This window comes from Pseudomonas sp. FGI182, assembly GCF_000511325.1.
In the GTDB taxonomy this organism is placed as follows: Bacteria; Pseudomonadota; Gammaproteobacteria; order Pseudomonadales; family Pseudomonadaceae; genus Aquipseudomonas; species Aquipseudomonas putida_Z.
In genome coordinates, this window is the sequence record NZ_CP007012.1 from 4,311,857 (window position 1) to 4,427,199 (window position 115,343).

85 protein-coding genes (1 of these 85 cut by a window edge) are annotated in these 115,343 nt (G+C 64.1%); 35 read left to right on the forward strand and 50 right to left on the reverse strand.

Features of this window, described 5'->3' with window-relative positions:
* Positions 1 to 44: 44 nt before the first annotated feature.
* The 3 genes from C163_RS19030 to C163_RS19040 form a co-directional block, all read right to left on the reverse strand.
* Entirely contained in the window at positions 45 to 926 is an 882-nt protein-coding gene (locus C163_RS19030; RefSeq protein ID WP_025340169.1) for a carboxylate/amino acid/amine transporter, read from the reverse strand.
* A 324-nt stretch (positions 927 to 1,250) separates the two neighbouring features.
* The gene (locus C163_RS19035; protein ID WP_025340170.1) at positions 1,251 to 1,850 is read right to left on the reverse strand and encodes an FMN-dependent NADH-azoreductase; all 600 of its coding nucleotides are present in this window, start codon (positions 1,848 to 1,850) and stop codon (positions 1,251 to 1,253) included.
* A 109-nt stretch (positions 1,851 to 1,959) separates the two neighbouring features.
* The gene (locus C163_RS19040) at positions 1,960 to 2,274 is read right to left on the reverse strand and encodes a hypothetical protein (RefSeq protein ID WP_012051530.1); all 315 of its coding nucleotides are present in this window, start codon (positions 2,272 to 2,274) and stop codon (positions 1,960 to 1,962) included.
* A gap of 48 nt (positions 2,275 to 2,322) precedes the next feature.
* On the opposite strand from C163_RS19040, the gene C163_RS19045 reads away from it, so the two are divergent.
* The 4 genes from C163_RS19045 to C163_RS19060 all read left to right on the forward strand — a co-directional run bounded on the left by C163_RS19045 (position 2,323) and on the right by C163_RS19060 (position 6,518).
* Entirely contained in the window at positions 2,323 to 3,246 is a 924-nt protein-coding gene (locus tag C163_RS19045; protein WP_012273620.1) for a LysR family transcriptional regulator, read from the forward strand.
* Between the two features lie 13 nt (positions 3,247 to 3,259).
* Complete coding sequence (locus tag C163_RS19050) at positions 3,260 to 4,072, forward strand: alpha/beta fold hydrolase (protein WP_025340171.1); 813 nt, start codon at positions 3,260 to 3,262, stop codon at positions 4,070 to 4,072.
* A complete protein-coding gene (locus C163_RS19055; RefSeq protein ID WP_025340172.1) occupies positions 4,066 to 4,623 on the forward strand; it encodes a peptidylprolyl isomerase in 558 nt (185 codons plus the stop codon). The genes C163_RS19050 and C163_RS19055 overlap by 7 nt, the downstream gene beginning before the upstream one ends.
* 62 nt (positions 4,624 to 4,685) lie before the next feature.
* Positions 4,686 to 6,518, forward strand: coding sequence for an ABC transporter ATP-binding protein (locus C163_RS19060; protein ID WP_025340173.1), 1,833 nt, complete (start codon positions 4,686 to 4,688; stop codon positions 6,516 to 6,518).
* Between the two features lie 164 nt (positions 6,519 to 6,682).
* Here the strand turns inward: C163_RS19060 and C163_RS19065 are convergent, their stop codons facing one another.
* On the reverse strand, positions 6,683 to 7,810 hold the full coding sequence (locus tag C163_RS19065; protein WP_025340174.1) for a GNAT family N-acetyltransferase: 1,128 nt from the start codon (positions 7,808 to 7,810) through the stop codon (positions 6,683 to 6,685).
* A 263-nt stretch (positions 7,811 to 8,073) separates the two neighbouring features.
* Here C163_RS19065 and C163_RS19070 point away from each other — a divergent pair, with 263 nt between their 5' ends.
* A complete protein-coding gene (locus tag C163_RS19070) occupies positions 8,074 to 9,318 on the forward strand; it encodes a putative porin (protein WP_025340175.1) in 1,245 nt (414 codons plus the stop codon).
* A gap of 231 nt (positions 9,319 to 9,549) precedes the next feature.
* Here the strand turns inward: C163_RS19070 and C163_RS19075 are convergent, their stop codons facing one another.
* A complete protein-coding gene (locus C163_RS19075) occupies positions 9,550 to 10,671 on the reverse strand; it encodes a beta-ketoacyl-ACP synthase III (protein ID WP_015271305.1) in 1,122 nt (373 codons plus the stop codon).
* A 219-nt stretch (positions 10,672 to 10,890) separates the two neighbouring features.
* The gene (gene hrpA, locus C163_RS19080; RefSeq protein WP_025340176.1) at positions 10,891 to 14,796 is read right to left on the reverse strand and encodes an ATP-dependent RNA helicase HrpA; all 3,906 of its coding nucleotides are present in this window, start codon (positions 14,794 to 14,796) and stop codon (positions 10,891 to 10,893) included.
* A 569-nt stretch (positions 14,797 to 15,365) separates the two neighbouring features.
* Here hrpA and C163_RS19085 point away from each other — a divergent pair.
* Positions 15,366 to 16,730, forward strand: coding sequence for a glutamine synthetase family protein (locus C163_RS19085; protein WP_025340177.1), 1,365 nt, complete (start codon positions 15,366 to 15,368; stop codon positions 16,728 to 16,730).
* Positions 16,731 to 16,754: 24 nt separating this feature from the next.
* Positions 16,755 to 18,062, forward strand: a complete 1,308-nt coding sequence (locus C163_RS19090) for an FAD-binding oxidoreductase (protein WP_025340178.1) — start codon at positions 16,755 to 16,757, stop codon at positions 18,060 to 18,062.
* 158 nt (positions 18,063 to 18,220) lie between these two features.
* Here the strand turns inward: C163_RS19090 and fadD1 are convergent, their stop codons facing one another.
* Both fadD1 and fadD2 read right to left on the reverse strand, forming a co-directional pair.
* Entirely contained in the window at positions 18,221 to 19,918 is a 1,698-nt protein-coding gene (gene fadD1, locus C163_RS19095; protein ID WP_025340179.1) for a long-chain-fatty-acid--CoA ligase FadD1, read from the reverse strand.
* A 358-nt stretch (positions 19,919 to 20,276) separates the two neighbouring features.
* A complete protein-coding gene (gene fadD2, locus C163_RS19100; protein ID WP_025340180.1) occupies positions 20,277 to 21,965 on the reverse strand; it encodes a long-chain-fatty-acid--CoA ligase FadD2 in 1,689 nt (562 codons plus the stop codon).
* Positions 21,966 to 22,184: 219 nt separating this feature from the next.
* Here fadD2 and C163_RS19105 point away from each other — a divergent pair, with 219 nt between their 5' ends.
* Together C163_RS19105 and C163_RS19110 are read left to right on the forward strand one after the other, a co-directional pair.
* The gene (locus tag C163_RS19105) at positions 22,185 to 23,129 is read left to right on the forward strand and encodes an alpha/beta hydrolase (RefSeq protein WP_025340181.1); all 945 of its coding nucleotides are present in this window, start codon (positions 22,185 to 22,187) and stop codon (positions 23,127 to 23,129) included.
* A gap of 34 nt (positions 23,130 to 23,163) precedes the next feature.
* Entirely contained in the window at positions 23,164 to 23,634 is a 471-nt protein-coding gene (locus tag C163_RS19110; RefSeq protein ID WP_012273633.1) for a MaoC family dehydratase, read from the forward strand.
* Between the two features lie 126 nt (positions 23,635 to 23,760).
* Here C163_RS19110 and C163_RS19115 read toward each other — a convergent pair whose 3' ends face one another.
* The 5 genes from C163_RS19115 to C163_RS19135 form a co-directional block, all read right to left on the reverse strand.
* On the reverse strand, positions 23,761 to 24,999 hold the full coding sequence (locus C163_RS19115; RefSeq protein WP_025340182.1) for an RNA polymerase sigma factor: 1,239 nt from the start codon (positions 24,997 to 24,999) through the stop codon (positions 23,761 to 23,763).
* On the reverse strand, positions 24,999 to 25,484 hold the full coding sequence (locus tag C163_RS19120) for an SRPBCC family protein (protein ID WP_025340183.1): 486 nt from the start codon (positions 25,482 to 25,484) through the stop codon (positions 24,999 to 25,001). Before C163_RS19120 ends, C163_RS19115 begins: the two co-directional genes overlap by 1 nt.
* A gap of 21 nt (positions 25,485 to 25,505) precedes the next feature.
* Positions 25,506 to 25,850 (reverse strand): YciI family protein, encoded by a 345-nt coding sequence (locus tag C163_RS19125; RefSeq protein WP_013973721.1) that lies wholly within the window; start codon positions 25,848 to 25,850, stop codon positions 25,506 to 25,508.
* A gap of 44 nt (positions 25,851 to 25,894) precedes the next feature.
* Positions 25,895 to 26,320 carry a nuclear transport factor 2 family protein gene (locus tag C163_RS19130; RefSeq protein ID WP_025340184.1) on the reverse strand — a complete coding sequence of 142 codons (426 nt, stop codon included), beginning with the start codon at positions 26,318 to 26,320 and terminating at the stop codon, positions 25,895 to 25,897.
* A gap of 451 nt (positions 26,321 to 26,771) precedes the next feature.
* Complete coding sequence (locus C163_RS19135) at positions 26,772 to 27,029, reverse strand: DUF2790 domain-containing protein (RefSeq protein ID WP_004375752.1); 258 nt, start codon at positions 27,027 to 27,029, stop codon at positions 26,772 to 26,774.
* A gap of 354 nt (positions 27,030 to 27,383) precedes the next feature.
* Here C163_RS19135 and C163_RS19140 point away from each other — a divergent pair, with 354 nt between their 5' ends.
* Entirely contained in the window at positions 27,384 to 27,752 is a 369-nt protein-coding gene (locus C163_RS19140) for a GNAT family N-acetyltransferase (protein ID WP_025340185.1), read from the forward strand.
* On the opposite strand, the gene def is transcribed toward C163_RS19140, so the two are convergent.
* From def to C163_RS19155, 3 genes are all read right to left on the reverse strand, one after another.
* Positions 27,707 to 28,243 (reverse strand): peptide deformylase, encoded by a 537-nt coding sequence (gene def / locus C163_RS19145; RefSeq protein WP_013973724.1) that lies wholly within the window; start codon positions 28,241 to 28,243, stop codon positions 27,707 to 27,709. The two genes, C163_RS19140 and def, sit on opposite strands and share 46 nt — an antisense overlap.
* Positions 28,240 to 29,199 carry a YihY/virulence factor BrkB family protein gene (locus C163_RS19150; RefSeq protein WP_025340186.1) on the reverse strand — a complete coding sequence of 320 codons (960 nt, stop codon included), beginning with the start codon at positions 29,197 to 29,199 and terminating at the stop codon, positions 28,240 to 28,242. The genes def and C163_RS19150 overlap by 4 nt, the downstream gene beginning before the upstream one ends.
* Positions 29,200 to 29,419: 220 nt before the next feature.
* On the reverse strand, positions 29,420 to 29,599 hold the full coding sequence (locus C163_RS19155; protein WP_015271319.1) for a CsbD family protein: 180 nt from the start codon (positions 29,597 to 29,599) through the stop codon (positions 29,420 to 29,422).
* A 186-nt stretch (positions 29,600 to 29,785) separates the two neighbouring features.
* On the opposite strand from C163_RS19155, the gene C163_RS19160 reads away from it, so the two are divergent.
* Positions 29,786 to 30,166: a hypothetical protein gene (locus tag C163_RS19160; RefSeq protein ID WP_013973727.1), complete on the forward strand. Its 381-nt coding sequence runs from the start codon at positions 29,786 to 29,788 to the stop codon at positions 30,164 to 30,166.
* Here C163_RS19160 and C163_RS19165 read toward each other — a convergent pair whose 3' ends face one another.
* Entirely contained in the window at positions 30,167 to 31,003 is an 837-nt protein-coding gene (locus C163_RS19165; protein ID WP_013973728.1) for a S1 RNA-binding domain-containing protein, read from the reverse strand.
* A 130-nt stretch (positions 31,004 to 31,133) separates the two neighbouring features.
* Between C163_RS19165 and C163_RS19170 the strand changes: the two genes are divergently transcribed.
* Positions 31,134 to 31,994: a DUF6279 family lipoprotein gene (locus C163_RS19170; RefSeq protein ID WP_025340187.1), complete on the forward strand. Its 861-nt coding sequence runs from the start codon at positions 31,134 to 31,136 to the stop codon at positions 31,992 to 31,994.
* 129 nt (positions 31,995 to 32,123) lie between these two features.
* On the opposite strand, the gene aceK is transcribed toward C163_RS19170, so the two are convergent.
* Positions 32,124 to 33,839 carry a bifunctional isocitrate dehydrogenase kinase/phosphatase gene (gene aceK / locus C163_RS19175; protein ID WP_025340188.1) on the reverse strand — a complete coding sequence of 572 codons (1,716 nt, stop codon included), beginning with the start codon at positions 33,837 to 33,839 and terminating at the stop codon, positions 32,124 to 32,126.
* 248 nt (positions 33,840 to 34,087) lie between these two features.
* Between aceK and C163_RS19180 the strand changes: the two genes are divergently transcribed.
* Both C163_RS19180 and C163_RS19185 read left to right on the forward strand, forming a co-directional pair.
* Positions 34,088 to 34,963: a DMT family transporter gene (locus C163_RS19180; protein WP_025340189.1), complete on the forward strand. Its 876-nt coding sequence runs from the start codon at positions 34,088 to 34,090 to the stop codon at positions 34,961 to 34,963.
* 15 nt (positions 34,964 to 34,978) lie between these two features.
* Positions 34,979 to 35,437, forward strand: a complete 459-nt coding sequence (locus C163_RS19185; protein WP_025340190.1) for a DUF4265 domain-containing protein — start codon at positions 34,979 to 34,981, stop codon at positions 35,435 to 35,437.
* 3 nt (positions 35,438 to 35,440) lie between these two features.
* Here the strand turns inward: C163_RS19185 and C163_RS19190 are convergent, their stop codons facing one another.
* Positions 35,441 to 36,322, reverse strand: a complete 882-nt coding sequence (locus C163_RS19190; protein ID WP_025340191.1) for a DMT family transporter — start codon at positions 36,320 to 36,322, stop codon at positions 35,441 to 35,443.
* Positions 36,323 to 36,438: 116 nt separating this feature from the next.
* On the reverse strand, positions 36,439 to 36,603 hold the full coding sequence (locus tag C163_RS27365) for a hypothetical protein (protein WP_177325769.1): 165 nt from the start codon (positions 36,601 to 36,603) through the stop codon (positions 36,439 to 36,441).
* 358 nt (positions 36,604 to 36,961) lie between these two features.
* On the opposite strand from C163_RS27365, the gene C163_RS19195 reads away from it, so the two are divergent.
* Together C163_RS19195 and C163_RS19200 are read left to right on the forward strand one after the other, a co-directional pair.
* Positions 36,962 to 37,822, forward strand: coding sequence for a formylglycine-generating enzyme family protein (locus C163_RS19195; protein WP_025340192.1), 861 nt, complete (start codon positions 36,962 to 36,964; stop codon positions 37,820 to 37,822).
* Between the two features lie 126 nt (positions 37,823 to 37,948).
* Positions 37,949 to 40,408, forward strand: coding sequence for a TonB-dependent receptor (locus tag C163_RS19200; protein WP_025340193.1), 2,460 nt, complete (start codon positions 37,949 to 37,951; stop codon positions 40,406 to 40,408).
* Positions 40,409 to 40,617: 209 nt separating this feature from the next.
* On the opposite strand, the gene C163_RS19205 is transcribed toward C163_RS19200, so the two are convergent.
* The 3 genes from C163_RS19205 to C163_RS19215 are packed head-to-tail and all read right to left on the reverse strand — an operon-like array spanning position 40,618 to position 67,994.
* Entirely contained in the window at positions 40,618 to 49,170 is an 8,553-nt protein-coding gene (locus tag C163_RS19205) for an amino acid adenylation domain-containing protein (protein ID WP_371257964.1), read from the reverse strand.
* Between the two features lie 28 nt (positions 49,171 to 49,198).
* A complete protein-coding gene (locus C163_RS19210) occupies positions 49,199 to 61,525 on the reverse strand; it encodes a non-ribosomal peptide synthetase (RefSeq protein WP_025340195.1) in 12,327 nt (4,108 codons plus the stop codon).
* 1 nt (position 61,526) lies between these two features.
* Positions 61,527 to 67,994, reverse strand: a complete 6,468-nt coding sequence (locus C163_RS19215; RefSeq protein ID WP_025340196.1) for a non-ribosomal peptide synthetase — start codon at positions 67,992 to 67,994, stop codon at positions 61,527 to 61,529.
* Between the two features lie 625 nt (positions 67,995 to 68,619).
* Here C163_RS19215 and C163_RS19220 point away from each other — a divergent pair.
* The 4 genes from C163_RS19220 (at position 68,620) to C163_RS26725 (ending at position 71,345) form a co-directional block, all read left to right on the forward strand.
* Entirely contained in the window at positions 68,620 to 70,029 is a 1,410-nt protein-coding gene (locus C163_RS19220; RefSeq protein WP_025340197.1) for a PAAR domain-containing protein, read from the forward strand.
* Complete coding sequence (locus C163_RS27235; RefSeq protein ID WP_144084442.1) at positions 70,022 to 70,426, forward strand: hypothetical protein; 405 nt, start codon at positions 70,022 to 70,024, stop codon at positions 70,424 to 70,426. Before C163_RS19220 ends, C163_RS27235 begins: the two co-directional genes overlap by 8 nt.
* 300 nt (positions 70,427 to 70,726) lie before the next feature.
* Positions 70,727 to 70,975, forward strand: a complete 249-nt coding sequence (locus C163_RS19225) for a hypothetical protein (protein WP_025340198.1) — start codon at positions 70,727 to 70,729, stop codon at positions 70,973 to 70,975.
* On the forward strand, positions 70,968 to 71,345 hold the full coding sequence (locus C163_RS26725; RefSeq protein ID WP_081742305.1) for a hypothetical protein: 378 nt from the start codon (positions 70,968 to 70,970) through the stop codon (positions 71,343 to 71,345). The genes C163_RS19225 and C163_RS26725 overlap by 8 nt, the downstream gene beginning before the upstream one ends.
* A gap of 333 nt (positions 71,346 to 71,678) precedes the next feature.
* On the opposite strand, the gene C163_RS19230 is transcribed toward C163_RS26725, so the two are convergent.
* On the reverse strand, positions 71,679 to 71,939 hold the full coding sequence (locus C163_RS19230) for a DUF3077 domain-containing protein (RefSeq protein ID WP_025340199.1): 261 nt from the start codon (positions 71,937 to 71,939) through the stop codon (positions 71,679 to 71,681).
* Between the two features lie 644 nt (positions 71,940 to 72,583).
* Entirely contained in the window at positions 72,584 to 73,567 is a 984-nt protein-coding gene (locus C163_RS19235; protein WP_025340200.1) for a TauD/TfdA family dioxygenase, read from the reverse strand.
* A 181-nt stretch (positions 73,568 to 73,748) separates the two neighbouring features.
* Between C163_RS19235 and azu the strand changes: the two genes are divergently transcribed.
* The 3 genes from azu (at position 73,749) to C163_RS19250 (ending at position 77,197) form a co-directional block, all read left to right on the forward strand.
* Positions 73,749 to 74,198, forward strand: a complete 450-nt coding sequence (gene azu / locus C163_RS19240; RefSeq protein ID WP_025340201.1) for an azurin — start codon at positions 73,749 to 73,751, stop codon at positions 74,196 to 74,198.
* A gap of 33 nt (positions 74,199 to 74,231) precedes the next feature.
* Positions 74,232 to 75,884: a cyclic peptide export ABC transporter gene (locus C163_RS19245; RefSeq protein WP_025340202.1), complete on the forward strand. Its 1,653-nt coding sequence runs from the start codon at positions 74,232 to 74,234 to the stop codon at positions 75,882 to 75,884.
* Between the two features lie 155 nt (positions 75,885 to 76,039).
* On the forward strand, positions 76,040 to 77,197 hold the full coding sequence (locus C163_RS19250; RefSeq protein ID WP_025340203.1) for an ATPase: 1,158 nt from the start codon (positions 76,040 to 76,042) through the stop codon (positions 77,195 to 77,197).
* A 136-nt stretch (positions 77,198 to 77,333) separates the two neighbouring features.
* On the opposite strand, the gene C163_RS19255 is transcribed toward C163_RS19250, so the two are convergent.
* Both C163_RS19255 and cysK read right to left on the reverse strand, forming a co-directional pair.
* Entirely contained in the window at positions 77,334 to 78,269 is a 936-nt protein-coding gene (locus tag C163_RS19255; RefSeq protein WP_025340204.1) for an aspartyl/asparaginyl beta-hydroxylase domain-containing protein, read from the reverse strand.
* Positions 78,270 to 78,556: 287 nt separating this feature from the next.
* Positions 78,557 to 79,531 carry a cysteine synthase A gene (gene cysK / locus C163_RS19260; RefSeq protein ID WP_013973746.1) on the reverse strand — a complete coding sequence of 325 codons (975 nt, stop codon included), beginning with the start codon at positions 79,529 to 79,531 and terminating at the stop codon, positions 78,557 to 78,559.
* A 147-nt stretch (positions 79,532 to 79,678) separates the two neighbouring features.
* On the opposite strand from cysK, the gene C163_RS19265 reads away from it, so the two are divergent.
* The 3 genes from C163_RS19265 (at position 79,679) to C163_RS19275 (ending at position 83,011) form a co-directional block, all read left to right on the forward strand.
* Positions 79,679 to 80,752: a DUF748 domain-containing protein gene (locus C163_RS19265; RefSeq protein WP_025340205.1), complete on the forward strand. Its 1,074-nt coding sequence runs from the start codon at positions 79,679 to 79,681 to the stop codon at positions 80,750 to 80,752.
* A gap of 221 nt (positions 80,753 to 80,973) precedes the next feature.
* Positions 80,974 to 81,819 (forward strand): MoxR family ATPase, encoded by an 846-nt coding sequence (locus C163_RS19270; RefSeq protein WP_013973748.1) that lies wholly within the window; start codon positions 80,974 to 80,976, stop codon positions 81,817 to 81,819.
* Positions 81,820 to 81,832: 13 nt separating this feature from the next.
* A complete protein-coding gene (locus tag C163_RS19275; RefSeq protein WP_013973749.1) occupies positions 81,833 to 83,011 on the forward strand; it encodes a VWA domain-containing protein in 1,179 nt (392 codons plus the stop codon).
* Positions 83,012 to 83,126: 115 nt separating this feature from the next.
* On the opposite strand, the gene C163_RS19280 is transcribed toward C163_RS19275, so the two are convergent.
* The 4 genes from C163_RS19280 to C163_RS19295 are packed head-to-tail and all read right to left on the reverse strand — an operon-like array spanning position 83,127 to position 86,799.
* Positions 83,127 to 84,044 carry a biotin-dependent carboxyltransferase family protein gene (locus tag C163_RS19280; protein ID WP_025340206.1) on the reverse strand — a complete coding sequence of 306 codons (918 nt, stop codon included), beginning with the start codon at positions 84,042 to 84,044 and terminating at the stop codon, positions 83,127 to 83,129.
* Entirely contained in the window at positions 84,041 to 84,727 is a 687-nt protein-coding gene (gene pxpB, locus C163_RS19285; RefSeq protein ID WP_025340207.1) for a 5-oxoprolinase subunit PxpB, read from the reverse strand. The genes C163_RS19280 and pxpB overlap by 4 nt, the downstream gene beginning before the upstream one ends.
* Positions 84,724 to 85,503 (reverse strand): 5-oxoprolinase subunit PxpA, encoded by a 780-nt coding sequence (locus tag C163_RS19290; protein ID WP_025340208.1) that lies wholly within the window; start codon positions 85,501 to 85,503, stop codon positions 84,724 to 84,726. Before C163_RS19290 ends, pxpB begins: the two co-directional genes overlap by 4 nt.
* Positions 85,504 to 85,512: 9 nt before the next feature.
* Positions 85,513 to 86,799 (reverse strand): MFS transporter, encoded by a 1,287-nt coding sequence (locus tag C163_RS19295; RefSeq protein WP_013973753.1) that lies wholly within the window; start codon positions 86,797 to 86,799, stop codon positions 85,513 to 85,515.
* 128 nt (positions 86,800 to 86,927) lie between these two features.
* Between C163_RS19295 and C163_RS19300 the strand changes: the two genes are divergently transcribed.
* Entirely contained in the window at positions 86,928 to 87,839 is a 912-nt protein-coding gene (locus C163_RS19300; RefSeq protein ID WP_015271343.1) for a LysR family transcriptional regulator, read from the forward strand.
* A gap of 199 nt (positions 87,840 to 88,038) precedes the next feature.
* On the opposite strand, the gene C163_RS19305 is transcribed toward C163_RS19300, so the two are convergent.
* The 3 genes from C163_RS19305 to C163_RS19315 are packed head-to-tail and all read right to left on the reverse strand — an operon-like array spanning position 88,039 to position 89,864.
* Positions 88,039 to 88,560 (reverse strand): DUF2937 family protein, encoded by a 522-nt coding sequence (locus tag C163_RS19305; RefSeq protein ID WP_003259551.1) that lies wholly within the window; start codon positions 88,558 to 88,560, stop codon positions 88,039 to 88,041.
* Between the two features lie 9 nt (positions 88,561 to 88,569).
* Positions 88,570 to 89,343, reverse strand: coding sequence for a class II glutamine amidotransferase (locus C163_RS19310; RefSeq protein WP_025340209.1), 774 nt, complete (start codon positions 89,341 to 89,343; stop codon positions 88,570 to 88,572).
* Between the two features lie 14 nt (positions 89,344 to 89,357).
* Entirely contained in the window at positions 89,358 to 89,864 is a 507-nt protein-coding gene (locus tag C163_RS19315) for a hypothetical protein (RefSeq protein WP_025340210.1), read from the reverse strand.
* A gap of 199 nt (positions 89,865 to 90,063) precedes the next feature.
* On the opposite strand from C163_RS19315, the gene C163_RS19320 reads away from it, so the two are divergent.
* Positions 90,064 to 92,106 (forward strand): S9 family peptidase, encoded by a 2,043-nt coding sequence (locus tag C163_RS19320; protein WP_025340211.1) that lies wholly within the window; start codon positions 90,064 to 90,066, stop codon positions 92,104 to 92,106.
* Positions 92,107 to 92,264: 158 nt separating this feature from the next.
* On the opposite strand, the gene C163_RS19325 is transcribed toward C163_RS19320, so the two are convergent.
* Positions 92,265 to 92,543 carry a hypothetical protein gene (locus tag C163_RS19325; protein ID WP_025340212.1) on the reverse strand — a complete coding sequence of 93 codons (279 nt, stop codon included), beginning with the start codon at positions 92,541 to 92,543 and terminating at the stop codon, positions 92,265 to 92,267.
* A 131-nt stretch (positions 92,544 to 92,674) separates the two neighbouring features.
* On the opposite strand from C163_RS19325, the gene C163_RS19330 reads away from it, so the two are divergent.
* Positions 92,675 to 93,046: a YajD family HNH nuclease gene (locus C163_RS19330; RefSeq protein ID WP_003259546.1), complete on the forward strand. Its 372-nt coding sequence runs from the start codon at positions 92,675 to 92,677 to the stop codon at positions 93,044 to 93,046.
* Positions 93,047 to 93,118: 72 nt separating this feature from the next.
* Positions 93,119 to 93,589, forward strand: a complete 471-nt coding sequence (locus C163_RS19335) for an RNA methyltransferase (protein ID WP_025340213.1) — start codon at positions 93,119 to 93,121, stop codon at positions 93,587 to 93,589.
* 184 nt (positions 93,590 to 93,773) lie between these two features.
* Here the strand turns inward: C163_RS19335 and C163_RS19340 are convergent, their stop codons facing one another.
* The 6 genes from C163_RS19340 to gabP form a co-directional block, all read right to left on the reverse strand.
* A complete protein-coding gene (locus C163_RS19340; protein WP_025340214.1) occupies positions 93,774 to 95,264 on the reverse strand; it encodes an aldehyde dehydrogenase in 1,491 nt (496 codons plus the stop codon).
* 2 nt (positions 95,265 to 95,266) lie between these two features.
* Positions 95,267 to 96,169 carry a dihydrodipicolinate synthase family protein gene (locus C163_RS19345; RefSeq protein ID WP_025340215.1) on the reverse strand — a complete coding sequence of 301 codons (903 nt, stop codon included), beginning with the start codon at positions 96,167 to 96,169 and terminating at the stop codon, positions 95,267 to 95,269.
* A gap of 74 nt (positions 96,170 to 96,243) precedes the next feature.
* A complete protein-coding gene (locus tag C163_RS19350; protein ID WP_025340216.1) occupies positions 96,244 to 97,572 on the reverse strand; it encodes an MFS transporter in 1,329 nt (442 codons plus the stop codon).
* 182 nt (positions 97,573 to 97,754) lie between these two features.
* Complete coding sequence (locus C163_RS19355; RefSeq protein WP_025340217.1) at positions 97,755 to 99,074, reverse strand: FAD-binding oxidoreductase; 1,320 nt, start codon at positions 99,072 to 99,074, stop codon at positions 97,755 to 97,757.
* A 61-nt stretch (positions 99,075 to 99,135) separates the two neighbouring features.
* A complete protein-coding gene (locus C163_RS19360) occupies positions 99,136 to 99,852 on the reverse strand; it encodes a GntR family transcriptional regulator (RefSeq protein WP_025340218.1) in 717 nt (238 codons plus the stop codon).
* Between the two features lie 379 nt (positions 99,853 to 100,231).
* Positions 100,232 to 101,629, reverse strand: coding sequence for a GABA permease (gene gabP, locus C163_RS19365; RefSeq protein WP_025340219.1), 1,398 nt, complete (start codon positions 101,627 to 101,629; stop codon positions 100,232 to 100,234).
* 272 nt (positions 101,630 to 101,901) lie between these two features.
* On the opposite strand from gabP, the gene C163_RS19370 reads away from it, so the two are divergent.
* On the forward strand, positions 101,902 to 102,243 hold the full coding sequence (locus C163_RS19370; RefSeq protein WP_025340220.1) for a DUF2892 domain-containing protein: 342 nt from the start codon (positions 101,902 to 101,904) through the stop codon (positions 102,241 to 102,243).
* Between the two features lie 240 nt (positions 102,244 to 102,483).
* Here the strand turns inward: C163_RS19370 and C163_RS19375 are convergent, their stop codons facing one another.
* Together C163_RS19375 and C163_RS19380 are read right to left on the reverse strand one after the other, a co-directional pair.
* Positions 102,484 to 103,692: a hypothetical protein gene (locus tag C163_RS19375; protein WP_025340221.1), complete on the reverse strand. Its 1,209-nt coding sequence runs from the start codon at positions 103,690 to 103,692 to the stop codon at positions 102,484 to 102,486.
* A 41-nt stretch (positions 103,693 to 103,733) separates the two neighbouring features.
* Complete coding sequence (locus C163_RS19380) at positions 103,734 to 104,183, reverse strand: YcgN family cysteine cluster protein (protein WP_025340222.1); 450 nt, start codon at positions 104,181 to 104,183, stop codon at positions 103,734 to 103,736.
* Between the two features lie 144 nt (positions 104,184 to 104,327).
* Here C163_RS19380 and C163_RS19385 point away from each other — a divergent pair, with 144 nt between their 5' ends.
* Positions 104,328 to 104,921 (forward strand): nitroreductase family protein, encoded by a 594-nt coding sequence (locus C163_RS19385; protein ID WP_025340223.1) that lies wholly within the window; start codon positions 104,328 to 104,330, stop codon positions 104,919 to 104,921.
* A 188-nt stretch (positions 104,922 to 105,109) separates the two neighbouring features.
* Here the strand turns inward: C163_RS19385 and C163_RS19390 are convergent, their stop codons facing one another.
* The 5 genes from C163_RS19390 to C163_RS19410 all read right to left on the reverse strand — a co-directional run bounded on the left by C163_RS19390 (position 105,110) and on the right by C163_RS19410 (position 109,912).
* Entirely contained in the window at positions 105,110 to 106,042 is a 933-nt protein-coding gene (locus C163_RS19390) for a D-2-hydroxyacid dehydrogenase (RefSeq protein WP_025340224.1), read from the reverse strand.
* Between the two features lie 2 nt (positions 106,043 to 106,044).
* Positions 106,045 to 106,338: a YcgL domain-containing protein gene (locus tag C163_RS19395; RefSeq protein ID WP_015271354.1), complete on the reverse strand. Its 294-nt coding sequence runs from the start codon at positions 106,336 to 106,338 to the stop codon at positions 106,045 to 106,047.
* Entirely contained in the window at positions 106,335 to 107,468 is a 1,134-nt protein-coding gene (gene rnd, locus C163_RS19400; protein WP_025340225.1) for a ribonuclease D, read from the reverse strand. Before rnd ends, C163_RS19395 begins: the two co-directional genes overlap by 4 nt.
* 275 nt (positions 107,469 to 107,743) lie before the next feature.
* The gene (locus tag C163_RS19405; protein WP_025340226.1) at positions 107,744 to 109,381 is read right to left on the reverse strand and encodes a phosphoethanolamine transferase; all 1,638 of its coding nucleotides are present in this window, start codon (positions 109,379 to 109,381) and stop codon (positions 107,744 to 107,746) included.
* 165 nt (positions 109,382 to 109,546) lie between these two features.
* On the reverse strand, positions 109,547 to 109,912 hold the full coding sequence (locus C163_RS19410; protein ID WP_025340227.1) for a 5-carboxymethyl-2-hydroxymuconate Delta-isomerase: 366 nt from the start codon (positions 109,910 to 109,912) through the stop codon (positions 109,547 to 109,549).
* Between the two features lie 116 nt (positions 109,913 to 110,028).
* On the opposite strand from C163_RS19410, the gene C163_RS19415 reads away from it, so the two are divergent.
* Positions 110,029 to 110,265, forward strand: a complete 237-nt coding sequence (locus C163_RS19415) for a YdcH family protein (protein WP_003259536.1) — start codon at positions 110,029 to 110,031, stop codon at positions 110,263 to 110,265.
* A 148-nt stretch (positions 110,266 to 110,413) separates the two neighbouring features.
* Here C163_RS19415 and C163_RS19420 read toward each other — a convergent pair whose 3' ends face one another.
* Complete coding sequence (locus tag C163_RS19420; RefSeq protein ID WP_025340228.1) at positions 110,414 to 111,598, reverse strand: PLP-dependent aspartate aminotransferase family protein; 1,185 nt, start codon at positions 111,596 to 111,598, stop codon at positions 110,414 to 110,416.
* Between the two features lie 92 nt (positions 111,599 to 111,690).
* Between C163_RS19420 and C163_RS19425 the strand changes: the two genes are divergently transcribed.
* Positions 111,691 to 112,152 carry an Lrp/AsnC family transcriptional regulator gene (locus C163_RS19425; protein ID WP_025340229.1) on the forward strand — a complete coding sequence of 154 codons (462 nt, stop codon included), beginning with the start codon at positions 111,691 to 111,693 and terminating at the stop codon, positions 112,150 to 112,152.
* A gap of 117 nt (positions 112,153 to 112,269) precedes the next feature.
* On the opposite strand, the gene C163_RS19430 is transcribed toward C163_RS19425, so the two are convergent.
* Complete coding sequence (locus tag C163_RS19430) at positions 112,270 to 114,600, reverse strand: FdhF/YdeP family oxidoreductase (protein WP_025340230.1); 2,331 nt, start codon at positions 114,598 to 114,600, stop codon at positions 112,270 to 112,272.
* A 348-nt stretch (positions 114,601 to 114,948) separates the two neighbouring features.
* Here C163_RS19430 and moaA point away from each other — a divergent pair, with 348 nt between their 5' ends.
* Positions 114,949 to 115,343, forward strand: the 5' portion of a protein-coding gene (gene moaA, locus C163_RS19435; protein ID WP_025340231.1) for a GTP 3',8-cyclase MoaA. The gene runs 610 nt beyond the window's last position; 395 of the gene's 1,005 nt are visible here — the first part of the coding sequence; the start codon lies at positions 114,949 to 114,951; its stop codon lies off the right edge, out of view.

The window sequence follows — 115,343 nt, forward strand, 5'->3', positions numbered from 1 at the left end:
TATCGGGTAGGGACCGGCGGAATTTGGGTTCAGTAACGAACGCGTCATAGCTGGCTGCGCCATGGCTTGCTTGATAACGTCAGGGTACCCAGGCGGCTCATCCACACCGACGCCAGGATCACTGCCCCGCCGATGAACAGCCTGCCCAATGGCTCGTCCTGGTTCCAGATCAGCAAATTGAGCAGCAACCCTACCGGCACATGCAGGTTGTTCATCACCGCCAGCGTCCCGCCCGAAACCAGGCAGGCGCCCTTGTTCCACCAGTACAGCCCCAGCGCCGTCGGGCACAGGCCCAGGAACAGCAGCACCAGCCACTGCACATCGGTGGTCGGCAGGTGCTGGGCGTTGCCAAACAGCAGGAAGGCCGGCAACACCACGATCAACGCGCCCAGGTAGAAGTAGCCAAAGCGCTTGTAGTGCGGCAAGTCGCTGGGGTGGCGTGCAACCAGGTGGCGGTACAGCACCTGGCCGGCGGCGTAGGTGAAGTTGGCCAGTTGCAGCAGCAGGAAGCCGATGAAGAACTCGCCGCTGATGGTGTCGAAGCGGATCACCGCCGCGCCGGCCACCGCCACCAGCGCTGCCAGCAGCGCCCACGGGTTGAAGCGCCGGTTCATGGCGTCTTCGATCAGCGTCACGTGCAACGGCGTGAGAATGGTGAACAGCAGCACCTCCGGCACGGTGAGCACGCGAAAGCTCAGGTACAGGCAGACGTAGGTGATGCCGTACTGCAGCGCGCCGATCAGCAGCATCGAGCGCATGAAGCGCGGCTCGACCTGGCGCCAGCGGGTCAGCGGCAGGAACACCAGGCCAGCCAGCACCACGCGCGCGAGCACGGCAAAGTAGCTGTCGACGTGCCCGGCCAGGTACTCGCCGATCAGGCTGAAGGAAAACGCCTGGATCAGCGCGACGATTATCAGGTAGCCCATGGTTGCCTCTCGTGGATCAAGGCCGCGACCTTAGCGGGTTGCGGGGAATGAGTTCAACCATGAGGAATGTAAGGACGGCAGCGCACGCGGTCTATGTAGGAGCGGCCTTGTGTCGCGAAAGGGGTGCGAAGCGCCCCCGGGATCTCAGCACAGCAGCACATATTGCCGGGGCTGCTTTGCAGCCCTTTCGCGACACAAGGCCGCTCCTACACAGAGCAAAAGCAGACCGCATGTGCACAAATATAAAAAAGCCCGGCCATGCAGGCCGGGCAGGTACACCCAAAGGAGCAACAACAGGTGTCAGGGTTGGGAATTCGCTAAGCCTCAGGCCACCGCCGCCAGCTTGGCCTTGGCCTGGTTGACGCCCTTCTCGTGGAAGTCAGGGCTCATGTTCAGGCCTTCGGCATGGATGAAGTCGACATCGTGAATGCCGATGAAGGCCATTACCTGGCGCAGGTACGGCTCCTGGTGGTCGCTGGTGGCGCCGGCGTGGATGCCGCCACGGGCAGTCAGGACGATGGCGCGCTTGCCGGTCAGCAAGCCCTGCGGGCCGGTGGGGGTGTACTTGAAGGTGATGCCGGCACGCAGCACGTGGTCCAGCCAGGCCTTGAGGGTGCTGGGGATGGTGAAGTTGTACATCGGCGCAGCCATCACCAGCACGTCGGCGGCGAGCAGCTCATCGGTCAGTTCGTTGGAGCGGGCCAAGGCGTCCAGTTCGGCAGCACTGCGCTGTTCTTCGGGCTTCATCCAGCCACCCAGCAGGTTGGCGTCCAGGTGCGGCACCGGGTTCACGGCCAGGTCGCGCACACTGATCTGATCGGCCGGGTGGGCGGCCTGCCACTGCTGGATGAAATCACGGGTCAGCTGACGGGAAACGGAATCCTGCTGGCGGGCGCTGCTTTCGATGATCAGTACGCGGGACATGGGGGGCCTCCATCGGCAAAAAGGGTTGCGATTCGATGGAGGTGAGATTACGGCTTGACCTATCGATAAAAAAGCGTAAAAAGTGGGTTCAATCTATCGATTTATCAGTTTATTCTGCACTGCAGTTCAAGGCGATCCGTAATTTGATGATCTGCCGGTTGAACTTGGCAGTGACATCGACGCTTTTACCGGCCGGTACGTTCACCCGTCGCACCCGCGGTGCCTCCGGGCCGTTACGGAAAGTCACCTTGCACGCAGCCGGTACCTGCCCATAGTTATTGAGGGTGATGGCGCCAATGTCATAGGCCGTGTCATAGGCGGTGTAGTCGAGCTTTACCCCGGTCAGTTCCTTCTCAACGTCGATGGGATAAGCCATGGCCCCGAGGGGCAGGCACATCAGTATTGCCGCACAACATTTCTTCATGGGCCGCTCTCCTTGAAAGAGCGCAGCTTAGGACAACAGGAGCGAAAGATGAAAGCGCCGCGCGTAACCCTTGACCAGTGGCGAACCCTGCAGGCAGTGGTCGATCACGGTGGGTTTGCCCAGGCCGCCGAGGCACTGCACCGCTCGCAGTCATCGGTCAGCTACACCGTGGCCCGCATGCAGGAGCAACTGGGCGTGCCGCTGCTGCGCATCGACGGCCGCAAGGCGGTGCTCACCGAGGCCGGCAATGTCCTGCTGCGCCGTTCGCGCCACCTGGTCAAGCAGGCCAGCCAGCTCGAAGACCTTGCCCACCACATGGAACAGGGCTGGGAGGCCGAGGTACGCCTGGTGGTCGATGCCGCCTACCCCAGTGCCCGCCTGGTACGCGCCCTGGCCGCGTTCATGCCGCAGAGCCGTGGCTGCCGGGTGCGCCTGCGTGAAGAAGTGCTGTCTGGCGTCGAGGAAGTGATGCACGAAGGCATCGCCGACCTGGCCATCAGCAGCTACAGCATCGGCGGCTACCTGGGCGCCGAACTGAGCGCGGTGGAGTTCGTCGCCGTCGCCCACCCCGAACACAGCCTGCACCGCCTGGGCCGCGAACTGACCTTCCAGGACCTGGAAAGCCAGTTGCAGGTGGTAATCCGCGACTCCGGCCGCGCCCAGCCGCGCGATGTCGGCTGGCTGGGTGCCGAGCAACGCTGGACCGTCGGTAGCCTGGGCACCGCCGCTACCTTCGTCAGCAGTGGCCTGGGCTTTGCCTGGCTGCCCCGCCACATGATCGAGCGCGAGCTGCGCGAAGGCGTGCTCAAGCCGTTGCCGCTGGATCAGGGTGGCAGCCGCCATCCACTGTTCTACCTTTATTCGAGCAAAGAGAAGACCTTGGGCCCGGCTACGCAGATTCTCATCGACCTGCTGCGCAATTTCGACACCGCGCCACTGGACGTGCCCTTCGCAGCCCCCCCACAAGCCTGAGAGGACCGCGCCCATGGCCTATTTCGAACATGAAGGATGCGCACTGCATTACGAGGAATATGGCCAGGGCGAACCCCTGGTATTGCTGCATGGCCTGGGCTCCAGCTGCCAGGACTGGGAGCTGCAGGTGCCGGTGCTCAGCCGCCACTACCGGGTAATCCTCATGGACATCCGCGGCCACGGCCGCTCCGACAAGCCACGCGACGGTTACCAGATCGCCACCTTCAGTGCCGACCTGCTGGCCCTGCTCGAACACCTGCACACCGGCCCGGTGCACATCGTGGGCCTGTCCATGGGTGGCATGGTCGGCTTCCAGTTCGCCGTCGATCACCCGCAGTGGCTGCGCAGCCTGTGCATCGTCAACAGCGCCCCCGAGGTCAAGCGCCGCACCCGCAGTGACTGGGCATGGTGGCTCAAGCGCTGGGGCCTGGCGCGCCTGCTCAGTGTCGAAACCGTCGGCAAGGGCCTGGCCGAGCGGCTGTTCCCCAAGCCGCAGCAGGCCGAACTGCGGCACAAGATGGCCCAGCGCTGGGCACGCAACGACAAGCGCGCCTACCTCAAGAGTTTCGACGCCATCGTCGACTGGGGCGTGCAGGAACGCATCGGCCAGATCCACTGTCCTACCCTGGTGATCGCCGCCGACCACGATTACACCCCGATACAACTGAAAGAACGCTACGTCGCCCTGATGCCCCACGCCAGGCTGGTGGTCATCGACGATTCCCGGCACGCTACACCCCTCGACCAACCCGAGGTCTTCAACCAGACCCTGCTGCAGTTCCTTGCAGCCGCTTCCACCTCTCAAGGATCTTTGAGCCCATGCTGAAAAAACTCCTGCTCACCGCCTGCTCGGTCGCCTTCGCCACCAGCGTCATGGCCTCCGACAAGACCCCGCACGTACTGCTGGACACCAGCTTCGGCCAGGTCGAAATCGAACTGAATGCCGAGAAGGCGCCGGTCAGTACCAAGAACTTCCTCGAGTACGTCGACAGCGGCTTCTACAACAACACCATCTTCCACCGGGTGATCCCGGGCTTCATGGTCCAGGGCGGCGGTTTCACCGAGCAGATGGTACAGAAGCAGACCCGTGACCCAATCCAGAACGAGGCCGGCAACGGCCTGCAGAATACCCGCGGCACGCTGTCGATGGCGCGCACTTCCGACCCGAACTCGGCCACCAGCCAGTTCTTCATCAACGTTGCCGACAACGACTTCCTCAACCCGGGCCGCGACCGTGGCTACGCGGTGTTCGGCAAGGTCACCAAGGGCATGGAGGTGGTCGACCAGATCGTCAACTCGCCAACTACCATCAAGAAAGGCATGCGCGATGTCCCGGCAGACCCGGTGTTCATCAAGTCCGCCAAACGCATCGACTGACCGCAGGTTTCACAGGGACGTGAAACCTTCCGGGGTCGGGTAGCACAGGAGTCTTGTCACCCATGCTGTACCGCCGTTTCGAGCAACTGATCGACATCTTCCGCGACGCGCCCAGCGAGTCACCACCCGGCCAGGTGTGGCCGTTCTACCTGTACTACCTGCGCCAGGTGTGGCCGAGCTTTGTCGCCCTGCTGGTGGTAGGCCTGGTCGCCTCGCTGATCGAGGTGGCGATGTTCAGCTACCTCAGCCGCATCATCGACCTGGCCCAGGGTACGCCCAATGCCAATTTCTTCAGCGAACACAGCGGCGAGCTGATCTGGATGCTGGTGGTGATCCTGCTGCTGCGGCCGGTATTCTTCGGCCTGCACGACCTGCTGGTGCACCAGACCATCAACCCCGGCATGACCAGCCTGATCCGCTGGCAGAACCACACCTATGTGCTCAAGCAGAGCCTGAACTTCTTCCAGAGCGACTTCGCCGGGCGCATCGCCCAGCGCATCATGCAGACCGGCAACTCACTGCGCGACTCTGCGGTGCAGGCGGTGGATGCGCTATGGCATGTGCTGATCTACGCCATCACCTCGCTGGTGCTGTTCGCCGAGGCCGACTGGCGCCTGATGCTGCCGCTGCTGTTGTGGATCGCCGGCTACATCGCCGCGCTGTTCTACTTCGTCCCCCGGGTGAAGGAGCGTTCGGTGATCTCCTCCGACGCCCGCTCCAAGCTGATGGGGCGCATCGTCGACGGCTACACCAACATCGCCACCCTCAAGCTGTTCGCCCACACCGACTTCGAACAGCAGTACGCCCGCGAAGCGATCCGCGAGCAGACAGAGAAAACCCAGCTGGCCGCACGCGTGGTCACCAGCATGGATGTGGTCATCACCACCCTCAATGGCCTGCTGGTGGTCGCCACCACCGGCCTGGCGCTGTGGCTGTGGAGCCAGTCGCTGATCACCGTCGGCGCCATCGCCCTGGCCACCGGCCTGGTGATCCGCATCGTCAACATGTCGGGCTGGATCATGTGGGTGGTCAACGGCATCTTCGAGAACATCGGCATGGTCCAGGACGGCCTGCAGACCATCGCCCAGCCGGTCACCGTCACCGACCGGCCCAACGCACCGGCGCTCAAGGTAAGCCGCGGTGCGGTGCGTTTCGATGACGTGGACTTCCATTACGGCAAGGCCGCCAACGTGATCGAAGGGCTCGACCTGGACATCCGCCCGGGCGAGAAGATCGGCCTGATCGGCCCGTCCGGGGCAGGCAAGTCGACCCTGGTCAACCTGCTGCTGAGGCTGTATGACGTGCAGGGCGGGCGCATCCTCATCGACGGCCAGGACATTGCCGAAGTGAGCCAGGCCAGCCTGCGCGCGCAGATCGGCATGATCACCCAGGACACCTCGCTGCTGCACCGCTCGATCCGTGACAACCTGCTGTATGGTCGCCCCGGTGCCAGCGAGGCGGCGCTGCATGAAGCGGTGCGCCGGGCCCGCGCCGACGAGTTCATCCCGCAGTTGTCGGACGCCCAGGGGCGCACCGGTTTCGATGCCCATGTGGGCGAGCGCGGGGTCAAGCTGTCGGGTGGCCAGCGCCAGCGCATCGCGATTGCCCGGGTGCTGCTGAAGAATGCACCGATCCTGATCATGGACGAGGCCACTTCGGCGCTGGACTCGGAGGTGGAGGCAGCAATCCAGGAAAGCCTGGAGACGCTGATGCAGGGCAAGACAGTGATCGCCATTGCCCACCGGCTTTCCACCATTGCGCGGATGGACCGGCTGGTGGTGCTGGACAAGGGGCGGATTGTCGAGAGTGGCAGCCACAGTGAACTGCTGGAGCAGCAAGGCTTGTATGCCCGGTTGTGGCATCACCAGACCGGGGGGTTTGTCGGGGTCGACTGATCAGGGCAACAGCGCGCTTCCTGTAGGAGCGGCCTTGTGTCGCGAAAGGGCTGCGCAGCAGCCCCAGGTTTCCAGCTTCGCAGCAGAAATAGCTGGGGCCGCTTTGCGACCCTTTCGCGACACAAGGCCGCTCCTACAGGATTTGCGCCGGCCTTGAGCCAGGATCAGTCCCGGCGATAGGGCAACATCCCCCTGGCCTCCTCGGCGTACGCCCGCACCCCTTCCCGCTCCTGCGCCAGAAAATCCTCCACCGCCCGCCGCAGCCCCGGGTGCAGCAGGTAGTGCCACGACCGCGTCAGCACCGGCTCGAAGCCGCGAATCAGCTTGTGCTCCCCCTGCGCCCCGGCATCGAAACGCTGCAGCCCTTCGGCAATGGCAAAGTCCATGCCCTGGTAGAAACAGGTTTCGAAATGCAGCCGGTCGAATTCGTCCATGCACCCCCAGTAGCGGCCAAACAGGCTGTCGCCCCCCACCAGGCTCAGGGCCATGGCCACGTCACGGCCACCCTGCCGCGCCATCACCACGCGCAACGCTTCGGGCATGCGCTCGGCCAGCAGGCTGAAGAACTCGCGTGTCAGGTAGGGCGCACGGCGGCGCACCGCGTAGGTATTGGCGTAGCAGCGGTAGACGAAATCCCACTGCGCCTCATCCAGTTCACCCCCACGGTACCAGCGGAATTCAATACCGTGCCCGGCCACCTGTTCACGCTCCTTGCGCATCTGCTTGCGCTTGCGCGAACTCAGGCTGTCGAGAAAATCCTGGAAGTCACGGTAGCCGTGGTTGCGCCAATGAAACTGGCAGCCCAGGCGCTCCATCCAGCCCGGCAGGCCGGCCAGCTGGTCGTCCAGCGCCGGCTCGGTGAAATTGATGTGCGCACCAGACAGCCCGCCCTTGCCCAGGTACTCCGGCAACGCCTGCAGCACCAGCAGACCATCGGCTGGGTCGGCGGCGAGCAGGCGCGGGCCGCTGACCGGGCTGAACGGCACGGCACCGAGCAGCTTGGGGTAGTAGGCAATGCCGGCCCGCTCACAGGCATCGGCCCAGCCATGGTCGAACACGTACTCGCCAAACGAGTGCCATTTGCGGTACGCCGGCAGCAGCGCCCGTACCTGCCCGTCATGTTCCAGCACCAGGTGCTCGGCGGCCCAGCCGGTGTTGCGCGCGACGCTGCCGCTGTCCTCCATGGCGCTGAGAAACGCATGGCGCAGGAACGGTTGGCCGGCCGGCACCAGGGCATCCCAGGTGGCCGCCGGTAGATCACGCAGATGGGCAAGGCTGTACAGGCTGGTCACGGTTTCGGCTCGCTGTTTCAAGGTACCCAGTATCCCCAAGGAAGGCCCGCCACTCAAATCACGATAGCCGGGACAGATCCTTTTATTCTCAATTACTTAACCGCAGTGCCACTAATTCGACATTAATCTGTCATTCGCCCCCGCAATACTTGCGCCTGTTTTCCGGAACCCCAGAACCTGTCTATTCAGGCCCTTTCCGAAGACATGCCAACACAGGGGCGGGCGCTTGAGCCTCCCCCATCTTATTCAACAGGGAGAACCTTATGCGTCTTGTTTCTACACTTACCGGAGTGAGCCTCACCGGCATGATGCTGGCTCTGAGTACTCCGGCCAGTGCAGCTGTCGACGCCAAGCTGCTCGAAATGCTCCGCGCCAATGGCTCGATCAACCAGGCGCAGTACAACGAACTGCAGGCGGACCTGGCTCAAGAAACCAAGGAAAAGGCCGCTCAGAAAGCTCAGTCCGAACGGATGAGCTCCTTTGAACAGAAAGTGGCATGGGCCGCCAAGACCCAGATCAAGGGTGATGTGCGCCTGCGTTACGAAGACGTCAACGTCGACGACCCGATCGCTCGCAGCGGCAACCAGGACCGTGAACGTGTACGTGCCCGTGTCGGCTTCTACAGCGAGATCAACCCGCAGGTCGACGCCGGCGTGCGTGTGGCCACCGGCAGCAGCGCCGATGCCCGCTCGACCAACCAGAGCCTGGACAACTACTTCGAGAAGAAATCGCTGTGGGTCGACCTGGCCTACCTCGACTGGCACCCGACTGCCGTCCCGAACCTGCACCTGATCGGCGGCAAGATGCTGCAGCCATGGGTGAGCATGGGCGACATCATCTGGGACAGCGACATCAACCCGGAAGGCCTGGCCGCTACCTACAAGACCAACCTCGGCCCGGCCGAAGTGTTCGGCAGCATCGGCCACTACAACCTGAAGGACAACGTCGACGGCGACGGCGTGCAGTTCAAGCACGACGCACAGCTGTACGCGGCCCAGCTGGGTACCAAGTTCAACGCGGCTGACACTGTCAAGGTCACCGTCGGCGGCAGTATCTACGGCTACGACAACGACAAGGAATCTGCTGCCCTGCGTTCGCTGGGCAACACCACCAACGAGTTCCAGCTGGTGGAAGGTTTCGGCCAGGTCGACTTCACCGGCTTCGCCATCCCGCTGTCGGCCTACGGCCAGTTCGTCAAGAACACCGAAAGCACCGATGGCAAGGACAAGGCCTGGCTGGCTGGTTTGAAGAGCAAGATCGGCGCCTGGAGCCTGGACTACAACTACCGCGACGTGCAGCGTAACGGTGTAGTCAGCCTGTTCACCGACTCTGACTTCGGTAACGGCTTCACCGGTTCCCGTGGCCACAAGTTCAAGGTGGGTTACGAAATCGACAAGAACTTCGCCCTTGGCGCGGCCTACATGATGGCCAAGACCGACTTCTCCAACCTGCCGAACAGCGATGCTGACGTAGACACGCTGCAGGTAGACCTGGAAGCCAAGTTCTAAGCGACACGCTGCACTGCTTCACCTGAAGCGGGAAATGCCGACCCCATCCGGCATTTCCCGCTTTTTTTTGCCTGTGAAATTGCAGGGGGCTGCCTTGCAGCCCTATCGCGACACAAGGCCGCTCCTACAAGAGAATGCGTCCGTTGCAGGTACGCGATCTCCTGTAGGAGCGGCCTTGTGTCGCGATAGGGCCGCAGAGCGGCCCCGGCAATCTCGGATCAGACGAAGCAATCAGCGCTTGCGCAGGATCACGCTACCAATCGAGTACCCCGCACCGAACGAGCTCAACACGCCCAGCGAGCCCTTGGCCAGGTCGTCCTGGTAAAGGTGGAAGGCAATCACCGACCCCGCCGAACTGGTGTTGGCATAACGGTCGAGAATCACCGGTGCATCTTCCTCGGCCACTTCACGCCCCAGCAGCTTCTTGACGATCAGGTGGTTCATGCTGAGGTTGGCCTGGTGCAGCCAGAAGCGTTTCACATCGCTTGGTTGCAGCCCGTTTTCCTGCAGGTGCTCACCGATCAGCTCGGCCACCTTCGGGCACACCTCGCGGAACACCTTGCGGCCTTCCTGGATAAACAGCTTGTCCGCCGCGCCCTCGCCCTCTTCCGCCGCGCGGTTGAGGAAGCCGAAGTTGTTACGGATGTTGTTGGAGAACTCGGTCCACAGCTTGCTGCTGACGATGTCGAACTGGTGCGCCGAGGTGGCCTTGTCGGCACGCTCGAGCAATACCGCAGTGGCAGCATCACCAAAGATGAAGTGGCTGTCGCGGTCACGGAAGTTCAGGTGGCCGGTGCACACCTCCGGGTTGACCATCAGCACCGCGCGCGCCTGGCCCAGGGCCACGCTGTTGGCGGCGGTCTGGATACCGAAAGTGGCCGACGAGCAGGCCACGTTCATGTCGAAGGCAAAACCCTGGATGCCCAGCGCCTGCTGCACTTCGATGGCGATGGCCGGGTACGGGCGCTGCAGGTTGGAGCAGGCGACGATCACCCCGTCGACATCGGCTGCCGTGCGACCGGCGCGCTCCAGGGCCTGGCGGGCAGCGGCCACGGCCATTTCGCAGAGCACCGACGGTTCGTCGTTGGAGCGCTCTGGCAGGCGCGGCTTCATGCGCTGCGGGTCGAGGATGCCGGCCTTGTCCATGACGAAGCGGCTCTTGATGCCCGAGGCCTTTTCGATGAACGCGGCATCGGACAGCGGCGCCGCCTCGACTTCACCGCGCTCGATGGCGGCGGCGTTGTCCTGGTTGAACTGCTGCGACCAAGTGTTGAAGGACGCCACCAGTTCTTCGTTGGAAATGCTCTGGGCCGGGGTGTACAGGCCGGTGCCGCTGATCACGACGTTATGCACGGTCGTTCCTCTGGTCAAAGGCCATCGCCACGGGGCGCTGGCTGGAAACATGACAGGTTAATGGCACTTTAGTGCCAATTTATAGGCGAGGGCTGCGCCCTCGTTCGCGGGCACGCCCGCTCCCACAGGGGTTGCGCCGCTCCCGAGGACACTGCTGTACCCGCGAAGGGGCCGCCAGGCGACCCCAAATTGCATCAATATTGCCACAACTGTGGAAGTTTAGCCCTCCACCTGGCTCCATTGCTTGCTCAATCGCTTGTCGGAAATCGGCACCTTGGTCCCCAACTGCTGGGCAAACAGCGAAACCCGATATTCCTCCAGCCACCAGCGGTACACCGTCAGTTGCTCATCACGCTTGCCTTCCTGGGCATGCTTGTCGGCACGGGCCTTGTACTGCGCCCACAGGTTGGCCAGCTCACCGCTCCACACCCGGTCCTTCTGCACCTGCGAACCCAGCTTCTCCAGGCGCAGTTCCACCGCCTTGAGGTAACGCGGCAGCTCCTTGAACCAGCCCCCAGGGGTTTCGCGCACGAAGCCCGGGTACACCAGGTTGCCGAGCTGTTGCTTGATGTCGTTCAGCGCCACCGCCTGGCTCAGGTCGATCTTGCCCTTGAAGCGCTTCTGCAGCCCATGCCACAGCTTCAGCACTTCCAACGTCTGCCGTGCCAGGCGCTCGGCATGCTCGGCCCAGCTGCCGCGCTTGCGCTCGGCCAGGCCAGCCAGGGCCGCACCATCGCGTGGCAGCGGCTGCTCGCCTTCGAGGATGCAGCTGTCCAGGCTGGCCAGCAGAATGTCCTCGACCAGCGCCTCGACCCGGCCCATTTCACGGTACAGCAGGCCTAGCTCGGTCAGCCCCGGCAGCTTGCCGCGCAGGTACTTGGCCGGCTCGGCCAGCTGCTGCAGCAACAGGCGCTGCAAGGCGCGGCGGTGCTGGAACTCGGCCTCGGCCTGGGTCGAGAAGCGCCCTTCGCGCACGGTGCCGCCCTCTTCCACCAGCGCCGGGTACACGGTCATCGACAGGCCGGCTATCTTCTGCTGCGCGGTCTGCTTCACCTCGCTGAAAGCCTTGGCCTGCACCGGCTGCTCGCTCTTGGCGTCACGCGGCACGGCCAACGCTGCCTGGCTGGCTGCTGCAAAGCGCGCGGTCAGCTCGGCCAGGTCGCGGCCTTCACCCAGGAACTTGCCCTGGCCATCGACCACTTCGATGTTCATGCGCAGGTGGCCTTCAACCAGGTTGACCGACTCGTCCCAGGCCTCGTCGGGCACACGGGCGCCGGTCATGCGCAGCAGTTCCTGGCCCAGGGCTTGCGGCAATGCGCCCTGGCCGAAGGTCATGCGCGCCAGCGAGGCCTTGACGAAGTCCGGCACCGGCACGAAGTTCTTGCGCAGGGCCTTGGGCAGGTTGCGCACCAGCGCCACGCACTTGGCTTCCAGCAGGCCGGGCACCAGCCACTCCAGGCGCTCGCCCGGCAGGCTCGGCAACAGCGGTGCCGGCACCCGCACGGTCACGCCATCGCGGGGGTGGCCGGGCTCGAAGTGGTAACTCAGCGGCAGGCGCAGCTCGCCCACCTGCATGCTGTCGGGGTACTGCGCGGCGGTGACTTCGCTGGCCTCGCGGGCCAGCACGTCTTCCTCGCGCATGATCAGCAGGTTGGCGTCCTTCTGGCTGCCCATGCGGTACCAGCTGTCGAAGGTCGCGGTCTGGTGGATTTCCGCCGGCAGACGCGCTTCGTAGAAGGCGTACAGCGTCTCTTCGTCGGCAAGAATGTCGCGGCGGCGGGCCTTGGCCTCCAGCTCGTCGAGCTCTTCCAGCAGGCGCTTGTTGGCCGCCAGGCACTTGGCCCGCGACTGGATTTCGCCACCCACCAGACCTTCGCGGATGAACAGCTCGCGCGAGGTGACCGGGTCGATCGGGCCGAAATGCACCGGCCGACGGCCGACCAGGATCAGGCCGTACAGGGTGATCTGCTCGTAGGCCACCACCTGCCCGCGCTTCTTCTCCCAGTGCGGCTCGAAGTGGTTCTTCTTGACCAGGTGGCCGGCCAGCGGCTCGATCCAGTCCGGCTCGATCCTGGCCACCATGCGTGCGTACAGCTTGGTGGTTTCGACCAGTTCGGCCGCCATCACCCACTGCGGGCGCTTGCGCCCCAGGCCCGACGACGGGTGCACCCAGAAGCGCCGCTGACGGGCACCCTGGTAGTCGCCCTCTTCGGTCTTCTGGCCGATCTGGCTGAGCAGGCCACTGAGAATGGCCTTGTGCATTTTCGGGTAGTCGGACGGGTCCTTGTTCACTGTCAGCTGCAGGTCACGGCAGATCAGTGCCAGCTGGCGATGGGCATCGCGCCATTCGCGCAGGCGCAGGTAGTTCAGGAAGTTCTTGCGGCACCAGTTGCGCAGCGGGTTGGCGGTCAACGCCTGGCGCTGTTCCTCGAAGCCACGCCACAGGTTGACCAGCGCGGCGAAGTCGGAATCCACATCCTTCCATTGCGCGTGCGCCTGATCGGCCGCCTGCTGGCGCTCCGGCGGGCGCTCGCGCGGGTCTTGCACCGACAGCGCACTGGTGACGATCAGCACTTCCTGCAGGCTGCCCAGGCGGGCGCCTTCGAGCAGCATGCGGCCCAGCCGCGGGTCGATCGGCAGGCGCGCCAACTGGCGGCCGATCGGCGTCAACTGGTTTTCGCGGTTGACCGCCGACAGCTCCTGCAGCAGGTTGAAACCATCGCTGATGGCCTTGCCGTCCGGCGGCTCGATGAACGGGAAGGCGTCGATTGCGCCCAGGCGCAGGTGCAGCATCTGCAGGATCACTGCCGCCAGGTTGGTGCGCAGGATCTCCGGGTCGGTGAACGCCGGCCGGCTGTTGAAATCCTCTTCGCTGTACAGGCGCACGCAGATGCCCGGTTCGACCCGGCCGCAGCGGCCCTTGCGCTGGTTGGCACTGGCCTGCGACACGGCCTCGATGGGCAGGCGCTGCACCTTGGCGCGGTAGCTGTAGCGGCTGATGCGCGCGGTACCGGTGTCGATCACATAGCGGATGCCCGGCACGGTCAGCGAGGTTTCCGCAACGTTGGTGGCCAGCACCACACGGCGTCCGGTGTGTGGCTGGAAGATGCGCTGCTGCTCGGCCGGCGACAGGCGCGCGTACAACGGCAGGATCTCGGTGTGGCGCAGTTGCGCCTTGCGCAAGATCTCGGCGGCATCACGGATCTCCCGCTCGCCCGGCAGGAAGATCAGCACATCGCCGGGGCCCTTGCCCTCGCTTCGTTCGTGGTGCGCAAGCTCGTCCAGCGTGGCGAGGATGGCCTGGTCGACGGTGAGGTCGTCCTCGATCTGGTTGCCCTCCTCGTCCTGCTCGCTGGTCAGTGGGCGATACCAGGTTTCCACCGGGAAGGTACGCCCGGACACCTCGATGATCGGCGCGCCGTCGAAGTGTTTGGAGAAGCGCTCCAGGTCAATGGTCGCCGAGGTGATGATCAGCTTCAGGTCCGGGCGGCGGTGCAGCAGGGTCTTCAGGTAGCCGAGCAGGAAGTCGATGTTCAGGCTGCGTTCGTGGGCTTCGTCGACGATGATCGTGTCGTAGCGCTCGAGGAAGCGGTCATGCTGGGTTTCGGCCAGCAGGATACCGTCGGTCATCAGCTTGACCAGGGTGTTGGCGTCGCTCTGGTCCTCGAAGCGCACCTGGTAACCGACCAGCCCGCCCAGGGGCGTGCCCAGTTCTTCGGCGACCCGCGCGGCAACGCTGCGGGCGGCGATCCGGCGTGGCTGGGTGTGGGCGATCAGGCCATGGCTGCCACGGCCCAGTTCAAGGCAAATCTTCGGCAACTGGGTGGTCTTGCCCGAGCCGGTTTCGCCGGCGATCACCAGCACCTGGTGCTCGGCCAGGGCCTTCTTGATTTCGTCACGCTTGGCAGCGATGGGCAGGCTGTCGTCGTAGCGCACGGTCGGCACGCTCTGCTGGCGCGCGGTGACCTGGGCGCAGGACGCCTGGACCTTTTCCACCCACTGCGCCAGCTTCGCCTCGTCGGGGCGCTTGCGCAGTTCGTGCAATTGCCGGCGCAGGCGATGGCGGTCGGCGATCATGGCGTGGTCGAGGTTTTGCAGCAGTTTGTCGATGGCGTGGTCAGTCATGGGGCTTTTTAGTGATGCAGGTGAGCCTGCTTTTTCATGATCGGCATTCGAAGGATGCGCGATTGTCGCAGATTTGAGCCTGCTTTGCTGTCCAGGCTGGCGCTGCCCCTGTAGGAGCGGCCTTGTGTCGCGATGGGCTGCGGCAGCAGCCCCAGGATCTTCGCTCCAGCACAAATTGCCGGGGCTGCTGCCGCAGCCCATCGCGACACAAGGCCGCTCCTACAGGGATCGCACGGCGGCTGAAAGTTTAGCAAGGGCTTATGTAAAGGTTGCCATTCACTGCTTTAATCAACCTTACGCCGCATGTGAGTATCAAAGGCATGACTCCCGTCCAGCCCATCGCCCCACCGTCGTCCCGCCCTTCGCAAGCGAAGGCCCGGCGCCGTGCCGGTGAGAATCCGCTGGTCCATATCATCCTCGCCTTCTGGGCACTGTGGCACTGCCGTCACGCACGCCCACCGGATTTCTCGTTCACGCCGTTGTGACCAGACCCGGCCGTCTTCCGGCCGTTTGACTCAGCCGGGCCGCCTGCATGCGCGGTGGCCCGTGCGCCCGTGAGCGAATCCATCATGCACTTTGCACCTGTAGAGCAGGCCAGCCGTTTTCTGGCCGACAACCCCGATATCGAACTGTTCGAACTGTTCATCCTCGACGCCAACGGCGTGCCGCGCGGCAAGCTGCTGCACCGCGAGGAACTGCTGGCCGTGTACCAGACCGGCCGGCCGCTGCCCAGCACCATTCTCGGCCTTACCCTGAACGGCGACGACGTGGAAAACTCCGGCCTGGTGTGGGACGTGGGCGATATCGACTGCCGCGCCTACCCGCTTGTAGGCAGCCTGGTACGCCTGCCCTGGCGCCGGGTGCCGACCGCCGCGGTGCAGGTGAGCATGCACCCGAACGAGGGCCTGCCGGCCAGCATCGCCGACCCGCGCCATGTGCTGCTGCGTACCATCGAGGCGTTGAAGGCCGACGGCTACCATCCAGTGATGGCCTGCGAACTGGAGTTCTACCTGCTCGACCAGCAACGTGATGCCCAGGGCCGCCCGCAACCGGCGCTGGACAACGACGGCGGCCGCCCACGCACCACCCAGGTGTATGGCCTGCGCGAACTGGAGCAGATCGAGCCGTTCCTCGCCGACCTCTACGCCGCCTGCAAGGCCCAGGGCATCCCGGCCCGCACGGCGATTTCGGAATACGCCCCCGGCCAGGTGGAAATCACCCTCGAGCACGGCGACGCCCTGCAGGCGATGGACCAGGCCGTGCGCTACAAACGCTTGGTCAAAGGCATTGCCCACGCCCATGGCATGCAGGCCTGCTTCATGGCCAAGCCATTCGCGCAACTGGCCGGTACCGGTATGCACATGCACCTGAGCCTGGCCGACAGCGCCGGCAACAACCTGTTCGCCAGTGAGGACAAGGCAGGCACCCCGCTGCTGCGCCAGGCCGTGGCCGGCATGCTGCGCCACCTGCGCGACTCGCTGTTGCTGTTCTGCCCCAACGCCAACTCGTTCCGCCGCTTCCAGGCCAACAGCTATGCCCCGCTGGCACCAACCTGGGGCGTCGACAACCGCACCGTGAGCCTGCGCATACCGGGCGGCCCGGCCAACAGCCGGCATGTGGAGCACCGCATCTGCGGCGCCGACGCCAACCCCTACCTGGCCGCTGCGGCGATCCTTGCCGCCAGCCACCGGGGCATCCGCGAACAGCTGGACCCAGGGGCACCGGTGGAAGGCAACGGCTATGCCCAGGCCACCGAACACCTGCCCACCGACTGGCTGACTGCCCTCGACGCCCTGCAGCATTCCAGCTGGGCTCGCGAAGCACTGGGCGAGGACTTCCTTGGCGTGTACCTGAAGGTCAAGCGCGCCGAGTACCGCCAGTTCATGGCCGAAGTCAGCGAGCAGGACTGGCGCTGGTACCTGCACCAGGCCTGAGCCCCCAGATAACAAGGAACCCCCATGAACGCAGCATTGAACAAGGGCCCGGCGCAGCGCGCGCCGTCCTATTACAGCGCCACCCTCAACGACCACACCGAGTACCCGCAGCTCAAGGGCACGGTACAGGTGGATGTGGCGATCATCGGCGGCGGCTTCACCGGCGTGGCCACGGCGGTGGAACTGGCCGAGCGTGGCCTGAAGGTGGCCATCGTCGAAACCAACCGCATCGGCTGGGGTGCCAGCGGGCGCAACGGCGGCCAGGTCACCGGCAGCCTGTCGGGTGACGAGGCCATGCGCACACAGATGCGCAACCGCCTGGGTGCCGAGGTCGATGACTTCATCTGGCACTTGCGCTGGCGCGGCCACCAGGTGATCGAGCAGCGCGTGGCACGCTACAACATCGACTGCGACCTCAAGCGCGGCCACCTGCACGCGGCCATGAAGCCCTCGCACATGGACGAGCTGCGCGCATTCGAAGCCGAGGCCCGGCGGCGCGGCATGGGCGAGCAGGTGCAATTGCTGGACCGCGAAGCCATGGCCGAGCACCTGCAAAGCCCGCTGTACCTGGGCGCGCTGAAGAACCTGCGCAACCTGCACCTGCACCCGCTCAACCTGTGCCTGGGCGAGGCCCGTGCCGCCCATGGCCTGGGGGCGCTGATTTTCGAAAACTCCGAAGTGCTGGACATCGTCCACGGCCCGCGCCCGGCGGTAGTCACCACCCACGGGCGGGTCGAGGCGCGCCAGGTGATGCTGGCCGGCGATGTGTACCACAAACTGGAAAAGCGCCAGCTCAAGGGCAAGATCTTCCCGGCCATGGGTGGCATCGTCACCACCGCACCGCTGGGGGAACTGGCCGAACAGATCAACCCGCAGGACCTGGCGGTGTACGACTGCCGCTTCGTCCTCGACTACTACCGCCTGACCGCCGACAAGCGCCTGTTGTTCGGCGGTGGCGCCAACTATTCCGGCCGTGATTCACGGGATATCGAAGGCGAACTGCGCCCGTGCATCGAGCGCACCTTCCCGGCGTTGAAAGGCGTGCCGATCGAGTTCCAGTGGAGCTGCGCCATGGGCATCGTGGTCAACCGCATCCCACAGCTGGGCAAGCTGTCGGACAACGTGTGGTATTGCCAAGGTTATTCGGGGCACGGCATTGCCACCAGCCACATCATGGGCGAGATCATGGCCGAGGCGTTGACCGGGACGCTGGAGAAGTTCGACACCTTTGCCCAGTGCAAGCATGTGCGGGTGCCGTTGGGGGACTTGCTGGGCAACCCGCTGCTGGCGGCGGGGATGTGGTACTACCAGATGCTGGAGAAACTGCGCTGAACCTGAGGCCTGCGCAACCTCTGTAGGAGCGGCCTCGTGTCGCGATCGGGCCGCGAAGCGGCCCCAGCAATTTCAGCATCACGGCTGAAAACCTGGGGCCGCTTCGCGACCCGATCGCGACACAAGGCCGCTCCTACACAGACCGCGCTGGCTGGACGTCAGGCGATCTTCTTCAAGCCCTGTTTCTTCAGCTCTTCATCGCGCAGTTCGCGGCGCAGGATCTTGCCCACGTTGGTGGTCGGCAGCGCGTCGCGGAACTCGATCTGGCGCGGGACCTTGTAGCCGGTGACGTTGGCGCGCATGTGCTCCATCACCTGTTCCTTGGTCACGGTCATACCCGGCTTGACCACGATGAACACCTTGATCACTTCACCGGACTTCTCGTCCGGCACACCGATGGCCGCGCACTGCAGCACGCCCGGCAGGGCCGCCAGCACATCTTCCAGCTCGTTGGGGTACACGTTGAAGCCGGAGACCAGGATCATGTCCTTCTTGCGGTCGACAATGCGCATGTATCCGTCCGGCTGGATCACGGCGATGTCACCGGTCTTCAGCCAGCCATTGCTGTCGAGGATCTCGGCAGTGGCCTCTTCGCGCTGCCAGTAGCCCTTCATCACCTGCGGGCCCTTGACGCACAACTCGCCCACCTCGCCCAACGGCAGCTCGTTGCCGTTGTCGTCGATGACCTTGCACAGGGTGGACGGCACCGGAATACCGATGGTGCCGACCTGGTTGGCCTCCGCCGGGTTCACCGCAGCCACCGGGCTGGTCTCGGTCATGCCATAGCCTTCGCAGATGGCGCAGCCGGTCACGGCCTTCCAGCGCTCGGCCACGCTCAGTTGCAGGGCCATGCCGCCGGACAGGGTGATCTTCAGCGCCGAGAAGTCCAGGGCACGGAACGCCTCGTTGTTGCACAAGGCAACGAACAGGGTGTTGAGGCCGACGAAGCCGCTGAACTTCCACTTGCCCAGCTCCTTGACCATGGCCGGCAGGTCACGCGGGTTGCTGATCAGCACGTTGTGGTTGCCGATCAGCATCATTGCCATGCAATGGAAGGTAAAGGCGTAGATGTGATAGAGCGGCAGCGGGGTAATGAGGATTTCGCAACCTTCGTGCAGGTTGGAGCCCATCAGCGCCCGGCACTGCAGCATGTTGGCCACCAGGTTGCGGTGGGTCAGCATCGCGCCCTTGGCCACGCCGGTGGTACCACCGGTGTATTGCAGCACCGCCACGTCGTTGGCCTGCGGGTTGGCCTCGGTCACCGGCTGGCCCTTGCCCAGCGCCAGGGCGTCGTTGAAGCGTACGGCACGCGGCAGGTTGTAGGCCGGCACCATCTTCTTCACGTACTTGATCACGCTGTTGATCAGCAGGCGCTTGAGCGGCGGCAGCAGGTCGGCCACTTCGGTGACGATGACGTGCCTGACCTGAGTCTTGGGCACCACCTTCTCGGCCAGGTGGGCCATGTTGGCCAGGCACACCAGGGCCTTGGCGCCGGAGTCGTTGAACTGGTGTTCCATTTCCCGTGCGGTGTACAGCGGGTTGGTGTTGACCACGATCAGCCCGGCACGCATGGCACCGAATACCGCCACCGGGTATTGCAGTACGTTAGGCAGCTGCACGGCAATGCGGTCACCCGGCTTGAGGTCGGTATGCTGCTGCAACCAGGCGGCAAACGCCCCCGACAGCGCATACAGCTCGCCATAAGTGATAGTCTTGCCCAGGTTGCTAAAGGCCGGTTTGTCGGCAAAGCGTTGGCAGGATTGCTTGAGTACCGCCTGGATATTGGGGAATTCGTCAGGATTGATTTCCGCCGTAATCCCGGCTGGGTACTTATCCTTCCAAAAATGTTCGATCATGGAAGCCCACTCCTTCAGCAACAGCGAAGTTCGATTCACGCGTCGATGCGCTTATTATTGATATGAGATGACGGCTCGTTGCAAACCGGATCATCTGAAAGCGGGCCGAGAGTAACAGCTTTGCCTGGGGTCGCCTAGAGGCCAAAACAGGCCTCACGGTCACAAAAATGACTCAATGAACAATACAGGTCATTTTTAGAGTAATTATCCAAAATGTCGCAGATCGGGCTATAAATAGCCTGTTAGAGCGGTTTCACGGCATTCGCGGGCTTGCCCGCTCCCACAGGGACCTCACAGTTCTCGAATGCTGTGCAGTACCTGTGGGAGCGGGCAAGCCCGCGAAGAAGCCAACCCGGTATCAAGCTATGTCGCGCAGCTCCCGCCGCAGGATCTTGCCCACCGGCGTCATCGGCAACGACTCGCGCAGCACGATGTGCTTGGGCACCTTGTAGCCGGTGAAATTGGCCTTGCAGTAGGCCTTCAGCTCATCCACGCTCAGCCCGCCCTCGCGCGGCACCACGAACAGCTTCACCGCCTCGCCGGAGCGCTCGTCCGGCACGCCGATGGCCGCGCAGTTGGCAACCTTGGGATGGCCCATCACCACATCCTCGATCTCGTTGGGGTACACGTTGAAACCCGAGACGATGATCATGTCCTTCTTGCGGTCGACGATGCGGGTGAAGCCGTCCGGGTCGATCACCGCGATGTCGCCGGTCTTGAACCAGCCTTCCGCATCCAGGGCCTGGGCCGTGGCTTCGGGCTGCTGCCAGTAGCCTTTCATCACCTGCGGGCCCTTGATGCACAGCTCGCCCCGCTCGCCCAGCGGCAACTCGTTGCCGTCATCGTCGATCACCTTGAAGGCGGTGCCGGCCACCGGGATGCCAACCGTGCCCAGGCGCGCCAGCTGGCCATAGGGGTTGGTGCTGGCCACTGGCGAGGTTTCGGTCAGGCCGTAGCCTTCGACGATGCGGCAACCGGTAAGCGCCTCCCAGCGCTCGGCCGTGGCCTTGACCAGCGCGGTGCCGCCGGAGTTGGTGACCTTCAGCGCCGAAAAGTCGAGCTGGCGGAAGCCCGGGTGGTCCATCAGTGCGACGAACAGCGTGTTCAGGCCCAGCAAGGCGGAGAAACGCCATTTGCCCAGCTCCTTGATGAAGCCGGAAATATCCCGCGGGTTGGTGATCAGCACGTTGTGGTTGCCGGTGACCATCATGCACATGCAGTTCGCGGTAAAGGCATAGATGTGGTACAGCGGCAACGGCGCGATCATCACTTCCTGGCCGTCCTTGATCAGCTTCTGCCCGTCCGGCCCGTGCTGCGAGAAGCAGGCCAGCACCTGCAGCATGTTGGCCACCAGGTTGCCGTGGGTGAGCATGGCGCCCTTGGCCAGGCCGGTGGTGCCACCGGTGTATTGCAGCACGGCAGTGTCGTCCAGGCTGAGCGGCACCGGCTTGTGCGACAGCTCGCGGCCCCGGCGCAGCACCTGCTTGAACGACACCGCCTGGGGCAGCTGATAGGCCGGCACCATCTTCTTCACCTTGTCGACCACGGTGTTGACCAGCCAGCCCTTGGCGGTGGGCAGCATGTCGCCCATCCTGGCCTCGATCAGGTACTCGATGCCGGTATCGGGCAACACCTCCTGCACGCGCTTGCCGAACATGTTCAGGTACACCAGCGCACGCGCGCCGCTGTCCTTGAACTGGTGGCGCATCTCGCGCTCGGTGTACAGCGGGTTGGTGTTGACCACGATCAGGCCTGCGCGCAGGGCACCGAACACGGCGATGGGGTATTGCAGCACGTTGGGCATCTGCACCGCGATGCGGTCGCCCGGCTTGAGGTCTGTGTGCTGCTGCAACCAGGCGGCGAAGGCCGCCGAGTGGCGCTCCAGCTCCGCGTAGGTCAGGGTCACGCCCAGGTTGCTGAAGGCCGGGCGGTCGGCGAAACGTTTGCAGGAGCGCTCGAACACCTCGACGACCGAGGTGTAGGCATTGATATCGATGGTGGAAGGCACGCCCGCCGGGCGCTTGTCATTCCAGAAGTCGGCTTGCATTTATTATTGTTCCTCTGCCTGGACCTGCTGTAAGTCCTGTAGTCCTTTCACCTGCCCGCTTGAAAGCGAAAAGGCGTTGATCCGACGTTAGCAGGTAAGCCCAAGGCGGCATATACGCCAAGTGCCGCCATTAACATTGTGAATCTTATTTGTGCCCTTCCTGCAATCCGGTCGGTTGTGCATACACTGTTCGGGTACCTGTGCGCACAAGGACCCGCCATGCCTCACGACGCCTTCTGGCTGCCCGCCAGCGAGCACTGCAGCCTGTACGTGCACCAATGGTTGCCGGCCACACCGGTAAAAGCCGTGGTGTTGCTGGCCCATGGCATGGCCGAGCATGCCGGGCGCTACCAGCACCTGGGTCATGCTTTGAGCGAGGCCGGCTTCGCCCTGTTCGCCGCCGACCAGCGCGGCCATGGGCGCACCGCCGAACTGGGCAGCCTCGGCCTGTTCGCCCGCCATCATGGCTGGAATGCCGTGGTCAACGACATCGGGCTGCTGGCCCAGCACATCGGCCAGCAATACCCGTGCACGCCGCTGTTCCTGTTCGGCCACAGCATGGGCAGCTACATCGCCCAGGCCTACCTGCTGCACCACAGTGGCAGCCTGCATGGGGCGATCCTCAGCGGCTCCAACTACCAGCCGGCAGCGCTGTACCACATGGCGCGGCTGATTGCCCGGCTGGAAGCCTGGCGCCAGGGGCCGCTGGGCAAGAGCGCACTGATCGAGTGGTTGTCGTTCGGTTCGTTCAACAAGGCCTTCAAGCCCAACCGCACGGCGTTCGACTGGCTCAGCCGCGACCCGGCGCAGGTCGACCTGTACGTCAACGACCCGCTTTGCGGCTTTCGCTGCAGCAACCAGTTGTGGCTTGACCTGCTGCAAGGCTTGGCGCAGATCAGCCAGCCGAGTAACCTCGCGCAGATCGATCCGAACCTGCCGCTGCTGGTAATCGGTGGTGAATGTGATCCGGTCAGTGCCGGCAAGCGTCTCACCCACCTGGCCGACGCCCTGCGCGCGACCGGCAATCGACATGTACAGCTGCGCGTCTATCCTGAGGCGCGGCACGAAGTACTCAACGAAACCAACCGTGACGAGGTCACCGCCGATATTCTCGGCTGGCTTGAACAGGCGCTGGCTCTTGGCCGCCCTGTGCGCAGTGAATGACAGCCGCCCTCGCCTACCGCTTAAGGAAGCCCCGATGTCCCAGGTCACCAACACGCCTTACGAAGCCCTCGAAGTCGGCCAGAAGGCCGAGTACAAGAAGTCCGTCGAAGAACGCGACATCCAGTTGTTCGCCGCGATGTCCGGTGACCACAACCCGGTACACCTGGACGCCGAGTTCGCTGCCAAGAGCATGTTCCGCGAGCGCATTGCCCACGGCATGTTCAGCGGCGCGCTGATCAGTGCTGCAGTGGCCTGCACCTTGCCTGGCCCTGGCACCATCTACCTGGGCCAGCAGATGAGCTTCCAGAAGCCGGTGAAAATTGGCGATACCCTGACCGTGCGCCTGGAAATCCTGGAGAAGCTGCCCAAGTTCAAGGTGCGCATCGCCACCAATGTGTACAACCAGAATGATGAGCTGGTGGTCCAGGGCGAGGCCGAGATCCTCGCACCGCGCAAGCAGCAGACCGTCGAGCTGGTGTCGCCGCCGAATTTTGTGGCTAGCTGAAAAGTGATGTAGGCAGTACCGGCCTCTTCGCGGGCACGCCCGCTCCCACAGGTTTTCCACTGGTTTGAAGGGTATGCAATCCCTGTGGGAGCGGGCGTGCCCGCGAAGAGGCCAGTCCAGCCAACATCATTCGATAGCCTGCAACCGCCGCTCGATATGCCTGCGCTCCGGCTCCTGCCGGGTCAGCGCCAGAGCCTGCCGCCAGGCCGCCCGGGCCTCTTCCATATGCCCCAGCTGGAAATGCAGCTCACCCCGCGTCGCATGCGCCAGGTGATAGTCCAGCAACTCTCCCCTCGCCAGAATCCCTTCAACTACCCGCAGCCCAACCTCCGGCCCATCCCGCTTCGCCAGCGCCACGGCCCTGTTCAGTTCTACCACTGCTGACGGCCAATGCCGCTGCAGCACGTCATACAGCCCGACGATCTCCGCCCAGTCGGTCGCTTCGGCCGTAGCCGCCTCGGCATGCACCGCCGCAATCGCCGCCTGCACGGTATAGGCACCGAACGCCCGGCTTTGCAGGGCCTGGCGCACCAGTTCACAGCCTTCGGCAATGCGTTGCCGGTCCCACAGGCTACGGTCCTGCTGCTCCAGCAACACCAGGTTGCCCCGGCCATCGGTACGCGCCCGCTGCCGGGACGCCTGCAGCAACATCAGGGCCAGCAGGCCGACCGCCTCCGGGTCGGGCAGCAACTGCACCAGCAGGCGCGCCAGGCGAATGGCTTCATCGCTCAGCTCCTGCTGCAACAACGCCTCGCCCGACGACGCCGAATAGCCCTCGTTGAACACCAGGTAGATCACCCGCAGCACGCTCTCCAGGCGCTCGGGCAGTTCGTTCAGCTCCGGCACCTGATAAGGGATGCCGGCATCGCGGATCTTGGCCTTGGCGCGCACGATACGCTGGGCGATGGTGGCCGGGCTCTGCAGGAAAGCACGGGCGATCTGCTCGGTGGTCAGGTCGCAGACTTCACGCAGGGTCAGCGGCACCTGGGCATCGGCGGACAAGGCCGGGTGGCAGCAGGTGAAGATCAGCCGCAGGCGGTCGTCGGCCAGCAGTTCTTCCTCGCTGGGGTCCTGCGCCTGGCCGTCGAGCAGCATGCTCAGGTCCGCCTGGGAACGGTCGAAACGGGCGCGCCGGCGCAGCGCATCGATGGCCTTGAAGCGGCCGGTGGACACCAGCCACGCCCGCGGGTTATCGGGGATACCGTCGCGCTGCCAGCGCTCGACGGCGATGAAGAAGGCATCGTGCATGGCCTCCTCGGCCAGGTCGAAATCACCCAGCAGGCGGATCAGCGTCGCCAGGATGCGCCGTGACTCGCTCCGGTAGACCGCCTCGACCTCGGCGCGCACCTGCGCCAGTGCCGTCATCAGTCGGGCATCCGCTGGGTCACCACCTCCACCAGGCGGTCCAGGCTCTCTCCCCAACCCTGGTGGAAGCCCATTTCCTCATGGGCGCGGCAATCGGCGGCATTCCAGTGCCAGGCGCGGGCGGTGTAGCGGGTTTTGCCCTGCTCCTCGTCAAAACTGATCACGGCAGTCATGAAGGCCTTGTCCGAAGGCACCCAGCCTGGGCCGAAGGCATCGGTGAACACCAGCCGCCGCGGCGCGGCGATCTCCAGAAACACGCCCTGGTTCGGGTACTCGCTGCCATCCGGCGCCCGCATCAGGGTGCGGAACAGGCCACCGGTCCACAACTGCATCTCGCACTCCGGGGTGGTCATGCCGTGCGGCCCCCACCACTGCATCAGCCACTGGGGCTCGGTCCAGGCGCGGAACACCTTGGCCGGTGGCGCGTCGATCAGGCGGCTGATGGACAACTCGTGTTGCGCTTGCGCGGGGTGTGCAAGGCTCATGCTGGTAGGTCTCCATTGCTGTCAGGGTTGCAGTTCGCGCACCGGCCGCACCTCGACACTGCCGACCCGCGCGGCGGGGATGCCCTTGGCGATGTTCAGCGCCTCGTTCAGGTCGCGGGCTTCCACCAGGTAGAAGCCCGCCAGTTGCTCCTTGGTCTCGGCGAACGGGCCGTCGGTCAGGCTCATGTGCCCGTTGCGCATGCGCACTGTGGTGGCGGTCTGCACCGGCTTCAGCGCCTCGGCCGCCAGCATTCGCCCGGAGCCTTGGATGGATTCGGCATACGCCATGCATTCGGCGTCTTCCGGGCTGTCGGGCAGGCTGTGCAACAGCCCCTCGTCACAATAGACCAGGCACAGGTATTTCATGGTCGCCTCCAGGGCATTGGCAAAGTGCGTTTGGCGATAACGGCTCAGGGCTTGAGATCGAACAGGGCTTTCTGGGTTTCCATGTCGAATGGCGCCGACCAGTGTTCGTGGATTACCTGCCACTGGCCACCTTGACGACGATAGCCCACGGTGGCGCGCATGAAGCCGCACTGGCTTTCGTTGTCCGCGGGGCCACAGCGGTTAAGCCAGTGCGCTAGGGCCAGGTCGCCAGCGGCATGCACGGTAAGTTCGGCGAATTCGAAAACCATCGGGCCGGGGCACATGCCCATGCACATTTCCCAGTGCGCCTGGTAGGTTGCCTTGCCTTTGAATTGCAGGGCCTGGATGGCATCGAAGGCGACAATATCGTCGGCATAGGGAGCGACAATGTTGGGGATGTCGCGGTCGCGCACGGCCTGCATCCAGCGCTCGATCAATTGGCGGATCTCGGTTTCGGCTGCGGTGCTCATCGGGGGTTCCTCCGACAGGTCATGGGTGATTGGGCACGGGGTGCAACGTGCTCTCACCTATGGTCGAACGGGGGACGGAGGAATCGACAGGTCGAGGAAATTATTCTGGGTTGGGTGTGGTTTGAAATGCATATCGGGGGATTGCGTAGGGGCGACAAGGTGCATGCCTTGGGTGATGTGGCGCCTGTGAGACCGAGCGCCGCCCGCGCGGCGCTTCGCAGCACAAGGCTGCTCCTACATTTGTTTCGGGCCAATTAATCCTGAGGCAAAGGCGCGCGGTCCCTTGGCGTCCACCTCGATATCGTGTCGGACAAACAAGGCGTTCGCGTGCTCTGGCACAGGCGTTACTGGCCAGAAACAGATGTAGGAGCAGCCTTGTGCTGCGAAGCGCCGCGCGGGCGGCGCTCGATCTCACAGGCGCTGAAAATGCTGTGGCGGGCCCTTGGCGGGCTCAACCCTGCTGGCACCCCTCACCCATGGCCCGGTACTGGATGGTGTGCACCTGGCCCTGGTGGTCTTCGTAGGTCATGGTCGCAGGCACCACTTCGCAGACGTTGGGGATGGTCGACAGGTTGATCACCCGCTTGATGTCCAGGTTCATGGAGTAGTCGTACTGCTGGGCGACGGGCTCGCTGGAGACGGGTCTGGCCTCATCGGCGAGGGCGAACGAGGACATACCGACCAATGCAAGAATCAGTAATGGTTTCATGTGAGTTTGCCTTTTGAGCATTCAAGCTGATCGATTGACTTCTATTGCCGTGCCCGGCGCGGAGAAGTTGCCATCTGCGGTGAAGATGGCACGAAGTACCGATCCCGCTTCGTACTGCCAGTGGGGATGGGTAAAAGTCTACTCCCGGCCTAGAATAGTTGAACCCCGAACTCGGACATTCACCCTTGCCAGATATGCAACAATCTGCGACAAGTTCACCGCAAAACATTGGGCCAGAGCCTCTGGCCACCTTTCAGGGCAGGTCGCGCAATTTCTGAAAATTTGTACTGTTCAAAACTTTCGGCCCCGGAACGCCGGCTGCTGGACCACTTTTACCGCCAGCACGGCTCACGCATGCGTGCTGCGGGCGATGCTGAGCTGTGGGTGGCGCGGGGCCCCGGCATCATCGCAGGCTTGAGCCTGAGCCCGGTGGGCGATGGCTTCTGGCTGACCGGGTTGTTCGTCGACCCGCAGCGGCGCAGCCAAGGTGTGGCCGGGCGGTTGGTCGAGGCGGCGCTGGCGCAGGCTGGCGGGCCCACCTGGCTGTTCTGCCACCCGGACCTTGCGCCCTTCTACCAGCGCGTGGGCTTCGACATCGCCCAGCAGCTGCCGGAAGCCTTGGCTGGCCGCCTGCAGCGCTACCAGCGCAGCAAGCGGCTGGTGGCACTGCAACGGGGTCAGTCGTCGCTGGCGTCGAGCCCGGGGAACAGCACCTCGGTGTAGCCGAACCGGGAAAAGTCCTGGATGCGTGACGGGTACAGCCGACCGATCAGGTGGTCACATTCATGCTGCACCACCCGCGCATGGAAGCCGTCGGCAAAGCGATTGATCGGGTTGCCCTGGGGGTCGATGCCTTCATAGCAGATGTGCTTGAAACGCGGCACCACGCCGCGCAGGCCGGGTACCGACAGGCAGCCTTCCCAACCGTCCTCGATCTCGCTGGACGTCGGCGTGATGACCGGGTTGAGCAGGATGGTCTGCGGCACCGGTTCGGCATCCGGGTAACGCTCGCTGCGCTCGAAGCCGAAGATCACCAGCTGCAGGTCGATGCCGATCTGCGGTGCGGCCAGGCCCACGCCGCCCACATGGCGCATGGTTTCGAACATGTCGTCGATCAATTGCTGCAGTTCGGCACTGCCGAGCATGTGCTCGGGCACTGGCGGGGCGATGCGCAGCAGGCGTTCGTCGCCCATCTTGAGAATGTCACGGATCATCGGGGGTTCGGCTCGGAAGATTGCTGCTCGCTCGGTACAGGGTGCTCATGGCCCAGCACGGTAATGGTTTCGCGGGCCTTGTGCTCATCGGCGTCCTTCTCGCCAGGGTTCTTGCCCTCGCTCGACATGTGCTCGATCACTGCGTTCATCTCCGCGCCCAGCAGCAAAACGGCGGCGGAGATATAGAAATACAGCAATAGCACGATGATTGCACCGATACTGCCGTACATGGCGTTGTAGTCGGCAAAGGTCTTCACATAGTAGGCAAAGCCCAGCGAGGCCAAGATCCACACCACCACCGCCAGCACCGAGCCCGGGGTGATGAAGCGGAACTGCTGCTTCACATCGGGCATCACGTAGTAGATCAGCGCCACCGCCACCATCATCAGGATGATGATCGCCGGCCAGCGCAGGATGGTCCACACCGTGACGATCACCTCCTGCATGCCGACCTGGGCGGCAATCCACTCCATCACCTGCGGCCCCAGCACCATCAGCGCCGCAGCCACCAGCAACATGCCGGCAATGCCCACGGTGTAGATGATCGACAACGGAATGCGCTTCCACACCGGGCGGCCCTCGGGCACATCGTAGGCGGCGTTCATCGCGCTCATCATCAGGCGCACACCGGCCGATGCGGTCCATAAGGCAATCACGATACCCACCGACAACAGCCCGCCCTTGGACTGCTGCAACTGGTCGATCACCGGGTTCACCTGCTCCAGCGCCTGGGGTGGCAGCACCAGTTCCGATTGCAGGCGCAGCCAGGAGAAGAAGTCCGGCAGGTGCAGGAAACCGATCAGGGCGATCAGGAACAGCAGGAACGGGAACAACGAGAACAGCATCTGGTAGGCCAGTGCGGAAGCGTAGGTCGACATCTCGTCGTCGAGGAATTCCTTGACGGTGCGTACCAGCACGCGGTGCAGGGGCAGGCCGCGCAGGTCGGGGAAAATCATAGCGTCTCCTTTCGCCGCTCGATTCGTGTGTACCACGGTAAGTCTAATAGACCATGCCGCTGCTGTGCTGATCCCGGCCATGCTGCAAGAATTTGCTTACGCCAGTAGCGGCCTCTTCGCGGGCACGCCCGCTCCCACAGGTACTGCACAGTGCTTGAAATCTGTTCGGTACCTGTGGGAGCGGGCGAGCCCGCGAAAAGGCCGGGACAGGCCACTCACATCAAGGCTTTTTCACCGCGTCCTTCACGTTGCCCTTGATCTGTTGCCCCTCGCCCTTGAGCTCCTGCGCTTCTCCCTCGGCCCGCAGCCGCTCGTTGTCGGTCACTTTGCCGACACCCTGCTTGACGTTGCCGATCGCTTCGTTGGCCAGGCCTTTCGCTTTGTCTTTGGTACCGCTCATGGCAAAACTCCTGCAATTGGGGGCACGTGGACCGTGCCGACAGTCGGTGGACCCGACGCCTTCGCCAAGCGTTCCAACAGTTTTTTCGCCCTCGAGCCGAACGGCAAGGCGGTTGGCAAACCTTGCCCCGCTACCCGCCACCCCTCACAATGCAGGCCTTCATAGCGTCAACCCGCAGGAACCTGCATGAAACTCGACAAACCCGCCGCCATCGCCCGGCGTAACGAAGCACTGGCCCGCCCGGTGCTAACCAGCAGCAACACCCTGTTCGCCATCCTCGATCGCAAGCGCAACCTGTGGTGGTTCGAGGTGCCGGTGGCGCTGCTGCGCAAGGGCCAGCCCGACTGGGTCAACCTGCTGCTGCACACCCCGGAAAGCGACGAGCTGCAGCACCTGAAGGTGCCGACCAACTTCCTGCGCGCTCACCAGGAACAGATGGAAGTGCGCAACCCCGGCAAGCGCCGCTCGACCATCAGCCTGGCCCTCAGCGCCGACCGCGACTCGCTGCTGCGCGACACCCGCCCGGGTGGCGAGCAGCTGGACTTCCGTACCTTCGTGCAGGCCTGATCAGGCCTTCTCGATGCGATCGTCATGGATGACGATGCGGCCCTGCTTGAACAACCCGCCAATGGCCTTCTTGAAGTTGCCCTTGCTGACGTTGAACAGCTTGCTGATCAGCGCCGGGTCGCTCTTGTCGCACACCCCCAGCACCCCGCCTTCGGCCTCCAGGCGCGCCATGATCTGCTCCTGCAGGCTGTCGGCCAGTGCAGCACCCACCGGTTGCAGGCTCAAGGCGATCTTGCCGTCCGCGCGCACTTCCTTGATGAAGCCCTTCTCGTGCATGCCCGAGCGCAGGAACTTGAACACCTCGTTCTTGTGGATCAGGCCCCAGTGGCGGTTGTTGATGATCGCCTTGAAGCCCATCGGCGTCTCGCCGGCCACCAGCAGCTCGACCGGCTGGCCTACCTGGTAGTCCGCCGGGGTGCGGTCCAGGTAACGGTCCAGGCGTGAGGTGGCGGTGATGCGGCGGGTGCGCTTGTCGAGGTACACGTGCACCACGCAGTAGTCGCCGATCTTCAGCGGCCGCGCCTCTTCCGAGTACGGCATCAGCAGGTCCTTGGACAGGCCCCAGTCGAGGAAGATGCCGGCACCGTTGATGTCCTTGACCTTGAGGCTGGCGAACTCGCCAACCTGCACCTTGGGCTTCTCGGTGGTGGCGATCAGCTGGTCTTCGCTGTCCAGGTAGATGAACACGTTCAGCCAGTCATCCACTTCGGTTTCGGCGTTTTTCGGGATGTAGCGCCCGGGCAGCAGGATCTCGCCGTCGGCGCCGCCGTCCAGGTACAGGCCGAAGTCCACGTGTTTCACGATTTGCAAACTGTTGTAACGCCCAAGCAGAGCCATTTCCGATGTTCCTCAAGACAAGGCGGCTATTCTACACCTGAAGCCAGCGCGCCGCCCGACCGCTGATGCAGTGGAACCGTCAGCGTCCCTCTTGCGTCTACCGTCTGGCCAGCACCGCAAGGAACAGCCCATGCCGCTACGCCTGTCCAAAGCCCTGCTCGTCGCCATCGGCTGCGCCCTGGCCCTGGCCGCCTGCAGCCGTATCGACCTGGCCTACCGCAACCTCGACCGCCTGGTGCCGTGGTCGCTGGGCGACTACCTGGCCATGAACAGCGAGCAGAAGGCCATGCTTGACGACCGCCTGCGGGAGCACCTGGCCTGGCATTGCAAGACCCAGCTGCCTGGTTACCTCGACTGGCTGGACCGGGTACGCGGCATGGTCGCCGACGACCAGGTGACCGACCAGGCCCTGCAGCAGCGTACCCGCGAAGCACGCGAGGCGATTGGCCGGGTAGCCGAGGAAATCACCCCTTCGGCCACCGAGTTGCTGCGCGGCATGAGCGATAGCCAGGTGGCGGAGATGCGCGAGGCATTCCGCGAGGACATCAGCGAACGGCAGAAGAAGTATGTGGATACGCCGTTGGACAAGCAGATCGCCCGCCGTTCCGAACGCATGGAGAAACGCCTGACGCCGTGGTTTGGCGAGCTGACCGCGGTACAGAAGCAGCGCGTGCAGGCCTGGTCCCAGGCGCTGGGCGACCAGAACCGCGAATGGATCGCCAACCGCGCGCACTGGCAGCAGCAATTGCTGCTGGCGATGAACCAGCGCAACGACGCCAGCTTCGAGCCACGCCTGGCGACGTTGTTGCAGCGCAAGGAGAGTTTGTGGACGCCGGAGTACCGGGCGGCGTATCAGAATACCGAGCAGCAGGCGCGCAGCTTGCTAGTGGACCTGGTGCACCAGAGTACCCCGCAGCAGCGGCGGTACCTGCAGGAACGGTTGGGCAAGGTGCGTACCGATTTCAGTGAATTGAAGTGTTTGAAGGGGTAATTGGGAAAAGCTGGCCCGGCCTCTTCGCGGGCTTGCCCGCTCCCACAGGGACCTCACTGGTTTCGAATCCTGTGCCGTACCTGTGGGAGCGGGTTTACCCGCGAAGGGGTCAGGCCTGCCAAAGCCCAGTCACCGCCCCTTGCGCCGATACGGAAACACATCGATCACCTTCCCGTCACGAATCGCCGCCTGCAGCCCCTTCCAGTAATCCGCGTCGTACAACTCCCCATGCAGGCGGCTGAACAAGCGCCGCTGGCCGATATCGGCAAACAGGAACGGCGGGAACTCCTCGGGGAACACGTCATGCGGCCCGATCGAGTACCACGGCTCGCCCGACATCTCGTCCTCCGGGTAACGCGGCGGCGGGATATGGCGGAAGTTCACCTCGGTCAGGAAGCTGATCTCGTCATAGTCATAGAACACCACCCGGCCATGGCGGGTAACGCCAAAGTTCTTCAGCAGCATGTCGCCAGGAAAAATGTTCGCCGCCGCCAGCTGCTTGATGGCCAGGCCGTAATCCTCCAGGGCCTCCAGCACCTGGCCCTCGCTGGCGTGCTCCAGGTACAGGTTCAGCGGCGTCATGCGCCGCTCGGTCCAGCAGTGGCGGATCAGCACCGTGTCACCCTCCAGCGCCACGGTCGATGGCGCCACCTCCAGCAGTTCGGCCAGGCACTCCGGCTCGAACTTGCTGCGCGGGAAGCGAAAATCGGCGAACTCCTGGGTATCGGCCATGCGCCCGACGCGGTCGACGCTTTTCACCAGCCGGTACTTGTCGATCACCGTGGCACGGTCGACCGTCTTCGACGGTGAAAAGCGGTCCTTGATGATCTTGAACACGGTGTTGAAGCCCGGCAGGGTGAACACGCTCATGACCATGCCGCGAACCCCGGGCGCCATGACGAAGCGGTCGTCGCTGCTGGCCAGGTGGTTGATCAGCGCCCGGTAGAACTCCGACTTGCCGTGCTTGTAGAAACCGATGGAGGTGTACAGCTCGGCCACGTGCTTGCCCGGCAAGATGCGCTTGAGGAAGTTGACGAACTCCGCCGGCACCGGCACATCGACCATGAAGTACGAGCGGGTGAAGGAAAAGATGATCGACACCTCGGCCTCGTCGGTGATCAGCGCATCGGCCTCGATACCGTGCCCTTCGCGGTGCAGCAGCGGGATTACCAGCGGCCACTGCTCGTCGCTGTTGAACAGCCGGCCGACCAGGTAGGCGCCCTTGTTGCGGTACAGCACCGGCGAAAACAGCTCCACCGCCAGGGTCGGGTCCTTGCATACCCAGTCCGGCAGGCAGTCACGCAGTTGATCTTCCAGGCGCGCCAGGTCGCCTTCCAGGTCGCCGTACGGCACTTCGAACGGGTAATCGCTGAACACCGCCCGCAGCAGGCTCTTGAGCCCAGCATCAGGCCGATAGGTACGGGTTTGCGCGGCGCGCTCACGGCTGCGCATGGACGGTCGGGTGGTGTGGATGAACATGCAGCCGTCGCTGATCAGGTCGTGGCTGAACAGGCTGCAGAACAGCGAGTTGTACCAGGTCTCGGACAGCTCGTCGTCCAGCCTTGGGTCGATCAGGTGGATATAGGCGTTCTTCACCAGCGGCCATTGTTCCACATCCAGCAGCACGTCCTCGGCAAAGCCCTGGCGCAGCCAGCCGTTGACCTCGGCAACCTTCTCTTCATAGAGATTGATGCGGGCGGCGGAGGCACGCTGGATATCCTGCCAGCGCGCCTGCTCGAAGCGCTTGCGGGCACCGAGGGTGATGCGCTGGAAATGGTCGCGGTAGTTGTCGAAGCCGGCGAGGATCATCCGGGCGATTTCGACAGCGGGCCAGGGCTGGGGCATGCGAGGACCTCGGTGCGGTGTTGAGTTACAGAGCTTAGTCGCCTCTTGGTTTTTGCGGAGCCTGTGCCGGCCTCTTCGCGGGCTTGCCCGCTCCCACAGGATTACCACTGGGCCGAGCATTGCAGAGAACCTGTGGGAGCGGGCGTGCCCGCGAAGAGGCCGGCACAGGTTTACACCGCAAGAAAGCACAAGAATCCCCAGCCCCCCTGGCGTACACTCGCGCCCCTGCCCTGCCTCCGGAGACCGTTGTGAGCCCCATCGCCCTAGCCCGCCTGCTGACCCTTGCCGCCGTCTGGGGGGCGAGCTTCCTGTTCATGCGCATCATCGCCCCCGAGCTTGGCACGGTGCCGACGGCGTTCTTCCGTGTGTCCATCGCCTGCCTGGGCCTGGTTGCACTGCTCGCTGCCGCCCGCGTGCGCTGGGACTTCCAGGGCAAGCTCGGCGCCTGCCTGGTGCTGGGCATGATCAACTCCGGTATCCCCGCCACGTTCTACTCCGTGGCCGCCCAGGTGCTGCCCGCCGGCTACTCGGCAATCTTCAACGCCACCACGCCGCTGATGGGTGTGCTGATCGGCGTGCTGTTCTTCCGCGAACCGATGACCCTGGCCAAGCTCTGCGGCATCTTCCTGGGCCTGTTCGGCGTCGGCATCCTCAGCGGCGCCGGCCCGGTGGCCCTGGACCTGGCCCTGCTGCAAGGCGCCCTCGCCTGCCTGGCGGCCACCACCTGCTACGGCTTTGCCGGCTTCCTCGCCCGCCGCTGGGTCAGCGGCCTGGACAGCCGCCTGTCGGCACTGGGCAGCATGCTCGGCGCCACCCTGATGCTGAGCCCGCTGTTCGCCTGGAGCGCGCTGAGCCAGCCACCCGCCAGCTGGGGCGGCTGGCAGGTGTGGCTGTCGCTGCTGGGGCTGGGCCTGCTGTGCACAGCGTTCGCCTACATCCTGTACTTCCGCCTGCTGGAGGAGATCGGCCCGGTCAAGGCCAGCACCGTGACCTTCCTGATCCCGGTATTCGGCGTATTGTGGGGGGCGTGGCTGCTGGACGAACCGTTGTCGATGGCGCACCTGTACGGCGGCCTGCTGATTGGCCTGGCATTGTGGCTGGTGCTGCGCCCGGCACGCAGCTGAAGCGGGGGGTACAGGATGAACGACGCGTACAAGAAGGTCCTGTTCCGCCTGGAGCAGGACGAAAACGGCTACCCGCCCGCCTCGGTCGAGGGCCTGTGGGCCAAGGCCGTGGAAGGCGGCTATGCCGTCGACAACATTCCCTTCCATGTCTACGGCATCGCCCCGGGCGACGTGATCGGCACCCGTGAGGAAGCCGGCGAAACCTGGTTCGCCGAACTGCGCCACAGCAGCGGCAGCTCGGTGTTCCGGGTTATCGTCAAGCCCCCGGAAACCCTTGACCAGGTACGCGCGGCCTTGCACGACTTCGGCTGCAACTGCGAAACCGAGCAGGCGGTGAAGATGCTGGCGGTCGAGGTCCCGCCGCAGCGCTCGCTCGACACCTTGCTCTACTACCTGCTCACCCAGCGCGAAGCCGGCCTGCTGGACTTCGAGGAAGGCGTACTGCGCCACGCCATCCCCGAAGAATTCCGCTAGGGCCTACGCCTCGGCCAGGCGCGCGGCGGGCTTGCGGAACACGAACAGCAAGCCCACCACGATCAGCCCCATGCCCAGCAGGCTGAGCGGCGCCAGGCGGTTGCCGAAGATCAGCAGGTCCATCACCGCGGTCACTGCCGGCACCAGGTAGAACAGGCTGGTGACATTGACCAGGTTACCCTTGGCGATCAGCCGGTACAGCAGCAGGGTCGCCAGTAGCGAGACCACCAGCCCCATCCACAGCAGCGCGCCGACGAAACCGCCAGTCCACTCCACATGCAGCGGCTGCAGCGGCGCGAACAATGCGCACATGGCAAAGCCGGCCAGGTACTGTAGCGGCAGCGTGCCCATGGGGTTGTCGGTGATGCGCTTCTGCAGGATCGAGCCAAAGGTCATGCTGGCCAGCGCCAGCAAGGCGAACAGCATCCCCGCCAGCGACACCCCGCCCAGGTTGATGCCCTGGTAGACCACCATGATCAACCCGCCAAGCCCCAACCCCAGGCCGAACAAGCGGCTCCAGGAGCGCCGGCGCTCCATCAGCACCACGGTCAGGATCGGTTGTACCCCCATCACCGTGGCCATGATGCCGGGGGTGACATGGGTATCGAGCGCCAGCAGGTAGAAGATCTGGTAGGCGCCGAGCAGCACACAGCCGGTGCCCATGGCCCGCAGGATGGCCCCGCGACTGCGCGGCCAGCGCAGCCCCAGCAACGGGCCGATCAGCAGCAGGCCGGCCAGGGCCAGCGCCGAGCGCAACAGCAGGAAGGCAAACGGGCTGGCATGCGCCAGGCCGAGTTTGGAGACGATTGCCCCGCTGCTCCACAGCAGGACGAACAGGCTGGTAGTGGCCGCCGAGGCCACGGATGCTTTGCTAAAGACAGACATGTATTGCCACCTGATTCAAGGCGAATAAGCCAGACGGACGGCGTGCGCTTCAGCGTGGGAAGTCGCCGACCGTGTTCAGTAGGTTGCGTGTGCGAAGGGATGCGGCCAGAAGCCGATCAGCCCAGCACGACCACGCAAGGAGGCGGAGCTACGCCGCCTACGACGCCACTGACAGGTGGTGGTGGATAGTGACTGATCATCGCCGGCTGCTGGCAGCCACGCACGACCATGCCCGCGACTGGCGCGATGGCAAAGCTTGTGGTGGTTGGGCTGGCTGGCATGAACAGGTCTTCGGGAAGAATGCAGTGGGCTGGACTATAGCCCGGTGCCAGGCAGCTGGCAACCTCCCCAAACTCAACCTTGCGCATATCACAGTGGGGCAACTGTCCTGCTCAATCTCGAAGCTTCCGCGATCCCTGTGGGAGCGGGCGCGCCCGCGAACACCGGCGAAGCCGGTGCCATACACCGCGTCGCCTGCTTCGCGGGCATGCCCGCTCCCACAGGGGTTTACGCAACCTTCAAGTTTTGAGCAAGCCAGCCGCGACCATAGGGGCCGCGTCTCTATTGGTTAATTTCTCACCACCCCGATTCGTCTGAATGCGAAACGCAGCCCGCATTCACCCGTTTCGAGGACCACCGATGAACGTATCCGCCTGGCTCTACCGGCCAGCCCAGATCACCTGCCTGCTGCTGGTCAGCGCCTACGCCCACGCCGCCAAGCCCGGCGACGTGTTCAAAGACTGCAAGGACTGCCCCGAGATGGTCGTGCTGCCCGCCGGCAGCTACGTCATGGGGGCCCCCGACGACGAAGTCGGCCGCCAGCCCGACGAGGGCCCGCTGCACACCGTGACCTTCGCCAAGCCCTTCGCCATGAGCCGCTATCAGGTAACCGCCGGCGAGCTGGACGCCTATATCAAGGCCACCGGCACCGTCATCAAGAGCGGCGACGACCGCCCCGGCCGCTGGTGCGAAGCCAGCAAGCCCAGCTACAAGCAAGGCCCCCGCCAGCCGGCGGTGTGCGTCGACTACGACGAAGTGCAGGCCTATACCCGATGGCTGGCGAAAACCACCGGCAAGCCATACCGCATGGTCAGCGAAGCCGAACGCGAATATGCCGCCCGTGGCGGCTCCAGCGGCCCGTTCCCCTTCCCCTTCGACGAACCGGGCAAGTACGAGATCAGCAAGCACGCCAACACCTATGGCCCCAAGGACGGGCATACCTTCACCGCCCCGGTGGGCAGCTACCCGCCCAATGCCTTCGGCATGTACGACATGCACGGCAACGTCTACGAATGGGTCGCCGACTGCTACCACGACAGCTACGAAGGCGCCCCCACCGACGGCAGCGCCTGGATCCAGGACCCCAAGTGCATCCGCGCGCACATGCGCGGCAACGACTGGGGCGAGCCGCCGATCTTCTCCCGCTCGGCCAACCGCAACGACCGCCTCAAGACCACCCGCGGGGATTTCCTCGGCTTTCGCGTAGCACGCGAACTGTGAAGTTGTGACGCGGTTAACGCAGCACCGGCCAAAAAAATCGCCAATAAGAATCGTTCCGGTTTTTCACAGGTGCTGCGTCCTATAGCTGACATAGAAAAAAACCCTCTGCCAACGAGACCGCAATAGATGTCCAAATCCCTCCCCGGCCCGCTCAACCCGCTTGCCAAAGCATTACTGATCCGTCATTCCCTTCGTCCCCAGCGCGCGTTCACACGCATCGGCCTGGGCCTGGCGATATCCGCTGCGATGGTTGCCCAAGTGCAGGCACAGGAGTGGACCCTGGATATTCCTGCGCAGTCGATGAATTCGGCGTTGCAGGCACTGGCCAGGCAGACCGATACCCAGTTGCTGTACAGCCCGGAAGATATCGGTGGCCTGCGCTCCTCCGCACTCAAAGGGCGCCACGACCTCGCTTCGTCCCTGCGCATCCTGCTGGGCGGCAGCGGGCTGCGTTATCAGATCGACGGCAACACCGTGACGGTAACAGCGGGTTCAGCCGCAAAGGACGGCCAGGTCGAGCTTTCGGCGACCAACGTCAATAGCGTGGGCCTGGGGGCCACTACCGAAGGCACGGGTTCCTACACCACCGGCGTGACCAGCACGGCCACCCGCATGAACCTGTCGATACGCGAAACACCGCAAAGCATCAGCGTCATCACCCGCCAGCAAATGGACGACCAGCACCTGGCGACCATTACCGACGTGCTGAAGCAGAACCCGGGCATCACCATGTCCCAGGACGGTGGCGAGCGCTTTCATATCTATTCGCGCGGCTCGGAAATCAGCACCTACCAGCTCGATGGCGTGAACACCGCGCAGGACTACCTGACGCGCAACATGCCCAACACCCTGATGGACATGGCCATGTTCGACCGCATCGAGATCGTCCGCGGCGCCACTGGCCTGATGACCGGTGCGGGCGAACCCAACGGTGTGGTCAACATGGTACGCAAGCGCCCCACGCGTGAATTCCAGTCGTATGTGCAGGCCGGTGTGGGCTCGTGGGACTACTATCGCACCGAGGCCGACGTGTCCGGCCCACTGATCGAAAGCGGCAAGCTGCGCGGCCGCCTGGTGGCCGCCAAGCAGAGCAACCAGAGCTACATGGACTGGTACAGCCAGGACCGTGACCTGGTCTACGGCGTGCTCGAAGCAGACCTGACCGATACCACCACCGTGCGCTTCGGCATGGACTACCAGACCTACGACGCCAATGGCGCGCCAGGTGTGCCGCTGTTCTTCAGCAATGGCCAGCCCACCAACTTCTCCCGCTCGACCAGTTCCGGGCCGCGCTGGATGTATGAAGACTACACCACCAAGAACTACTCCTTCGGCCTGGACCAGGAGTTAGGCAATGGTTGGCAGTTGAAGATGGCCGGCAACTACATGGATGTCGATCGCGACTCGCTGTCGGCGTTCTATCGCACCGGTGCCGGGGTATCTACTCTCGATCAAGCCACCGGCAACGCCAAGTCCGACCTGCTGCAAGTCGATGCCCACCAGGTTCAGCGGGGCATGAACATCACGCTGCAGGGGCCTTTCGAGCTGTTTGGCCAGACCCACGAACTGGTTACCGGCTTCGACTACATGGATTACGAGAACAACCACTTCACCGGGACAGCTGGGGAAGCCACATTCAACTTCTACACCTGGGGCAACCGCATACCGCAACCTGGCAACTATTCGCCACTGCTGGACTACGACCTGACCATCCGCCAGACCGGCTACTTCATTGCCACCCGGCTCAACTTCACCGACGACCTGCACATGATTCTCGGTGCCCGTACCACCAATTACCGTTCGGACTCGAACCAGGTGGTATTGACCACTGGCAACGGCAACCCCACGCAACTGAAGGAGCACGGAGAGGTAACACCGTACGCCGGCCTGATCTACGACCTGACCGATGAGCAATCGGTGTACGCCAGCTACACCGATATCTTCAAGCCCCAGACCAGCCGCGACCGTACCGGCAAGGTGCTGGACCCTGTGATCGGGCAGAACTATGAAATGGGCTGGAAGGGTGAATTCTACGATGGTCGCCTGAACGCCAACGCGGCGATCTACCTCATCAAGCGCGACAACCTTGCAGAGGAAGACACCGGCTTCAGCGTACCGGGCGTGCCTAACTCCACCGCTTACCGCGCGGTCAGCGGCGCCGAAACCAAGGGCATTGATCTTGAACTGTCCGGCGAAGTGGCTCGCGGGCTGGAAGTTCATACGGGTTACAGCCACTCCCGCACGGAAGATGCCAATGGCACTCGCCTGACGCCTCAACTGCCGCTGGATACATTCCGCCTGTGGACTACCTACCGCCTGCCCGGCGAATGGGAGCGCCTGACTGTTGGTGGTGGGGTCAACTGGAACTCCAAGCAATCCCTGGCCACCCGCTACAACACGCGCATTACCCAGGAAGACTACGCCGTGGCCAGCCTGATGGCCCGCTACAAGATCAGCGAGCACCTGGCCGCCACGCTGAACGTGGACAACCTGTTCGACAAGAAGTACTACGCAGGCCTGGCCGGCAACTATGGCCACTATGGCGCGCCGAGGAACGCGACGCTGAACCTGCGCTACGATTTCTGATCAGCAGAACGAAAAAAGGCGACCCTGGAGGTCGCCTTTTTCATGCCTGCATGGTCTTCGCGTCGGTAGGCAGTCCGTTGTAGGAGCGGCCTTGTGTCGCGAAAGGGCTGCAAGGCAGCCCCGGCAATTCCTGCATCACTGCTGAGCCCCCGGGGCCGCGTTGCGGCCCTTTCGCGACACAAGGCCGCTCCTACACAGAGTGAGCAGGTTTACTGGCTGATCGTATCTGCCAGCAACAGCCTGGCAATCATCCCCTCAAGGACATCCACCTGCTCAAGGATGTCATAGTGCCCGGCATCAACAGCAATGTCCTGGCAGCTACCCGAGATGCCACCCGTGTGCGCGCCCTCCCCCGCCCACCAGCAACTTGCCGCTGCCTCGGTAGACGGTAGCTGGCGCAACTGACGCGAAAGCGCCTTGAGTTTCATGGCCACGACAAAGGTCTGCGCCAGATCAGCGTTGCCGATTTCGGCATAGGCCGACTGTACAGCCTGTGCGGCCCGTGCCGTTTCGATCACGCGCTCCAGGGCATCCTGAGTACTGCCGACCGGCACGACCGGCAGCACCAGTGCATCGGCCGAAACCCCGAGAATCACCGCCAGGAAGCCACGCAGGTCGGCGCTCCAGTCACTTTCCTGCACGGCTTGCCTGGCCGAGGGCACGAAGCTGTCGACCAAGGCCAGCACCGCAACCCGCTGCCCCTGGCTTTCCAACTCCTTGGCCACCAACACCGCCAGGGTGCCGCCCAGCGACCAACCTGCCAGCTGATAAGGGCCTTCAGGTTGCTTCTGCCGAATGTACTGTGCGTAATCGATAGCCATCGTTTCCAGCGAATCATCCACCCAGGCGTGATCCAGCAGCATCCGGCATTGCAGGCCATAAACCGTGCAACGGCCTTCCAGCCGGCGCGCCAATGGCTCGTAATCGAACACCGTGCCAAACCCGGCATGCAGGCAGAACAGCGGCGTACTCGCGTTCACTCGGCTGTTCAGCAACAACAGCGGGTCCAGGCTGGCATCGTCGGGGGCATAACCCGACAACTCGGCGATGGTCGGCCGGGCAATCACATCACGCAGTTTCAGTTCGATAGGCAAATCCTCGCGGGCACGGACCTTGGACAGCATCTTCAGCACGCGCAGCGAGTCACCACCCAGTTCGAAGAAGTTGTCATCGACACCGACCTGCTCGACTTGCAGCACTTCCTGCCAGATCGCTGCGAGCGCCTGCTCGATTGCATTACGCGGGGCAACCCATGCCCGGCCTGCGGCAAACTCGGGTGCAGGCAGGCCATTGCGGTCGATCTTGCCATTGGGGGTGAGCGGCAGCGCCGGCATCAGTACAAGCTGTGCCGGCACCATGTGATCCGGCAGGTCGGCGCGCAGGGCATCACGTAATTGCTCGGCGCGGGTATCGGCATTGTCCGTCACCACGTAGCCGATCAGTTGCTTGCCCGTGCTGATGTCACGCGCCACCACCACGGCATCGCGCACGCCAGCCAGGTTGCGCAGGCGTGCCTCGATTTCTCCCGGCTCGATGCGGAATCCGCGAATCTTCAGCTGGTTGTCCAGGCGCCCGAGGAAGTCGATGACACCATCGGCGCGGCGACGCACCCGGTCACCGGTGCGGTACAGGCGGCCCCCCGTGGCAAACGGGTCGGCCACGAAGCGCTCGGCCGTGAGAGCAGCCCGCTGGTGATAGCCACGCGCCACGCCCTCTCCGCCGATGTAAAGCTCACCGGCCACACCATCGGGCAGCGGGTTGAGGTGCTGGTCCAGCACGTGCAGCGTGCGCTCGCCCACGCGGTCGCCGATCGGCGCGTACACAGCCTCACAGGTTCGTTGCACCGGCACTTTCCACAGCAGAGGCGTAACCACGGTTTCCGTCGGCCCATAGCCGTTGGTCAACCAGCGCGGACGCAGCGTGCGCTTGACGTGCTCGAACAGGGCGTCCGGTACCGCATCGCCGCCAAAGCAGTACACCCGCACCGCTGGCGCAGGCTGCTGCTGGCTGTCGGCGAATTCGGCCAACTGTTGCAGGTAGGCCGGCGGGAAGCAGGCGATGTCGATACGCTGGGCATGCAAGGTCTGCCAGGTTTCTTCTGCCGTCCACAGCCGGTTGTCACGCACCACCAGGCAACCACCCGAGGACAACGTCGACAGCCAGCGTTCCTGCGCCCCGTCGAAGGCGAACGACATGAACAGCAGCTCGCGGGTCTGCAGGTCCATCTCGTACAGCCCGGCGATGGCCTGGCAGTGCATGCGAATCTGGCCGTGGCTCACCGCCACACCTTTGGGCTTGCCGGTGGAACCAGACGTGTAGATCAGATAAGCCAGGTTATCCGCGCACGCGCGCTGTTCAGGTGCAGTAGCAGGCAGATGGTCCAGCGCTTGCTGGTCGAGCTCGACGCACCGCGCTACCTGGGTAAAGCGCTGGCGCAGGCCACTGCTGGTGACCAGCAGGTGCATTGCCGAGTCCTCGACGATCCACTGCAGGCGCTCTTGTGGGTAGTCGATATCCAGTGGCACATAAGCTGCGCCGGTCTTCATCACCGCCAGGAAGGCCACGATCACCTCCACCGACCGCTCCAGGGCAATGCCCACGCAGCTTTCCGGGCGCACGCCCTGCGCGATCAGGTGGTGGGCAAGGCGGTTGGCGCGCGCGTCCAGCTGGGCATAGGTCAACTGTTGGCCGCCGCAGACTACCGCCATGGCCTCGCCACGCTCACGGGCATGCCCGGCGATACGCTCGGCGAGCAGCGGCTGCTCGCGCCCAGGTGCCGCAAGCTGGTTGCGCAGGTCGGCGTGCCTTGCCTGCGCCGGCGTCAGCATGCCCAGGCTGCCCAGCGTGGCCTGGGGATTGTCCAGCATGGCGCTCAGCAGGCTTTCGAAACTACCGCGCAGGCACTCGACAGCGGCTTCGGTAAAGCGGTTGCGCAAGTACAGGAACTCTACCGAAAAGGTTTCGCCCAATTGCACGGCCAGGTCCATGGCATAGTTGGTGACGTCGCGGTTACGGACTTCGCCAAAGCGTAACGTTCCGCCGCCGCCCTCGCGCAGGCGGTCGTCAACCGGGTAGTTCTCGAACACCACAATGCTGTCGAACAGCGCTTGCCCTGGCCGCCCGGCCCAGCGTTGCACATCGGCCAGCGCTGCATGCTCGTGGTCGCGCAACTCCAGGTTGTAGTGCTGCAGCTGGTGCAGCCAGTCGCTGACAATGTGCTGGGGTTGCGGCGCCTGCACCACCGGTAGCGTGTTGATGAACAGCCCCAGCATCTCGCCTGCACCGGCCAGGCTGCTGGGGCGCCCGGCCACTGTGGCGCCGAAGCACACGCTGGCCTGGCCGGTGTAGCGTTGCAGCAGCAACAGCCAGGTGGCCTGGACCAGGGTATTGGGCGTGACCCTCAGGCGCCGGGCCTGGTCACGCAGGTGTTGCGTGCGCTGCGCATCCCAATGCAGATACAGCGCATGGTGCCCGACAAGCTTGCCGTCCGCCTGCGGCGCAACACTGTCGGCCAACAGCGTCGGCCCCTCCAGGGCACGCAGCTTCTCGCTCCAGAACTGCTCCAGCTTGCCCATCGGCTGCTCGGCGAGCCAACGGATGTAGTCACCGAAGCGCCCCCCCGCATGGCTGGCGGGCCGGCCGTGATAAACCTGCAACACCTCGCCCAGCAACCGTGAATTGCTCCAGCCATCCATGAGGATGTGGTGGCGCGACCAGATCAGGTGCAGGCGTTGCTCATCCACTCGAACCAGCGTCAGCCGCATCAGGGGGGCACACGCCAGGTCGAAGCCTTCGGCAGCCTCCTCGGCTGCCAGCGCCAGCAAGGCGTCGCTGGTCACCTCACGCCCACGCCAGTCGAGCACGCGCAGCGGCAGGCTGGCCTGACGCTGCACCACCTGCAAGGGCTCCGCCCACCGGGCCGATGACAAGAAGACCGTGCGCAGGATGTCGTGGCTGGCGATCACCTGGTTCCAGGCCGCGACGAAGCGGTCGATGTCCAGGCCGTGCACATCGACCGCAGTCTGGTTGATGTACAGCGCGGCGTCGCTCTCCTGCAGGGTATGGAACAGCATGCCCTGTTGCATCGGCGACAGCGGGTAGATATCGGCAATCTGAGCGGCAGGTACCGGCAGGTCGTCCAGTTGCGCCTGGTTCAGACGGGCCAAGGGGAAGTCCGATGGCGTGAGACCTTGGGTGTCATCCTGGCAGCAATGGTTGATCAAGGCCTTGAGTTCTTCTGCATAGGCATCGGCCAGTTGCTGGATGGTCGAGGTATCGAAGACTTCACGGCTGAACGTCCAGCCCAGTGTCAGCTCGCCGCCGTACACCTGGCCATTGAGCGCCAGCAGGCTGCTCAATGGCGCGTCCTCATCCTGGTTCAGCCCGGCATTCTCGCTGGCCGGTTTGAACAGGCTCGCCTGCTGGTCGAAGCTGCCATCGAACTGCCCCAGGTAGTTGAAGATGATCGCCCCCTGGGCCAGCGCCGCCAACGTCTGCCGAGCTTCACCAGCCCCCAGGTAACGCAGCACACCATAGCCAAGACCCTTGTGGGGCACCGCGCGCAGTTGCTCCTTGATGGTCTTGATCGAGCTGGCCAGCTCGGGCTGAGGGCTGAGGTTGACCGGGTACATGCTGGTGAACCAACCCACCGTGCGGCTCAGGTCGATACCGTCGAACAGGTCTTCGCGGCCATGACCTTCCAGGCGCACCAGTACCTGCGGCTGCGCGGTCCAACGGCTGACCACACGGGCCAATGCCGTCAACAACAGGTCGTTGATCTGCGTGCGATAGGCTGCCGGTGCCTGCTGCAACAGCTTGCGGGTCCAGAGCGGGTCCAGGCGAGTGCTGACCGACGTTGCATGCTTCTGCCGGTTTTCGCCCTGGGGATGATCGCAAGGCAAAGCATCGCTGGCGCCTTGCAGTTGATCACGCCAGTAGTGCAGTTCATGTTGCAGTGCCTGGCTGCTGGCATAGGCCTGCAGCTGTTCGGCCCAGACCTTGAACGCGCTGGTCTTGGCCGGCAACTTCAGCGGCTGGCCGAGGGCAAGCGCCTGGTAGGCCTGTTGCAGGTCTTCCAGCAGGATCCGCCATGACACGCCATCGACCACCAGATGATGAATGACCAGCAGCAGCCGCTGGCTGCCGTCTGCCAGCGTTGCCAGCACGGCGCGCAACAGTGGCCCCTGAGCCAGGTTGAGGCTGCGCTGGGCCTGATCAGCCAAGCGTTGCAGCGCCTCTGCATCAACGCATTCGCGTACCCACAGCAGCTCGGTCGATACCGGCGCGCCGATCGCGGCCTGCCAGCGCTCGGCACTCTGCCAGACATTGAGCCGCAGCAGGTCGTGATGGGCATGCAGGTTGCCCAGCGCCATGCTCAACAGGTGCGCATCCAGTGCCTCACCAGGCTCGAGCAACACCGACTGGTTCCAGTGGTCACGTGCTACAAGCGCTTGCTCGAAGAACCAGTGCTGCACCGGAACAAGTGGCAGAGGCCCGGTGACCACGCCCTGCTCCAGCGCTTGTGCTTCGCTGCGCCGGGCAACCGAGGCCAGCCCCTGCACGGTCTGATGCTGCAGCAACTCCTTGGGGGTGAACTGGATATCCACCTGGCGTGCACGGCTGACCACCTGCAGCGAAATGATCGAATCGCCGCCCAGCTCGAAGAAGTTGTCGGTCAGGCCGACCTTCTCCAGCTTCAGCACATCCGCCCAGATCGCCGCGATCTGCTGTTCCAGATCACTCCGCGGCGCGACGTACTCGCCCTGCGACTGGCTGGCATCCGGCTGCGGCAGGGCCTTGCGGTCCAGCTTGCCGTTCGGCGTCACTGGCAGCTTGCCGAGCAGAAGCAGATGCGCCGGCACCATGTAGTCCGGCAAACCGGCCTTCAGCGCCTCGCGCAGGCTGTCGCGCAATGCGCCTTCGTCTTGCGTGCTGTCGGCAGGCACCACATAGCCCACCAGCTGCTTGCCGCTTGGCCCGTCCTGGGCCAGCACCACGGCTTCCTGCACACTCGGCAGTTCCAATAGACGCGCCTCGATCTCACCCAGTTCGATACGCAGGCCACGGATCTTCACCTGGTGGTCTATGCGCCCGGCATAGTCGATCACACCATCGGCGCGGTAGCGCGCCAGGTCGCCGGTGCGGTACAGGCGTCCGCCGTTGTCGCTGAACGGGTCCGGCACGAAGCGTTCGGCGGTCAGCGCCGGGCGCTGGTGGTAACCACGGGCCAGGCCGACACCACCGAGGTACAGCTCGCCAGCACTGCCGCGCACCGCCGGTTGCAGGCTGCCTTCGAGGATGTGGGTCTTGAGGTTGTCGATCGGCTGGCCGATCGGCACGCTGATGCTTTCGTCCGGCTGGCAGGTCCAATGGGTCACGTCGATCGCCGCTTCGGTCGGGCCGTACAGGTTGTACAGGCCCGCCGCCGGCAGGCGTTGCAGGGTCTGGCGGGCCAGCTCGGCCGACAACGCTTCACCGCTGCACACCACGCGCTTGAGGCTGACGCAGCTCTCGACCGCTTCGTGGGTCATGAACGCCTGCAGCATCGACGGCACGAAGTGCAGCGTGCTGATGCCGTAATGGTTGATGGTTTCGACCAGCAACTGCGGGTCGCGGTGCGCGCCGGGCTGGGCCATGACCAGACGCGCACCGGTCATCAGCGGCCAGAAGAACTCCCACACCGACACGTCGAAGCTGAACGGGGTTTTCTGCAGCACGCTGTCGCTGGCGTCCAGCCCGTAGGCCTTCTGCATCCAGCACAGCCGGTTGACCAGCGCCTGATGGCTGTTGCCAGCGCCTTTCGGGCGACCGGTGGAGCCGGAGGTGTAGATCACGTAGGCGAGGTTCAGCGGGGCCACGTCGATGTTCGGGTTGGCATCGCTGTAGCCGTCGAAGTTCTCGGTATCCAGGTCCAGGCTGCGCAGGCCGGCCGGGATCGGCAGGGTCTCGCGCAAGTGCGACTGGGTCAGCAGCAAAGCGATGCCGCTGTCCTCGAACATGTAGCTCAGGCGGTCCTGGGGATACTCAGGATCCAGGGGCACATAGGCGCCACCGGCCTTCACGATGCCCAGCAGGCCGATGACCATCTCCAGGCTGCGCTCCATGGCGATGCCCACCAGCACGTCCGGGCCCACGCCCTGCTCGCGCAGCTTGTGCGCCAGCTGGTTGCTACGACGGTTGAGCTCGGCATAGCTCAGGGTCTGCTCGCCAAAGGCCAGCGCCGGGGCATCCGGGGTGGCGAGTACCTGGGCTTCGACCAGCTGGTGGATGCTGGCTTCGCCTGGGTAATCGGCTTGCGTGGCATTCCAGCCATGCACGATCTGCTGCCGCTCCCCGTCATCCAGCAATGGCAGCTCAGCCACTCGCTGGCCTGGGTTGGCGACGATGCCGTGTAGCAGGTTCAGCCAGTGTCGCGCCATCTGCTGTATGGTCGAGGCATCGAACAGGTCGGTTGCAAAGGTCAGCGTGGCGCTGATGCCTTGCTCATGTTCGAAGCTGTCCAGCGTGAGGTCGAACTGCGCCGCGTGCACGTTCCATTGCAGGCCCTCCACCTCCAGGCCGGGCAAGCTGCGGTGCTCGCCCTTGCCCCGGGTCTGGTGGTTGTACATCACCTGGAACAACGGGCTGTGGCTCAGGCTGCGTTCAGGCTGCAAGGCATCGACCAGCTGTTCGAATGGCAGGTCCTGATGCACCTGTGCGCCCAAGGCTCGTTGCCGCACTTGCGCCAACAGCTCGGTGAAGGTCAGTTGCGTGTCGAACTCGGCACGCATCACCTGGGTATTGACGAAAAAGCCGATCAGCCGCTCGGTCTCTACGCGGTTACGGTTGGCGATGGGCACGCCCACGCGCACATCGGCCTGCCCGGAGTAGCGGTGCAACAATACCTGGAAACTCGCCAGCAGCAGCATGAAGGGTGTCGCCCCCTGGTGCTGCGCCAGCTGTTTGAGTGACTGGCTCAACGCTTCACCCAGGTCAACGTCGATCCGCTCACCGCGGTAGCTTTGCAGCGCCGGGCGTGGCCTGTCGGTGGTCAGTTCCAGCACCGGGTGGTCGTCGCCCAGCTGCGCCATCCAGTACGCCAGCTGACGCTCACGCTCGCCGGCGTCCATCCAGGCACGCTGCCAGATCGCATAATCGGCGTACTGGATCGGCAGTTCGGCCAGCGCCACCTCCCGACCTTGGCTATAGCCCTCATAAAGCTGCACCAACTCATCGATGAGCAAGGGCATCGACCAGCCATCGGCGACGATATGGTGCAAGGTGAGCACCAGCACGTGCTCGTCCTGCGCCAGTTCCAGCAGTTTTACCCGCAGCAGCGGCCCATGGACCAGATCGAACGGCTTCTGGACCTCAAGCGCGACCTGCGCCTGCAAAACCTGCTCCTCCACGGCCCCCAAGGCCTGGCGGGCCAGCTGGAAAGGCTGGTCCGGGTGGATGACCTGCATCAGCTGGCCATCTTCCTCGGCAATGGTCGTGCGCAAGGCTTCATGACGCTGGATCAGCGTCGCGAAGCTGCGCTGCAGGGCTGCCAGGTCGAGCTGCCCCCTGAACCTGAGCGCGGTCGGAATGTTGTAGGCCGAGCCGGTGGGCTCCAGTTGCCAGAGAAACCACTGGCGTTGCTGGGCATAGGACAGCACAGGGCGTTCGACATCGTGCCTGGCCACCGGGATGGGCAGTTGCGCGAGCGTGACGCCCTTGGACGCCAGTTTTTCGAGAAACAGCTTCTGCTGTGCCAGGGGCAGACGGATAAAGCGATAAACCAGGTCTGCGTTTCTGTTGTCCGTGTGCATCTCAAACCGCCTCGAGCTCTGCCATGAAGTCCTGGAGCTCATCCAGGTCTCCGTCGTTTCGGGTACCGAGACTGCCGACCTCTTGTGCAAAGGCCTGCAGGTTCTCTGTCTGGAACAACAACGCGAGTGGCAGGTTCGTACCCAGTTCGATCTGCAGTCGTGCTACCGCCTGGGTTGCCAGCAAGGAGTGGCCCCCCAGCTCGAAGAAGTTGTCGGTAAGAGATACGTTTTCCAGGCCAAGAACTTCAGCCCATACCGCTGCGATCCGCCGCTCAAGCTCCGTTTCCGGCGCCACATGGGCCGCCCGGCGCAGGTTGCCGTCAGGCTGTGGCAGGGCCTTGCGGTCCAGTTTGCCGTTCGGTGTCAGTGGCAGGCGTTCCAACAGCAACAGGTGCGCGGGCACCATGTAGTCCGGCAGGCTGGCCTTCAGCCTGGCGCGCAGGGTGTCAAGCAGCGCCGCCCGGGCTTCCTCGCTGGCAACCGACGCTGCATCGGCTGGCACCACGTAGCCCAGCAGTTGCTTGCCGCCCGGCGCATCCAGCGCCAGTACCACGGCTTCGCGGACTGCGTCCTGTTGTTGCAGGCGCGCCTCGATCTCGCCGAGTTCGATACGGAAGCCGCGAATCTTCACCTGATGGTCGATACGCCCGGCATATTCGATGACCCCGTCGGCGTCATAGCGCGCCAGGTCGCCGGTGCGATACAGGCGGCCACCCTGCCCACCGAACGGGTCGGGGATGAAGCGTTCGGCGGTAAGCCCAGGGCGCGCCAGGTAACCACGCGCCAGGCCCGCACCCGCCATGTACAGCTCCCCCACCACCCCTACCGGCAGCGGCGTTCCGGCCTCGCTCAACAGGTACACGGCACTGTTGGAAAGCGGCCGGCCGATATTGGCCTGGCCACCTTGGGTGCGCAGGGTGAAGGTCGAGTAGGTGGTATCCTCCGAAGGCCCGTACAGGTCGTATACCTTGAGCACATGGCCAGTGCCGTACAGCGCGTCGACCAGCCCCTGCTTGAGGGCCTCACCCGCCAGGTTGATGATGCGTACACCGGACGGCAGCTGGCCGGTTTCATGCAGCACCTTGATGGCCGATGGCACCGTGTTGACCAGGCGTACCTGGTCTTTGGCCGGCAGGTTTGGCAGCTCCAGGGCATTGGCCGCCAGTACCGCATAACCACCCGAGCCCAGGGTCACGAACAGCTCCCAGACCGACAGGTCGAAACAGATCGATGTGGACGCCAACACGCCACACAGGTCCTGCTGGCTGTACACCGACTGCGCCCAGCCGATCATTGCCACGGCATTGCGATGCTCGATCTGGACGCCCTTGGGTTTGCCGGTGGAGCCTGAGGTGTAGATGCAGTACGCCAGGTTGTCCGGCGTGCTCACGCACACCGGGTCGGCCGCTTCGTAGCCGTCGAGCAGCAATTGGTCCACCAGCAGCGTGCGCGCCTGGAAGCTGGCCGGCACACGCTCCAGCAGGTGCGACTGCGACAGCAGCAGGATCGACTGGCTGTCTTCGAGCATGTACACCAGGCGGTCCTGCGGGTAGCCAGGGTCGAGCGGCACGTAGGCGCCGCCCGCCTTGAGAATGGCCATCAGCGCGACCACCATGTCCAGGCCACGCTCCATGGCGACACCTACCAGCACCTCCGGGCCCACGCCAGCCTCGCGCAGTTTGTGGGCCAGCTGGTTGGCCCGCACATTGAGCGCGGCATACGTGAGCGTCTGCTCGCCGTGGATAAGTGCCACTGCACCTGGCGCAGCAACCACCTGCGCCTCGAACAGCTGATGGATACAGCGGTCGGCCGGGTAACTGGCCGCCGTGCGGTTCCAGTCCTGCACGATACGCTGATGCTGTGCGGCATCGAGCAGCGGCAGGTCGCCGAGTGCAGCACACGGGTCACTCACCAGCGCGTCAAGCAGCGTACCGAAGTGATGGGCCAGTTGCTCGATCGCCTCGCTGCTCCAGTGCGCACGGTCATGCCGGTACTGGATAGCCAGGCTGTCGCCAAGGCTCACCAGCACGGTCAGCGGATAGTTGGTCTGCTCGCGCACCTGCACTGGGCCAAACTGCAAGCCACTCGGTGCACCCTGCCGAAGGGCCTCGGACACCGGGTAACTTTCGAACACCACCAGGCTGTCGAACAGGGCTTCACCGCCAAGCCCGGCCCAGCGCTGCACATCGTACAGCGGCGTATGTTCGTATTCACGCATGGCCAGGTTGCTGGCCTGCACCTGCCCGATCCATTGCGCGACGCTCTGTTCTCCTTGCGGTGTACCAACCACCGGCAGGGTGTTGATGAACAAGCCAATCTGCGCCTCCACGCCCGCCAGCTCCGCTGGCCGGCCGGCGACCGTGGCCCCGAAGCAGACCGACGACTGCCCGGTATAGCGCTGCAACAGCAACAGCCAGGTAGCCTGTACCAAGGTGTTGACGGTGACACGCTGGGCACGGGCAAAGGCTTCAACCCGATCGGTACGCCCTGCATCGAATGCCTGGTGATGAACGTGATGGCCATGGCCATCAGGCTCACCATTGCGCACGGCCTGGGCCAGACGCGTCGGCTCGTTGAAGCTGGCCATCTGGCCCTGCCAGAACCGCTCTGCCGCCGCCCCATCCTGGCGCTGCAACCAGGCGATGTAGTCACGGTAGCTGCCCGCCGCTGCCACCACAGGTTTACCGGCATGACGCTGCAACACCTCACCCAGCAACTGCGAGGTGCTCCAGCCATCCATCAGGATGTGATGGCAGGTGAAGATCAGGTGATGACGTGCCTGCGCCGTACGCACCAGCACCAGGCGCAACAAGGGTGCCTCGACCAGGTCGAAGCCACGCTGCCGGTCGGCATCCGCCAGGCTGTCCAGCGCCCGCGCCAGCTCATCCTCGGCACGCCAGTCATATTCGCTGAACGGCAGTGTCACCTGCTTGCGCACGACCTGCACCGCCTGGCCCAGGTCCCCCTGCCAGATGAAGCTGCTGCGCAGGATTTCGTGGGCCTGCAAGGCAGCATCCCAGGCCTGCCGGAAGGCTTGTACATCCAGGCCATCCACATCCACGCGCATCTGGTTGATGTAGTTGCCGCTGCCTTGCTCGTAGATGCTGTGGAACAGCATGCCCTGCTGCATCGGCGACAGCGGGTAGACGTCGGCGATCTGCGCCACGGCAACCGGCAGCTGGTCGAGCTGCGCCTGGGTCAGGTCGGCCAACGGGAAGTCGGACGGGGTCAGGCCGCGATGTCCACCCTCACAGCAATGCTCGATGATTTCAGCCAAGGCCCGCTGGTAAGCCTGGGCCAGCTGCTCGATGGTTTCGCGGCGATGAATGTCCTGGCTGAAGGTCCACTCCAGGCGTAGCTCGCCGCCATATACCTGACCGTTGACGGTCAACAGGCTGGCCAACGGTGCTTCGGCATCCTGCCTGGCGCCATCGTTCTCCTTGGCGGGGGTGAACAGACCTGCTTCGCCATCGAAGCTGCCGTCGAACTGCCCGAGGTAGTTGAAGACGATCTGGCCTTCAGGCAATGCTGCAAGGGCCTCGCGGCTCGCGGCATCACCGAGGTAGCGCAGCACGCCATAGCCCAGGCCTTTGTCAGGCACGGCGCGCAGCTGTTCCTTGATGGTCTTGATCGAACTTGCCAGGTCTGCCTGCGGGCTCAACTTTACCGGGTACAGGCTGGTGAACCAGCCCACCGTACGCGTCAGGTCGATACCCGCGAACAGGTCTTCACGGCCATGCCCTTCCAGGCGCACCAGCACTTCGGGCTGGCCGCTCCAGCGGCCAACTGCTTGCGCCAGGGCCGTCAGCAGCAGGTCGTTGATCTGCGTGCGATAAGCCACCGGGCAATCCTGCAACAGCCGTCGGGTGCTTGCCACGTCGAGGCGCGTGCTGACCGAAGCCGCATGCTTCAGTTGCCGGCTGCCTTGCGGGTTGTCGCAGGGCAGCATTTCGCTGACCCCTTGCAACTGCCCCTGCCAGTAGCCCAGTTGCTGTTGCAATGCGGGCGCGGCGGCATAGGTTTGCAAACGCTCGGCCCAGGCTTTGTACGAAGTGGTCTTGGCCGGAAGCTGCAGTGGCTGCCCGGCAGCCAGGGTCTGGTAGGCCTGCTGCAGGTCCTCCAGCAGCACACGCCACGACACACCGTCTACCGCCAGGTGATGGATGACCAAAAGCAGCCGCTGGCTACCGTCAGGCAGCGCAGCGAGCATGGCACGCATCAACGGCCCATGCTCGAGGTCAAGGCTGCGCTGGGCTTCACTGGCGGCTTGCTGCAACTGCTCGACGCTGGCGAAATCGCGATGCCACAGCAACTGGGAGTAGCCTGCATCGGCAAATTCAGCCTGCCAGCCCACCCCATGGCCGAACACGCGCAAACGCAGGGCATCGTGATGTTCGAGCAATGCCTGCAATGCCGCATCGAGCGTCGCCGGGTCCAGCGCTTCACCGGGCGTGAGCAGCACCGACTGGTTCCAGTGATGGCGCACGACAATGGGCTGCTCGAAGAACCAGTGCTGGATCGGCGTGAGCGGCGTCACGCCCGTTACCGCACCCTGATCGATCGATACACTGTCGCCGCGGTTGGCGAGCCGGGCCAGTGCCTGCACCGTCTGGGCCTCGAACAGGTCCTTGGGCGTGAACTGGATATCCACCTGGCGCGCACGGCTGACCACCTGCAGCGAAATGATCGAATCGCCGCCCAGCTCGAAGAAGTTGTCGGTCAGGCCGACCTTCTCCAGCTTCAGCACATCCGCCCAGATCGCCGCGATCTGCTGCTCCAGATCGCTCTGCGGCGCGATGTACTCGCCCTGCGACTGGCTGGCATCCGGCTGCGGCAGGGCCTTGCGGTCCAGCTTGCCGTTCGGCGTCACCGGCAGTTTGCCGAGCAGCAGCAGGTGCGCCGGCACCATGTAGCCCGGCAAACCGGCCTTGAGTGCTTCGCGCAGGCTGTCGCGCAATGCACCTTCGTCTTGCGAGCTGTCGGCAGGCACCACATAACCCACCAACTGCTTGCCGCTTGGCCCGTCCTGGGCCAGCACCACCGCTTCCTGCACGCTCGGCAGCTCCAGCAGGCGCGCCTCGATCTCGCCCAGTTCGATGCGCAGGCCGCGGATCTTCACCTGGTGGTCGATGCGCCCGGCGTAGTCGATCAGGCCATCAGCGCGGTAGCGTGCCAGGTCGCCAGTACGGTACAGGCGCCCACCGTTGTCGCTGAACGGGTCCGGCACGAAGCGCTCGGCGGTCAGCGCCGGGCGCTGGTGGTACCCACGCGCCAGGCCTACGCCGCCGAGGTACAGCTCGCCGGCACTGCCGCGCACGGCCGGTTGCAGGCTGCCTTCGAGGATGTGGGTCTTGAGGTTGTCGATCGGCTGGCCGATCGGCACGCTGATGCTTTCGTCCGGCTGGCAGGTCCAGTGGGTCACGTCGATCGCCGCTTCGGTCGGGCCGTACAGGTTGTACAGGCCCGCCGCCGGCAGGCGTTGCAGGGTCTGGCGGGCCAGTTCGGCCGGCAACGCCTCACCGCTGCACACCACGCGCTTGAGGCTGACGCAGCTCTCGACCGCTTCGTGGGTCATGAACGCCTGCAGCATCGACGGCACGAAGTGCAGCGTGCTGATGCCGTAATGGTTGATGGTTTCGACCAGCAGCTGCGGGTCGCGGTGTGCGCCCGGCTGGGCCACGACCAGGCGCGCGCCGGTCATCAGCGGCCAGAAGAACTCCCACACCGACACGTCGAAGCTGAACGGGGTTTTCTGCAGCACGCTGTCGCCGGCGTCCAGCCCGTAGGCTTTCTGCATCCACCACAGGCGGTTGACCAGCGCCTGATGGCTGTTGCCAGCGCCTTTCGGGCGACCGGTGGAGCCGGAGGTGTAGATCACGTAGGCGAGGTTCAGCGGGGCCACGTCGATGTTCGGGTTGGCATCGCTGTAGCCGTCGAAGTTCTCGGTATCCAGGTCCAGGCTGCGCAGGCCGGCCGGGATCGGCAAGGCTTCGTGCAGGTGCGACTGGGTCAGCAGCGAGGCGATGCCGCTGTCCTCGAACATGTAGCTCAGGCGGTCCTGGGGATATTCCGGGTCCAGCGGCACATAAGCGCCACCGGCCTTCACGATACCCAGCAGGCCGACGACCATCTCCAGGCTGCGCTCCATGGCGATGCCCACCAGCACGTCCGGGCCCACGCCCTGCTCGCGCAGCTTGTGCGCCAGCTGGTTGCTACGACGGTTGAGCTCGGCATAGCTCAGGCTCTGCTCGCCAAAGGCCAGCGCCGGGGCATCCGGGGTGGCGAACACCTGGGCCTCAATCAGCTGGTGGATGCTGCGCTCGTCCGGGTACGTCGCCTGGGTTTCGTTCCAGCCTTCGACCATCTGTTGCTGTTCTGGCAAGCCCAGCATTGGCAGCTCGCCAATCACCGCGTCAGCATTCTCCGTCAGCGCCTGCAGCAGGTTGGCAAAGTAGCCAGCCAGGCGGCCAATGCTCTCGTCGCTCCACAGCGCACGGTCATGGCTGTACTGCATCGACAGCGTGGTGCCCAGTTCCACCACCAGGGTCAGCGGGTAGTTGGTCTGCTCCTGCACGGCCACATCGCCGAAGCGCAGGCCACCGGGCGCGCCCTGTTGCAGCGCCTCGGCCACCGGGTAGTTCTCGAACACCAGGATGCTGTCGAACAAGGCGTCACCGCCCTGCCCCGCCCAGCGCTGCACATCGTACAGAGGGGTGTGCTCGAACTCGCGCACGGCCAGGTTGCCGGCCTGCACCTGGCCGATCCACTCGGCCACGGTCTGCTCGGCACGCGGGGTGCCGATCACCGGCAAGGTGTTGATGAACAGGCCGATCTGTTCCTCTACCCCCGGCAGGTCTGCCGGGCGGCCGGCGACCGTGGCGCCGAAGCACACGCTGGCCTGGCCGGTGCAGCGCTGCAACAGCAGCAGCCAGGCTGATTGCACCAAGGTGTTGACCGTGACCCGGTTGGCCCGGGCGAAGGCTTCGATGCGCGCGGTCTGCTCAGGGTCGAAGGCCAGGCGGTGGTCGCCATGACCGCTACCGCTTGCGCCTGCACTGCCGGCGATGGCCTGGGCCAGGCGGGTCGGCTCGTCCAGGGCCGCAAGCTGGGCTTTCCAGAAGGCTTCGGCAACGGCCGCGTCCTGGCCCTGCAGCCAGGCGATGTAGTCGCGGTAGTGCGTGGCCTGTGCCTGCGGCGCCAGGCCGGCATAGCGCTGCAGCACTTCGCCCAACAGGCGCGAGGTGCTCCAGCCGTCCATCAGGATGTGGTGGTTGGTGTAGATCAGGTGGTGACGGGTATCGCCCGTGCGTACCAGTACCAGGCGCAGCAGCGGCGCGGCAGCAAGGTCGAAACCGCGCTGGCGCTCACCCTCGGCCAGGGCCTGCAATGCCTGCTCCAGCGCCGGCTGGCCACGCCAGTCCTGCTCGCTGCACGGCAATTCGACGGCCTTGCGTACCACCTGTACAGCCTGCTCCAGCTCGCCTTGCAAGACGAAACCGCTGCGCAGGATGTCGTGGGCATCGAGCGTGGCCTGCCAGGCCTGCTGGAAACGCTGCACATCCAGCCCATCCACATCCACGCGCAGCTGGTTGATGTAGTTGCCGGCCTGCTGGTCGTAAAGGGTGTGGAACAACATGCCCTGCTGCATGGGTGATAGCGGGTACACATCGGCGATCTGCCTGGCCTCCAGCGGCAGGCTGTCCAGTTGCGCCTGGGTCAGCGCGGCCAGCGGGAAGTCCGACGGCGTCACGCCCTGGTGCCGCGCATCGCAGCAGTGCTCGACCAGCTCTGCCAAGGCCTGCCCGTAGGCCTGGGCCAGCTTCTCGATGGTGGCCGGGTGATGAACATCGGCGCTGTAGGTCCACTCCAGGAACAGCTCGCCGCCGTACACCTGGCCGGTGATGCTCAGCCAGTTGCCCAGTTGTGCGCCGACACATTGGGTACGGCCTGCGCTTTCCCCGCTCGGGGTGAACAGGGCGCCGGCCTCGGCATCGAAGCTGGCATCGAACTGGCCCAGGTAGTTGAAGGTGACACGGGCCTGGGCGGCACGCTCGAGCCGGTCACGCACTTCAGCATCGCCGAAGTAACGCAGCAAGCCGTAGCCGAGGCCTTTGTCCGGCACGCCGCGCAGTTGCTCCTTGATCGCCTTGATCGACTGGCCAAGGTCCTGGCCGGGTGTGAGGCGCACCGGGAACAGGCTGGTGAACCAGCCCACGGTGCGGCTGAGGTCGAGGTCGTCGAACAGGTCTTCGCGGCCATGGCCCTCCAGCAGTACCTGCACGTTGTCCTGTGCGCTCCACTGGCACAGGGTGCGCGCCAGCGCGGTCAGCAGCAGGTCGTTGATCTGCGTGCGGTAGGCCGCCGGGGCCTGCTTCAGCAGCTTGGCGGTGCGCTCGGCATCCAGCCGTGTGGCGGCGGTACGAGCATGGGTGTTGGCCAGGCTGCCCTGCGTGTTGTCACGCGGCAGTTCGGCGTGGTCGCCGGCCAGTGCCTGCAGCCAGTAGTCGCGCTGTGCTTGCAGCGTCGGGCTGCCGGCATGGCTGGCCAGGCGCTCGGCCCAGGTCTTCACCGAGGTGGTCTTGGCGGGCAGGCTCACAGCCTGACCGTTCAGCAATTGCCGGTAGGCCGCTTGCAGGTCTTCCAGCAACACCCGCCACGACACACCGTCGACCACCAGGTGATGGACCACCAGCAGCAGGCGCTGCTGGCCATCGGCGAAATCGAACAGTTCGGCACGCAGCAGCGGCCCGTGCTCCAGGTTCAGGCTGGCCTGCACCTGGTTGCCGGCGGCGTCCAGCTCACTCAGTGCGGCCAGGTTGCGCTGGCGCAGCAGTGGTGCATTGTCCAGCGGCTGGAAGCGCGCCTGCCACTGGCTTTCGCCACGGCTGAAGCGCAGGCGCAGGGCATCGTGCTGCTCGACCACGGCGCGCAGGGCTGCCTGCAGATGTTGCACCTGCACCGGGCTGGCCGGCTTGAGCAGCACCGACTGGTTCCAATGCGCCGGCTGGGCGATCTCCATCTCGAAGAAACGCGCCTGGGCCGGCAGCAACGCCACCTCGCCGCTGGTGGCGGTGTCCACGGCTGCGGTCGCAACCGCTTGCTTGGCCTCGATGCGCTTGGCTACCTGGGCCAGCTGGGCGATGGTCTGTTGTTCGAACAACTGCTTGGGGGTGATCCTGATGCCCTGGCGTTTGGCCCGGGCGATGATCTGCAGGCTGAGGATCGAGTCGCCGCCCAGTTCGAAGAAGTTGTCGGTGCTGCCGACCTGCTCCAGCTTGAGCACATCGGCCCACACTGCAGCCAGCTTCTCCTCGATATCGCCTTGCGGCGCCACATAGCCACGGCTGACCGCGCCCGGTGCCGGCAAGGCACGCTTGTCGAGCTTGCCGTTGGCGGTCAGTGGCAGGCGCTCCAGCAGCAGTATCTGCGCCGGCACCATGTAGTCCGGCAGGCGTGCCTGCAATTGCGTCTGCAGTTGCTGCACGGTCACGCCTGCGTCGGCAACACCGTAGGCCACCAGCTGCAAGCGCTCGGCATCGCCCTCCAGTGGCAAGGCCAGTACCACGGCCTCGTTGACACCGGGCAGGCCGGCTAGCACCCGGCCGACTTCACCTGGCTCCACGCGATAGCCACGAATCTTCACCTGGTCGTCGGCACGGCCGATGAACTCGACCAGGCCATCGGCAGTCAGCCGCGCGCGGTCGCCGGTGCGGTACAGGCGGGCACCACCCTCGGTCGGCACGAAGCGTTCGGCGGTCAACGCTGGCTGGCCCAGGTAGCCCTGGGCGACGCCTTGACCGCCCAGGTAAAGCTCACCGGGCACCTGCGCCGCCAACGGGTTGAGGTAGCCATCCAGCACCTGGGCGCAGGCGTTGCCCAGCGGGCGCCCGACCGGCACCGTGCGGCAACCTGGCAGCGGCTGCCCCGGCTCGAAGGTGAGCACGCCGACAGTGGTTTCGGTCGGGCCGTAATGGTTGATGACCCGGCAGGCCGGGCGCAGTTCGCGGATTTTTTCCAACAGGCCCCAGCTGCATGCCTCACCACCCAGGATCAATGCCTCGGCGGGCAGCACATCGGCGGCGCGGGCCGCTTGCAACAAGCCTTGCAGGTGGCTCGGCACCAGTTTGAGCACGCCGACCTGGTGCTGCGCCATGTAGCTGGCGAAGCCATCCGGGTCGAACGCCAGTTCCTGTGGCAACAGGTGCAGCAGGCGGCCCGAGGCCAAGGCACCGAACAGCACGGTGTGGCCCAGGTCGGCCGCGGTGGTGGACACCATCGCCATGCTCGCTGCGGCCGGCAGTTGCAGGCGCTCCAGCACCGCCTGGGTGTAGCTGGCCAGCGCCCCGTGGCTGACTACCACGCCTTTCGGCTGGCCGGTCGAGCCCGAGGTGTAGATCAGATAGGCCGGTTGTTCGGCGGCGATAGCCACCTCGACCGGGCTGTCGCTGCAGGTTGCCCAGGCGGTGTGATCGCAGGCAATCAGCTGCACGCCGTCCAGGCCGGCGAAGCGCTGGTCGCCCGGCTCATGCAGGAGTATGGCGGCGCCACTGTCGGCAATCAGTTGTTGCAGGCGCTCCTGCGGCTGCTGGGTGTCCAGCGGCAGGTAGGCGGCGCCGGTCTTGAGCACTGCGAGCAAGGCGCCGACCCACTCGATGGAGCGCGGCAGGCACAGGGCGACGATGCTGCCGGCACCGACGCCGTACTGGCGCAGGTAGTCGGCCAGGCGGTTGGACGCCGCCTCCAGCCCGGCCTGGGTCATGAACCGGTCACCGGCGCGCACACCGCCGTGGGCCTGGCCTTGCGCCATTGCCTGGCGCCACAAAGCGAGGAAGTTGCCGTGCGGGTAGGCCTGCGTGGCCGCCGGCAGCAGCGTCGCCACTTGCGGGCTGTCGACGATCGCCTGCTGCGGGTCACGGATCAGCGCATCCAGCACCTGGCGCAGCGAAGCGGCCATGCGTTCGATGGTGGCCTGCTCGAACAGGTCGGTGGCGTAGGTGAAGTAGCCTTCGATGCCGTCGGCCTTGTCGGAGAAGTCGAACGCCAGGTCGAAGCGGGCATCGCCGCCGTCACGGGCAAAGCCTTCCACCTCCAGCGCGCCCAGGCGCTTGCGCCCTGCATCGCTGGCGGCCACGTGCTGGTTGATCTTGAACTGGAACAGCGGGTTGTGGGCCAGGTTGCGCTCGGGCAGCAAGGCATCGACCAAGTGCTCGAACGGCAGTTCCTGGTGCGACTGGGCGCCGCCGATCACGTCTTTTACCTGCTCCAGCAGCACGGCGAAGGTGGCGCGCTCGTCCACCTGCACGCGCAGCACCTGGGTGTTAATGAAGAAGCCGATCAGGCCTTCCAGCTCCTTGCGGTTGCGCCCGGCGTTCGGGGCGCCGATGCGGATGTCGGCCTGGCCGCTGTAGCGCGACAGCACCACCGCCATGGCCGCCAGTACTAGCACGAACAACGTGTGGCCACCCTTGCGCGCCTGGCTACGCAAGGCCTCGGTCTGTTCAGCGCCGATATCCACGCGCACCACCGCGCCACGCTGGCTGGGCGTGGCCGGGCGCTCGAAGTCCAGCGGCAGGCTCAGCACCGGCTGCTCGTCGCCCAACTGGGCCTGCCAGTAGGCCAGCTGGCGCTGCGCTTCACCGGCCTCGAGCCAGGCGCGCTGCCAGATGGCGTAGTCGGCGTACTGGATCGGCAACGCCGGCAACTCGGCCTGCCGGCCTTCGGCCAGGGCGCTGTACAGCTGGATGAATTCCTGCACCAGCACATCGCTGGACCAGCCGTCAGAGATGATGTGGTGCATGCTCAGCGCCAGCACGTGGTGATCGGCGGCCACGCGCAGCAGGGTCACCCGCAGCAGCGGGCCGGCCAGCAGGTCGAAGGGCTGCTTGAGGGCGGCGTCCACGGCCACGCTCAGCGCTGCCTCGTCGGCGGCACCGTCGGACATCACCCGTTCCAGCGCCAGCGGGCAGTGCTCGAGGATTTCCTGGTAGAACTCGCCCTCCTCCGAGGAGAAGCGCGTGCGCAGCGATTCGTGGCGTTGCACCAGCGCATCCAGCGCCTGCTGCAGCACCGCCTGGTCCAGCGCGCCCTTCAGGCGTACCGCCATCGGCACGTTGTAGGCCGGGCTGTCGGGCTCCAGCTGCCAGAGAAACAGCAGGCGTTGCTGGGCGTACGACAGCGGAATGCGCGCCAAGCCCTGGCGCGCGGGCACGATGGGCAGCAGGCGGAAGCTCTGCCCGGTGGCCTGCATCTTTTCCAGGATCTGCTGGCGTTGCTCCACGGGGAGGCCAACGAAACGTTGGGCGATGCGTTGTGCGGCAGTGAGTTCCATGTCAGGCCTCTGTGAATGCATTCATCATTTGTTCGATATCGCTCAGGCCATCGTCGGAGAGCGACAGGCCCTGCTCGTCCAGTGCCTGGGCGAACGCGCGTAGTTCGGGGTGGCTGAAGATCAGCCGCAGGGGTATGTCCAGCCCCAGCTCGACGTTGATCCGCGACACTGCCTGGGCCGCCAGCAAGGAGTGGCCGCCCAGCTCGAAGAAGTTGTCGCTCAGGCCGACCCGGGCAACGTTCAGCAACTGTGCCCAGATGTTCGCCAGCTGCTGCTGCCGCTCGGTCTGCGGCGCCTGATATTCATGCTGTGGCTGGTTCGGGTCTGGCAGTGGCAGGGCCTTGCGGTCGAGTTTGCCGCTGGGGGTCAGCGGCATGCTCGGCAGGGTCACCAGGTAGGCCGGGATCATGTAGTCCGGCAGGCTGGCCTTGAGGTACTGCTTCAGGGCCTGGCGCAGATCGCCGCGGTAACCTTCGGCCGGCACCGCATAGGCGCACAGCTGCTTGCCACTGGGCAGGTCGATGGCCAGCACGGTGGCTTCACGAACGTCCGGGTGCGCCCGCAGGTACTGCTCGATCTCGCCCAGCTCGATACGGAAGCCGCGCACCTTCACCTGGTGGTCGACCCGGCCGCGATAGGCCAGCTGGCCGTTTTCGTCGTAGCAGCCGAGGTCGCCGGTGCGGTACAGGCGGCCACCGCCAACCGGGTCGAACGGGTCGGGGATGAAACGCTCGGCGGTGAGTGACGGACGCTGGTGATAACCGCGAGCCAGGCACCCTGCCCCACCGATGAACAGCTCGCCGGGCACGCCCACCGGTGTCGGCGCCAGGCCATCGTCCAGGGCATGCAGGGTACGCCCCGGCAAGGCACGGCCGATCGGCACACCGCCCTGGCTGATCTGCTCCACGGTCATCTGCGAGCAGTCGTAGGTGGTGGCGACCACGGTGGCTTCGGTCGGGCCGTAGGTGTTCAGCAGGCGCACCGCTGGCGGGCCGTCGGCCAGCCAGGCGCGCAGGGCATCTTCCGGCACCGCCTCCCCCCCCACGTGAATCTGCTTCAGCCGGCCATAGGCCTCGGGGGCGCGGCGCTCCAGCGCCAGCAGGCGCCAGTAGGCCGCCGGCAGGTCGGCCACGGTCACGCCGTGGCGGTTGATCTCGTCCAGCAGGGTGGCGGTGTCCCACAGCCGCAGGTCGCGCAGCACCACACAGGCGCCCTGGGCCAGCGGCGGGAAGAACTGCTCGATGAAGCCGTCGAAGCTGATGGTGGCGAACTGCAGCACGCGATCGCCCGGGGTGAGGCGCGAATAGTCGCCGGCCACCTGGCAGAACAGCGACAGGGCATGGTGGTCGATGGCCACGCCCTTGGGCATGCCGGTGGAGCCGGAGGTGTAGATGACGTAGGCGAGGTTGTGCGGCGCCGCCAGGTTGGCCAGCGGTTCGGCGGGCCAGGCGTGCAGCCACTCGGTGCCGGGCTCCAGTACCACGCAGGGCAGTTGCTTGCCCAGTTGCAGGCGCTCACGCGAGGGCGCGTCGGCCAGCAGCAGGCCGATATTGCTGTCCTCGACCATGTAGGCCAGCCGTTCTTGCGGGTAGTCCGGGTCCAGCGGCACATAGGCGCCACCCGCCTTGTGAATGGCGATCAGCGCCAGGGCCATGCCCAGGCCGCGCTCGACAGCCACGCCAACCAGGCAGTCCGGCCCCACGCCCAGCGCCCGCAGGCGGTGGGCCAACTGGTTGCTGCTGCGGTCCAGTTCGGCGTAGGTCATCTGCTGGTCGTCGAAGATCAGCGCCAGCGCATCCGGCCGCTCGTGGGCCTGGAGTGACAGCAGTTGGTGCGCACACAAGCCGCTGCCAGCCTGGGGCGCCGGGTTCCAGCCGTGGGTCAGCTGCTGGCGTTCGGCACTGCCAAGGAAGTCCAGCTCGGCAATGCAGCGCTGTGGCTCGGCGCAGATGGCTTCCAGCAGTGCTTGCCAATGCCCGGCCATGCGCTCGATACGTGCGGCATCGAACAGGTCGGTGGAATAGTTGAACGAGGCAGTAACGCCGTCGGAGCGCTCCAGGGTATTGAGCGAAATGTCGTACTGCGCGCCCGGCTCCAGCAGGTCCACTTCCTTGACCTGCAGGCCGTGCAGGGCATCGCTGGACACCTGCTCGCCAAGGTCGCGCAGGTGGTTGTACAGCACCTGGAAGAACGGGTTCACACCTTGGCCACGGTCGGGGTACAGCGCCTCGGCTACCTCGAGGAACGGCACGTCCTTGTTGGCCTGGGCCTGCAAGGTGGTTTCCTTGATTGCCGCCAGCAACTGCGCGAAAGGCTGGCTGCCATCGACACTGATACGGGCCACCACCACGTTGATGAAGAAGCCGATCAGCCCTTCCAGCTCCAGGCGGTTGCGGTTGGTGACCGGCACGCCGATGTTGAGCGTACCCTTGCGGCTGTAGCGCGACAGCACGATGGCATAGGCCGCCAGGAACACATGGAACAGCGTGGCGTTGGATGCCACCGCCAGTGCCCGCAGGCGCTCGGTGAGGGCCTGTGGCAGGCGCACGTCGAAGCGGCTGCCCTGGTAGCTTTTGACCTGCGGGCGAATGCGGTCGGCAGGCAGTTCCAGCACTTCGAAGTCGTCTTCCAGGCGGGCCTTCCAGTAGTCGATCTGCGCCTGCATCTGCCCCTCGGCCAGCCACTTGCGCTGCCAGGCGGCGAAGTCGGCGTACTGCACCGGCAGTGGCTCGATGGTTTGCGCCTGGCCCGTGGCGGCGGCGTTGTAGGCGGCGGCGAACTCGCGCACCAGCAGGCTCATCGACCAGCCATCGGAGACGATATGGTGCAAGGTCAGCGACAGCAGGTGCTCCTGCGCATGCACCTTGAACAGCCGTGCGCGCAGCAGCGGGCCGTGCTCCAGGTCGAACGGGACGAAGGCTTCGGCTTCCAGCTTGCGCATCTGCGCGGCGTGGTCCTGGCCGCTGAGGTCTTCGAAACCGATCGGTACCGTGGCGGCCGGCAGGATGCGCTGCCAGGGCAGGCCGTCGGCCTCGACGAACACCGTGCGCAACGATTCGTGGCGGGTTACCAAGGCATCCAGCGCAGCCTGCACGGCGCAGTGGTCGAGGTGGCCCTGCATGCGCACGGCCATCGGCGTGTTGTAGGCCAGGCTTTGGGGGTTGAGCTTCCAGAACAGCCACTGGCGGTTTTGCGAGCGGGACACCGGCAGCGGTTGCTGGCGATCGAGGATCTCGATGTCCAGGCCTGCGCCCTGCTCGCCTTCGGCCACTGCCTGGGCAAAGGCCTGCAGGTCGACGGTGTCGAACAGGCTGCGCAGCGGAATATCCACGCCCAGCTGCTTGCGTATCCGCGATACCGCCTGGGTGGCCAGCAGCGAATGGCCGCCAAGGGCAAAAAAGTTGTCACCCAGGCCTACCTGCGGTACTTGCAGGACTTGCGCCCAGATCTGCGCCAATTGCGTTTGCAGCGGGGTCTGCGGCGCTTGATAGGCCACCTGGGTGGCGACGGGCTCCGGCAGCGCCTTGACATCGACCTTGCCGTTGACCGTGACCGGCAGGTGCTCCAGCACTATCAGGTGGGTCGGCACCATGTGCTCGGGCAGCAGGTTCTTGAGGCTGGCGCGGATCGATTCCTGCCAGGCCAGGCTGTCGGCCGGCATCTGGCTGGGCACCAGCCAGGCAGCCAGTTGCAGTTGCGGCGCCTGGCCATGCACGCGCACCAGGGCATTGGCGACACCGCCCAGAGCACGCAGCTGGTTTTCGATTTCGGCCAGTTCCACGCGATAGCCGCGGACCTTCACCTGGCCATCCATGCGCCCGGCGAACTGCAGGTCGCTGCCTTGACGAACCCAGTCACCGCTGCGGTACAGGCGTTGGCCGTGGCTGCCGCTCGGGTCGGGGACGAAGCGCTCGGCTGTGAGTGCCGGGCGGTTCAGGTAGCCACGGGCCAGGCCAGCGCCACCGATGTACAGCTCGCCCTTGGCTTTGGCCGGCAGGGGTTGCAGGCAGCGGTCGAGCACCGCGACGCGGGTGTTGGCCAGGGGCTGGCCGAGGCTGGCCTGCCCGTTCAGTTCGGCGACCAGCACACCGACGGTGGTTTCGGTCGGGCCGTAGTGGTTGAACACCTTGAGCGCCGGGGCCAGGTTGCGGATCTTGCCCAGCAGGCTCGGGCTGATGGCCTCGCCGCCGAGCACCAGGCACTGTGCCGGCAGCGCCGAGCGGCCAGCCACCAACATGGCCTCCAGGTGCGACGGTACAATCTTCAGCGCGTCTACCTGGTGCTCGGCCAGGTAGGCCGCAAAGCCTTCGGCATCCAGCACCTGCTCGCGTAGCAGCAAATGCAGGGTATGGCCGCCGCACAAGGCACCGAACAGCATGGTGTGGCCGAGGTCGGCAGCCGGGGTCGAGACCTGGGCCATGCTGCGGATACGCTCGAGCGGCAGGCGCGCGGCGATGCCTTCGACGTAGTTGGCCAGGGCGCCGTGGCTGATCGCCACGCCTTTGGGCTGGCCGGTGGTGCCGGAGGTGTAGATCACGTAGGCCAGGTTGGCCGGCGTCGGGGCGATGCGGGCGGCGCTACCGTTGTAGGTTTGCGCCCAGTCCAGGCGCTGCACGCCCTCGGGCAGTTCGGCCTGCCAGTTACCGGGCGCCAGTACCAGGCGCGTGCCGCTGTCGGCAAGCATGTAGGCCAAGCGTTCGGCCGGCTGCTCGGGCTCCAGTGGCAGGTAGGCGCCACCGGCCTTGAGCACGCCGAGGATACTGGCGAGCATGCCGACACTGCGGTCGGCCAGCACGCCGACCAGTGTGTCCGGCCCTGCTCCGGCTTCCACCAGCCGGCCTGCAATGGCCTCGGCGCGGGCATCGAGTTCGGCGAAGCTGGCCTGCTCGCCCGCAGCCATCACCGCCGTGCGTTCGGGGTGGCGGCTGGCGGTGGCGGCAAAGCGCTGGTGAACCAGCAGCGTTGCGTCAGCCTGCGCAGGCGCGCCAATGGCAGGGGCCAGGCCTGGCAATGGCAGCTCCCCGACTGCGCCACCCGCTTCGTCGGCCAATGCCTGCACCAGGGCCAGCCACTGCTCGCCAAGGGCTTCGACGGTGGCCGTATCGAACACGTCGGTCGCATAGGTGAACGCTGCGTGCAGCTGCCCCGCTCGCTCATGGGTGTCCAGCGCGAGGTCGAAGCGGGCGCTGTGCTTTGCCAGCACGACAGGCGCCAGGCTCAGGCCGGAGCGGGTCTCGATGGCCTGCACATCCGCCACCTGCGCCTGGTGGTTGAACAACACGCGGAACAGCGGGCTCTCGCTGCTGCGCGGCAGGTCCAGGGCTTCGACCAGTTGCTCGAACGGCAGGTCCTGGTGGCTTTGCGCGCCTACGGCGGTTTCGCGCACGCGCTGGAGCAGGCCGGTGATGTCCAGCAGTGGGTCGATTTCGGTGTGCAGTACCTGGGTATTGATGAAGCAGCCGATCAGCCCTTGGCTTTCGCCGCGGTTGCGGTTGGCGATGGGCACGCCGACACGGATCGCCGACTGACCGCTGTAGCGCTGCAGCAGCAGCTTGAAGGCGGCCAGCAGGACCATGAACAGGGTGACGTTATGCTTGCGTGCCAGGCCGCGCAGCCGTTCGGCTACATCTGTAGCGACAGGGAACTCGTGACGTGCGCCGCGATAGCTGGGGCGGCCCTGGCGGCTGCGGTCCAGTGGCAGCTCCAGCGGCGAGTGGTCGTCGCCCAGGCGCGCCTGCCAGTAGGCCAGCTGGCGCTCCTGCTCACCGGCCTGGAGCCAGCTGCGCTGCCACAGGGCGTAGTCGCGGTACTGGATCGGCAGGGGTTCCAGGCGGGCTTCGCTGCCGGCCACGGCGGCGTCGTACAGGTGCAGGAATTCGTCGATCAGCACGTTCATCGACCAGCCGTCGGCGACGATGTGGTGCAGGGTCAGCAGCAGGATGTGCTCCTGTGCCGCCAGTTGCAGCAGGCGCACCCGCAACAGCGGGCCGCTGGCCAGGTCGAAGGGGGCAAGGGCTTCGGCTTCGGCGATGGTTTCGATGGCGGCCTGACGGGCGCCTTCGTCCAGGCCGGCCAGGGCATCCTGGTGCAGCTGCAACGGGGCAGCGCTGGCATCGACCTGCTGGCGCACGTCATCGCCGTCGGCGACGAAGCGGGTGCGCAGGGTTTCGTGGCGGGCCACCAGGGCATCGAAGGCGTGCTGCAGGGCTGCCAGGTCCAGCGGGCCAGTCAGGCGCACGGCCATGGGCAGGTTGTACGCCGCACCTTGCGGGTCGAGCTGCCAGAGGAACCACATGCGCCGCTGGGCGTACGACAGCTGATCACGCTCGGCCACCTCCACCCCGGGCGCAATCGGCAGCACGGAAAAATCCATGCCCTCGCCCTGCAGCGCCTTGAGGAACAGGCGGCGCTTGTCGGGGCTGAGTTCGATGAAGCGGCGGGCGAGCTTGAGCGTTTGGTCGGCATTCATGTCGAGCGGTGTCCTGGCAGTCGAGCGGTAACTGTCAGACGAAGGTGTGGGGGGTTGATTTAGTGGCGCCGACCTTAGGCCCAGCACCATCCCTGTGGGAGCGGGCGTGCCCGCGAATCAAGCGACGGGGTGGCTGGCACCGGCTGTGCCGGTGTTCGCGGGTAAACCCGCTCCCACACCGACCGCGCAGGTTTCAAGGTCTCTGAGCAAGGCCATAACCGCTACAGGAATGGCGCCAGCCAGGACGGGACGCTACCCCCGTGGGAGATTGCCCAGCCCTTTTGGGCTGCGCTGTCGCGCAGAGAACAAATATCGCTCGCCTGACGCGTCCGTTGTAGGAGCAGCCTTGTGCTGCGAAGAGGCCGGTACAAGCAACAGACAGGCTTTGTCAGTACCGGCCTCTTCGCAGCACAAGGCTGCTCCTACAGAACCTCGCCAAACCAATGAGTCATGTGTTGTTCTATGAGAGCGGGCATGCCCGCGAAGAGGCCGGCATTGCCATCAATGAAATAACGTAGTCCAAATCTCTATTCCTTGTAGGACCCTTCCTAAACCCCCACCACCCCGAAAATACCCGCCAACCGCCTGCTAGGTTCCTGGCTTCCACCTGAAAAAGAGGCGAGCCATGAGCATGCGCATGAACATCTTCGGCCGATACCAAGGCCTGGACGGCGACGAAACCACCACAGGCGCCATCTGCATTGCCAGCCAAGCCAGGGGCCGTGTGCATGGCCGCAACTGGCTACTTCAAGGCGACCCGACCACACCCTGCCCGCTATGTGGACAAGCGGGCACCATCGTCGAGGGCGAAGTCCGCTGGCGACAGGATGGTATTCCCACGGCTCTGGACGGAGCACTAGTGCAATGCGGGTGCCCACAGGGCAGCAATCGCCTGGTTGCAAGTGGGTACGCACCTCCGGCTTCGCGCGGGGCACCCGCATCTGAGCCTGTTCGTGAGGCACCAGCACACGCCCAGACGGGTAACACAATAAGAAGTACCTATCAGCCTGAGGTGGTTCAGCCCTCGCCCACTCCTCAAGGCATGGAGCCCGGCTTCTACATCGTTCCGCGCTGCATGTCATACGAGGAAGTCCTGGCAGAGCTGGGCGCGCCGCAGGCCAACCTGCCTCGGTCAATTCTGGAGCGGCTGAACCCGACGTATCAGCAGGGGTTCAAGGCGGGCGAGATCTTTGTCATTGGCGATGGTTACAGTCGCCCGACCTGCACCCGTGAAGAGCAATATGCGATGAGTGCGGCCAAACAGGCGCGAGAGGACTTGGCAAATCTCACGCCGGAAGAAGCTGACTTCATGATGCGTCACTTGCCTGAAATAGCAGGTTTGTTGAGCAGTACCAGCTTGGCAATGGGAGTGAGCGGCGCCATGATGGCTCAGGCGCTAGATGATCTTAGCGCGACGTTGCGCAAGATCGAAGAGCTGCATCAGCATCAGTTTTCCAAGCATGGACATCTACGTAGTCCGGAGTTTTTTGCTGAACGTAGAAAGCTACTCGGACAATTGGATGCGCAACTGAAGATGGGCTTTCTTAACAAGCACATGAACCTCGGAAGCCATGACAGATTACGGGGCGACTTAGGCATTTCCTCAAAAAGCCTAGTACATCACTGGAGCAAGGCTGGAGCACCCGGAGGCATCCCTGGATATTCAACGCATCTGGACAAGTTGACACGCTTATCTAACCACCTAAAAAAAGGTGGATATGTAGGTCTGGCAATCGGTGGTGGATCGTCTTGGCTGAAAACTCAAGAAGTATGTAGATCAGGCAATTCTCAATCATGCAGAAAAATAAGATTCACTGAGGTAGGCAACTTTTCAGGAGGACTAGCAGTAGGTGCCGCTGCGGGAGTAGCTGGAAAAGCGATAGCAGGCTTTGCCTGCGTGAGCCTTGGGCCCATAAGTGGAGCAGCATGCGCCATTGCAGTCGTAGGCGCTAGTTCGTACGCCGGGAGCGTAGCTGGCATGAGCATGGGCGAGTACATAGGGGAAGAGCTCTATGAATTAACCGAACATGAATGAATTTCTGGAGTCTCTCTGGGGTTTGGGATTTCTGGCCATGCCTTTCGCACTCTCTTTAGCAGGACTGTCAATGACAGCGCAACTCGCTTACCTGCCTAACTACCGGAATATCCAACACGCTTTGAGTAGAAGTGAATGTTTGAAACGAGCTACGCACTGGTGGGGAGAACGTAGTTTTTATTCAAGGGTATCAGTCGTAGCCACACTGAGCGGAATCGCGCTAGACCCCGAATTCTTCTTGAAAAGAGGACTTCTCGATCAAAATGATGCTTCTAGTTTTCCAACCAACTTAAAAACCAAAATGCGTATTGCATTCTGTTTATTGCTAGCAGCATTTGCCTGGGCAGTGTTAGCCGCCGTACTGATCAAACTGAAGCGCATGCAATTCTGGAGTTAACTCGACCGAAGCATAGCCCATGGGAGAGGCCGAGTGCTGCAAGGGAACATACAGCAGCGATAGACAGCTGTATGTTCCCTTGCAGCACCAAGGCTCTGTGTAAAAAGTCTTGAGACGAAGGTAAGGCAAAGCAAGCACAGCCGAGGAACGGACTGGTGCAGTCATAGGGGCATTGCCACAACAAAACATGTAGTCCAAATCCCTATTCCTTGTAGGCCCCTTCCTAAATCCCTTCCACCCCGAAAATACCCGCCAACAGCCTGCTAGGTTCCTGGCTTCCACCTTAAAAAGAGGCGAGCCATGAGCATGCGCATGAACATCTTCGGCCGATACCAAGGCCTGGACGGTGACGAAACCACCACAGGCGCCATCTGCATTGCCAGCCAAGCCAGGGGCCGTGTGCATGGCCGCAACTGGCTGCTTCAAGGCGAGCCGACTACACCCTGCCCGCTATGTGGACAAGCGGGCACCATCGTCGAGGGCATTGCAGGCATGGGCGGCGGCGAAGAATTAGGTGAAGTAATCTTCGAGGCCTTTCAAGATGATTGATCATCTGGACATAAAATTAAGGCTATTTATAGTAGCCTCACCTTTCTGCCTCGGCTTGACCGCACTTGCAATGGACTTTCACATTGCAATTTCTCAGCAATATAAACAAATGGTCACAGCACTTCACCGAAGCCCATGTCTTTCATACGCCATAACCCTTTGGGGAGAGAAAGGCATACGTTCAAGAATGCTGGTGATTTTCATGGTAGCAGGCGCCATCACTTTCCCAATTTCAAGTATTCGCAGAGGCCTACTTGACAAAGAAGATTATGAGCAATTCCCCAAGCCATTGAAAACCAAAATAGTTATCGCATCATGGTTAAGCACAACCGGATTCACTTGGCTAGTCATAAACCACTTCATTATTTAGCCACAACAGAGACAACGCAATGCACCATCTGAGAGTTCGCCAAACAATAGGCAGTCAATGTATGCGAAGGTGATGCGTGCGGGCTGCAAAACTCACAAATAACTTGGGCAAATGTTATGTGGTTAATTGCTTGCTGGATGCCTATGGCCGCGCTCTTTGGATTCTTGTCAGGTTACGCACCATTCACGAAATAACTCGATCAGCCAGACATTGCCTGCTGGAACCTGCCCCAGAGGAACCCATTCCCACAGGAGTTGTGCATACCCTGAGGCATGCACAATCCCTGTAGGAGCGGCTTTAGCCGCGAAAGGGCCAGCCCAGCCAATACAAGGATCAGCGCATCAAACCCAACTCGGCATCATCCAACAACGCCTTGGCCATGGCTGCAAAGTAATGCGATGCCCAGAGCATCTGCTGATCGCCATCCATCAAACCGGTCAGTGATAAGTCGCGTGCATAGCCCATCAACTCCGAGGCTTGCTCGCGGGCGCTGCGGCAGGGGATGCCCTCAGCGATACGGAACAGCGGATGGGTTTGGCCTTCGCCTTGGTAGAAGTAGGTAACGCCGGGGGTGGTTTTGGTTTCGTCGGTCATGGAATGGTCATCATATGAGTTATGTGCCACCCGTCCGTTTCCACACATTGGGGTGACAGCTGCACACGGGGTGGAAAACCAGGCATATGATGAACCCGGTAGGCCCGAAGGCCTCCCGCGTACAGCTGTCGTGTCAACAATCATCATATGTCTTGCCGGGTTTCCACACCCGATCGCTGAACCGTCAGCGACGGGCAAAGCCTAGAGTGCGGGATTTGCAGGAACAATCAGACGCGTGTCGACAGAGGTTGTAGGGTATTTCGCAGGGGGTGGAGTTGCCAGTCCCGAGGCGTAGGAAGAGTCTGGGATTTTTGTAGGCTGCAGGAGGCATGTCTGGGGAATGCATCTGGGCTGACAGGCGTTCGCCATGACAGGTTCAGCGCCTATGAGATCGAGCGCCGCCCGCGCGGCGCTTCGCAGCACAAGGCTGCTCCTACATCTGTTTCGGGCCAGTTATTCCTGCGATACAAGCACGCGGCCCCTTGGCGTTCACCTCGATATCGTGTCAGAAAAACAAGGCGGTCGCGTGCACTGGCACAGGCGTTACTGGTCCGAAACAGATGTAGGAGCAGCCTTGTGCTGCGAAGCGCCGCGCGGGCGGCGCTCGATCTCACAGGCGCTGCAAAACCCAAGGCATACACCTGTCAGCCCAACCCCTCGCTATACCCCTGCGCCATCGCCACCACCACCTTGCGCTTGCCGGTAAACGGCGACCGCGCATGCGCCGCGAGCATGTTATCCAGCATCAGCACATCGTTCTCCAGCCAAGGGAAGCTGATGGTGCATTCATCCAGCACCCCGCGCACTTCATCGAGCAGCGAATCCTCGATGGTCGTACCGTCGCCGTAGTACACGTTACGCGGCAGGTCCTCTTCCTCGACGATGTCCATCAACGACTCGCGCACTTCTGGCTGCAGGTTCGACACATGGAACAGGTGCGCCTGGTTGAACCACACGTCATCCCCGGTCACCGGGTGGCGCGCCACCACCTGGCAGCGCTGGCGGGTGCGCAATTCGCCGTCATCCTTCCAGATGCACTCGATGGCATGCGCCCGGCAATAGGCCTCGACCTGGCGCGGGTCTTCAGTGTTGAACACCTGCGACCATTCCACATCAAGGCCGTTGCCGTAGTTGCGCACGTACATCAGCCCCTTCTCCACCAGCCGCTCACGAATGCGCGCCGGCATGCGCCGGTACACCTCGCGGCTGTCGGCAATCGGCGTCTCGCCACCGGTCTCGGCGGGGATCACGCTGTAGAACCAGATCTTCATCGGCCATTCCAGGGTGTAGGCCTGCTCGTTGTGCAGGGGGATGCTCTGGTGCGCCGGGTACTCGGTGGAGGTGTACACGCCCTTGGTCACGTTGCTGCGCGGGGTGGAGCCAAACTCGTAGTTGAGCAGCGGGTGACCGAAAGAAGCGGCGAACTGGCGGAAAGCTTCGGCACCACCCACCTCGAAGCCGCGAAACAGGATGCCGCCAGCCTGCAGCAGGTGCCGGTCCACCAGCGGCTGCAACTCGGCAAAGGCTTCCAGCAGGTCGATACCCGGCTCCGGCGCGCGCACCAGCAGTGGCAGGTTGCCGCGTGCGGCGTCCAGGGGTTCGATCGCAAAGCTCAGCAGTTCACTCATGTCCGGTCACCTCAGGCCAGGGCCGCATAGGCGGCGAAATCGGGATGTGCGCCATGTCGGCGCCTGACTGAATGAACGAGCGGGCGATGGGGAAATTCACCTGGGCCGCACACACAGGTAAAGCCGGCGCGCGCCGGTTCGTCTGAACGATGTGCACCCTTCTATCGCCCAGGAACCGTACATGACTCGCCAGCTTCTGCTCCTCGCCCTGCTCGCCGTGGCCCCTGCCGCGTGGTCGGCAGAGCCATGCGCCGTGGAAATCCATGGCACCGACCAGATGACCTTCGACAAGGCCGCCATCACCGTGCCCAAGGCCTGCGCCGTGTTCACCGTCACGCTCACCCACCCTGGCGACATGCCGAAGAACGTGATGGGCCACAACTGGGTGCTGAGTACCCAGGCCGACATGCAAGGCGTGCTCGACGACGGCCAGAAAGCCGGCGAGGCACTGGACTACGTGAAGCCCGGCGACACCCGGGTTATCGCCCACACCCGCCTGATCGGCGGCGGTGAAACAGACAGCATCAGCCTCGACGTCCGGTCGCTGAAGGCAGGTACCGCGTACAGCTTCTACTGCTCGTTCCCGTTCCACGGCACCTTGATGAAAGGCTCCCTGACCCTAGGCAGCTGACCCGCCCCCACCTCACCAGCGAGATCACGCTTCATGAAAACCTCCTCCCCCGGGGCCATCCGCGAACTGCTGGGCCTGCTGAAACCCTACCGCCCGGCGGTAATCGTCTCGGTGCTGCTGGGCATGCTCGGCGGTCTGGCCGTGACCGCCCTGCTGGCCACCGTCAACCAGGGCCTGCATGCCGCTGACGGCATGAGCCAGGGCGTGATCCTGGCCTTCGCCGGCCTGTGCGTGCTGGCCCTGGTCAGCAGCGTGGCGGCCGACAGCGGCACCAACTACGTTGGGCAGAAAGTCATCGCCAGGCTGCGCAAGGACCTCGGCGCCAAGGTGCTGTCGGCGCCGATCGAGCAGATCGAGCGCTACCGCACCCACCGCCTGATCCCGGTGCTGACGCGCGACGTCGACACCATCAGCGACTTTGCCTTCGCCTTCGCCCCGCTGGCCATCTCGCTCACCACCGTGACTGGCTGCATGGCCTACCTGGCCTGGCTGTCGTGGCCGATCTTCCTCATCACCCTGGCGGCCATCGGCATTGGCAGTGGCATTCAATACGTGGCCAGGCAGAAAGGCGTGGCCGGCTTCAACGCCGCCCGCGATGCCGAAGACAACCTGCAGAAGCACTACTCGGCCATCGCCGAGGGCGCCAAGGAACTGCGCATCGACCGCCGCCGCCGCCACGCCATGCTGACCCGCAACATCCAGGGCACCGCCGACTTCATCGCCAACACCCATATCCGCGCCATCAACATCTTCGTCGCGGCCAAGAGCCTGGGGTCGATGCTGTTCTTCGTGGTCATCGGCCTGACCCTGGCCCTGCAATCGCTATGGCCGAGCAACGACCCGGCGGTGATGAGCGGCTTCGTGCTGGTGCTGCTGTACATGAAAGGCCCGCTGGAAACCTTGATCGGCAACCTGCCGATCCTCGGCCGCGCCCAGGTGGCGTTCCGCCGCATTGCCGACCTGTCCGAGCGCTTCTCCTCGCCCGAGCCGCACCTGCTGCTGGAGCCGCCGGTCAAGCGCGCCGCCCCGGCCAGCGCGCATCTGGAGCTGCACGACGTCGAGTACGCCTACCCGCCGGTGGACGGCAACGAGCCGTTCCGCGTCGGGCCGGTGAACCTGAGCATCGAACCGGGCGAGATCCTGTTCATCGTCGGCGAGAACGGCTGCGGCAAGACTTCGCTGATCAAGCTGCTGCTGGGCCTGTACACCCCGCAACGCGGCGAAGTGCGCCTGAACGGCAAGGCCGTCGGCCCGGAGGGGCTGGATGACTATCGCCAGCTGTTCACCACGGTATTCGCCGACTACTACCTGTTCGACGACCTGCCCGAGCATGAACACAGCCTGCCCAACGATGCCACACGCTACCTGGAGCGGCTGGAGATCGCCCACAAGGTGAGCGTGCGCGATGGTGCCTTTACCACCACCGACCTGTCGACCGGCCAGCGCAAGCGCCTGGCACTGGTCAATGCCTGGCTGGACGGGCGGCCAGTGCTGGTGTTCGACGAATGGGCGGCGGACCAGGACCCGACCTTCCGCCGGGTGTTCTACACCGAGCTGCTGCCGGACCTGAAGCGTTTGGGCAAGACCATCATCGTGATTTCGCATGATGACCGGTATTTCGATACGGCGGACAAGGTGGTGCACCTTAGCCGGGGGAAAGTGGTGGAGGCGTTGGAGCCGGCTTGAGGCAGCAAAGGGGGGCTGCGCGCCCCCTCATCAACCACAATCTATAATCGCTCTATAGTCTGTCTATAATTCCCTATAAACACCGCCCCTGCCAGATCTATAATGCCTCTATAATCAATCTATAATCGACTATAAATTGAAACGGAGGGGCCGAGATGCCTGAAACTGTCTATCACCGCCCGGCGCTTGCGTCCCGCCTGTCGAAATTGATCCTGCAAGTCGCCGTGGGCAGTGCAGCAAGCTCTGGTGTGTTTCTCGCTGCGCCACGACGTACCGGCAAATCCACCTTTGCCCGCGAAGACCTGCGCCCTGCCCTCGAAACAGCCGGGGCCATTGTGCTGTATGCCGATCTGTGGAAAGACCTGACCAAAGATCCCGGGCAAGTCATCGTAGAAGCGGTGCGTGAGGCGGTCGGGCGTAACGAAGGCTTCATCACGCGGCTGGCAAAGTCATCTGGCATGGAGAAGGTCTCTTTCGGCGGCCTGAACTTCAGCGTGGACAAGATCGGGCTGGGGCAAGATGTCGACCTGACCACCGCCCTGGTGGCGCTCTCCGATGAATCCCGCAAGATCATCGTACTGATCATCGACGAAGCACAGCATGCAATCACGACCGAGCAAGGAATAGCGGCGCTGTTCGCCCTCAAGGCAGCCAGAGACGAACTCAACAGTTCGAAGCACCATGGCTTGCGCATCGTCTGCACCGGTTCCAACCGGGACAAGCTGGCCATGCTGCGCAACAGCAAGGACCAGGCGTTCTTCGGCGCCTCCATGGTGCAGTTCCCGACGCTGGACCAGGACTTCATCGACTGGCTGTGCGCCAATATCGACCTGCCATGCGCACTCGATTCAACGGAGGTGTTTCAGCTCTTCAAGGAAAGCGGCTATCGCCCGGAGCTATTGGGTGCGGCCGCGGATGAAATCCGCTTCGACTTCGGCATTGAACCCGAGGCCATTCCGGCACGATTCAGAGAGCTTGTTCAGGCACAAGCCAATGACTTGAACGCAAACCTGAAAAAGGTGATCCACAGCCTCACACCTATCCAGGCTGCGGTTCTACGTGTCATGTGCGCAAAGGGGAACGACTACGCGCCGTTCGAGGCCCCGACCCTGGCACTGTACGCCAAAGCGATGGAACAGGCTGGCGTGGATGCGAGCGAAGTGAAGGCCGAGGTACCGGGGGTGCAGCAAGCGCTTATCGCCTTGCAGGACAAGAACCTGGTGTGGAAAGCATCGCGGGGGGTGTACGCGGTAGATGAACAGGTGATAGTCGATATCGTGCGAGCGGACGGTTTGCTGGAAGGTCTTGCCTGAGTGGTTTTCTGAGAGGACGCCGGGGGGCGCTTTGCGCCCCTATCGCGACACAAGGCCGCTCCTACAGGGGTACTCGATCACCTGTAGGAGCGGCCTTGTGTCGCGATGGGCTGCAAGGCAGCCCCAACAGGCAGAATCAGAACAACCAGTGATACAACAGGTACACCACCACCGCCGCCAGCACCGGCCGCAGCACCCGGTAGGCCTTGGGGTTGGCGCGCTTGAACTGCTTGACCTTGCTACTGATCCGGTTGCTGAAGCGCTTGCTCCAGGCGTAGGCCTGGTTGATCCCGCCCACACGCTCGTCGTCGGTGTTCTGCGGCGCGGTGGCACGGCCGAGGAAGGCGCTGACCTGGCGGTTGATGCGGGTCATCAGTGGGCTGCTCAGCGGGCGTTCGATGTCGCAGAACAGGATCACCCGGGTAATGTCGGTCTCGTTCTTGACCCAGTGCACGTAGGTTTCATCGAACATCACGTCCTCACCGTCACGCCAGGCATATTCCTCGCCATCGACGTAGATGCGGCAAGCATCGGAGTTGGGGGTGGACAGGCCCAGGTGGTAGCGCAGGGAACCGGCGAACGGGTCGCGGTGCGGGTTCAGGTGGCTGCCGCCGGGCAACAGGGCGAACATCGCACCCTTGACGTTGGGGATGCTGCTGACCAGCTCGACGGTACGCGGGCACAGGGTTTCGGCTGAAGGCAACGGTTTGTCGTACCACTTCAGGTAAAAGCGCTTCCAGCCTTTCTTGAAGAACGAACCGAAGCCTGCGTCGTTATCCTTCTCGGCGGCGCGGATGTAACCCTCGTCGAACAGGCGCATGGCCTCTTCGCGGATTTCCTGCCAGTTGTCCTTCAGCACGTCCAGCTCGGGGAAGCGCTGGCGGTCCAGGTAGGGCTTGGACGGTACGCCGGAAAACAGGTACATCAGGCTGTTATAAGGGGCGAACAACGCCGAATGGTTGACGAACTGGCGCAACACCGGCAAGCGAGCCTTGCCGCGCAGGTGCACGAACAGCACGCTGCCAAAAAACACCAGCAAGACACCCGCCTTGGCTGCAAAGGAAAAGGTCATGCTTTCACTCCTTGAGGAAGAAACAGGGCTGCGCGCCCTGCACTCCGATAAATCATCCTGCCATCATAAACTGATGCCGCCAGGGTAAAAACAGCCCGGGCAGCAACTCAATCATGAAGATTTTGCAATAAACCACGCTGGCGAGCATTGCTGCGGGTCAGCAGTAGGGCATGAAACCTGGGGGCGCCTTGCGCCCCGTTCGCGACACAAGGCCGCTCCTACAACAGGTCGCATTCCCTTGTAGGAGCGGCCTTGTGTCGCGATGGGCTGCAAAGCAGCCCCAGAACTTACTGCTGGTTTTCCTGCTCGCTGAACATGTCGCTGAACAGCATGCTCGACAGGTAGCGCTCGCCGGAGTCCGGCAGAATCACGACGATGGTCTTGCCCTGCATTTCCGGTTTTTCGGCCAGGCGCACGGCCGCTGCCATCGCCGCACCACAGGAAATGCCACAGAGGATGCCCTCTTCCTGCATCAGGCGGATGGCCATGGCCTTGGACTCTTCGTCGGTCACCGTTTCCACCTGGTCGACGATCGACAGGTCGAGGTTCTTCGGCACAAAGCCTGCGCCGATGCCCTGGATCTTGTGCGGGCTGGGCTTGAGCTCTTCGCCGGCCAGGGTCTGGCTGATCAGCGGCGATGCCACTGGTTCCACCGCCACCGACAGGATCGCCTTGCCCTGCGTATGCTTGATGTAGCGCGAAACACCGGTGATGGTGCCGCCGGTGCCGACGCCCGCCACCAGCACGTCGACCGCGCCGTCAGTGTCGTTCCAGATTTCCGGGCCGGTGGTTTTTTCGTGGATCGCCGGGTTGGCCGGGTTTTCGAACTGGCCCGGCAGGAAGTACTGGGCCGGGTCGGAGGCGACGATTTCGTTGGCCTTCTCGATGGCGCCCTTCATGCCCTTGGCCGGGTCGGTCAGCACCAGCTCGGCACCCAGCGCCTTCAACACCTTGCGGCGCTCCAGGCTCATGGAGGCGGGCATGGTCAGCATCAGCTTGTAGCCACGGGCGGCGGCGACGAAAGCCAGGCCGATGCCGGTGTTGCCCGAGGTGGGTTCGACGATGGTCATGCCCGGCTTGAGCTTGCCGCTGCTTTCGGCGTCCCAGACCATGTTCGCGCCGATGCGGCATTTGACCGAATAGCCCGGGTTACGCCCTTCGATCTTGGCCAGGATGGTCACGCCGCGCGGGGCAATGCGGTTGATCTGCACCAGCGGCGTGTTACCGATGGAATGGGCGTTGTCTGCAAAGATACGGCTCATGGCAGGGGTCCTTGGCATGAAAAAAAGCAGGGAAAGACCTCAAGGGTAAGCCCGGGCCGGTGGCCCGTAAAGCCTGTTCGAACTCCGTGGCAAAGCCTGCGGTCAACCAAACAAGCGTCTTTATGAGCCCACCTTGGAGAGCCTGCGATGAAAGGTCACTACCGCTGGCCGCTGGTCACCCTGGCCAGCCTGGTCGTGTTGCTGGTGGCCCTGCACCTGGCCCTGCCCTATCTGGTGCGGGACTACCTGAACGACAAACTTGCCGATATGGGCGACTACCGCGGCCAGGTGGCCGATGTGGACCTGGCCTGGTGGCGCGGTGCCTACAAGATAAACGGGCTGAAGATCGTCAAGACCAGCGGCAAGGTGCCAGTGCCGCTGCTGGATGCACCGCTGATCGACCTGTCGGTAAGCTGGCGTTCGCTGTGGTATGACAGGGCCGTGGTGGCCAAGGTGACCTTCGTGCGGCCCGAGCTGAACTTCGTCGACGGTGGCAGCAAGCAGGCATCGCAGACTGGCCAGGGCACCGACTGGCGTCAACAGCTGGAAAAACTGCTGCCGATCACCCTCAACGAGGTGCGTGTCGACAACGGGGTGCTTACCTTCCGCAACTTCAACTCCAAGCCACCGGTCAACCTCAAGGCCACCCAGCTGGACGCCAACATCCGCAACCTGACCAACGTACGCGACAAAAAGGGCCGGCGCGACGCCAGCCTGGATGCCAGCGCCCTGCTGCTGGGGGATGCCAAGGTGGAAAGCCGCGCCACCTTCGACCCGTTCAGCGATTTCGACGACTTCCAGTTCCGCCTGCGCGCCACGGGCATCGAGTTGCGCAAGCTCAATGACTTTTCCGGCGCCTACGGCAAGTTCGACTTCAATGCCGGGCACGGCGACCTGGTGATCGAGGCCCAGGCCGAAAATGGCCGGCTGACTGGCTATATCAAGCCGCTGCTGCGCGATGTGGACGTATTCAACTGGCACCAGGATGTGCAGGAAGAGGACAAAGGCTTTCTCCGCTCGGTGTGGGAAGCGCTGGTGGGTGCGACCCAGACCGTGCTGAAGAACCAGCCGAAAAACCAGTTTGCCACCCGGGTGGAGCTCAATGGCAGCGTGCGCAAGCAGGATATCAGCGCCTTCGAGGCGTTCTTGCAGATACTGCGCAACGGCTTTATCCGGGCGTTCAATGCGCAGTACGAGCAGCCGACGCCGAAGTCTGACTGAGCGGGCGTGACGGGGCATTCAGGGACTGAATACCTGGTCTGCGTTTCCAGTCGGCGAACCCCGCGTTATAGTCGGTGACAAATCGAAAACAGGTGTTGGGCCTCTTCGCGGGCACGCCCGCTCCCACAGGTACTCCACAGATCCATAAGTTTGTGCAATTCCTGTGGGAGCGGGCGTGCCCGCGAAGAGGCCCTGACAGGCATACGGCAGAGGACAGACCCATGAAGTTCGAAGGCACCCGCGACTACGTCGCCACAGACGACCTGAAACTGGCGGTAAACGCGGCCATCACCCTCGAACGCCCCTTGCTGGTCAAGGGCGAACCCGGCACCGGCAAGACCATGCTCGCCGAGCAGCTGGCAGCTTCGTTCGGTGCGCGCCTGATCACCTGGCACATCAAGTCCACCACCAAGGCCCACCAGGGCCTCTACGAGTACGACGCGGTCAGCCGCCTGCGTGACTCGCAGCTGGGCGTGGACAAAGTCCACGATGTGCGCAACTACCTGAAGAAGGGCAAGCTGTGGGAGGCCTTCGAGGCCGAGGAACGGGTCATCCTGCTGATCGACGAAATCGACAAGGCCGACATCGAGTTCCCCAACGACCTGCTGCAAGAACTCGACAAGATGGAGTTCTACGTCTACGAAATCGACGAGACCATCAAGGCCAGACAGCGCCCGATCATCATCATCACCTCCAACAACGAAAAAGAGCTGCCGGACGCCTTCCTGCGCCGCTGCTTCTTCCACTACATCGCCTTCCCCGACCGCACCACCCTGCAGCAGATCGTCGACGTGCACTACCCGAACATCAGCCAGTCGCTGGTCAGCGAGGCGCTGGACGTGTTCTTCGACGTGCGCAAGGTACCAGGCCTGAAGAAAAAGCCCTCCACCTCCGAACTGGTCGATTGGCTCAAGCTGCTGATGGCCGACAACATCGGTGAAGCGGTGCTGCGCGAACGCGACCCGACCAAGGCCATTCCACCGCTGGCCGGCGCGCTGGTGAAGAACGAGCAGGACGTACAACTGCTCGAGCGCCTGGCCTTCATGAGCCGGCGCGGCAACCGCTGACAGGAGCCGGGCCATGCTGCTCAACCTGTTCAATGAAATGCGCGCGGCCAAGGTGCCGGTGTCGGTACGCGAACTGCTCGACCTGCATCAGGCCCTGCAAAAGCGCGTGGTGTTCGCCGACATGGACGAGTTCTACTACCTCGCCCGCGCCATCCTGGTGAAGGACGAGCGCCACTTCGACAAGTTCGACCGCGCCTTCGCCGCCTACTTCAAAGGTCTGGAGAACCTGGACCGGCACATCGAAGCGTTGATCCCCGAAGACTGGCTGCGCAAGGAGTTCGAGCGTTCGCTGACCGATGAGGAGCGCGCGCAGATCCAGTCGCTGGGTGGCCTGGACAAGCTGATCGAGGAGTTCAAGAAGCGCCTCGAGGAGCAGAAGGAGCGTCACGCAGGCGGCAACAAGTGGATCGGCACCGGCGGCACCAGCCCGTTCGGTTCGGGCGGCTTCAACCCCGAGGGCATCCGCGTGGGCGAGGCCGGCAAGCGCCAGGGCAAGGCGGTGAAGGTGTGGGACCAGCGCGAATACAAGAACCTGGACGACCAGGTGGAGCTGGGCACGCGCAACATCAAGCTGGCCTTGCGCCGGCTGCGCAAGTTCGCCCGTGAAGGCGCCGCCGAAGAGCTGGACATCGACGGCACCATCGACCACACCGCGCGGGATGCCGGGCTGCTGAACATCCAGATGCGCCCCGAGCGGCGCAACACGGTGAAGCTGCTGTTGCTGTTCGACATCGGTGGCTCGATGGACGCCCACGTCAAGGTCTGCGAAGAACTGTTCTCGGCGTGCAAGACCGAGTTCAAGCACCTGGAGTACTACTACTTCCACAACTTCGTGTACGAGTCGGTGTGGAAGAACAACCTGCGCCGCACCTCGGAGCGCTATTCCACCTTCGACCTGTTGCACAAGTACGGCGATGACTACAAGGTTGTGTTCGTTGGCGATGCGGCCATGGCGCCCTACGAGATTACCCAGCCGGGTGGCAGCGTGGAGCACTGGAACGAAGAGGCCGGGTATGTGTGGATGCAGCGTTTCATGGAAAAATTCAGGAAGATCATCTGGATCAACCCGTACCCGAAGCAGGCCTGGGACTACACCGCATCGACCCACTTGGTGCGGGACTTGATCGAGGACAAGATGTACCCGCTGACCTTGCAGGGGTTGGAGGAAGGGATGCGCTATCTATCCAAGTAAGTATGGGGCCGCTTTGCGGCCCTATCGCGACACAAGGCCGCTCCTACAGGAGATCGCGTAACCTTGTAGGAGCGGCCTTGTGTCGCGATAGGGCTGCAAGGCAGCCCCAAAAATCTCAATGCCAACGCGCACCGTAAGCCTGCTGCTCCCGCCACGCCTCATCCTGCACCACCGCCCGGAACCGCACCACAGCCCCCGGCATGCACTGCGCCAGTTGCGCCAGCGCCAACGGCGTCAATGCCCCCAGCCGCGGATAGCCGCCAATGGTCTGCCGGTCATTGAGCAACACGATCGGCTGCCCATCCGGCGGCACCTGCACCGCCCCCAGCGGAATCCCCTCGGAAATCATCGGCGCGCCCTGGTAGACCAGCTGCGGCCCCAGCAGGCGGATGCCCATGCGGTCGGCACGGCTGTCCAGCGTCCACTCGCGGTTGAACGCCTCGAACAGGCTGGTACCGCTGAAGTCACCGATCTGTGCGCCGATCACCAGGTCAAGCACTGGCTTTTGTGCGTACTGTGGCCGCAGCGCTGCCGGTACCTTACGCAAGGCCGCTGAAGCGCTGGAAAATGCCAGCAGCTGGCCTTTGCCGAGCGCAGAGCCCTGGCCATCGATACCGCCCAGTTCCTCCCGCACGACCGTGGCACGGCTGCCCAGCACATCCTCGCCCAGGAAGCCGCCAGGTGCTGCCAGGTAGGCCCGCACGCCCTGCTTCGGCTGCTTCAGGGTCAACCGCTGCCCCTTGACCAACGCAAAGCTGCGCCAGGGCGCCAGCGGCTGATCATCGACCCGCGCATCCAGGTCGGCACCGGCCAGGGCCAGCACACAATCCTGCTCTGCGACCACACAGAAACCACCTAGCGCCACCTCGACCACCGGCGCCGCCAACGGGTTGCCCAGCAGCCAGTTGGCCCAGTGCATCGCCACCCAGTCCAGCGCCCCGCCCTGGGTCACGCCCAGGTGGCGTACGCCGAAGCGCCCGGCATCCTGCAACTGGCACAGCGGCGTACTGGCCTCGATCTTCAACTGCTTCATGCTTGTGCCTCCACATCACCGCCCAACGCCACGAACTCGCTGCGCGAAACCGGCACGAAGCGCACCCGGTCACCGGGTTGCAACAGGCTGTAGCCCTCGCGTTCACGGTCGAACAGGCGCACCGGGGTACGCCCGATCAGGTTCCAGCCCCCCGGCGATACCGCCGGATAGGCCGCCGTCTGGCGCTCGGCAATGCCGACGCTGCCGGCCGCCACGCGCTTGCGCGGGGTGCTAAGGCGCGGGCTGGCCAGGCGTTCGTCCACCAGGCCCATGAAGCCGAAACCGGGGGCGAAACCCAGGGCGAACACCGGGTACTCGCGCTCGCTGTGCAAGCGGATCACCTCTGCTTCACTCAAGCCACTGCGGGCCGCCAACACCGGCAGCTCCGGGCCGACGCTGGCGTCGTACCACACCGGGATCTCATGGCGGCGGCCACCGCTGCCCGTGTCTGGCTGCAAGCCTTCCAGCGCACGGATGATCAGTGCCCTCGCCTCACCCGGTGGCAGGTCGAACTGCACCATCAGCGTGGTGTAGGACGGCACCAGGTCCAGCAAGTGCTCGCCGAACGCCGCACGCAAGCGCTGGCTGGCAGCAAGCATCCACGGCATGTTGCCCTCGTCGATGGAATCGAACAGGCGCACCATCAGGCTGTCGATGGCCACAACTTCAATACGCGGCTTCATCGCGACTCCAGGGCATCGAGGGCCTGGCGAATCTGCCGCACTGCCGCAACCGAACTGTCGTTGTCGCCGTGTACGCACAGGGTGCTGGCCACCAGCCTCAACGCACTGCCATCGTCCGCCACCAGCGTGTCGCCACGGGCCAGGCGCACGGCCTGCTCCACCACTAGCGCCGGGTCGTGGTGCACCGCGCCGGGCAGGCGCCGCGACACCAGGTGCCCACTGGCGGTGTAGGCGCGGTCGGCGAATGCTTCGAACCACAGCGGCACGCCAATTTCATCGCCCAGGGCCTGGGCGGCGCGGTTGTCGGCGGTAGCCATCAGCATCAGCGGCAGGCCGCCGCCATAGGCCGCCACAGCCTCCAGTACGGTACGCAGCTTGAGCGGGTCGGCCATCATGTCGTTGTACAGCGCACCATGGGGTTTCACGTAGGCCACGCGGCCGCCCAACACTTTGCAGATGCCGTCCAGCGCACCGATCTGGTAATGCAGCAGGTCGCGGATTTCCTCCGGGCTGCAGGCCATGGAACGGCGGCCGAAGCCGACCAGGTCCGGGTAGGCCGGGTGCGCGCCGATGGTCACGCCGTGCTCCAGCGCCAGGGCCACGGTGCGGCGCATGATGCTGGGGTCGCCGGCGTGGTAGCCGCAGGCGATGTTGGCGCAATCGATGTAGGGCATGACTTCGGCATCCAGGCCCATGCGCCAGCTGCCGAAACTCTCGCCCATGTCGCAATTGAGTAGCAGGCGTTCCACCGCACGGCCTCCGTTGTCGTTGTTCATATGCCTACCTTAACGCGCCTGCAGCTGTTTGCCGCGGGTTTCCGGCAGGCTCAGCGCCGCCACGATCACCACCCCGTAGGACACGGCGGAGAACACGCCGATACCCAGGCCCAGCGGTACCTTCTGGCCGAGCACGCCGATCAGCAGCGGGAACAGTGCCGCGATGACCTTGCCGATGTTGTAGCAGAAGCCCTGCCCCGAACCGCGGATACGCGTGGGGAACAGTTCGGTGAGGAACGCGCCCATGCCGCTGAAGATGCCCGAGGCGAAGAAGCCCAGCGGGAAGCCCAGCCACAGCATCACGCCGTCGCTGACCTGCATTTGCGTGTACAGCAGCACGATGACGAACGAGCCCACGGCGAACAGGATGAAGTTCTTCTTGCGCCCCAGCAGGTCGGACAGGTACGCACTGACCACATAGCCGACGTAGGAGCCGACGATCACCATGGCCAGGTAGCCACCGGTACCCAGCACGCTCAGGCCGCGCTCGTTCTTGAGGAAGGTCGGCAGCCACGAGGTAATGGCGTAGTAGCCGCCCAGTGCGCCGGTGGTCAGCAGGGACGCACGCACGGTGGTCCAGAGCATGCCCGGGGCGAAGATTTCGTAGAACTGCGCAGGTGCCTCGGCGTTTTCCACCGCCTTGGCCTCGCGGTATACCTCGGGGTCCTTGACCAGGCGGCGGACGAAGATCACGAAGATCGCCGGTACCAGGCCCAGCAGGAACAGCGCGCGCCAGGCCTGCTCGGCCGGCAGCCAGGAGAACAGCAGCGCGTAGAGGATGGCGGTGAGGCCCCAGCCAAGCGCCCAGCCGGACTGCACCATGCCCACCGCCTTGCCACGGTCCTGGGCGCGGATCACCTCGCCGATCAGCACCGCGCCGGCGGTCCACTCACCGCCAAAGCCGAAGCCCATCAGGGTACGGGCGATCAGCAGCTGTTCGTAGTTCTGGGCGAAGCCGCAGAGGAAGGTGAAGAAGGCAAACCACAGCACCGTCAGTTGCAGGGTGCGCACGCGGCCAATGCGGTCGGAGAGAATGCCGGCCACCCAGCCACCCACGGCCGAGGCGATCAAGGTGCTGGTGTGGATCAACCCGGCTTCGGTGGTGGTGATGCCCCACAGCATGATCAGCGTCGGAATGACGAAGCTGAGCATCTGTGTGTCCATGCCATCCAGGCCATAGCCGATCTTGCAGCTCCAGAACGTCCGGCGCTGCTGTGAGTCGATGTCGCGATACCAGGCGAAAGGCCCGGACGAAGATGGGGAGCTGACCTGCTGCTGCACGCCGGTGGGGTTCATGCTTGCCTCGGCTTGTTGGTATTGTTTTATGGGCGACAATGAGTCGCGGCCTGGCTGCCATTGTTCAGACGCCGCGCCATTTGCGTCCAACGAGAAAAACCGCCGGTCTGGAACAAGAAAAACTGATCATGAACCTTCGCTTCCTCGAAACCTTCGTCTGGGTCGCCCGGCTCAAGAGCTTCCGCCTGACCGCGGAAAAGCTGTTCACCACCCAGGCCTCGGTGTCCAGCCGCATTGCCGCGCTGGAAGCCGACCTGGGCGTGAAGTTGCTGCTGCGCGATTCACGCGGTGTCAGCCTGACCCCGGAGGGCGGCAAGGTACTGGAATATGCCGAGCGCATGCTGGAAACCGCCAAGGCCATGAAGCAGTCGCTGGACAGCGACCGGGCCAAGGTCGGGCGCATCCGTATCGGGGTGATGGACACGGTGATCCACACCTGGATGAGCGCGCTGGTGGCGGAGCTGACCGAGCGTTACCCGCAGGTGGAAATCGAACTGGTGGCCGACACTGCGCTGAACCTTCGCGAGCAATTGCAGAAGGGCTTTCTCGACGTGATCCTGCAGACCGACCTGCTGCGCGAGCAGTCGATCCGCAGCCTGGACCTGGCGCGCTACCCGATGGGTTGGGTGGTGGCCGCCGGCTCGCACCAGCACCGCGACTACGCCTCACTGGCCGAGCTTGGGCGTGAGCGGATCATCACCTTCTCGAAGAACTCGCGGCCGCACCAGGAAGTGCTGAGCCTGCTGCTGAGTGCCGGGGCCGAAACGCCGCGGCTGAATTGCGTGAACTCGGTGGCGGCGATTACCCGGCTGTTGCGCGACGGGTTTGGCATTGGTGCGTTGCCGCCGGCGCTGGTGGATGCCGAGTTGAGCCGGGGTGAGCTGGTATTGCTGCAGGGGCTGCAACCGCCGCCGAGCCTGGAGCTGGTGGTGGCCTGGCAGACCGGGGTGGCGTTGGTGGATGAAGTGGTCGGGGTTTGCCGGCAGGTGCTGGAGCGGTATGCGCGGGATGTGGGTGGGCAGCGGATCGTGTTGGTCTGACTGAATACCTTTTCACCTGCTGACTCACTTTTGAACGACTGGCGCAGCCCCTGTAGGAGCGGCCTTGTGTCGCGAAAGGGCTGCAGAGCAGCCCCAGCAATTTGTGCAGCGCTGCAGAACCCTGTGGCCGCTTTGCGGCCATTTCGCGACACAAGGCCGCTCCTACAAGGACCGCGTCGCTCGGGCAAATCGAATCAGCTCAGCGCCAGCTCTCTTTCACCGCCCCACGCCGCCCGCCCAGGATGACCCAGCCAATCGCCAGCAACAGGCTCTCGACCACGAAGGCCAGCACAAACCCTGCACCAAGCCCCCAGCCAACCGCCTCGGGCACCAGCAGGATCTGGTAGCTGTAGCCATTGAGGGTTTCTTCGCGCAACTGCGGGTCGGCCTGTACCAGCACGTGCCAGGTACGCTGCGCCCATGGCGCTTGCAGCGCCTGCCATTCGTTTTCCAGCAGTTCGTTGCGGATCATCAGGCTTTCGATGCTGTTGGCATCACTGTTGAACACCGGGTCGTCGCTGCTGCGGTAATGCCGCAGCAGCGCCTGCAGGTCACCATTGAAGAAGCGTTCGGCGGTCTGCCGGAAGCCGTCGAGCGCCTCGCGTGATTCGAACAGGTGCGCCTCGACCCGCTGGCTGTAGTCCTTCACCAGCCCCGGGACCTGGATACCGGCCAGCAGGCCGAAAGTGAACAGCAGCAACCGCAGGTAACTTCTGAACATGCCGCGTCCTTAGCTCTGGCCGTGCGCCACGCACTCGCCGTGCCGCCACAGGGCCCACTGCCCCGGCTCGTAGCGCTGCCAGATCTCGTTCTCGGTCAAGGCCTCGGTGGCGATCACCGTGACCACGTCGTTAGGGGTGGTTTCGGTGTGAAAATCGACGATCAGGTCGACATCCTTCAACCGCGCCGCACCAAAGGGTGCCCGGCGGGTAATGTGCACCAGCTTGGTCGAACAGAAGCAGAACAGCCAGTCGCCATCGCTGAGCATGCAGTTGAACACGCCCTGGCCGCGGTAGCCGGCACAGGCTTCGACCAGCACCGGCAGCAGCTGTTCCACCGGCACAGGCTCGGGGAAGGCGCTGCGGATGCGGTTGAGCAGGTCGCAGAAGGCCGCCTCGCTGTCGGTATCGCCCACCGGCCGGTAGAAACTGGCCTGGCCCTTGAAGTCGCCCAGCTGGCCATTGTGCGCGAAGCACCAGTTGCGGCCCCACATCTCCCGCACGAACGGGTGAGTGTTGGAAAGGCACACCTTGCCGACGTTGGCCTGGCGTATGTGGCCGATGACCACTTCGCTCTTGATCGGGTAACGCTGCACCAGGTTGGCCACTTCCGACTCGCTGCTCGCGGCCGGGTCCTGGAACAGGCGCAGGCCACGGCCTTCGTAGAAGCCGATGCCCCAGCCGTCACGGTGCGGGCCGGTACGGCCGCCGCGCTGCATCAGGCCGGTGAAGCTGAAGACGATGTCGGTGGGGACGTTGGCACTCATGCCCAGCAGTTCGCACATAGGCGTGTCTCCGCTTACAGACGGGGCTCGACCCGGCCGCCGCCTCGGGAGACGGCTGGGGCGGCAGGGGGTGGCGCATCACGGTAACGGTCGCGGCGCTCTGCGGCCAGCGGGCCCTGGGCGCCAAGCTGGTCATCTTCGGCAGCCTGGCGCTGGGCAGCGGCCTCGGCCTGCGCGCGGCGCTCGCGGGCGCGCTTTTCCAGCGGCAAACGCAGCAGTACGAAAAGGAAATACAGGGAAAACGCGCCCATGCCGTACATGGCGAAGTCGGACACCGCGCGCCAGGCGTTGTTGCCGACCTTGAAGGCGACATCCAGGGCGGTGATGGCAATGGCCGGGGCGAAACTGTCCTTGACCGGGTCGACGATGGTCGGGGTCAGCAGCAGCACCGCCAGCACCACCCGCAGCGGTTCGCGCAGCCAGCGCCACATCCAGCCGGTGAGCTTGAAGCCCACCATCAGGCAGCCCAGGGCGGCAACAGCGTAAAGGCCCCAGGCGAGGGTGTAGTCGTTCTCGGTCATGGTGTTCGTGCAAGCCAGGCAAAGAGATGCCTATGATAAACACTTTTCCGGGCGCAGACAGCGTTTGCCTGTGCCGGCCTCTTCGCGGGCTTGCCCGCTCCCACAGGTTCACCACAGATCTTGGAACTGTGCAGTGCCTGTGGGAGCGGGCAAGCCCGCGAAGAGGCCGGCACAGGCAACCCCAATCAAGAGATCCTCAATGCCAACCAAGCCCCAACCCCCGATTGCCCACCAGGCCCAGGCCGCCGACCCGTACGCCTGGCTGCAACAGCGTGACACCCCCGAGGTGCTTGCCTACCTGCAGGCCGAGAACGCCTACCAGGAAGCCTGCCTGGCCGACCAGGCGCCGCTGCGCGAACAACTGTTCGAAGAGATCAAGGGCCGCATCCTGGAAACCGACCTGTCGCTGCCGGCGCCCTGGGGCCCCTACCTGTACTACACCCGTACCACCGCGGGCGACGAGTACCCGCGCCACTACCGCTGCCCGCGCCCGGCCGACGACTCCAACACGGTCGATGAAAGCCAGGAACAACTGCTGCTCGACCCCAACGCCCTGGCCAATGGCGGTTTCCTGTCCCTCGGCGCGTTCAACGTCAGCCCCGACCACCGCCTGCTGGCCTACAGCCTGGACACCAGCGGCGACGAAATCTTCACCCTGTACGTGAAGGACCTGGCCAGTGGCAGCGTCACTACCCTGCCCTTCGACGACTGCGACGGCAGCCTGACCTGGGCCAACGACAGCCAGACGCTGTTCTTCGCCGAACTGGACGACACCCACCGCCCGTGGCGCCTGCGTCGCCACACCCTGGGCAACGAAGGCGCGCAGACCGTGTTCGAGGAGCCCGATGGGCGCTTCTTCCTGCACTGCTACCGCACCAGCTCCGAACGCCAGCTGGTGCTGCTGCTCAACAGCAAGACCACCAGCGAAGCCTGGGTGCTGGACGCGGAAACCCCGCAGGCACCGTTCACCTGCCTGGCGCCACGGGTCGAAGGCCACGAGTACTTCCCCGACCACGGCCAGCTCGACGGCCAGTGGCGCTGGTTCATCCGCACCAACCAGGACGGCATCAACTTCGCCCTGTACCACGCCCCGGTCGCACCAGTGCCCAGCCGTGAGCAATGGCAGGTGCTGGTAGCGCACCGCGACGCGATCATGCTCGAAGGCCTCAGCCTGAATGCCGGCGCGCTGACCCTGAGCCTGCGCGAAGGCGGCCTGCCGATCATCGAGGTACGCCCGCAGGGCCTGGCGGCCTACCGCGTCGAACTGCCCGACGCGGCCTACAGCCTGTACGTGCAGGACAGCCTGGAGTTCGCCAGCCCACGCCTGCGCCTGCGCTACGAAGCACTCAACCGCCCGGCCCAGGTACGCCAGCTGGAGCTGGCCAGCGGTGCCCAGGCGGTGCTCAAGCAAACCCCGGTGCTGGGGCCATTCGATGCCGACGACTATGTCAGCGAGCGCCTGTGGGCTACCGCAGCGGACGGCACCCGGGTACCGATCAGCCTGGTGCGCCGCCGCCAGGACCTGGGCCAGACCGTGCCGCTGTACCTGTATGGCTACGGCGCCTATGGCGAAAGCCTCGACCCGTGGTTCTCGCACGCGCGCCTGAGCCTGCTGGAGCGCGGCGTGGCCTTTGCCATCGCCCATGTGCGTGGCGGCGGCGAACTGGGCGAAGCCTGGTACCGCGCCGGCAAGCAGGAGCACAAGCACAACACCTTCAGCGACTTCATCGCCTGTGCCGAGCACCTGATCGCCGAGGGTGTCACGGCTGCCGACCGCCTGGCCATCAGTGGCGGCAGCGCCGGTGGCCTGCTGATGGGCGCGGTGCTCAACCTGCGCCCCGAGCTGTTCCGCTGTGCGATTGCCGAAGTGCCGTTCGTCGACGTGCTCAACACCATGCTCGACCCCGAGCTGCCGCTGACCGTGACCGAGTACGACGAATGGGGCAACCCTGAGGAACCGGAGGTGTATGAGCGGATCAAGGCCTACGCACCGTACGAGAACGTGAAGGCACAGGCCTACCCGGCGATGCTGGTGGTGGCGGGCTACAACGACAGCCGCGTGCAGTACTGGGAAGCGGCCAAGTGGGTGGCGCGGCTGCGTACGCGCAAGACCGACGACAACCTGCTGCTGCTCAAGACCGAGATGGGGGCTGGGCATGGCGGGATGAGCGGGCGGTATCAGGGGCTCAAGGATGTGGCCTTGGAATATGCGTTCGTGTTTGGTGAGCTAGGTATCGTTTGAGAAAGCTGGGGGCGCTTTGCGCCCCTTTCGCGACACAAGGCCGCTCCTACAGGGATAGCGCATGTCCTGAATCCTGCGCGATCCCTGTAGGAGCGGCCTTGTGTCGCGATGGGCTGCAAAGCAGCCCCAAAATCCCACAGCCAACACGGCCCTCTAAGTCAATCATCCTGCCCCGCCGGCTTCGGCGGGTCCTGGCGCAACCCCGGCAATGGCTGGTCCTTCGGCGGCCCGGGCACCGGCATCGGCGGCAACAGGGGCGCCCCCGGCTGGCTGTCATAGGCCTTGGGCGGCGTACTCGGGGTAATCTGCGGATATGGCGTAGGCGTAGGCGTACCCGGTGCACCGGGCACCGGCGTGCTCAACCGGGGTGGCGTGCTGGCAGCTTCGGCCATGGGCAGGCCGGCCAACAACAGCACAACGAGGATCGTGCGAAACATCAGCAACCTCCTGTCGGGAACCTTCCTACAGGCTACGCCTAAATCACGGCTTTCGCCTGTCCGCCTGCCCCGCAAGCGCGCTAGACTCAATGCATAACCGTCATTTGCCTGATCAGAACAAAGGAAACACCATGAGCTCCACCTCTTCCGCCGCCGCCACCGCGCGCCTGGACCGCATCCTGGCCGATGCCAAGCGCGACAAGGAAATGGGTTACCGCGACAAGGCCCTGAAAATGTACCCGCACGTCTGCGGCCGCTGCGCCCGCGAGTTCTCCGGCAAGCGCCTGAGCGAGCTGACCGTGCACCACCGCGACCACAACCACGACAACAACCCGCAGGACGGCTCCAACTGGGAGCTGCTGTGCCTGTACTGCCACGACAACGAGCACTCGCGCTACACCGACCAGCAGTACTTCAGCGAAGGCTCCACCAGCACCCCGAGCATCGCCAAGGCCACCCACAACCCGTTCGCCGGGCTGGCGGGCATGCTGAAGAAAGACTGACCATCGATTCGCCCCCCGCTGCTACCGGGCAGCCCGTATAATCGCGCTTTTTTTCGCGAAGGGCCCCGGTACGTGGCAAACAAACGATACAGCTGCATCGGCCTGTTCAACCCCAAGTCGGCAGAAAACGTCGGCTCGGTGATGCGCGCCGCGGGTTGCTACGGCGTCAATTCGGTGTTCTACACCGGCAAACGCTACGAGCGTGCCCGTGACTTCGTCACCGACACCAAGCGCGTGCACTACGACATCCCGTTGATCGGCATCGACGACCTGCAGCGCATCATCCCGCTGGGCTGCACGCCGGTGGCCGTGGAATTGGTGGAAGGCGCGCGGCCATTGCCGGAATACACCCACCCGGACCGGGCCATCTACATCTTCGGGCCGGAAGACGGCAGCCTCAGTGCCGATGTGCGGGCGTGGTGCGAAGAGACCATCTACATTCCGACCGAGGGCTGCATGAACCTGGCAGCGACGGTGAATGTGGTGCTGTATGACCGCATGGCCAAAGGGCTGAATACCCGTTCGGGGCCCAAGTTCAAATAAAAAGGCCGCCTTGTACTGGCAGAGCCGCCCTCTTCGCGGGCACGCCCGCTCCCACAGGTACTGCACAGGCCGTGAAGACTGTGGGGTCCCTGTGGGAGCGGGCGTGCCCGCGAAGAGGCCAGCCCGGACAACACAGGGCGGCCAGGTGCCGAACTCCGTCAGAACAGCACCGGTCTTGCTCAGGTCACGAAGCGTTGATCCAGATGGTCTTCAGCTCCGTGTACTGGTCATGGGCCCAGATGGACTTGTCGCGCCCACCGAAGCCGGACTCCTTGTAGCCACCGAATGGCGTGGTGACATCCCCTTCGCCGAAGCAGTTGACCGTAACCACGCCCGCGCGGATTTCACGCGACAGGCGCAGCGCATTGCGCAGGCTGCCGGTGTAGGCCGAGGCCGCCAGGCCGTAGACGGTGTCGTTGGCCAGCTCGATCGCCTCGTCGATGGTCTCGAAGCTGGTCACGCTCAGCACCGGGCCGAAGATCTCCTCGACGAACAGCTTGTTGTCGCGGCCAACGTTGTCGACGATGGTCGGCTGCACGAACACGCCGTCCTCGGTCTCGCCACCCTGGACGATACTGAGCTTGTGCTCGGCGGCGTATTCCAGGTACGACTTGACCTTCTCGAAGTGCGACTTGCTGACCATGGCGCCCAGGCGGTTGTCCGGGTCCAGCGGGTCGCCCAGCTTCCAGTCCTTCAGGTGCTTGGCGATCAGGCCCAGCAGCTGGTCCTTCACATCCTTGTGCACGATCAGGCGCGAGGAAGCGGAGCAGTTTTCGCCCATGTTCCAGAACGCACCGGCGGTGACGAACTGGGCCACTTCGTCCAGGTCCTCGCAGTCGTTCATGACCACGGCCGGGTTCTTGCCACCCAGCTCCAGGACGATGCGCTTGAGGTTGGACTCGGCGGCGTACTTCAGGAACAGGCGGCCAGTGTCGGTGGAGCCGGTGAAGCTGACCATCGGGATGTCCATGTGGCGGCCAATGGCCTCGCCCACTTCACGGCCACCGCCAGGTACCAGGTTGAACACGCCTGCAGGAATACCCGCCTCGTGGGCCAGTTCCGCCACGCGCAGGGCGCTGAGGGTGGTTTCCTTGGCTGGCTTGACCACGATCGAGCAACCGGCGGCCAGCGACGGGGCAATCTTCCAGGCCAGCATCAGCAGCGGGAAGTTCCACGGCAGCACCAGGCCGACCACGCCGATGGCCTCGCGCACCACCATGGTCACGGCGGCATTGCCGGTCGGGGCCGTGGCGTCGTAGATCTTGTCGATCAGCTCGGCGTGCCAGCGGATGGTGTGGATGGTTTCCGGCACATCGACGTTCTGGCACTCGCTGACCGGCTTGCCGCTGTCCAGCGCTTCCAGCACGGCCAGCTCGTGGGCGTTGTCTTCCAGCAGCTGGGCGAACTTCAGCAGCACGTGCTTGCGGTCGTTCGGCTGCATCTTCGACCAGGTGCCCTGTTCGAACACGCGCTTGGCGGCGGCCACGGCCACGTTCACGTCGTTGACGTCGCAGGCGGCGACTTCGGCCAGCTGCTTGCCGGTGGCCGGGTTGGTGGTGACGAAGGTGTTGCCCGAGATGGCATCGCGGAACTCACCGTCGATGAACGCCTGGGTACGCAGTTGCAGTTCGGCGGCGAGGGCCGCGTATTGTTCCTTGCTCAGCAAATCGGCCATTTTCAGGCACCTCCGGTGATCTGTGCGATGTTGCGCTTGAGTTCGGTGACCACTCGCTGCAGTTCCTGCTTCTCGGCGGCATCCAGGTCGTACAGCGGCTTGCGTACGCCACCGGTGCTCAGGCCGTTGAGGGCGCAGCCGTACTTGATCGACTGGACGAACTTGCCGCCTTCGAGGAAGTCCATCAGCGGCATCATGGCGCCCATGATCTTGCGGCCTTTGTCGAAGTCCTTCTCGATTACACAGGCCTCGTACAGGGCCACGTGCTCGCGCGGGATGAAGTTGGAGCCGGCGCAGACCCAGCTCTTGGCACCCCAGGCAAAGAACTCCAGGGCCTGGTCGTCCCAGCCGCACGACAGCTGGATGTTCGGGCGCTGGATAGCCAGGCGGTGCAGCTGGCCCATGTCACCGGAGCTTTCCTTGATGGCGACGATGTTCTTCACGTCGGCCACGGCGTCGAAGAACTCTTCGCCCATGCTCACGCTCATGCGGCCCGGGTAGTTGTAGAGCATGATCGGCAGGCCGGCGGCGGCGTCGACGGCTTTGACGTGCAGGGCGATTTCCTGCTGGGTCGGCAGTGCGTACGGCGGGGTGCCCACCAGCAGTGCGTCGGCCTTGATTTCCTTGGCGTGCTGGGCGAAAGCCACGGCGTCTTCGGTGCGGATGCCACCGGTGCCGACGATCAGTGGCAGGCGGCCGGCCAGCACGTCCTTGGCCTGGGCGGCCAGGTCGATGCGCTCCTGGGTGGTGTGGGCGTAGTACTCGCCGGTGGAGCCACCAATGATGACGCCGTGGATTTTAGACTCGACCAGGTATTCGAGGACCTCGGCGAACGCCGCCTTGTCGATCGAGCCGTCCGCAGCCAGCGGAGTGATTGCCGGGGTGTAGATGCCTTCGAATTTCACGGTAGGTTCTCCAGTGCGTTGCTCAGTGTTGTAAAGGCCGCAGCGGATCGACGCTGCGGCGGGTCGTCATGAATTCAGCTCAGCGAAGCCGCTTGTTGCAGGTTGAGCGAGCGGGTTTCCGGGGCCAGGGCAACGGAGAAGGCCAGGCCGACGAAGGTCACCGCGGCGGCGGCATACATGGTGGCGCCGATGCCATAGCTATCGAGGGCGATGGGCACCAGCCAGGTGCCGACCGCAGCACCGACCCGCGACATCGAGGTGCCCACGCCAACGGCACCGGCACGGATTTCGGTAGGGAACAGTTCGTTGGGGTACACCAGCTGCAACACCTGGGCGCCACCGATGAACAAAGCGTAGGCACCGAACAGGGCGAGGATCAGCATCTCGTTGCCGTTGCTGAAAGCGCCCAGGCCCAGCAACGCCAGCCCCGACCAGAAGAAGCTGTGCAGCAGCGTGGTGCGGCGGCCGATGGTGTTCAGCAGGCGGGTGCCGATGATGCAACCGACCACGAACAGGCAGGTGATGGCGACCGAGCCGATGGCGGCCCAGTCCCCTTTCAGGTTCAGTGCACCCAACACTTTCGGAGCGAAGGCGTAGACGGCGAACACCGGGATCACCGAGCAGGTCCAGAACATGGTGACGAACAGCATGCGCTTGCCATAGCCGGAGTGCAGCAGGCTGAGGAACGACAGCTTGCGGGTCTTGGGCTCTTCCGGCAGGTTCTTCAGCGAGAAATCTCTGCCGTAGACGCGCTTGATCACCTGCTCGGCTTCGGCCGAACGGCCTTTGCTGATCAGCCAGCGCGGCGATTCGGGGGTGCCTATACGAATCGCGAACAGCAGCGCGCCGATCACCGAGGCACTGGCCAGCACCAGGCGCCAGGCATCGTCGCCACCGTGGCGCAGGATCGCTTCACCGACCATGTAGGCGCAGGCGGCACCGGCGAACCACAGCACGGTCAGGGTGGCCAGGCGTGGGCCACGGTTCTTCTTGGGCAGGAACTCCACCAGCAGCGAGGTGGCCACCGGGTATTCGATGCCTACCGCGATGCCGATGGCGAAGCGCAGCAGGAACAGGACCATCGCCGATTCCACCCAGAACTGCGCGATCGAGGCCAGGATGAACAGGGTCGGGCCGACGAAGAACACGCGCTTGCGGCCGAAGCGGTCGGTCAACCAGCCGCCGAAGAAGCCACCGAAGAAAATGCCGATCAGCGCCGAAGCGGCGATCATGCCCTGCCAGAAACTGGTCAGGTTGAGGCCTGCCGACATCTGCACCATGGCAACGCCGATGATGCTCAATACATAGCCATCGACGAACGAGCCGCCACCGGAACGCAGGGTCAGCAACTGGTGAAAGTTGTTGATCGGTACATCTTCAATCGAAACATTTGGACTTGTCATTGTTGTTCCTGCCACTTCTGTTACATGCACATATTCAAGGCGAGCGTGCCCGCGAAACTGAAAACAGCGTTCAGCCCCGGGTGACCGGCCTGTTGGCCGATCATCAATTTCGGGCAAAGGGTGCCCGTGCCGGCTAAATCGCCACCGGCATCAAGTGTTCATAGTTGCAACGCCGTCAGCGGTCAGCTTTCTTTGCCAGCGCGGAACTGCCCCCACATCAGGTTGGCGTTCAAGCCCAGGGAAACCAGGGGTTGCGGCGGGTTTGCACAAGGCCCGGGAGCATTGAGCAAGAACTCGATCAGTTCGTTCTTGTCGCCGGCCAGCCAGTCGGCCAGCAACTTGCCGGTGACAGTGCCACGGGTAACACCCAGGCCGTTGCAGCAAAGTGCGCCGACAACATTGGGCGCCAACTTGCCAAAGAACCCCATGTGGTTGCGCGACAGTGCCAGTGCGCCGCCCCAGGTATATTCGAAGTTCACCCCGGGCAGCATCGGGAAACGCCGGGCGAACGATTCGCGGTGGCGCTGGACGAAGCGGTCCAGGTATTTGCGGTTGCTGCGCCCGTCGGGGTTGTAGCTGAAGCTGTTGCGGATCAGCAGGCGGTTGTCGACGGTGCGGCGCATGGTGGTGCCGAACGGGTCGGCCGGGATCACGCCCCAGTAGGGTTTGCCGCCCAGGCGCGCCTGCTCTTCCTCGGTCAGCGGGCGGGTGATGCTGCCGTAGGTGAACACCGGCAGCATGCGGCCCTTGAGGAAGCCGAAGCTCATGCCGAAGGCGTTGGTGGTGAGCACCAGCTTGTCGGCGGTGATCGAACCGTTGGCATGACGCAGCACTACCTTGTCGCCGTAGTCGACCTCGGTGATGGGCGTGCGTTCATACAGCGAAACGTTGGACGGCAGGCTGTCGGCCAGGCCTTTGACCAGCGCCGACGGCTGCAGCAAGGCGGTGCCGGGGGTGAACAGGCCCTTGCGGTAGAAATGCGTGCCGATGTGCTCGGGCAGGTCGCGGCCTTCGATCACTTCATAGGGCTGGCCGAGCTTGTCCAGGCCGCGGCGGTAGGCATCCAGCACGGCGATGCCGCGGTCTTCGACGGCCGCCTGGTACTTGCCGCAGTGGCGGAACTGGCACTCGATGTCGTAGCGCTCGATCAGCTCCTTGAGGTAGGACTGGCCACCCAGGTTGAGCTTGAGGATGGTCTTGGCGATGTCGATGTCGCCGATGTAGTCCTCGGCGCCGATGTCGTGCGGCAGGTCGATGGCAAAGCCGGCGTTGCGCCCGGAGGTGCCAAAGCCGACCTCCTGGGCCTCGATCAGCACGATCTCGTCGTCCGGGAAGTTCGTTGCCAGCTGCCGTGCGGCAGCCAGGCCGGTGAAACCGGCGCCGACCACCACCCAGCGCGCCTGGCTGTGGCCACTGTGGGCCGGCCTTGGCGTGCGGGGCTTGCTCAGGTGATACCAGCCACAGGTGGCATCATCGGCAGGTAACGAACTAATTCTTGTCATGTCACTAACCTGGTTCTTGTTGTCGACGGGTGGTCAGCGCCAGTTGCCTGACCTTGGTAACTCATATCTGAATCGGTACATCCAGCCCTTGCGGCGCGGCGTACTCGGCCATGCGCCGGCGCGACAGCTCGAAGTGCTCGCGCACCAGCTGGCCGGCAGCTTGCGGGTCGCGGCGCTCGATGGCCTGAATCATCTGCTCGTGCTGCTCGCAGGCCATCTCGAGGTCGTGCTGCATGTCATCGGTGGTCGGGTGGCGGTAGAAAATCTTGCCCAGCCGGGTGTGGTCGATCAGCAGGCGACGCAGGCTTGGCAGCAGGTAGTCGTTGTGCGCCATCTTGCCGATTTCCAGGTGGAAGGCGTCGTTGTAGAGCACACGGTTTTCCACGTCGCGCTCTTCGATGGCCTGGCGGAACATGGCCTGGATACCTTTGAGCACTTCGATCTCGGCGGCGCTGGCATAGGTGGCGGCCAGCTGGGTGGTGGCGACGTAGATCAGCGGGGCGGCGACGAAGAAGCTGTGCAGCGACTCGTGGTTCATGGCAGCGACACGTGGCGCGCGGTTGGCTTCCAGTTCGATGTAGCCTTCGGCGGCGATCTGGCGCAGCAGCTCACGCACTGGCGGGCGCGACAGGCCGAACTCGTCGCACAGGGCCAGTTCGTCCACCACCGCGCCCGGGGCCAGTTCCATGCTGAGGATCCGGCGGCGCAGCGCTTCGGCGAGGACGGCCTTGCGGTCCTGCGGCACTTCTGCACTGAGTGGTTGAACGGTGGCTTTCATGGCGGCCTTCTTTGTTGTCATAGAGCTATGTCTACTATTTGTATAACGACTATAGGGCACTGTTAGACAATATGTCTACAGCATTTTCGATGAACGGTGAAATCTGTCTGGGCCTTTGTTTTCAGGGGGTCCAGCGGGTTCAAGGGTGAGATTAAACACCCTTGGGGCTGCATTGCCAAACCGGACAAAAAATTCGCCAGACAAGACAGACAGGTAGAAATCTGCCGGCCCTTTCGCGGGCTCGCCCGCTCCCACAGGTAGGGCACAGCCTTCAAGACCTGCGCTGTACCTGTGGGAGCGGGCGAGCCCGCGAAAGGGCCGGCACAAACAAAAAAGCCACCTGCAGGCAGGTGGCTCTCTTCCATTCACACAAATCCCTTCACGCGGTTGCCAAGGCCTCCCGCCGCGCATGCCGCTTGCTGGTAATCACCCCCAGCACCAGGATCACCAGGGCCAGCGCCAGGGTCAGCGATACCTCCATGCGGTGCTTGGGCATGACGAACATGGTGCCGAGGGCAAAGATGATGAAACCGATCACTGCATAGGTCAGCCATGGGTACAGCCACATGCGGAAGGCAATCTCGACATTCTGCCGCTGCAGGATGGCGCGCATGCGCAGTTGCGAGAAGGCAATCGCCAGGTACACCAGCAACGCGATCGACCCGGAACTGGCCAGCAGGAAGGCAAACACCTCGGCCGGGGCAAAGTAGTTGACGATCGTCGCCAGCATGCCGATCAGCGTGCTGCCGATCACCGCCGCACGTGGTACGCCCACCTTCGAGGTGCGCTGGATGAAGCCTGGCGCATCACCGCGCTTGCTCAGCGAGTAGAGCATCCGCGACGAAATGTAGATCGACGAGTTCAGGCAGCTGGCCACCGCCACCAGTACCACGATGTCCACCAGTTGCTTGGCGTAAGGAATGTTCATGATTTCCAGCGCCCGCTGGTACGAACCCTGTACCGGCAGCAGCGGGTCGTTCCACGCCACCACCGAGATGATCACGAAGATCGACAGCAGGTAGAACACGCTGATGCGCCAAATCACCGAACGGGTGGCCTTGGCGATGTTGCGCGCCGGGTCTTTCGATTCGGAGGCGGCGATGGTGACCGCTTCGGTGCCCAGGTAGCTGAACATGGTGGTCAGCAAGGCACCGATGATCGCGGTCCAGCCATTGGGCATGAAGCCGCCCTGCTGCTCCAGCAGAAGTGGCAGGCCACTGACCTCACGCCCCGGCAAAACGCCGGCCAGGGCTGCGGCGCCCAGGGCGATGAAGGCGACGATGGCGATGACCTTGAGCATGGCGAACCAGAACTCGAACTCGCCGTATTTGGCCACACTGAACAGGTTGGTGGCGGTCAGCAGCACGGTCATGCTCAGGGCGAAGAACCAGGCATCGATGTGCGGGAACCAGTTGTTGAGCACCACGCCGGCGGCAATGGCTTCGATGGGAATCACCAGCACCCAGAACCACCAGTACAGCCAGCCGATGGTAAAGCCGGCCCAGCGGCCGATGGCGCGGTCTGCGTAGGTGGAGAACGAGCCGGTATCGGGGCTGGCGACGGCCATTTCCCCGAGCATGCGCATCACCAGCACCACCAGCGCGCCGGCCAGTGCATAGGCGACGATGGCTGAAGGGCCGGCCGCCGCAATGGCGTGCCCGGAGCCGATGAACAACCCGGCACCGATCACCCCGGCGATGGAGAGCATGGTCACATGGCGTTGCTTGAAGCCTTGCGCCAGCTGATTGCTGGCGCCACTCGCGCTTGTCATTGTCATCCTGATCCCTGCTTTTGTTTTCTTTGTGGGGGACGTGAAGCTCCTGGATCGAAACCCAGCGTGGATGAGCTTCGCGCCCGGTCACGGTACGCCAGCGAGGGGGCGGTCAAGTTGCCTGGATCCGCCACGGACTTGACCATAAGTGACATCGGCTCCTTTGAAAGGTGCATGGCAGAGCCTTCTATGCGACAGAGGATGTCGTTCGGCATACCGAGTGAACGATGACGGCGGCCAGCGGGTCAGCTGCTTACACTTCACGAGGAGGCCTTGCCATGCTCGATATCCATTCCGCGACGGCATCGTCGCAGCACAATGTTCATGGGCTGGAACGGGTCAGCTCGCTGGCCGGGGGGGCGCTGATGTTCAGCAAGGGGATGCGCCATGGCGGCCTGGTCGGCTTGCTGCAGATGGTGGTGGGAGGTTTGGCGGTGGCCCGCGGGGTCAGCGGGCATTGTTCGACCAAGGCCTGGTGGCAGCGGCATCGCCAGGAATACCAGCGGCTGCGTGCGGACATCGAGCGCAGTGCGGAGGAGCTGGAGGCGTTGCGGGCCAGTGCCGACGCGGCGACGCAGGGGGTGACGGTGACCGGGAAGGATCCGTTGGCTGGCAGTTGAGTTTTGCACTGCCTGTGCCGGCCTCTTCGCGGGTGAACCCGCTCCCACAGGGACGGCGCCGTCTTGAGGGCAGTACATTACCTGTAGGAGCAGCCTTGTGCTGCGAAAGGGCCAGTATGATCAAAGAGGGTCTGCGGCTGTAATTGCCTCTTCGCAGCACAAGGCTCCTCCTGCAGGGCAACGAGAAACCTGTGGGAGCGGGTTCACCCGCGAAGAGGCCGGTACGGGCGAAAGAGGTGCTCAGCGCAACGCCTTGCTCTGCAACACCTCGGAGCGCCGCCCCAGCACGTTCTCGCTGATCTGTATGAAGTCTTCGGTGCTGACGCTGGGCAGGCGCATCAGCCCGCGTGCCACATCGTCCAGCGAGCGTTTGGCCTGGGTGTGGATGCGGATTTCCTTGTCCAGTGCCTGCAGCAACATCACCCCCCGCGCAACTTGCGCCGGGGTGGCATGCTCGCCTTTGAGCCGGGTGACCTTGGCGCCCTGCTTGCTCAGGCGCGCCTGCCAGGCCTGGTAACGGTCGTCACTCACCCCGCCCGAGCGGCGCAGCAACTCGCTGGCGTAGTAGTCGGTCAGGCTTTCCACCAGCCAGTCACTGCCGTCACGCCCATGGATCTGCGCAAACAGTTGCACCACTTCGCGCAGCAACGGGCTGCTGCCGTTCTCGCTGACCATAGGCCGGGCACTGTGCAGGTACAACGAGCCCTGCGCGGCCATCGCCCCGCGCCACATGCCGTCGCGGGCACCGACCAACAGCAGCTTCGGCGGGTTGCGCGGGAACACCGCCTGCAATTGCGGCCAGACAAAGGTCAGCAAGGTCAGGTTGTCCATGCGCCGCATACCCTGCCCCACCGGTGCGGCCACGGTGACCTCGGTTTCGCCCAGGCGGGCGCGGCGGCTACCCAAGTCGCCGGCGAGCATCCAGCCGGTGGGGCGGTCGAACAGGCGCGAAACGTTGTCGATGCGGAACTTGTCCTTGCCGATGCGCGGCCAGGAGGTCTCGATGCTCTTCCAGCCTTCGGGCAGGTCGAACGCCAACCGCGCCACCAGCTCGGTGCCATCCTGCTGGTCGAGGCGCGCAGGCGGTACCAGCTGGTCGCCGAGGAACAGCGCCCAATGCGGGGTGATGCGCGACGAATAGGCGCCGCTGCCGCGTTTCTGGTCCAGCTGCACGCGGTAGCTGAGGCTGGTCTTGCCGGCCGCCGGTTGCCACACGCCGCGCTGGCCCTGCAGTTTCCATTGGCCATCAGCCTGGAAGCCGCTGTAGGCCCCGGCCTTGCCCAGGTCGAAGTCCAGGCTGCGCACGGCACTGCCTTCGGCCAAGGTGAGGCGGACCTCCGCCTGGCCACTGGCCGGCAACAGGCGCACCTGGTAGTCGAGGTCGACCTTTTTCGCCCAGGCCGGCGAACTGGCCAACAGGCCAAACAGCAACAACAGCTGGCAACGCATACAGAAACTCCTTGTTTCCCCGTGGCAGCGGGCCGCGCCGGTCAGCTGGCGCGGAAGATCAGGTGGTCTTCCCAGTCGTCTTCGTGCACATCGTGTTCACTGAGCATGCGCCCCGACTGGGAAATGCGCTGTTCATGGACCTGCTGGCGATCGCCGCAGACCAGGTGGTGCCAGGCCGGCAGGTCCTTGCCCTCACTGACCAGGCGGTAGCCGCAGGTGCTCGGCAGCCACTTGAACTGGTCGGCCTTGCCCGGGGTGAGCTGGATGCAGTCAGGTACCTGGGCGAAGCGGTTGGGGTAATCGCTGCACTGGCAGGTGTGCAGATCCAGCAGTTTGCAGGCGATGCGCGTGTAATAGACGCTGTTGTCGTCTTCGTCCTCGAGCTTTTGCAGGCAGCACAGGCCGCAGCCGTCGCACAGCGACTCCCACTCTTGCGGGCTGAGTTGTTCGAGGGTCTTACGCCGCCAGAACGGCGCGTTTTCAGCGATCATGACACGGGTTTCCTGCATTCATCTTGGGGCCACGGCGCGCGGCGGCGCCAGTCTAGAGCCTGGCCTTCGGCAAAGCCAGACCGCTTGTCAGTCGCGACGCGACGCAGTAGCGTGCGCGTTTCCCGTCCTTTTGCAGGAGCCGCCATGAGCGCCACCCCCCGCATTGCCGATTACGCCATCAACGAGCAATTCATCAACCGCTGGTCGCCACGTGCCTTCACCGCCGAGCCGATCAGCGAAGAAACCCTGCTGAGCTTCCTCGAAGCTGCACGCTGGGCGCCGTCGGCGAACAACTCGCAACCTTGGCGCTTCCTCTATGCCCGCCGTGACACGCCGAACTGGGAGCGTTACCTGAACCTGCTGGTGCCGGCCAACCGCAGCTGGGCGCAACAGGCTTCGGCGCTGGTGCTGGTAATTTCCAAGACCACCTACGCCGCCCCGGGCGCCACGGAAGAAAGACCGGCGCTGTGGCACACCTTCGACACCGGCTCTGCCTGGGGGCACCTGGCCCTGCAAGCCAGCATCAGCGGCTGGCATACCCATGGCATGGCCGGTTTCGACCAGGAACTGGCGCGTCAGGAGTTGAAGGTTCCTGAAGGCTACGTGCTGCATGCCATGGTGGCGATCGGCAAGCTGGGCGACAAGGCCAGCCTGAACGAAGCCCTGCAGGCGCGTGAAGTACCGAGCCCGCGCAAGCCACTGAGCGAGCTGGCTGCCGAGGGTGATTTCAGCCTGTAAGCCTTGCATTGGCTGTACCGGCCTTTTCGCGGGTAAACCCGCTCCCACAGGGATCTCCACTGCCCCATGGGGCCTGTGTTGATCCTGTGCCAGCACAGCCAACACCAGCCTCCCACAGGACCTGAGGGTAGTGGAGATCCTGTGGGAGCGGGTTTACCCGCGAAGAGGCCGGTACAGGCACTACAAAATCAATAGCCCCGGGCGAAATCCACTTCACCTCGCAACCCCTGCCCCGCCACATACGCCCGCACATTCTCGACAAACAACCGCACCATCGCCGCCGGCGAGGTGGGCGCCGAGCTGTGCCCGGTCAGCAGCAAGCCCCACGCCGTCCAGAACGGGTGTTGCCTGGGCAACGGCTCCTGCCGGCAGACATCGATCACCGCCCCCGCCAGGTGCCCTTCCTTCAGCGCCTCGACCAGGTCAGCGTCGACCACCGCCGCCCCACGCCCGGCATTGATGAACAGCGCCGTGGGCTGGAAGCACTTGAACAGTGCCGCGTCATACAGGTCGTGGGTGGCCGGGGTATCCGGCAGCAGGTTGAGCACGTAGTCGACCTGGCCAACCATGCGCGGCAGGTCGGCCAACGCCGCTACCTCGACGAACGGCGCCTGCTCGCGGGCGCTGCTGGCAACGCCATATAGCACCACGCCAAACGCTTGCAGGAACTCGGCCACCCGCTGGCCAATGTCGCCAGTGCCGACGATCAGCACCTTGCGCCCTTCCAGGGTACGCCCCGGGCGGTCGTCCCAACGCCGCTCGACCTGGCTGACCAGGCGCGACAGCACCTCGCGCTCATGGCCGAGCATGTAGGTAAGCATGTACTCGGCCATCACCTGGCCAAAGATGCCCACGGCGCGGGTCAGGCGATAGTCGCGCGGCAGGCCCTCGGCCAGCAGCGGGGTGATACCGGCCCAGGTGGACTGCATCCAGGCCGGCTTGTGGCCCTGGCGCAGCAGGCTTGCCAGCAGGTCCGGCTGGCCCAGCCACACCGGGCACTGTGGCGCCTGGCCGGCCAGTTCGGCGGAGTCGCCGCTGGTCAGGATCTCCAGCTCAGGCGCGGCTGCACGCAAAATCTCGGCGTATCGAGCATGATCATGCTCAGCAATCAGTACTCGCATGGTCAGGCAGGGTCGTTACGGCGCAGCAACTCTTCGGGCAGATGCTCGATGTAGTCGTCTTCCGGCGGCGGCATCTGCAGGTGGTAACCCTGGTTGTCGAGGTTTTCCAGCACCTTGGCGATATCCTCGCGGGCCAGCTTGCGCTCGGGGGTAAGCACCAGGTCGAAGGCGTGCACGGGGGTGCCGAAGAACGGCAGCAGGCCTTCGGGCACGCGCTCCAGGCCGTCGGCCTTGAGCACGTACAGGTACATTTCGTTCTTGCGGGGGCTCTTGTAGATAGAGCAAATGCGTTTCATCGGGTCTCTCCGGCGCCTGCCAGGCTGTCCAGCAGGGCCTGGCCCATGCGCTCACGGCGCCAGCCGCGCAGCGAATCGGGCAATTGATAGGGGCCATTGGGGTAGCCGCTCTTGAGCAGCGCTTCCAGGGCTTTCTTGCGCAGCATCAGCTCGGGGGCAATGCCCAGGCGCTCACCTTCGGCCTGGCCGATGGCACGCAGCTGCTTGAGGATGCCGCTGGCCTCGATCGGCAAAGGCTCGGGCAAGGCCTGTGGCCATTGCTCGGCTGGCAGGCTGGCGGCACGCTTGATCAGCTGGATGAGGAACTCACCGTCCTGACGAATGGTGCGTGGATGCATCTCGTCGATCTTGGCCAGCGCCGACAGGTTGTTCGGCTGGCTCTTGGCCATGGGCCACAGCGAGTGCTCCTTGAGAATGCGGTTGCGCGGCACGTCGCGGTTGCGCGCTTCACGCTCGCGCCAGGCGCACAGCTCGCGTAGCACTGCCAGTTGCTGGGGGGCCAGCTTCCAGGCCAGCTTGACGTCGCGGTACAGGCTTTCGGGCTCGACTTCGCGGCGCAATGCGGCCACCAGCTCGGCGCCGTCCTCCAGCACCCAGGCGTACTTGTCGTCACTCAGGCGCGGGCGCAACACGGTGAACAGCTCGGCCAGGTGCACGGCATCCTCGGCGGCATAGCTGACCTGGGTTTCCGAGAGCGGGCGCTGCAGCCAGTCGGAACGGGTTTCGCCCTTGGGCAGGTCGATACCCAGCACTTCCTGCACCAGGCGCGAATAGCCCATGGAGAAGCCCAGGTTCAGGTAGCCGGCGGCCAGTTGGGTGTCGAACAGCGGCTGTGGCAGCTTGCCGGTCAGGCGCAGCAGCACTTCGAGGTCTTCGCTGCAGGCGTGCAGCACCTTGACCACGCCGCTGTCATCCAGCAGTTCGGCCAGGGGGTGCCAGTTGCCGATCAGCAACGGGTCGATCAGGAAGGCACGCTGGCCATCGCCGATCTGGATCAGCCCGGCTTTCGGGTAGAAGGTGTCGACCCGCATGAATTCGGTGTCGACGGCGACAAAGGGCAGCTGATGCCAGTCGCGGCAGTGTTCGGCCAGGCTCTGGTCGTCACGGATCCAGTGTATTTCGATGGCCACGAGGCTCTCCCACTAACATTGGCGCGCAGTATATACGGCGCGGGCACTGCTGGTGAAACCCGGGCCATCCTTGATATCGATCAGCGGTGCTGTTGTGCGTGTTCAGGCAGCAGCAACTCTCGTGCGCAAAATCCGCAAGCTTCGCGATCCCTGTGGGAGCGGGCATGCCCGCGAACACGGGCGAAGCCCGTGCCATCCACCGCGTCGCCTGCTTCGCGGGCATGCCCGCTCCCACAAAGAGCGCGCAAGCTAGCGTTTTTTGAATGCGCTTCGCCTTAGCGCTTGGCCGCCAGCCATGGCCGGCAGCTGGCGAACATGTCCAGCGACTGCTGGTAGACCTCGGTGTGCACCTGCAGCAGGCCGAGCACCGAGTGGAACAGGTTGTCCTGCGACAGCGGTGCATCGCTGAGCTTGGCCAGGCAGTCGGTGTCGACGCCGAAGTCCTCCTTGTAGCTGTCGGAGAACCAGGTCAGCAGCGGCACGTGCTTCTGCTGCTCGGGAGCGATGGCGTAAGGCGTGCCGTGCAGGAACAGGTTGTATTCACCCAGCGACTCGCCATGGTCGGACAGGTAGATCATCGCCGTGTCGACCTTGTCCTGCTTGCTGCGCAGGGTGTCGATCAGCGAGGCCAGCACCTTGTCGGTATAGGCCAGGGTGTTGTCGTAGCCGTTGACGATTTCCTGCTCGCTGCACTGGTCCAGCGCGTTGCTCTGGCACACCGGGGCAAAGCGCTGGTCGGCGCCGGGGTAGCGCTTGAAGTATTCAGGCCCGTGGCTGCCCATCTGGTGCAGCACCAGCACGGTGTCCTTGTCGAGGTTGTCGATCAGCTCACCCAAGCCCTGCAGCAGGATCTGGTCATGGCATTCACCATCAGCGCACAACTGCGGGTCCTTGAGTTTGCTGACATCTATGAACTGCACGCGGTCGCAGGTGCCCTTGCAGCCCGACTGGTTGTCACGCCACTGCACCGCCAGGCCGGTACGCTGGAGGATGTCCAGCAACCCTTCGCGGTTCTTCGCCACGCGGGCATCGTAGTCCTTGCGCTTCATGCCAGAGAACATGCACGGCACCGAAACGGCGGTTTCCGTGCCGCAGGAGTGCACATCGGAGAACGCCAGCAGGCCCTGTTCCCTGGCAAGGTTCGGTGTGGTATCGCGGTTGTAGCCAAGCACGCCGAAGTGGTCTGCCCGCGCACTTTCGCCCACCACCAGCACGGTCAGCGACTTGCGTTCGTGCTTTTGCCAGGCGGCATCACGCCTGGCATCTTCACCATAATGCTGGAAGGGCCGCGATGCGGTACCGACGCGCTCGCTGACATAACCAATGGAGGCACCCACGATGTTGCTGGGGGTGAGCATCAGGCGCAGTTCGTGGTGGTTGCGAAACAGCGACGACAGGCCCTGGTAGTTGACCAGTGCCACCGAGCCCAGGGCCACCACGCAGGCACCGCCAACCACCAGCTTGCCGAGCAGTTCACGGTGCCAGGCGCGATAGGCGATCGGCGCCTTCCACAACAGCACCGAAGGCACTACACCGAGGCCCAGGATATACAAGGCAAACTTCAACGAAAGCAGGTCACGCACTTCCGCCACGTTGGTTTCCGCGATATTGCGGAACATGCCCGCATCAATAAGTACGCCGTACTGGTTCATGAAGTAAGCCACACCCGCGCCACTCATGAACAACACGATAAGTATTGGCTTCAATACATAACGGAAGGCGAACAACGTGAGGATCAGGTTGAACGCGAACAGCATCAGCACGGCAAACGCCAGGCTCAGCCAAAGCCCCGGCAAACCGGGCGGCACGACCTGTTCAAGATGCTGCCAGAGGAAGACATTGAAGCCGATCAGCAGGTAAAGGCTGGCCAGCAGCGTGACCCATTCAGTCCGCAGGGATTTGAAGTTGAGCATCAGTGTTCGCAATCAAGAGTGATTATCAGCCCGAGGGCCTGCGCGGCACCGGGGAAACTTGGCTGAACTCTAGAAAGCGTGCCATCAATATTTTGTGAAAAAGACGCCAACAAATTCGTGAGCAGGCGCCTTTTCTACATTAAAAGAAGTTCATTCAGCGCTTGTTCAGCCTGGCAGGCGTTCCTTGGCATACGGCTCGCGGTCGATGTCCAGCACTTCCACGCACAGCTGGATGTCCAGCCCCGGTTGCTCGGGGATGGCCTCACGCAGCACATCCAGCAGGCTGGCGGACAGTTGCTTCTTCACCTCGGGCGAGCGCCCGCTGAGGATGGCCAGGCGCACATGGGCAAAGGCACGCTCGCCGGGCGCGGTGCCCACGCGAAACTGGCCGAAGGCCTGGGCGCGGCTCTTGATGTCGGCCTCGTCGGCGAACTGGCCACTGCCGACCAGGGCATGGTTCAGGCGCAGCAGCAGGGTATCGACATTCAGCTCGCGCAGGTTGTCGCTGTATTCCAGGTTCAGGTGAGGCATGGCGCAGGTTCCGGGTCACGGGGAGATGCGACAGCCTACCCCAGTCCCCTACCTGCGCAAAGACGGCTATCCTCAAAGGTCAGAACCATCCGCCAACCCCCGACAGAGGTGAAGAAATGCCAGTTCCGCATGATCTGCTCGCTGACCTGCACGTTACCGCTGATGCATTCCAGGCGCTCATGGACAAGGACCAGACGCTGCACTCACTGCACAAGGAATACAACGCAAAAGACAAAGAGGTGGTCGCTGCCGAAGGCAACGGCACCAACGACGAAACCGTCAACCGCCTGCGCAAGGAACGGTTGCTGATCAAGGACAAGATCGAACGGATCATTCATCCGCCCAAATCCTGATAGATACCACAGGTCTGCACGGCCCTTGTAGGAGCGGCCTTGTGTCGCGATGGGCTGCGCAGCAGCCCCGAAAATCTCGACAGAGACATAGATTTTGGGGCTGCTGCGCAGCCCATCGCGACACAAGGCCGCTCCTACAACCGCATCATCACGAGCCAGCAGCCGCAGCCTTCAACGCCCCATCCAGGTCGTCGACCAGGTCACGGTAATCCTCGATCCCCACCGACAACCGCAGCAGGTTCTCGCTGATCCCCATCACGCCCTTCTGCTCCGGGCTCAGCGAGCAGTGCGACATGCTCCAGGAGTGGTTGATCATGCTTTCCACCCCGCCCAGCGAGTCGGCCAGCACGAAGATCTGCAGCGCCTCCACCAGGCGGTTGAGCGCGGCGCGGTCGCCCTTGACCTTCATCGCCACCACCGCCCCGCCACTGCGCATCTGCCGTTTGCACAGCTCATGCTGCGGGTGGCTCTCCAGCCCCGGGTAATACACCTGCTCGATCTGCGCGTGGCTTTCGAGGAAGCGAGCCACCTGCAGGGCATTGGCACACTGGCGCTCCATGCGCACATCCAGGGTCTTCAGACCGCGCAGGGCCAGGTAGCAGTCGAACGGCCCCTGTACCGCGCCAATCGCCATGCTGATGCGGCGCAGGCGCGCCAACAGCGCATCATTGGCAGCTACCACCACGCCACCGGTGAGGTCGGAATGGCCGCCGATATACTTGCTGGCCGAGTGCATCACCAAGTCCACGCCCAGGGTGATCGGGCGCTGGTTCCACGGCGAGCAGAAGGTGTTGTCGATGCAGGTGAGGATGCCCCGCGCCTTGGCCAGGTCGCACACCGCCTTGATGTCGACCAGGTGCAGCAACGGGTTGGTCGGCGATTCGATCCAGATCAGCTGGGTTTCCGGCTTGATGGCGGCGGCCACCGCCTCGAGGTCGTTGAGGTCGACGTAGGTGGTGGTCAGGCCCGAGGTGCGGCTGCGGTAGTCTTCCATGATGCGGAAGGTGCCGCCGTACACGCCGTTCATCACCACCACGTGGGCATCCTTGGGCAGCAGCTCCAGCACGGTGGCGGTGGCGTTCACACCCGAGGCGCAGGCGACCGCGCCAACGCCCTCTTCCAGGGCGGCGACACAGGTTTCATAGGCATGCCGGGTGGGGTTGCCGACGCGGCTGTAGGAGTATTCCGGCTTGTCGTCCAGGCTGCGCTTGGTAAACGAACTGGCGGTGACGATCGCCGGGAAAATAGCGTTATCGGCGACGCTGAACTGCTCACCGGCGTGAATGGTACGGGTGGCGAAATTGCGCGGCTTGTCGGACATGGTCAGGCCCATTGGCAGAGTGAAAGCTGCAACTATCGCACAACCCAAATCTTCTAGCCTTGGGGTAATCTGTGAAATATTTTTCTCCACGGCCCACGCGCGATATGGACAGCTTCGACCAGCACATTCTCACCCTGCTTCAGCGCGACGCCTCGATCTCGCTCAAGGACCTGGCCGAGGCCGTAAACCTGTCTACCACGCCGTGCTGGAAGCGGGTCAAGCGCCTGGAGGAAGACGGCTACATTGTCGGCCGTGTCGCCCTGCTCGACCCGGAGCGGCTGGGGTTGGGGCTGACGGTGTTCGTCCAGCTCAAGACCCAGCGCCACGACAGCGACTGGCTGGAGCAGTTTGCCGCGACCGTGACCGGGTTCGAGGAAGTGATGGAGTTCTACCGCATGTCGGGGGACTGGGATTACATGCTGCGGGTGGTGGTGGGGGATATTGCGGCGTATGACCGGTTTTACAAAAAGCTGATCACCAGTACTGATGGGCTGTCGAACATCACTTCCAGTTTTGCCATGGAGCAGATGAAGTACACCACGGCCTACCCGGTGCATCGTTCCTGATCGGTGCTGGATTCTTCGCGGGCTTGCCCGCTCCCACAGGAGTACCACAGGTGCTGAAAACTGTGGGGTCCCTGTGGGAGCGGGCAAGCCCGCGAAGAGGCCAGCACAGGCAACCGATCAATCCGCGGCCAGCACCGCCGCAATCCGGTTCCCGGCCTTGGCTTTCTCGACCTTGATCGCCACGAACTTCGAGGTCGGGGTATAGGTCCCCTCGCCATAGCTTTCCAGCGGCACCAGCGGGTTGGTCTCCGGGTAATAGGCCGCCGCCTGCCCCTCGGGTACGTCATACGCCACCAGGCGGAAGCCTGACACGCGCCGCTCCACGCCATCCTCCCACAGCGACACCAGGTCCACATGCTCGCCCGGCTCGAAGCCCATCCGGCGGATGTCCACTTCGTTGACGAACACCACTTCACGCAGGCCGAACACCCCGCGATAACGGTCGTCCAGGCCATACAGGGTGGTGTTGTACTGGTCGTGCGAGCGCAGGGTCTGCAGGATCAGGTCGGGCTTGTCACCGCGCGCCAGCACCTTGGCATTCACCAGTTGCTCCGGCAGCTGGTGCGGGCTGAAGCGCGCCTTGCCTGTGGCCGTGCGCCAGGTACGGTCGGCGGCATTGTTGCCCAGGTGGAAGCCGCCCGGGTGCTGCAGGCGCTCGTTGAAATCGGTAAAGCCGGGGATCACATCGGCAATCATGCTGCGGATACGGCCATAGTCGGCAACTGCGTACTCCCAGTCGATCGGCTGCTTGCCCAGGGTCGCCTGGGCCATGCCGGCGATGATCCACGGCTCCGAGCGCAGGTGCGGAGAGCGCGGGCGCAGCTGGCCGTGGGAGATGTGCACCATGCTGAAGGTGTCCTCCACGGTCACGCCTTGCGGCCCGCTGGCCTGCATGTCGATTTCGGTACGGCCCAGGCACGGCAGGATCAACGCATCTCGGCCGGTGACCAGGTGCGAGCGGTTGAGCTTGGTGGAAATCTGCACGGTCAGCGCGCAATTGCGCATGGCCGCATGGGTGCGCGGCGTATCCGGCGTGGCCTGGGCAAAGTTGCCACCCAGGCCGATGAACACCTTGGCCCGCCCCTCTTCCATGGCTTTGATCGCCAGCACCGCGTTGTGCCCGTGGGCACGCGGCACGCGGAACTGGAAGCGTTTTTCGATGGCATCGAGCAGCACAGCCCCGGGCTTCTCGTCGATGCCCATGGTGCGGTCGCCCTGCACATTGCTGTGGCCACGCACCGGTGACAGGCCGGCACCGGGCTTGCCGACGTTACCGCGCAGCAGCTGCAGGTTGACGATTTCCTGAACGGTCGGCACCGAGTGGCGGTGCTGGGTGACGCCCATGGCCCAGCACATGATTACCCGTTCGGCCTTGCGGTACATGCGCGCGGCCAGTTCGATCTCGGCCTGGGTCAGGCCCGATTGCTCGACGATGTGCGCCCAGGGCGTGGCATCCACGGTTTCCAGGTATGCGTCGACACCACTGGTGTGCTCGGCGATGAAGGCATGGTCGAACACTGCCGGTTCGCCATTGGCCTGGGCTTCGCGTTCCCACTGCAGCAGGTACTTGGCAATGCCGCGCATCACTGCCATGTCGCCGCCCAGGGCCGGGCGGAAGTAGGCCGTGTTGGTTGGTTCGGAGCCATTGCTGAGCATCTCGAACGGGTGCTGCGGGTGCTGGAAGCGCTCCAGGCCGCGCTCCTTGAGCGGGTTGAAGCAGACCACCTGGGCACCACGCTTCACCGCTTCACGCAGCGGTTCGAGCATGCGCGGGTGGTTGGTGCCGGGGTTCTGGCCGATGACGAAGATGGCATCGGCCAGCTCCAGGTCGTGGAACACCACGGTGCCCTTGCCCACGCCGAGGGTTTCCGACATGCCCACGCCGCTGGCTTCATGGCACATGTTCGAGCAGTCGGGGAAGTTGTTGGTGCCGTAGGCGCGGACGAACAGCTGATAGAGGAACGCCGCCTCGTTGCTGGCCCGGCCCGAGGTGTAGAACTCGGCCTGGTCGGGCGATTCGAGTGCGCGCAAGTGTTGGGCAACCAGCGCGAAGGCTTCTTCCCAGCTGGTTTCCACATAGTGATCGGTGGCCGCGTCGTAGCGCATCGGGTGGGTCAGGCGGCCCTGGTACTCCAGCCAGTAGTCGGTCTGCTCGGCCAGCGCACTGACGCTGTACCTGGCGAAGAACGCCGGGTCCACCGAGCGGCCGGTGGCTTCCCAGTTGACTGCCTTGGCGCCGTTCTCGCAGAACTTGACCATGTCGTTTTCCGGCGACTCGCCCCAGGCGCAGCCTGGGCAGTCGAAGCCGCCGTTCTGGTTGGTCTTGAGCATGGCCCGCAGGTTCTTGAAGGCATTGTCGCTGCCCAGCCAGCTCTTGGTCACGCTCTTGAGCGCCCCCCAGCCGGCGGCGGCACCCTTGTAGTCCCTGATGTGTTGGTCCTGGCTCATGCGATGAATCCTCACGCTTCGATGCTTTTTTTCAGCCTATGGAGCGTGGGGTAGAGCCGTCCAATCGAAAGATCTTACGGGGTGATAGGCGGTTTCGATCACGGGCTGGAACCGCGTCACGGCCTTCGCGGGCGCGCCCGCTCCCACAGGTACAGTGCAGTTCCCGAGAGCAGCGGTAACCCTGTGGGAGCGGGCATGCCCGCGAACGGTGCGCCGCGGTCAACACTTTGAAATACGTGCCCTGCAGCCATGATAGAGGCCATCGATCAATCGGTCGGACAAAGCAATTTGACGGCCCTGCGCCCAAGTTATAGCTTGAATCGAGTCCCTACCCATTCGAGCGCGAACGTGGAACAGAACAGCCGGGCCCTGATCGACGGCTTCAACCGGAAAATCGACTACCTGCGGATGTCGGTCACCGACCGCTGCGACTTCCGTTGCGTGTACTGCATGGCCGAAGACATGCAGTTCCTGCCGCGCCAGCAAATTCTCAGCCTCGAGGAACTGTTCCAGGTGGCCGAGCGCTTCGTCGCCCTTGGCACCCGCAAGATCCGCCTGACCGGCGGCGAGCCGCTGGTGCGCCAAGGCATCGTCGACCTGTGCGGGCGCATCGCCGCCCTGCCCGGCCTGCGCGAATTGTGCCTGACCAGCAACGGCTCGCAACTCGGGCGCCTGGCCCAGCCGCTGTTCGACGCCGGTGTCACGCGCCTGAACATCAGCCTCGACAGCCTGGACGCCGAGCG

Excerpts from the sequence above, each read along its gene's own strand:
- gabP (WP_025340219.1), bottom strand. The coding sequence starts at position 101,629 with ATGACAATGACAAGCGCGAGTGGCGCCAGCAATCAGCTGGCGCAAGGC.
- C163_RS19405 (WP_025340226.1), bottom strand. The coding sequence starts at position 109,381 with ATGCTCAACTTCAAATCCCTGCGGACTGAATGGGTCACGCTGCTGGCC.
- fadD2 (WP_025340180.1), bottom strand. The coding sequence starts at position 21,965 with ATGCAAGCCGACTTCTGGAATGACAAGCGCCCGGCGGGCGTGCCTTCC.
- C163_RS19270 (WP_013973748.1), top strand. The coding sequence starts at position 80,974 with ATGAAGTTCGAAGGCACCCGCGACTACGTCGCCACAGACGACCTGAAA.
- C163_RS19070 (WP_025340175.1), top strand. The coding sequence starts at position 8,074 with ATGCGTCTTGTTTCTACACTTACCGGAGTGAGCCTCACCGGCATGATG.
- pxpB (WP_025340207.1), bottom strand. The coding sequence starts at position 84,727 with ATGAAGCCGCGTATTGAAGTTGTGGCCATCGACAGCCTGATGGTGCGC.
- C163_RS19090 (WP_025340178.1), top strand. The coding sequence starts at position 16,755 with ATGAACGCAGCATTGAACAAGGGCCCGGCGCAGCGCGCGCCGTCCTAT.
- C163_RS19420 (WP_025340228.1), bottom strand. The coding sequence starts at position 111,598 with ATGGGCCTGACCATGTCCGACAAGCCGCGCAATTTCGCCACCCGTACC.
- C163_RS19085 (WP_025340177.1), top strand. The coding sequence starts at position 15,366 with ATGCACTTTGCACCTGTAGAGCAGGCCAGCCGTTTTCTGGCCGACAAC.
- C163_RS19355 (WP_025340217.1), bottom strand. The coding sequence starts at position 99,074 with ATGACAAGAATTAGTTCGTTACCTGCCGATGATGCCACCTGTGGCTGG.
- aceK (WP_025340188.1), bottom strand. The coding sequence starts at position 33,839 with ATGCCCCAGCCCTGGCCCGCTGTCGAAATCGCCCGGATGATCCTCGCC.
- C163_RS19195 (WP_025340192.1), top strand. The coding sequence starts at position 36,962 with ATGAACGTATCCGCCTGGCTCTACCGGCCAGCCCAGATCACCTGCCTG.
- C163_RS19045 (WP_012273620.1), top strand. The coding sequence starts at position 2,323 with ATGAAAGCGCCGCGCGTAACCCTTGACCAGTGGCGAACCCTGCAGGCA.
- C163_RS19280 (WP_025340206.1), bottom strand. The coding sequence starts at position 84,044 with ATGAAGCAGTTGAAGATCGAGGCCAGTACGCCGCTGTGCCAGTTGCAG.
- C163_RS19120 (WP_025340183.1), bottom strand. The coding sequence starts at position 25,484 with ATGAGCCTTGCACACCCCGCGCAAGCGCAACACGAGTTGTCCATCAGC.
- C163_RS19250 (WP_025340203.1), top strand. The coding sequence starts at position 76,040 with ATGCCTGAAACTGTCTATCACCGCCCGGCGCTTGCGTCCCGCCTGTCG.
- C163_RS19035 (WP_025340170.1), bottom strand. The coding sequence starts at position 1,850 with ATGTCCCGCGTACTGATCATCGAAAGCAGCGCCCGCCAGCAGGATTCC.
- C163_RS19430 (WP_025340230.1), bottom strand. The coding sequence starts at position 114,600 with ATGAGCCAGGACCAACACATCAGGGACTACAAGGGTGCCGCCGCCGGC.
- C163_RS19150 (WP_025340186.1), bottom strand. The coding sequence starts at position 29,199 with ATGATTTTCCCCGACCTGCGCGGCCTGCCCCTGCACCGCGTGCTGGTA.
- C163_RS19350 (WP_025340216.1), bottom strand. The coding sequence starts at position 97,572 with ATGACAAGTCCAAATGTTTCGATTGAAGATGTACCGATCAACAACTTT.
- C163_RS19305 (WP_003259551.1), bottom strand. The coding sequence starts at position 88,560 with ATGTTCAGAAGTTACCTGCGGTTGCTGCTGTTCACTTTCGGCCTGCTG.
- C163_RS19055 (WP_025340172.1), top strand. The coding sequence starts at position 4,066 with ATGCTGAAAAAACTCCTGCTCACCGCCTGCTCGGTCGCCTTCGCCACC.
- C163_RS19415 (WP_003259536.1), top strand. The coding sequence starts at position 110,029 with ATGCCAGTTCCGCATGATCTGCTCGCTGACCTGCACGTTACCGCTGAT.
- C163_RS19380 (WP_025340222.1), bottom strand. The coding sequence starts at position 104,183 with ATGATCGCTGAAAACGCGCCGTTCTGGCGGCGTAAGACCCTCGAACAA.
- cysK (WP_013973746.1), bottom strand. The coding sequence starts at position 79,531 with ATGAGCCGTATCTTTGCAGACAACGCCCATTCCATCGGTAACACGCCG.
- C163_RS19315 (WP_025340210.1), bottom strand. The coding sequence starts at position 89,864 with ATGACCGAGAACGACTACACCCTCGCCTGGGGCCTTTACGCTGTTGCC.
- C163_RS19425 (WP_025340229.1), top strand. The coding sequence starts at position 111,691 with ATGGACAGCTTCGACCAGCACATTCTCACCCTGCTTCAGCGCGACGCC.
- C163_RS19375 (WP_025340221.1), bottom strand. The coding sequence starts at position 103,692 with ATGCGTTGCCAGCTGTTGTTGCTGTTTGGCCTGTTGGCCAGTTCGCCG.
- C163_RS19165 (WP_013973728.1), bottom strand. The coding sequence starts at position 31,003 with ATGGCTCTGCTTGGGCGTTACAACAGTTTGCAAATCGTGAAACACGTG.
- C163_RS19390 (WP_025340224.1), bottom strand. The coding sequence starts at position 106,042 with ATGCGAGTACTGATTGCTGAGCATGATCATGCTCGATACGCCGAGATT.
- C163_RS19135 (WP_004375752.1), bottom strand. The coding sequence starts at position 27,029 with ATGAAACCATTACTGATTCTTGCATTGGTCGGTATGTCCTCGTTCGCC.
- C163_RS19265 (WP_025340205.1), top strand. The coding sequence starts at position 79,679 with ATGAAAGGTCACTACCGCTGGCCGCTGGTCACCCTGGCCAGCCTGGTC.
- C163_RS19105 (WP_025340181.1), top strand. The coding sequence starts at position 22,185 with ATGCCTCACGACGCCTTCTGGCTGCCCGCCAGCGAGCACTGCAGCCTG.
- C163_RS19210 (WP_025340195.1), bottom strand. The coding sequence starts at position 61,525 with ATGGAACTCACTGCCGCACAACGCATCGCCCAACGTTTCGTTGGCCTC.
- C163_RS19310 (WP_025340209.1), bottom strand. The coding sequence starts at position 89,343 with ATGTGCGAACTGCTGGGCATGAGTGCCAACGTCCCCACCGACATCGTC.
- C163_RS19410 (WP_025340227.1), bottom strand. The coding sequence starts at position 109,912 with ATGCCTCACCTGAACCTGGAATACAGCGACAACCTGCGCGAGCTGAAT.
- C163_RS19140 (WP_025340185.1), top strand. The coding sequence starts at position 27,384 with ATGCGTGCTGCGGGCGATGCTGAGCTGTGGGTGGCGCGGGGCCCCGGC.
- C163_RS19155 (WP_015271319.1), bottom strand. The coding sequence starts at position 29,599 with ATGAGCGGTACCAAAGACAAAGCGAAAGGCCTGGCCAACGAAGCGATC.
- C163_RS19360 (WP_025340218.1), bottom strand. The coding sequence starts at position 99,852 with ATGAAAGCCACCGTTCAACCACTCAGTGCAGAAGTGCCGCAGGACCGC.
- C163_RS19040 (WP_012051530.1), bottom strand. The coding sequence starts at position 2,274 with ATGAAGAAATGTTGTGCGGCAATACTGATGTGCCTGCCCCTCGGGGCC.
- C163_RS19125 (WP_013973721.1), bottom strand. The coding sequence starts at position 25,850 with ATGAAATACCTGTGCCTGGTCTATTGTGACGAGGGGCTGTTGCACAGC.
- C163_RS19245 (WP_025340202.1), top strand. The coding sequence starts at position 74,232 with ATGAAAACCTCCTCCCCCGGGGCCATCCGCGAACTGCTGGGCCTGCTG.
- C163_RS19170 (WP_025340187.1), top strand. The coding sequence starts at position 31,134 with ATGCCGCTACGCCTGTCCAAAGCCCTGCTCGTCGCCATCGGCTGCGCC.
- C163_RS27365 (WP_177325769.1), bottom strand. The coding sequence starts at position 36,603 with ATGCCAGCCAGCCCAACCACCACAAGCTTTGCCATCGCGCCAGTCGCG.
- C163_RS19050 (WP_025340171.1), top strand. The coding sequence starts at position 3,260 with ATGGCCTATTTCGAACATGAAGGATGCGCACTGCATTACGAGGAATAT.
- C163_RS19130 (WP_025340184.1), bottom strand. The coding sequence starts at position 26,320 with ATGAGCACCGCAGCCGAAACCGAGATCCGCCAATTGATCGAGCGCTGG.
- C163_RS19225 (WP_025340198.1), top strand. The coding sequence starts at position 70,727 with ATGAGCATGCGCATGAACATCTTCGGCCGATACCAAGGCCTGGACGGT.
- def (WP_013973724.1), bottom strand. The coding sequence starts at position 28,243 with ATGATCCGTGACATTCTCAAGATGGGCGACGAACGCCTGCTGCGCATC.
- C163_RS19385 (WP_025340223.1), top strand. The coding sequence starts at position 104,328 with ATGAGCGCCACCCCCCGCATTGCCGATTACGCCATCAACGAGCAATTC.
- C163_RS26725 (WP_081742305.1), top strand. The coding sequence starts at position 70,968 with ATGATTGATCATCTGGACATAAAATTAAGGCTATTTATAGTAGCCTCA.
- C163_RS19255 (WP_025340204.1), bottom strand. The coding sequence starts at position 78,269 with ATGACCTTTTCCTTTGCAGCCAAGGCGGGTGTCTTGCTGGTGTTTTTT.
- C163_RS19300 (WP_015271343.1), top strand. The coding sequence starts at position 86,928 with ATGAACCTTCGCTTCCTCGAAACCTTCGTCTGGGTCGCCCGGCTCAAG.
- C163_RS19160 (WP_013973727.1), top strand. The coding sequence starts at position 29,786 with ATGAAACTCGACAAACCCGCCGCCATCGCCCGGCGTAACGAAGCACTG.
- C163_RS19275 (WP_013973749.1), top strand. The coding sequence starts at position 81,833 with ATGCTGCTCAACCTGTTCAATGAAATGCGCGCGGCCAAGGTGCCGGTG.
- azu (WP_025340201.1), top strand. The coding sequence starts at position 73,749 with ATGACTCGCCAGCTTCTGCTCCTCGCCCTGCTCGCCGTGGCCCCTGCC.
- C163_RS19230 (WP_025340199.1), bottom strand. The coding sequence starts at position 71,939 with ATGACCGACGAAACCAAAACCACCCCCGGCGTTACCTACTTCTACCAA.
- C163_RS19115 (WP_025340182.1), bottom strand. The coding sequence starts at position 24,999 with ATGACGGCACTGGCGCAGGTGCGCGCCGAGGTCGAGGCGGTCTACCGG.
- C163_RS19320 (WP_025340211.1), top strand. The coding sequence starts at position 90,064 with ATGCCAACCAAGCCCCAACCCCCGATTGCCCACCAGGCCCAGGCCGCC.
- C163_RS19185 (WP_025340190.1), top strand. The coding sequence starts at position 34,979 with ATGAACGACGCGTACAAGAAGGTCCTGTTCCGCCTGGAGCAGGACGAA.
- C163_RS19030 (WP_025340169.1), bottom strand. The coding sequence starts at position 926 with ATGGGCTACCTGATAATCGTCGCGCTGATCCAGGCGTTTTCCTTCAGC.
- fadD1 (WP_025340179.1), bottom strand. The coding sequence starts at position 19,918 with ATGATCGAACATTTTTGGAAGGATAAGTACCCAGCCGGGATTACGGCG.
- C163_RS19190 (WP_025340191.1), bottom strand. The coding sequence starts at position 36,322 with ATGTCTGTCTTTAGCAAAGCATCCGTGGCCTCGGCGGCCACTACCAGC.
- C163_RS19060 (WP_025340173.1), top strand. The coding sequence starts at position 4,686 with ATGCTGTACCGCCGTTTCGAGCAACTGATCGACATCTTCCGCGACGCG.
- C163_RS19220 (WP_025340197.1), top strand. The coding sequence starts at position 68,620 with ATGAGCATGCGCATGAACATCTTCGGCCGATACCAAGGCCTGGACGGC.
- C163_RS19290 (WP_025340208.1), bottom strand. The coding sequence starts at position 85,503 with ATGAACAACGACAACGGAGGCCGTGCGGTGGAACGCCTGCTACTCAAT.
- C163_RS19340 (WP_025340214.1), bottom strand. The coding sequence starts at position 95,264 with ATGGCCGATTTGCTGAGCAAGGAACAATACGCGGCCCTCGCCGCCGAA.
- C163_RS19395 (WP_015271354.1), bottom strand. The coding sequence starts at position 106,338 with ATGAAACGCATTTGCTCTATCTACAAGAGCCCCCGCAAGAACGAAATG.
- C163_RS27235 (WP_144084442.1), top strand. The coding sequence starts at position 70,022 with ATGAATGAATTTCTGGAGTCTCTCTGGGGTTTGGGATTTCTGGCCATG.
- C163_RS19295 (WP_013973753.1), bottom strand. The coding sequence starts at position 86,799 with ATGAACCCCACCGGCGTGCAGCAGCAGGTCAGCTCCCCATCTTCGTCC.
- C163_RS19200 (WP_025340193.1), top strand. The coding sequence starts at position 37,949 with ATGTCCAAATCCCTCCCCGGCCCGCTCAACCCGCTTGCCAAAGCATTA.
- hrpA (WP_025340176.1), bottom strand. The coding sequence starts at position 14,796 with ATGACTGACCACGCCATCGACAAACTGCTGCAAAACCTCGACCACGCC.
- C163_RS19325 (WP_025340212.1), bottom strand. The coding sequence starts at position 92,543 with ATGTTTCGCACGATCCTCGTTGTGCTGTTGTTGGCCGGCCTGCCCATG.
- C163_RS19110 (WP_012273633.1), top strand. The coding sequence starts at position 23,164 with ATGTCCCAGGTCACCAACACGCCTTACGAAGCCCTCGAAGTCGGCCAG.
- C163_RS19370 (WP_025340220.1), top strand. The coding sequence starts at position 101,902 with ATGCTCGATATCCATTCCGCGACGGCATCGTCGCAGCACAATGTTCAT.
- C163_RS19330 (WP_003259546.1), top strand. The coding sequence starts at position 92,675 with ATGAGCTCCACCTCTTCCGCCGCCGCCACCGCGCGCCTGGACCGCATC.
- C163_RS19235 (WP_025340200.1), bottom strand. The coding sequence starts at position 73,567 with ATGAGTGAACTGCTGAGCTTTGCGATCGAACCCCTGGACGCCGCACGC.
- C163_RS19215 (WP_025340196.1), bottom strand. The coding sequence starts at position 67,994 with ATGAATGCCGACCAAACGCTCAAGCTCGCCCGCCGCTTCATCGAACTC.